General features: G+C 66.6%; 99 protein-coding genes and 2 pseudogenes (2 of these 101 cut by a window edge). 43 read left to right on the top strand and 58 right to left on the bottom strand.

All coding sequences use genetic code 11. The features are described from left to right. The 3 genes from RTK35_RS12370 to RTK35_RS12380 all read right to left on the bottom strand — a co-directional run. Positions 1-731, bottom strand: partial view of a TatD family hydrolase gene (locus tag RTK35_RS12370; RefSeq protein WP_316908130.1) — the 5' portion only. Its footprint begins 58 nt before the window's first position; 731 of the gene's 789 nt are visible here — the first part of the coding sequence; its start codon is at positions 729-731; its stop codon lies off the left edge, out of view. Positions 732-813: 82 nt separating this feature from the next. Continuing rightward, positions 814-2,397 (bottom strand): peptide chain release factor 3, encoded by a 1,584-nt coding sequence (locus RTK35_RS12375; RefSeq protein WP_074971655.1) that lies wholly within the window; start codon positions 2,395-2,397, stop codon positions 814-816. 105 nt (positions 2,398-2,502) lie between these two features. Further along, a complete protein-coding gene (locus RTK35_RS12380) occupies positions 2,503-3,777 on the bottom strand; it encodes a cation:proton antiporter (protein ID WP_172432758.1) in 1,275 nt (424 codons plus the stop codon). 435 nt (positions 3,778-4,212) lie between these two features. Here RTK35_RS12380 and RTK35_RS12385 point away from each other — a divergent pair, with 435 nt between their 5' ends. From RTK35_RS12385 to RTK35_RS12425, 9 genes are all read left to right on the top strand, one after another. Further along, positions 4,213-5,376: a type III PLP-dependent enzyme gene (locus RTK35_RS12385; protein ID WP_069559804.1), complete on the top strand. Its 1,164-nt coding sequence runs from the start codon at positions 4,213-4,215 to the stop codon at positions 5,374-5,376. 161 nt (positions 5,377-5,537) lie between these two features. After that, on the top strand, positions 5,538-7,799 hold the full coding sequence (locus tag RTK35_RS12390) for a TonB-dependent siderophore receptor (protein ID WP_316908131.1): 2,262 nt from the start codon (positions 5,538-5,540) through the stop codon (positions 7,797-7,799). Between the two features lie 128 nt (positions 7,800-7,927). After that, a complete protein-coding gene (locus tag RTK35_RS12395; protein ID WP_316908132.1) occupies positions 7,928-8,608 on the top strand; it encodes a Fe2+-dependent dioxygenase in 681 nt (226 codons plus the stop codon). 17 nt (positions 8,609-8,625) lie between these two features. After that, positions 8,626-9,732 (top strand): alpha-hydroxy acid oxidase, encoded by a 1,107-nt coding sequence (locus RTK35_RS12400; protein ID WP_316908133.1) that lies wholly within the window; start codon positions 8,626-8,628, stop codon positions 9,730-9,732. Positions 9,733-9,961: 229 nt separating this feature from the next. After that, positions 9,962-12,169: a TonB-dependent siderophore receptor gene (locus RTK35_RS12405; RefSeq protein ID WP_316908134.1), complete on the top strand. Its 2,208-nt coding sequence runs from the start codon at positions 9,962-9,964 to the stop codon at positions 12,167-12,169. Between the two features lie 182 nt (positions 12,170-12,351). Then, positions 12,352-14,916 (top strand): sulfite reductase flavoprotein subunit alpha, encoded by a 2,565-nt coding sequence (locus tag RTK35_RS12410; protein WP_316908135.1) that lies wholly within the window; start codon positions 12,352-12,354, stop codon positions 14,914-14,916. A gap of 133 nt (positions 14,917-15,049) precedes the next feature. Further along, positions 15,050-15,796, top strand: a complete 747-nt coding sequence (locus tag RTK35_RS12415; RefSeq protein ID WP_044406919.1) for a 5-oxoprolinase subunit PxpA — start codon at positions 15,050-15,052, stop codon at positions 15,794-15,796. Further along, on the top strand, positions 15,793-16,470 hold the full coding sequence (gene pxpB / locus RTK35_RS12420) for a 5-oxoprolinase subunit PxpB (protein WP_316908136.1): 678 nt from the start codon (positions 15,793-15,795) through the stop codon (positions 16,468-16,470). The genes RTK35_RS12415 and pxpB overlap by 4 nt, the downstream gene beginning before the upstream one ends. Next, a complete protein-coding gene (locus RTK35_RS12425; protein ID WP_316908137.1) occupies positions 16,467-17,396 on the top strand; it encodes a biotin-dependent carboxyltransferase family protein in 930 nt (309 codons plus the stop codon). The genes pxpB and RTK35_RS12425 overlap by 4 nt, the downstream gene beginning before the upstream one ends. 15 nt (positions 17,397-17,411) lie before the next feature. Here the strand turns inward: RTK35_RS12425 and RTK35_RS12430 are convergent, their stop codons facing one another. The 3 genes from RTK35_RS12430 to RTK35_RS12440 form a co-directional block, all read right to left on the bottom strand. Next, complete coding sequence (locus tag RTK35_RS12430) at positions 17,412-18,383, bottom strand: IS110 family transposase (protein ID WP_316908138.1); 972 nt, start codon at positions 18,381-18,383, stop codon at positions 17,412-17,414. A 297-nt stretch (positions 18,384-18,680) separates the two neighbouring features. Further along, on the bottom strand, positions 18,681-19,397 hold the full coding sequence (locus tag RTK35_RS12435) for an SDR family oxidoreductase (RefSeq protein ID WP_316908139.1): 717 nt from the start codon (positions 19,395-19,397) through the stop codon (positions 18,681-18,683). Between the two features lie 4 nt (positions 19,398-19,401). Next, positions 19,402-19,887, bottom strand: coding sequence for a DUF2165 family protein (locus tag RTK35_RS12440; RefSeq protein WP_316908140.1), 486 nt, complete (start codon positions 19,885-19,887; stop codon positions 19,402-19,404). 343 nt (positions 19,888-20,230) lie between these two features. Here RTK35_RS12440 and RTK35_RS12445 point away from each other — a divergent pair. Continuing rightward, a pseudogene (locus RTK35_RS12445) lies at positions 20,231-21,065 on the top strand (IS5 family transposase). Here RTK35_RS12445 and RTK35_RS12450 read toward each other — a convergent pair. The 9 genes and pseudogenes from RTK35_RS12450 to RTK35_RS12490 form a co-directional block, all read right to left on the bottom strand. Beyond that, positions 21,048-21,622: pseudogene (locus tag RTK35_RS12450) on the bottom strand (transposase); the annotation flags it as partial. The pseudogenes RTK35_RS12445 and RTK35_RS12450 overlap by 18 nt on opposite strands. Before the next feature lie 49 nt (positions 21,623-21,671). After that, on the bottom strand, positions 21,672-21,860 hold the full coding sequence (locus RTK35_RS12455; protein WP_316908141.1) for a hypothetical protein: 189 nt from the start codon (positions 21,858-21,860) through the stop codon (positions 21,672-21,674). A 38-nt stretch (positions 21,861-21,898) separates the two neighbouring features. After that, positions 21,899-23,314, bottom strand: a complete 1,416-nt coding sequence (locus tag RTK35_RS12460; protein ID WP_316908142.1) for a hypothetical protein — start codon at positions 23,312-23,314, stop codon at positions 21,899-21,901. 48 nt (positions 23,315-23,362) lie between these two features. Then, complete coding sequence (locus tag RTK35_RS12465) at positions 23,363-25,336, bottom strand: AAA family ATPase (protein ID WP_316908143.1); 1,974 nt, start codon at positions 25,334-25,336, stop codon at positions 23,363-23,365. 1 nt (position 25,337) lies between these two features. After that, positions 25,338-25,865: an ABC-three component system middle component 4 gene (locus RTK35_RS12470; protein ID WP_316908144.1), complete on the bottom strand. Its 528-nt coding sequence runs from the start codon at positions 25,863-25,865 to the stop codon at positions 25,338-25,340. Then, the gene (locus RTK35_RS12475) at positions 25,855-27,087 is read right to left on the bottom strand and encodes an ABC-three component system protein (protein ID WP_316908145.1); all 1,233 of its coding nucleotides are present in this window, start codon (positions 27,085-27,087) and stop codon (positions 25,855-25,857) included. Before RTK35_RS12475 ends, RTK35_RS12470 begins: the two co-directional genes overlap by 11 nt. 162 nt (positions 27,088-27,249) lie before the next feature. Beyond that, positions 27,250-28,659, bottom strand: coding sequence for a hypothetical protein (locus tag RTK35_RS12480; RefSeq protein ID WP_316908146.1), 1,410 nt, complete (start codon positions 28,657-28,659; stop codon positions 27,250-27,252). A gap of 534 nt (positions 28,660-29,193) precedes the next feature. After that, a complete protein-coding gene (locus RTK35_RS12485) occupies positions 29,194-29,625 on the bottom strand; it encodes a hypothetical protein (RefSeq protein ID WP_316908147.1) in 432 nt (143 codons plus the stop codon). Between the two features lie 307 nt (positions 29,626-29,932). Then, a protein-coding gene (locus tag RTK35_RS12490) for an IS5 family transposase (RefSeq protein WP_316908148.1) occupies positions 29,933-30,786 on the bottom strand; the annotation gives its coding sequence in 2 pieces (ribosomal slippage) (positions 29,933-30,444 and positions 30,444-30,786; 855 coding nt in all). 299 nt (positions 30,787-31,085) lie between these two features. Between RTK35_RS12490 and RTK35_RS12495 the strand changes: the two genes are divergently transcribed. From RTK35_RS12495 to RTK35_RS12530, 8 genes are all read left to right on the top strand, one after another. Further along, positions 31,086-33,095 carry a VIT domain-containing protein gene (locus RTK35_RS12495; RefSeq protein ID WP_316908149.1) on the top strand — a complete coding sequence of 670 codons (2,010 nt, stop codon included), beginning with the start codon at positions 31,086-31,088 and terminating at the stop codon, positions 33,093-33,095. Then, positions 33,092-34,423 carry an exosortase Q gene (xrtQ, locus tag RTK35_RS12500; protein WP_316908150.1) on the top strand — a complete coding sequence of 444 codons (1,332 nt, stop codon included), beginning with the start codon at positions 33,092-33,094 and terminating at the stop codon, positions 34,421-34,423. Before RTK35_RS12495 ends, xrtQ begins: the two co-directional genes overlap by 4 nt. Positions 34,424-34,512: 89 nt before the next feature. After that, positions 34,513-35,608 (top strand): peptide chain release factor 2 gene (prfB, locus tag RTK35_RS12505; protein ID WP_107330352.1). Its coding sequence is split into 2 segments (ribosomal slippage): positions 34,513-34,584 and positions 34,586-35,608, totalling 1,095 coding nucleotides; the frame shifts between segments, so codons are not numbered across the junction. A gap of 123 nt (positions 35,609-35,731) precedes the next feature. After that, entirely contained in the window at positions 35,732-37,237 is a 1,506-nt protein-coding gene (lysS, locus tag RTK35_RS12510) for a lysine--tRNA ligase (protein ID WP_107330353.1), read from the top strand. Positions 37,238-37,844: 607 nt separating this feature from the next. Further along, on the top strand, positions 37,845-38,780 hold the full coding sequence (locus RTK35_RS12515) for a rhodanese-related sulfurtransferase (protein ID WP_044413306.1): 936 nt from the start codon (positions 37,845-37,847) through the stop codon (positions 38,778-38,780). A 19-nt stretch (positions 38,781-38,799) separates the two neighbouring features. Then, positions 38,800-39,438, top strand: coding sequence for a DsbA family protein (locus RTK35_RS12520; protein ID WP_142011480.1), 639 nt, complete (start codon positions 38,800-38,802; stop codon positions 39,436-39,438). Continuing rightward, a complete protein-coding gene (locus RTK35_RS12525; protein WP_172432891.1) occupies positions 39,431-41,209 on the top strand; it encodes an ABC transporter ATP-binding protein in 1,779 nt (592 codons plus the stop codon). Before RTK35_RS12520 ends, RTK35_RS12525 begins: the two co-directional genes overlap by 8 nt. Before the next feature lie 447 nt (positions 41,210-41,656). Continuing rightward, on the top strand, positions 41,657-43,066 hold the full coding sequence (locus RTK35_RS12530) for an amino acid permease (protein ID WP_316908151.1): 1,410 nt from the start codon (positions 41,657-41,659) through the stop codon (positions 43,064-43,066). 39 nt (positions 43,067-43,105) lie between these two features. On the opposite strand, the gene RTK35_RS12535 is transcribed toward RTK35_RS12530, so the two are convergent. Together RTK35_RS12535 and RTK35_RS12540 are read right to left on the bottom strand one after the other, a co-directional pair. Next, the gene (locus RTK35_RS12535) at positions 43,106-43,786 is read right to left on the bottom strand and encodes an NUDIX hydrolase (protein WP_069563427.1); all 681 of its coding nucleotides are present in this window, start codon (positions 43,784-43,786) and stop codon (positions 43,106-43,108) included. Then, positions 43,783-44,352: an adenylyltransferase/cytidyltransferase family protein gene (locus RTK35_RS12540; protein WP_316908255.1), complete on the bottom strand. Its 570-nt coding sequence runs from the start codon at positions 44,350-44,352 to the stop codon at positions 43,783-43,785. The genes RTK35_RS12535 and RTK35_RS12540 overlap by 4 nt, the downstream gene beginning before the upstream one ends. Positions 44,353-44,433: 81 nt before the next feature. Between RTK35_RS12540 and RTK35_RS12545 the strand changes: the two genes are divergently transcribed. Genes RTK35_RS12545 through nadE form a run of 3 tightly spaced genes read left to right on the top strand, consistent with a single transcriptional unit; the run spans position 44,434 to position 47,166 of the window. Continuing rightward, on the top strand, positions 44,434-45,123 hold the full coding sequence (locus RTK35_RS12545; RefSeq protein ID WP_410478653.1) for a nicotinamidase: 690 nt from the start codon (positions 44,434-44,436) through the stop codon (positions 45,121-45,123). 2 nt (positions 45,124-45,125) lie between these two features. Then, on the top strand, positions 45,126-46,328 hold the full coding sequence (gene pncB / locus RTK35_RS12550; protein ID WP_074969206.1) for a nicotinate phosphoribosyltransferase: 1,203 nt from the start codon (positions 45,126-45,128) through the stop codon (positions 46,326-46,328). Positions 46,329-46,338: 10 nt separating this feature from the next. Continuing rightward, positions 46,339-47,166 (top strand): ammonia-dependent NAD(+) synthetase, encoded by an 828-nt coding sequence (gene nadE, locus RTK35_RS12555; RefSeq protein WP_074969208.1) that lies wholly within the window; start codon positions 46,339-46,341, stop codon positions 47,164-47,166. Positions 47,167-47,230: 64 nt separating this feature from the next. Here nadE and RTK35_RS12560 read toward each other — a convergent pair whose 3' ends face one another. The 5 genes from RTK35_RS12560 to dcd form a co-directional block, all read right to left on the bottom strand. Next, positions 47,231-47,455 carry a hypothetical protein gene (locus tag RTK35_RS12560; protein WP_142011487.1) on the bottom strand — a complete coding sequence of 75 codons (225 nt, stop codon included), beginning with the start codon at positions 47,453-47,455 and terminating at the stop codon, positions 47,231-47,233. Continuing rightward, positions 47,452-48,003 (bottom strand): hypothetical protein, encoded by a 552-nt coding sequence (locus RTK35_RS12565; protein ID WP_052807666.1) that lies wholly within the window; start codon positions 48,001-48,003, stop codon positions 47,452-47,454. Before RTK35_RS12565 ends, RTK35_RS12560 begins: the two co-directional genes overlap by 4 nt. A gap of 25 nt (positions 48,004-48,028) precedes the next feature. After that, entirely contained in the window at positions 48,029-48,754 is a 726-nt protein-coding gene (locus RTK35_RS12570) for a response regulator transcription factor (protein WP_142011491.1), read from the bottom strand. A 66-nt stretch (positions 48,755-48,820) separates the two neighbouring features. Next, entirely contained in the window at positions 48,821-51,532 is a 2,712-nt protein-coding gene (locus RTK35_RS12575) for an ATP-binding protein (RefSeq protein ID WP_316908154.1), read from the bottom strand. A 102-nt stretch (positions 51,533-51,634) separates the two neighbouring features. Next, a complete protein-coding gene (dcd, locus tag RTK35_RS12580; protein ID WP_044413278.1) occupies positions 51,635-52,201 on the bottom strand; it encodes a dCTP deaminase in 567 nt (188 codons plus the stop codon). Between the two features lie 173 nt (positions 52,202-52,374). Here dcd and RTK35_RS12585 point away from each other — a divergent pair, with 173 nt between their 5' ends. Together RTK35_RS12585 and RTK35_RS12590 are read left to right on the top strand one after the other, a co-directional pair. Beyond that, the gene (locus tag RTK35_RS12585; RefSeq protein WP_316908155.1) at positions 52,375-53,124 is read left to right on the top strand and encodes a hypothetical protein; all 750 of its coding nucleotides are present in this window, start codon (positions 52,375-52,377) and stop codon (positions 53,122-53,124) included. Positions 53,125-53,207: 83 nt separating this feature from the next. Continuing rightward, positions 53,208-53,702 carry a rod shape-determining protein gene (locus tag RTK35_RS12590; RefSeq protein ID WP_316908156.1) on the top strand — a complete coding sequence of 165 codons (495 nt, stop codon included), beginning with the start codon at positions 53,208-53,210 and terminating at the stop codon, positions 53,700-53,702. Between the two features lie 4 nt (positions 53,703-53,706). On the opposite strand, the gene apbC is transcribed toward RTK35_RS12590, so the two are convergent. Next, complete coding sequence (apbC, locus tag RTK35_RS12595) at positions 53,707-54,801, bottom strand: iron-sulfur cluster carrier protein ApbC (RefSeq protein WP_316908157.1); 1,095 nt, start codon at positions 54,799-54,801, stop codon at positions 53,707-53,709. A 146-nt stretch (positions 54,802-54,947) separates the two neighbouring features. Here apbC and metG point away from each other — a divergent pair, with 146 nt between their 5' ends. The 9 genes from metG to RTK35_RS12640 all read left to right on the top strand — a co-directional run bounded on the left by metG (position 54,948) and on the right by RTK35_RS12640 (position 63,048). Beyond that, complete coding sequence (metG, locus tag RTK35_RS12600) at positions 54,948-56,990, top strand: methionine--tRNA ligase (RefSeq protein ID WP_142011499.1); 2,043 nt, start codon at positions 54,948-54,950, stop codon at positions 56,988-56,990. 90 nt (positions 56,991-57,080) lie between these two features. Next, entirely contained in the window at positions 57,081-57,881 is an 801-nt protein-coding gene (locus RTK35_RS12605) for a DUF4349 domain-containing protein (RefSeq protein ID WP_410478668.1), read from the top strand. A 102-nt stretch (positions 57,882-57,983) separates the two neighbouring features. Then, on the top strand, positions 57,984-58,535 hold the full coding sequence (locus tag RTK35_RS12610; protein ID WP_107329834.1) for an Rnf-Nqr domain containing protein: 552 nt from the start codon (positions 57,984-57,986) through the stop codon (positions 58,533-58,535). After that, positions 58,532-59,914 (top strand): electron transport complex subunit RsxB, encoded by a 1,383-nt coding sequence (gene rsxB / locus RTK35_RS12615; protein WP_316908159.1) that lies wholly within the window; start codon positions 58,532-58,534, stop codon positions 59,912-59,914. The genes RTK35_RS12610 and rsxB overlap by 4 nt, the downstream gene beginning before the upstream one ends. Before the next feature lie 7 nt (positions 59,915-59,921). Further along, positions 59,922-60,926 (top strand): RnfABCDGE type electron transport complex subunit D, encoded by a 1,005-nt coding sequence (locus tag RTK35_RS12620; RefSeq protein WP_316908160.1) that lies wholly within the window; start codon positions 59,922-59,924, stop codon positions 60,924-60,926. Beyond that, positions 60,923-61,525, top strand: a complete 603-nt coding sequence (locus RTK35_RS12625; protein WP_107329837.1) for an RnfABCDGE type electron transport complex subunit G — start codon at positions 60,923-60,925, stop codon at positions 61,523-61,525. The genes RTK35_RS12620 and RTK35_RS12625 overlap by 4 nt, the downstream gene beginning before the upstream one ends. Then, entirely contained in the window at positions 61,522-62,073 is a 552-nt protein-coding gene (locus tag RTK35_RS12630; RefSeq protein ID WP_316908161.1) for an Rnf-Nqr domain containing protein, read from the top strand. Before RTK35_RS12625 ends, RTK35_RS12630 begins: the two co-directional genes overlap by 4 nt. Positions 62,074-62,121: 48 nt before the next feature. Further along, the gene (gene nth / locus RTK35_RS12635; protein WP_044413251.1) at positions 62,122-62,760 is read left to right on the top strand and encodes an endonuclease III; all 639 of its coding nucleotides are present in this window, start codon (positions 62,122-62,124) and stop codon (positions 62,758-62,760) included. 108 nt (positions 62,761-62,868) lie between these two features. After that, positions 62,869-63,048: a PA3496 family putative envelope integrity protein gene (locus RTK35_RS12640; RefSeq protein ID WP_044413248.1), complete on the top strand. Its 180-nt coding sequence runs from the start codon at positions 62,869-62,871 to the stop codon at positions 63,046-63,048. A 286-nt stretch (positions 63,049-63,334) separates the two neighbouring features. Here the strand turns inward: RTK35_RS12640 and RTK35_RS12645 are convergent, their stop codons facing one another. The 5 genes from RTK35_RS12645 to RTK35_RS12665 all read right to left on the bottom strand — a co-directional run bounded on the left by RTK35_RS12645 (position 63,335) and on the right by RTK35_RS12665 (position 68,343). Then, positions 63,335-63,544 carry a cold-shock protein gene (locus tag RTK35_RS12645; protein WP_044413245.1) on the bottom strand — a complete coding sequence of 70 codons (210 nt, stop codon included), beginning with the start codon at positions 63,542-63,544 and terminating at the stop codon, positions 63,335-63,337. A gap of 317 nt (positions 63,545-63,861) precedes the next feature. Continuing rightward, a complete protein-coding gene (locus tag RTK35_RS12650; protein ID WP_107329839.1) occupies positions 63,862-64,845 on the bottom strand; it encodes a DUF4340 domain-containing protein in 984 nt (327 codons plus the stop codon). Positions 64,846-64,854: 9 nt separating this feature from the next. Continuing rightward, entirely contained in the window at positions 64,855-66,687 is a 1,833-nt protein-coding gene (locus RTK35_RS12655; protein ID WP_044413240.1) for a GldG family protein, read from the bottom strand. Position 66,688: 1 nt separating this feature from the next. Continuing rightward, a complete protein-coding gene (locus RTK35_RS12660; protein ID WP_044413238.1) occupies positions 66,689-67,423 on the bottom strand; it encodes an ABC transporter permease subunit in 735 nt (244 codons plus the stop codon). After that, the gene (locus tag RTK35_RS12665) at positions 67,420-68,343 is read right to left on the bottom strand and encodes an ABC transporter ATP-binding protein (protein ID WP_074969236.1); all 924 of its coding nucleotides are present in this window, start codon (positions 68,341-68,343) and stop codon (positions 67,420-67,422) included. Before RTK35_RS12665 ends, RTK35_RS12660 begins: the two co-directional genes overlap by 4 nt. A 239-nt stretch (positions 68,344-68,582) precedes the next feature. Between RTK35_RS12665 and plsB the strand changes: the two genes are divergently transcribed. The 4 genes from plsB to RTK35_RS12685 all read left to right on the top strand — a co-directional run bounded on the left by plsB (position 68,583) and on the right by RTK35_RS12685 (position 73,386). Continuing rightward, complete coding sequence (plsB, locus tag RTK35_RS12670) at positions 68,583-71,087, top strand: glycerol-3-phosphate 1-O-acyltransferase PlsB (protein ID WP_316908162.1); 2,505 nt, start codon at positions 68,583-68,585, stop codon at positions 71,085-71,087. A gap of 161 nt (positions 71,088-71,248) precedes the next feature. Continuing rightward, the gene (locus tag RTK35_RS12675; protein ID WP_316908163.1) at positions 71,249-72,205 is read left to right on the top strand and encodes a hypothetical protein; all 957 of its coding nucleotides are present in this window, start codon (positions 71,249-71,251) and stop codon (positions 72,203-72,205) included. A 71-nt stretch (positions 72,206-72,276) separates the two neighbouring features. After that, the gene (locus RTK35_RS12680; RefSeq protein ID WP_044413229.1) at positions 72,277-72,678 is read left to right on the top strand and encodes a YbaY family lipoprotein; all 402 of its coding nucleotides are present in this window, start codon (positions 72,277-72,279) and stop codon (positions 72,676-72,678) included. Positions 72,679-72,708: 30 nt separating this feature from the next. Next, the gene (locus tag RTK35_RS12685; RefSeq protein ID WP_044413226.1) at positions 72,709-73,386 is read left to right on the top strand and encodes a DUF4197 domain-containing protein; all 678 of its coding nucleotides are present in this window, start codon (positions 72,709-72,711) and stop codon (positions 73,384-73,386) included. Between the two features lie 46 nt (positions 73,387-73,432). Here RTK35_RS12685 and gloA read toward each other — a convergent pair whose 3' ends face one another. The 3 genes from gloA to RTK35_RS12700 form a co-directional block, all read right to left on the bottom strand. Continuing rightward, on the bottom strand, positions 73,433-73,825 hold the full coding sequence (gene gloA / locus RTK35_RS12690) for a lactoylglutathione lyase (RefSeq protein ID WP_044413224.1): 393 nt from the start codon (positions 73,823-73,825) through the stop codon (positions 73,433-73,435). A gap of 92 nt (positions 73,826-73,917) precedes the next feature. Beyond that, positions 73,918-75,135: an argininosuccinate synthase gene (locus RTK35_RS12695; RefSeq protein ID WP_316908164.1), complete on the bottom strand. Its 1,218-nt coding sequence runs from the start codon at positions 75,133-75,135 to the stop codon at positions 73,918-73,920. Between the two features lie 118 nt (positions 75,136-75,253). Beyond that, positions 75,254-76,255 carry a flagellar protein MotY gene (locus RTK35_RS12700; protein WP_410478654.1) on the bottom strand — a complete coding sequence of 334 codons (1,002 nt, stop codon included), beginning with the start codon at positions 76,253-76,255 and terminating at the stop codon, positions 75,254-75,256. Positions 76,256-76,416: 161 nt separating this feature from the next. Here RTK35_RS12700 and pyrC point away from each other — a divergent pair, with 161 nt between their 5' ends. Together pyrC and rnt are read left to right on the top strand one after the other, a co-directional pair. Next, positions 76,417-77,463, top strand: coding sequence for a dihydroorotase (gene pyrC / locus RTK35_RS12705; protein WP_044413214.1), 1,047 nt, complete (start codon positions 76,417-76,419; stop codon positions 77,461-77,463). Continuing rightward, on the top strand, positions 77,460-78,128 hold the full coding sequence (gene rnt, locus RTK35_RS12710) for a ribonuclease T (protein WP_069561313.1): 669 nt from the start codon (positions 77,460-77,462) through the stop codon (positions 78,126-78,128). The genes pyrC and rnt overlap by 4 nt, the downstream gene beginning before the upstream one ends. A gap of 96 nt (positions 78,129-78,224) precedes the next feature. Here rnt and RTK35_RS12715 read toward each other — a convergent pair whose 3' ends face one another. The 3 genes from RTK35_RS12715 to RTK35_RS12725 all read right to left on the bottom strand — a co-directional run bounded on the left by RTK35_RS12715 (position 78,225) and on the right by RTK35_RS12725 (position 82,976). After that, a complete protein-coding gene (locus tag RTK35_RS12715; RefSeq protein ID WP_316908165.1) occupies positions 78,225-78,716 on the bottom strand; it encodes an STY0301 family protein in 492 nt (163 codons plus the stop codon). 78 nt (positions 78,717-78,794) lie between these two features. After that, positions 78,795-81,866, bottom strand: a complete 3,072-nt coding sequence (locus RTK35_RS12720; protein ID WP_316908166.1) for an efflux RND transporter permease subunit — start codon at positions 81,864-81,866, stop codon at positions 78,795-78,797. A 6-nt stretch (positions 81,867-81,872) separates the two neighbouring features. Beyond that, entirely contained in the window at positions 81,873-82,976 is a 1,104-nt protein-coding gene (locus RTK35_RS12725) for an efflux RND transporter periplasmic adaptor subunit (RefSeq protein WP_142011546.1), read from the bottom strand. 95 nt (positions 82,977-83,071) lie between these two features. Here RTK35_RS12725 and RTK35_RS12730 point away from each other — a divergent pair, with 95 nt between their 5' ends. After that, on the top strand, positions 83,072-83,713 hold the full coding sequence (locus RTK35_RS12730; protein WP_160481728.1) for a TetR/AcrR family transcriptional regulator: 642 nt from the start codon (positions 83,072-83,074) through the stop codon (positions 83,711-83,713). A 16-nt stretch (positions 83,714-83,729) separates the two neighbouring features. Here the strand turns inward: RTK35_RS12730 and RTK35_RS12735 are convergent, their stop codons facing one another. From RTK35_RS12735 to ppc, 9 genes are all read right to left on the bottom strand, one after another. Next, positions 83,730-85,004: a cytochrome P450 gene (locus RTK35_RS12735; RefSeq protein ID WP_172432872.1), complete on the bottom strand. Its 1,275-nt coding sequence runs from the start codon at positions 85,002-85,004 to the stop codon at positions 83,730-83,732. 13 nt (positions 85,005-85,017) lie between these two features. Beyond that, entirely contained in the window at positions 85,018-85,800 is a 783-nt protein-coding gene (locus RTK35_RS12740) for a class I SAM-dependent methyltransferase (protein ID WP_316908167.1), read from the bottom strand. A 55-nt stretch (positions 85,801-85,855) separates the two neighbouring features. Then, the gene (locus tag RTK35_RS12745; protein WP_316908168.1) at positions 85,856-86,554 is read right to left on the bottom strand and encodes an extensin family protein; all 699 of its coding nucleotides are present in this window, start codon (positions 86,552-86,554) and stop codon (positions 85,856-85,858) included. Further along, positions 86,551-87,381, bottom strand: a complete 831-nt coding sequence (locus RTK35_RS12750) for an isocitrate lyase/phosphoenolpyruvate mutase family protein (RefSeq protein WP_316908169.1) — start codon at positions 87,379-87,381, stop codon at positions 86,551-86,553. The genes RTK35_RS12745 and RTK35_RS12750 overlap by 4 nt, the downstream gene beginning before the upstream one ends. Positions 87,382-87,459: 78 nt before the next feature. Then, positions 87,460-88,320 carry a DUF72 domain-containing protein gene (locus RTK35_RS12755; RefSeq protein ID WP_142011556.1) on the bottom strand — a complete coding sequence of 287 codons (861 nt, stop codon included), beginning with the start codon at positions 88,318-88,320 and terminating at the stop codon, positions 87,460-87,462. Further along, positions 88,320-88,667, bottom strand: coding sequence for a hypothetical protein (locus tag RTK35_RS12760; RefSeq protein ID WP_142011558.1), 348 nt, complete (start codon positions 88,665-88,667; stop codon positions 88,320-88,322). Before RTK35_RS12760 ends, RTK35_RS12755 begins: the two co-directional genes overlap by 1 nt. 130 nt (positions 88,668-88,797) lie before the next feature. Continuing rightward, entirely contained in the window at positions 88,798-89,478 is a 681-nt protein-coding gene (tsaB, locus tag RTK35_RS12765) for a tRNA (adenosine(37)-N6)-threonylcarbamoyltransferase complex dimerization subunit type 1 TsaB (RefSeq protein WP_044413175.1), read from the bottom strand. Positions 89,479-89,565: 87 nt separating this feature from the next. Then, on the bottom strand, positions 89,566-90,213 hold the full coding sequence (gene adk / locus RTK35_RS12770; RefSeq protein ID WP_107330362.1) for an adenylate kinase: 648 nt from the start codon (positions 90,211-90,213) through the stop codon (positions 89,566-89,568). 157 nt (positions 90,214-90,370) lie between these two features. Then, complete coding sequence (gene ppc, locus RTK35_RS12775; RefSeq protein WP_316908170.1) at positions 90,371-93,010, bottom strand: phosphoenolpyruvate carboxylase; 2,640 nt, start codon at positions 93,008-93,010, stop codon at positions 90,371-90,373. Positions 93,011-93,302: 292 nt separating this feature from the next. Between ppc and RTK35_RS12780 the strand changes: the two genes are divergently transcribed. Both RTK35_RS12780 and RTK35_RS12785 read left to right on the top strand, forming a co-directional pair. Continuing rightward, entirely contained in the window at positions 93,303-93,713 is a 411-nt protein-coding gene (locus RTK35_RS12780) for a DUF4398 domain-containing protein (RefSeq protein ID WP_410478656.1), read from the top strand. 35 nt (positions 93,714-93,748) lie between these two features. Continuing rightward, entirely contained in the window at positions 93,749-94,525 is a 777-nt protein-coding gene (locus RTK35_RS12785; RefSeq protein WP_074974158.1) for an OmpA family protein, read from the top strand. Between the two features lie 61 nt (positions 94,526-94,586). Here the strand turns inward: RTK35_RS12785 and cadR are convergent, their stop codons facing one another. Together cadR and RTK35_RS12795 are read right to left on the bottom strand one after the other, a co-directional pair. Next, positions 94,587-95,054, bottom strand: coding sequence for a Cd(II)/Pb(II)-responsive transcriptional regulator (cadR, locus tag RTK35_RS12790; protein ID WP_044413161.1), 468 nt, complete (start codon positions 95,052-95,054; stop codon positions 94,587-94,589). 56 nt (positions 95,055-95,110) lie between these two features. After that, positions 95,111-95,257 (bottom strand): hypothetical protein, encoded by a 147-nt coding sequence (locus RTK35_RS12795; protein ID WP_232060805.1) that lies wholly within the window; start codon positions 95,255-95,257, stop codon positions 95,111-95,113. 24 nt (positions 95,258-95,281) lie between these two features. On the opposite strand from RTK35_RS12795, the gene RTK35_RS12800 reads away from it, so the two are divergent. Next, a complete protein-coding gene (locus tag RTK35_RS12800; RefSeq protein ID WP_316908172.1) occupies positions 95,282-97,405 on the top strand; it encodes a heavy metal translocating P-type ATPase in 2,124 nt (707 codons plus the stop codon). Positions 97,406-97,582: 177 nt separating this feature from the next. On the opposite strand, the gene RTK35_RS12805 is transcribed toward RTK35_RS12800, so the two are convergent. From RTK35_RS12805 to RTK35_RS12855, 11 genes are all read right to left on the bottom strand, one after another. After that, entirely contained in the window at positions 97,583-98,083 is a 501-nt protein-coding gene (locus tag RTK35_RS12805; RefSeq protein WP_410478658.1) for an O-acetyl-ADP-ribose deacetylase, read from the bottom strand. An 8-nt stretch (positions 98,084-98,091) separates the two neighbouring features. Continuing rightward, entirely contained in the window at positions 98,092-98,415 is a 324-nt protein-coding gene (locus tag RTK35_RS12810; RefSeq protein WP_044413157.1) for a hypothetical protein, read from the bottom strand. Next, positions 98,412-99,293, bottom strand: coding sequence for an alpha/beta hydrolase (locus RTK35_RS12815; RefSeq protein WP_316908173.1), 882 nt, complete (start codon positions 99,291-99,293; stop codon positions 98,412-98,414). Before RTK35_RS12815 ends, RTK35_RS12810 begins: the two co-directional genes overlap by 4 nt. Further along, positions 99,290-100,036: a TIGR00266 family protein gene (locus RTK35_RS12820; RefSeq protein WP_236212341.1), complete on the bottom strand. Its 747-nt coding sequence runs from the start codon at positions 100,034-100,036 to the stop codon at positions 99,290-99,292. Before RTK35_RS12820 ends, RTK35_RS12815 begins: the two co-directional genes overlap by 4 nt. Before the next feature lie 87 nt (positions 100,037-100,123). Beyond that, a complete protein-coding gene (locus tag RTK35_RS12825; RefSeq protein WP_044413148.1) occupies positions 100,124-101,413 on the bottom strand; it encodes a flavohemoglobin expression-modulating QEGLA motif protein in 1,290 nt (429 codons plus the stop codon). A gap of 2 nt (positions 101,414-101,415) precedes the next feature. After that, positions 101,416-101,970: a hypothetical protein gene (locus RTK35_RS12830; RefSeq protein ID WP_316908174.1), complete on the bottom strand. Its 555-nt coding sequence runs from the start codon at positions 101,968-101,970 to the stop codon at positions 101,416-101,418. Between the two features lie 67 nt (positions 101,971-102,037). Further along, on the bottom strand, positions 102,038-102,751 hold the full coding sequence (locus RTK35_RS12835; protein WP_208274901.1) for a TetR/AcrR family transcriptional regulator: 714 nt from the start codon (positions 102,749-102,751) through the stop codon (positions 102,038-102,040). A gap of 701 nt (positions 102,752-103,452) precedes the next feature. Next, positions 103,453-104,115 carry a ligase-associated DNA damage response endonuclease PdeM gene (gene pdeM / locus RTK35_RS12840; RefSeq protein ID WP_316908175.1) on the bottom strand — a complete coding sequence of 221 codons (663 nt, stop codon included), beginning with the start codon at positions 104,113-104,115 and terminating at the stop codon, positions 103,453-103,455. Beyond that, positions 104,112-106,583: a ligase-associated DNA damage response DEXH box helicase gene (locus RTK35_RS12845; RefSeq protein ID WP_316908176.1), complete on the bottom strand. Its 2,472-nt coding sequence runs from the start codon at positions 106,581-106,583 to the stop codon at positions 104,112-104,114. Before RTK35_RS12845 ends, pdeM begins: the two co-directional genes overlap by 4 nt. Beyond that, the gene (locus RTK35_RS12850) at positions 106,580-108,244 is read right to left on the bottom strand and encodes an ATP-dependent DNA ligase (protein ID WP_316908177.1); all 1,665 of its coding nucleotides are present in this window, start codon (positions 108,242-108,244) and stop codon (positions 106,580-106,582) included. Before RTK35_RS12850 ends, RTK35_RS12845 begins: the two co-directional genes overlap by 4 nt. Further along, positions 108,241-109,269, bottom strand: coding sequence for a ligase-associated DNA damage response exonuclease (locus RTK35_RS12855; RefSeq protein WP_316908178.1), 1,029 nt, complete (start codon positions 109,267-109,269; stop codon positions 108,241-108,243). Before RTK35_RS12855 ends, RTK35_RS12850 begins: the two co-directional genes overlap by 4 nt. Before the next feature lie 175 nt (positions 109,270-109,444). On the opposite strand from RTK35_RS12855, the gene RTK35_RS12860 reads away from it, so the two are divergent. Next, positions 109,445-110,602, top strand: coding sequence for a sterol desaturase family protein (locus tag RTK35_RS12860; protein WP_044413317.1), 1,158 nt, complete (start codon positions 109,445-109,447; stop codon positions 110,600-110,602). Positions 110,603-110,872: 270 nt separating this feature from the next. On the opposite strand, the gene RTK35_RS12865 is transcribed toward RTK35_RS12860, so the two are convergent. Both RTK35_RS12865 and RTK35_RS12870 read right to left on the bottom strand, forming a co-directional pair. Then, positions 110,873-113,413: a penicillin acylase family protein gene (locus RTK35_RS12865; RefSeq protein WP_373323435.1), complete on the bottom strand. Its 2,541-nt coding sequence runs from the start codon at positions 113,411-113,413 to the stop codon at positions 110,873-110,875. Positions 113,414-113,569: 156 nt separating this feature from the next. Continuing rightward, positions 113,570-113,988: the 3' portion of a glutathione binding-like protein gene (locus tag RTK35_RS12870; RefSeq protein WP_044413323.1), read on the bottom strand. Its footprint extends 235 nt past the window's final position; 419 of the gene's 654 nt are visible here — the last part of the coding sequence; the start codon falls outside the window, past its right edge; its stop codon occupies positions 113,570-113,572.

Genomic DNA, 113,988 nt, shown 5'->3' on the forward strand with positions numbered 1-113,988 from the left:
GCCAGGGCATCCGGCGTCAGCCCCACCAGTTCGGCGAGGTTGGCGCAGATCGCCGGCAGGTATTCCGGGCTGTTGCGCTGGTGTGGATGCATGGCGGGCGCCATGTCCGGCGCATCGGTCTCCAGCACGATGGCGTCCAGGGGCAGGCGCGGCACCACCTTGCGCAGGCGGTTGGCCTGGGGCCAGGTGGGGGCGCCGCCCAAGCCCAGGCGGAAGCCCAGCTTCAGGTACTCGCGGGCCTCCTCGTAGCTGCCGGCGAAGGCATGGACGATGCCGCCCCGGGCAGGGCGGATGCGCTGGAGGGTGGCGATCACCGCCGCGTGACTGCGACGCACGTGCAGCAGGGCCGGCAGGTGCAGGTCGACGGCCAGCGCCAGTTGTGCCTCGAACAGCGCCTGCTGGGCGTCGCGGTCGAGTTCGGGGAGGAAGTAGTCGAGGCCGATCTCGCCCACCGCACACAGCTTCGGGTGGCCGGCCAGGGCCTCCAGGCGCTGGCGTAGGGCTGCCAGGTGCTCGGGGCGGTGGTCGGCGAGGTAGATGGGGTGCAGGCCGAAGGCGGCATACAGGTCCGGTTCGGTCTCGGCCAGGTGCCAGATGCGCGCCCAATTGGCCTCGAACACCCCCATCAGCACCTGGCGCTCCACGCCCAGTGCACGGGCGCGCTGCAGCACGGCCGAGCGGTCGGCATCGAATTCGGGGAAGTCCAGGTGGGTGTGTGTGTCGATCAGCATGGTGGTCGGCTGCCTGGGGGCTGGCTGTCAGCCTAGCCCAGAGGCGCCGCCAGCGGGCGGCGCCTCCGTGCCGAGGGGCGAATCAGTGGTGCTCGCGGGTGGCGCGGAATTTCACGTCCGGCCAGCGCTCTTCCATCAGGCTGAGGTTCACGCGGGTCGGGGCCAGGTAGGTGAGGTGGCCACCGCCGTCCACGGCGAGGTTCTCGAAGGCCTTGTCCTGGAACTCCTTGAGCTTCTTCTCGTCCTTGCACTCGATCCAGCGTGCGGACCAGACGTTGATCGCCTCGTAGGCGCACTCGACCTTGTATTCCTCCTTCAGGCGGCTGGCGACCACGTCGAACTGCAGCACGCCCACGGCACCGAGGATGATGTCGTTGTTGCGCTCGGGGAAGAACACCTGGGTGGCGCCTTCCTCGGCCAGTTCCTGCAGGCCCTGCCGCAACTGCTTGGACTTCAGCGGGTCCTTCAGGCGCACGCGGCGGAACAGTTCCGGGGCGAAGTGCGGGATGCCGGTGAAGCCCAGGGCCTCGCCTTCGGTGAAGGTGTCGCCGATCTGGATGGTGCCGTGGTTGTGCAGGCCGATGATGTCGCCGGCGAAGGCCTCTTCCAGCTGCTCGCGCTCGCTGGAGAAGAAGGTCAGCGCATCGGCGATCTTCACGTCCTTGCCCAGACGCACGTGGCGCATCTTCATGCCCTTCTCGTACTTGCCCGAGCAGATGCGCATGAAGGCGATGCGGTCGCGGTGTTTCGGGTCCATGTTCGCCTGGATCTTGAACACGAAGCCGGAGAACTTCTCCTCGGTGGGCGCCACGGTGCGCTCGTGGGTGCCACGCTCAAGAGGCTGCGGCGCCCAGTCGACGATGCAGTCGAGCACCTGGTCGACACCGAAGTTGCCCAGCGCGGTGCCGAAGAACACCGGGGTCATCTCGCCCTTGAGGAAGGCGTCCTTCTCGAAGACGTGGCAGGCGCCCTGCACCAGCTCCAGCTCTTCGAGGAAGTTGTCGTAGAGATCACCCAGGTGCGCGCGGGCCTCGTCGGAGTCCAGCTTCTCGATGACCTTGGTCTCGATGCGCTCATGACCGTGGCCCGGCACGTAGACGATGATCTTGTCCTCGGCCAGGTGGTACACGCCCTTGAAGTCCTTGTAGCAGCCGATCGGCCAGGTGATGGGCGCGGCCTTGATCTTCAGCACCGCCTCGATCTCGTCGAGCAGTTCGATGGGGTCGCGGATGTCGCGGTCCAGCTTGTTGATGAAGCTGACGATGGGCGTGTCGCGCAGGCGGCAGACTTCCATCAGCGCAATGGTGCGCGGCTCGACGCCCTTGCCGCCGTCGAGGACCATCAGCGCCGAGTCCACCGCGGTCAGGGTGCGGTAGGTGTCTTCGGAGAAGTCTTCGTGGCCGGGGGTGTCGAGCAGGTTGATCATGTGCTCGCGGTAGGGGAACTGCATCACCGAGGTGGTGATGGAGATGCCGCGCTGCTTCTCCATCTCCATCCAGTCGGAGGTGGCGTGACGGTCGGACTTTCGCGACTTCACGGTGCCGGCGACGGCAATCGCCTTGCCCATCAGCAGCAGCTTCTCGGTGATGGTGGTCTTACCGGCGTCCGGGTGGGAAATGATGGCGAAGGTGCGGCGTTTGGCGACTTCGGCGGCCTGGATGGTCATGGGTGCTTGCCTGGCTGGAAACGAGGGCGGGCAGGGAGCCCGGAAAAGCGCGGGATTATAGCGGATCGCCGGCTTCAGTAGAGGCCGGCGATCCGGTGTGCAGGGCTAGTGTTCGCCTTGCTCGCCGCGCGGCGCCTGGCCGGGGTAGATCCAGCGCACCAGCGAGCCGATCGACAGGCCCTGCACCAGGATCGACACCAGCACCACGATGTAGGTCAGGGTCAGCAGCAGGTCGCGCTCCTCGCCTGGCGGCAGCGACAGCGCCAGGGCCACCGACACACCGCCGCGCAGGCCGCACCAGGTGAGGATGCGGATCGCGCCACGGGGCACCTGGCGACGGCCTAGGGCCTTCTGCCGCAGCAGGACGATGGCCGGTGCCAGGGTCAGCAGGCGCGACAGCTGCACCGATGCCCCCAGGGCCATGGCCGCCGCCACGTGCAGCCAGCTCAGCGGCAGCAACAGCAGCTCCAGGCCGATCAGCGCGAACAGCAGGGCGTTGAGGATCTCGTCGATCAGCTCCCAGAACTTGTCCAGGTAGCGGCGGGTCTCGTCCGACATGGCCAGGGTGCGGCCGTGGTTGCCGATGATCAGGCCCGCCACCACCATCGCCAGCGGCGCCGACACGTGCAGGTGGTTGGCCAGCGCCGCGCCACCGATCACCAGCGCCAGGGTCAGCATCACCTCCACCTGGTACTGGTCGATGCTGCGCATCATCAGGAACACCCCGTAGCCCAGGGCCGCGCCGAACAGCACGCCGCCCACCGCCTCGTGCAGGAACATCCCGGCCACGCCGGCCACCGTGGGCGCCTCGCCCAGGTTCAGCACGCTCAGCAGGATGGCGAACACCACCACCGCCGTGCCGTCGTTGAACAGCGACTCGCCGACGATGGTGGTCGCCAGCGGCTTCGGCGCCCCGGCGGACTTGAGGATGCCCAGCACCGCGATGGGGTCGGTGGGGGAGATCAGCGCACCGAACAGCAGGCAATAGATGAAGTCCACCTGCCAGCCGAACAGCCCGAAGCTGTAGTACGCCAGCAGCGCCACCGCGAGGGTGGACACCAGCACACCGGCGGTGGCCAGCAGGCCGATGGGCCACTTGTAGCTGTGCAGGTCGCGCAGGTCCACGTGCAGCGCACCGGCGAACAGCAGCGCGGGGAGGAACCAGGTCATCAGCACCGAGGAGAAGTCGATGCGCCGCAGCAGCTCGCGGGACTCCTCGTGGAGGATCGGGTAGCCCAGCTCGGACAGGCCGATGGCGATGGCCGAGAACAGCAGCGCCGTGGCCATGATGCCGATGGTCGGCGGCAGCCGGGTGAAGCGGTAGTTGAGGTAGGTGATGAAGGTGGTGAAGACGATGAAGCTGGCGGCGAGATCGAGCATGCGACTCCTTCGTGTGGGCCTGTCCATGGGGGAAGTCGGGAAGGATACGGAACGCGTTCCGCCAGGCCAACGCAAAATCCGTGAAGGGGCTCAAGAACGCGGTTTTGTGCAGCATTCCGGACGCTTCGTTGAGGATAAAAAACAATCAACCACGCAAGCGACAATCGGATGCGAAACGGCGGCATTTTCTGGTTGCCATGTAGGACATGCAGTCCTAAAGTGCGCGCCCGAACGTCCATGCTGGAAACGATCCATCCGGCTCAAGTACTGACGACGAGAGGTTACCGGCGCCCTTGCCCGGTACCGGTGATGCTCGGCGACATGCCTTGGGAAGTAGGCGAACCAAAGTGGGGAAACTGTCAGGCGTTCGCGGTTTCGTATGTCACGAAACCACTCCACCTTTTCAGAACCGTTCAGCCATTTGGAGTCCCTAGCATGTCGATCAAGGTCGAAGACTATTTCGCACCCGCCACTTTCCAGCGCATGAAGGCCTTTGCCGATCAGCACGAGACCCCCTTCGTGGTGATCGACAAGCAGACCATCGCCGACTCCTACGACCAGCTGGTCAGCTGCTTCCCCTTCGCCAAGATCTACTACGCGGTGAAGGCCAACCCGGCCACCGAGATCACCGAGCTGCTGCGCGAGAAGGGCTCCAACTTCGACATCGCCTCCATCTATGAGCTGGACAAGGTGATGAAGACCGGCGTCGGCCCGGAGCGTATCAGCTACGGCAACACCATCAAGAAAGCACGCGACATCCGCTACTTCTACGAGAAGGGCGTGCGCCTGTTCGCCACCGACTCCGAGGCCGACCTGCGCAACATCGCCAAGGCCGCCCCCGGCGCCAAGGTCTACGTGCGCATCCTCACCGAGGGCTCCACCTCCGCCGACTGGCCGCTGTCGCGCAAGTTCGGCTGCAACCCGGACATGGCGCTGGACCTGCTGATCCTCGCCAAGCAACTGGGCCTGGACCCCTACGGCGTGTCCTTCCACGTCGGCAGCCAGCAGCGCGACATCGACGTCTGGGACGCCGCCATCGCCAAGGTCAAGGTGATCTTCGAGCGCCTGAAGGAAGAGGACGGCATCACCCTGAAGATGATCAACATGGGCGGCGGCTTCCCGGCCAACTACATCCAGCGCACCAACAGCCTGGAGACCTACGCCGAGGAGATCACCCGCTTCCTCAAGGAAGACTTCGGTGACGAACTGCCGGAGATCATCCTTGAGCCGGGCCGCTCCCTGATCGCCAACGCCGGCATCCTCGTCAGCGAAGTGGTACTGGTGGCGCGCAAGTCCCGCACCGCCGTCGAGCGCTGGGTCTACACCGACGTGGGCAAGTTCTCCGGCCTGATCGAAACCATGGACGAATCCATCAAGTTCCCCATCTGGACCGAGAAGAAAGGCGAAATGGAAGAAGTGGTCATCGCCGGCCCCACCTGCGACAGCGCCGACATCATGTACGAGAACTACAAGTACGGCCTGCCGCTGAACCTGGCCAGCGGTGACCGCCTCTACTGGCTCTCCACCGGTGCCTACACCACCAGCTACAGCGCGGTGGAATTCAACGGCTTCCCGCCGCTGAAGTCCTACTACCTGTAAGGGCTTCACCCCGGCAAAGCCCGCCTTCACGGCGGGCTTTGTCGTTTTCGTGTAGGTGGAATCCGTTTGCCGCAAGGGCATTTCCCAAGCGTGCTTTTGCGGATGTTCATGAGAATCCTTATCAAATAGGTTGCCTCCCCTCACCACCGGGAGGACCTTCCATGAAACGCCTTGCCCTGCGCCCGCAACCGGGCCCACGCACCCTGCTCGCCGTCGGCATCGGCCTGGCCGCCGGCCCCCTCGTCGCCGCCGAGCCACCGCGCAGCAATGCCGGCCTGGAACTGGAGACACTGCACGTCGAAGAGCGGCGCAGCGACGGCTACCGCACCGAGCGCTCCGCCTCGGCGAAGAACGCCGTGCCCCTGCTCGACACCCCCCAGACCATCACCGTGGTGCCCGCCGAAGTGATGCGCGACCAGCAGGCTCTGAGCCTGCGCGAGGTGCTCTCCAACGTCTCCGGCATCACCTTCAACGCCGGGGAGGGCGGTGGCGGCTCGGGGGACAACCTCAACATCCGTGGCTTCTCCGCCAGCACCAACCTGCAGATCGACGGCCTGCGCGACAGCGCCCAGAACAATCGCACCGACACCTTCAACATCGAGCAGGTGGAGGTCATCAAGGGCCCCAACTCGGTGTTCGGCGGCGCCGGCACCACCGGCGGCAGCGTCAACCAGATCAGCAAGCAGCCGGGCTTCGAAGCCTTCAGCCGGCTCGGCCTGGGCCTGGGCAGCGACCACTACCGGCGCCTTACCCTGGACACCAACCAGCCCCTGCAGGAGCTGGGCAGCGGCAGTGCCTTCCGCCTCAACCTCATGGCCCACGACGACGAGATCCCCGGCCGCAAGCGCCTGGAACGCGAGCGCTGGGGCATCGCCCCCTCGCTGCTGCTGGGCCTGGGCGAGGACACCAGCCTGACGCTGAGCTACTTCCACCAGCGCGACGACAACGACCCGGACTACGGGGTCCCGGCCTTCGACGGCAAACGCGTGGCCGGGGTCAAGCGCAACGCCTACTTCGGCTGGCGCAACCTCGACCGCGAGCGCATCGACAGCGACGCCTTCACCGTGCGCCTGGAGCACCGCTTCAATGACCAGCTGAGCCTGCAGAACCTCACCCGCTACAGCGAGGTGGAGCGCGACACGGTGATCTCCGCCGCCCACATCAACCTCGACCGCCGCCGCGGTAGTGGTGCGCCGGGCCCCGTCCTCGCCCCCGGCCAGTACCTGCCCGCCGGCCCCCAGGCCTACGGCCGCGACGTCACCAGCCGCATGTGGATCAACCAGACCAACGTCACCGCCGAGTTCGACACCCTCGGCATCGGCCACACCCTGGTGACCGGCGCGGAGTTCTCCCGCGAGACCTACCACCGCACCACCTATGACTACGGCCTGAAGTTCCCCGACGAGGGTTACCCCCTGGCCGATCCGCCCGGCTACTGGAGCGGGCCGGCCCAGCGAAGCAACTCCGGCTACCTCGCCACCCGCCTGTACGACCGCGCCCTGTACGCCTTCGACACCCTGGCCCTGAACCCGCAGTGGGACCTCAACCTCGGCCTGCGCTACGACTGGCTCGACGGCGACGCTGACGACTACAAGCTCACCAAAGGCAACTGGGTGGCCACCGACAACCGCTCCAGCGACGAGCACCTCAGCGGCCGTGCCGGGCTGGTCTACAAACCGGTGGAGAACGGGCGCTTCTACCTGGCCTACGGCACCTCCTTCAACCCCAGTGCGGAGAACATCGCCACTAATGGTGCCGGCCTCAGCGCCGCCACCGAGAAGCTCGACCCGGAGAAGAACCGCACCTGGGAACTGGGCACCAAGTGGGAGCTGCTGGAACGGCGCCTGCAGCTGGACGCCGCGCTGTTCCGCGTCGAGAAGCTCAACGCCCGCACCCAGCTCACCGACGGCACCACCATCCTCGCCGGCAACCAACGTGTGCAGGGGCTGGAGCTGGGGCTGACCGGCGAACTCAACGAGCGCTGGAAGGTGTTCAGCACCTTCACCTTCATGGACAGCGAGACCCTCAAGGCCGTCAACGAGCGCGTCGGCGTTTCGGCCAAGGGTCAGGCCCTGGCCAACACCCCGCCGCAGTCGTTCAACCTCTGGTCCACCTACGACTTCGACGGTGGCTGGCGCGTCGGCTACGGTGCGCGCTACGTCAGCCAGCGCAACCTCACCGCCAGCGACGACGGCGTCAAGCTCGCTGCCTACTGGGTCCACAGCGCCATGCTCGGCTACCGGGTCAGCGACTCCTTCGACCTGCAGCTGAACCTGGACAACCTGTTCGACCGCCAGTACGTCGAGCGCGTCCGCACCCAGCTCGGCACCCAGCAGGGCACAGGCAGCACCGGCGCCCGCTCCTCCGCCATCGAGTACGGCGACGCCCGCGCCGCCACCCTCAACGCCACCCTGTCGTTCTGACGGCCCCGCCGCGCCTGCGGGCGCGGCGCTTTGTCCCGGTTCCTTGGCTGCCGGCAGGCGAGTAAGATGAGCGCCTCATTTGCGAACGCTTATCAGCAGCCTTTGTTCGGCCCGGGAGGGTAGCCCGCGTGATGTTCCATATCCCCGACGTCCTCACCGCCGACGAAGTGCGCCAGTGCCGCGAAGCCCTGGAGCGCGCCGCCTGGGTGGACGGACGCAGCACCGCCGGGCACATGGCCGTGCGCAGCAAGGACAACCAGCAACTGGCCCCGGACGACCCCCTGGCGCAGCAGATCGGCGACTTCATCGTCGACCGCCTCGGCAGCCACCCGCAGTTCATCGCCGCCGCCCTGCCGCTCAAGGTGCTGCCGCCACGCTTCAACCGCTACAGCGGCGGCGGCACCTACGGCAACCACATCGACAACGCCATCTTCAGCGTCCCCGGCACCCACCACCGGGTGCGCAGCGACCTGTCCGCCACCCTGTTCTTCTGTGACCCGGACGACTACGAAGGCGGCGAACTGGTGGTGGAAGACACCTACGGCAGCCACCGGGTCAAGCTGCCCGCCGGCCACCTGGTGCTCTACCCCGGCAGCAGCCTGCACCGCGTCGAACCGGTCACCCGTGGCGCGCGGTTGGCCGCCTTCTTCTGGATCCAGAGCCTGGTGCGCGAGGACAACCAGCGCGCCATGCTGCTGGAGCTGGACAGTGCCATCCAGCAGCTCGGCCAGAGCGTGCCCGAGCACCCTGCGCTGGTGCAGCTCTCCGGCGTCTACCACAACCTGTTGCGGCACTGGTCGACCACCTGAGACCCGAGGAACGCCCCATGAGCCTGCCGCCGTTGCCGCGGATTCCCGCCGAGATCGCCGCCGTCGGCGACTACGAGGCCTTCGCCCGTGAACGCATGAGCCCCGCCGCCTGGGCCTACCTCAGCGGCGGCGCGGCGGACGAGCAGACCCTGGCCGACAACCTCGCCGCGTTCCGCCGCGTGCGCCTGCTCAACCGCGTGCTGGAAGACCTGGGCAGCGGCGACACCCGCGTGCAGCTCGGCGACCTGACGCTGGACTACCCCATCCTGCTGGCCCCGGTGGCCTTCCAGCGCCTGGCCCACCCGGACGGCGAACTGGCCAGCGCCCTCGGCGCCTCGGCCATGGGCGCCGCCCTGGTGGTCAGCACCCAGGCCAGCGTCAGCCTCGAAGCCATCGCCCAGGCCGCCCAGGCGCCCCTCTGGTTCCAGCTCTACATCCAGGCGGACCGCGACTTCACCCGCGAGCTGGTGCGGCGCGCCGAAGCCGCCGGCTACCGCGGCCTGATGGTCACCGTGGACGCCCCGGTGAACGGCCTGCGCAACCGCGAGCAGCGTGCCGGCTTCCAACTGCCCGAGGGCATCGAGGCGGTGAACCTGCGGGGCATGCGCACACTGCCCCCCAGCGTGGCCCAACCCGGCGCCAGCCCGCTGTTCGGCAGCACCCTGCTGCAGCACGCGCCCACCTGGCGCGACCTGGAATGGCTGCAATCCCTGACGCACCTGCCGGTGTGGGTGAAAGGCGTGATGAACCCCCTCGACGCCGTGCGCGCGGTGGAGCAGGGCGTGGCCGGCATCGTCGTGTCCAACCATGGCGGACGCACCCTCGACGGCCTGCCGGCGACGCTGGACGTGCTGCCAGCCATCGCCGAGGCCGTGGGCGGGCGCGTGCCCCTGATCCTCGACGGCGGTGTGCGGCGCGGCAGCGACGTGTTCAAGGCCCTGGCCCTGGGCGCCCGCGCGGTCATGGTGGGGCGGCCCTACGTCCAGGCCCTGGCCACGGCCGGTGCTTCCGGCGTCGCCCACGTGCTGCACCTGCTGCGCACCGAGCTGGAGGTGACCATGGCGCTCACCGGCTGCACCCACCTGGCCGCCATCGACCCTTCGCGGCTCTGGCCAAACCCCTGACATTCGTACGGCACCGTTGCCCTTTCATGGCTGGACGCCCCAGGCGGATCGGCGTGGAACGCGCACGTTCGATTCTTCTTGTGCCGGTTTTGGCAATGTTCGAAGCTTGATTCTCTTTGTAGGGTTTTTCCGAGTTTTGTAAAGATTGTGTAAAGATGAGTGGGTAAATATTTACTGATAAACATTCGCAAATAGAATCGCGCCCCATCTTCACTGGGGAGTGATTCTTATGAGCAACAAGAACGGCCTGCCGCAACGCGCACTGCTGGCTTCCGCCATCGGCCTGGTTTCCGCCTCGGCCAGCGGCCTCGCCCTGGCGGCGGACTCGAACAAACTCGAACTCGGCACCGTCAACGTCGACGGCAAGGCCGAGAAGACCTACAAGGTCACCGAGTCGGCCTCCGCCAAGTACACCGCACCGCTGCTGGACACCCCGCAGACCGTTACCGTCGTCCCCAAGGAGATCATCCAGGAGCAGCAGGCCCTGAGCCTGCGCCAGGTGCTCTCCAACGTTTCCGGCATCACCTTCAACGCCGGCGAGGGCGGTGGCGGCTCCGGTGACAGCATCAACATCCGTGGCTTCTCCGCCAACAGCAACATCCAGATCGACGGCCTGCGCGACAGCGCCCAGACCAGCCGCACCGACACCTTCAACATCGAGCAGGTCGAGGTCATCAAGGGCCCGAACTCGGTGTTCGGCGGCGCCGGCACCACCGGCGGCAGCATCAACCTCATCAGCAAGCAGCCCATGGGCCGCGCCTTCACCCGCATCGGCGCGGGCCTGGGTACCGACAACTACCACCGCCTGACCCTGGACACCAACCAGCCGCTGGAAGAGCTCGGCACCGACAGCGCCTTCCGCCTGAACCTGATGGCCCATGAGAACGACGTCCCCGGCCGCGACCAGATCGACCGCGAGCGCTGGGGTGTCGCCCCGTCCCTGCGCCTGGGCTTCAGCGACGCCACCCGCCTGACCCTCAGCGCCTTCCACCAGACCGACGACAACCTGCCCGACTACGGCGTACCGGCCCTGGACGGCAAGAAGCTGGCCGGCGTCGACCGCAACGACTACTTCGGCTGGAAGAACCTGGACAAGGAAGAAATCGAGCAGAACGCGTTCACCGCCAACCTCGAACACGACTTCAACGAAAACCTGCGCCTGCAGAACCTGACCCGCTACAGCCGCGTGGACCGCGACACCGTGGTGTCCGCCTCCCACGTCAACCTGACCGGCGTACCCGCCGGCAACTACAAGCCCGCCGGCCCGCAGGCCTACGGCCGTGATGCCACCACCGAGCTGTGGATCAACCAGACCAACCTGCGCATCAGTGCCGATACCGCCGGCCTGCACCACGAGATCGTCACCGGCGCGGAAATCTCCCGCGAGGAGTACGCACTCAAGACCTACAACCACGGCCTGGGCACCGCTGCTGCTCCGTATCCGAACACCGGCTTCGGCGTTTCCAACCCGCCCGGCTACTGGAGCGGTCCGGTCGCCAAGGCCACCACCGGCTACACCGAGAACACGCTGGACAACAAGGCGGTGTACGTCTTCGACACCATCGCCCTGAACGAGCAGTGGGACCTGAACATGGGCCTGCGCTACGACTGGTTCGACGGCAAGAGCAAGACCTTCTCCGGCACCAAGGCGCAGACCGGCAGCTTCTCCTCCAACGACAAGAAGCTCAGCAGCCGCGCCGGCCTGGTCTACAAACCGGTGGAGAACGGCCGCTTCTACGTGGCCTGGGGCAACTCCTTCAACCCGAGTGCCGAGAGCATCGCCTCCAGCGGTGGCGGCCTGAGCGCCCTGACCGAGAACCTGGACCCGGAGAAGAACGAGACCTGGGAGCTGGGCACCAAGTGGGAACTGCTGGCCGGCCGCCTCGAACTGGACGGCGCGCTGTTCCGCGTCGACAAGACCAACGCCCGCGAAACCATGGCCGACGGCTCCACCCAACTGGCCGGCAAGCAGCGCGTGCAGGGTGTCGAACTGGGCGTGACCGGCCACATCAGCGAGCGCTGGGACGTCTTCGCCAACTACACCTTCCTCGACAGCGAGACGCTCAAGGCCGCCGACACCGCCGCCGGCATCGCCCGTGAAGGCCAGGCGCTGGGCAACACCCCGCCGCGTTCGCTGAACCTGTGGACCACCTACGAGCTGCCCGCCGGCTGGACCCTGGGCTACGGCGCCCGCTACGTCAGCGAGCGCAACGTCAGCTCCAGCACCACCGCCAAGCTGGACGCCTACTGGGTGCACAACGCCATGCTCGGCTACAAGGTCAACGAGAACCTCGACCTGCAGCTGAACGTCAACAACCTGTTCGACAAGGACTACGTGGAGCGCGTGCGCCAGCAGAACGGCACCAACGCCCGCTCGTCCGCCATCGAATACGGTGACGCCCGCTCGGCGATCCTCTCCGCCACCTACTCGTTCTGATGGGGGTTGGTCGTGAGCCGCGTCCTAGAGCGGCTCGCGGCCTGGCTGTAAATAAAAGGTAAAACTTCGGAATCGCGATCTAATGCATCAGGTTCTCAAATAGAATCGCCGCGTTCCGGCATGGTTGCCGTTCCGATCCAGCGATACGGCGGGCCGCCCGGCCCGCTCCCGAGGACTGACACGTGTTCAAGAAGATCCTGTTCCAGCTGCACTGGCTGCTCGGCATCAGTGCGGGCCTGGTGCTGTCCCTCATGGGCGTCACCGGCGCGGCCTACAGCTTCCAGGAGGAGATCCTCGAGCTGTTCAACCGCGACACCCTCCAGGTGGAGGTGCGCGAGGGCGGCGTGTTGCCCCCCGCCGAGCTGGTCAGCCGCATCGAAGCCGCCGCGGGCAAGACGGTCGCCGGCCTCTGGGTGCGCACCGAAGGCGGCGAAGCCGCACGGGTCTTCTTCACCCCGCCACCGGGCGAACGCCGTGGGCCCATGCGCTGGTTCGACCCCTACACCGGTGAACTGCTGGGCGAACCTTCCGGCGAGGCCTTCTTCGGCCTGATGCTGCAACTGCACCGCTTCCTCGCCATGGGCGAGACCGGCAACCAGATCACCGCCGCCAGCACCCTGGCCCTCATCTTCTTCTGCCTCTCCGGCCTCTACCTGCGCTGGCCGCGCCAGGCCGCGAGCTGGCGCGCCTGGCTGACCCTGGACTGGTCGCGCAAGGGCCGCAGCTTCAACTGGGACCTGCACGCCGTGGCCGGCACCTGGTGCCTGCTGCTGTACCTCCTGGCCGCGCTGACCGGCCTGTTCTGGTCCTACGAGTGGTACCGCGAAGGCCTCAACCGCCTGCTGGCCGACGCCCCCGCTGGGCAGCAGGGCAAGCCGGGCGAGCGCCGGGGCGAAGGCCGTGGCCGTCCCGGCGGCATGCAGGCCCCCGCCGGCCCGCCGCTGGTGGTGGACTACGACGCCGTATGGGCGAGCATCCGCGACGCCGCCGGCCCGGAGCTGAGCGCCTACAACCTGCGCCTGCCCCCGGTGGGCGGCCAGCCGGCCACCGTCTTCTTCCTGCTCAAGGACGCCGCCCACCCGCGCGCCCTCAACCAGATCACCCTCGACCCGGCCACCGGCGCCATCAGCCGGGTGGAGCGCTACACCGAGAAGAGCTTCAAGGCCCAGTTGCTCACCAGCGTCTATGCCCTGCACGTGGGCGAGTACTTCGGCCTGCCGGGGCGCATCCTGATGATGCTGGCGAGCCTGGCCATGCCCCTGTTCTTCATCACCGGCTGGCTGCTCTACCTCGACCGCCGCCGCAAGAAGCGCGCGGTACGGGCCGCCCGTGGCGACCTGGGCGGGCAGGGCGGGGCCGACGCCTGGCTGGTGGGGTTCGCCAGCCAGAGCGGCTTCGCCGAACAACTGGCCTGGCAGACCGCTGGCCAACTTCAGGCCGCCGGCGTGCCGGTGCGCGTGCAGTCCCTGGGCGAGCTGGATGCCGGACAACTGGCCCAGGCCCGCAACGCCCTGTTCGTGGTCAGCACCTTCGGTGACGGCGAGGCCCCCGACAGCGCCCGTGGCTTCGAGCGCCGTGTGCTCGGCCAGGCTTCGGCCCTGGGCGAGCTGCGCTACGCCGTGCTGGCCCTGGGGGATCGTCAGTATCAGCACTTCTGCGGCTTCGCCCACCGCCTGCAGGACTGGCTCGCCAACCAGGGCGCGCTGACCCTGTTCGACACCGTCGAGGTGGACAACGGCGACGGCCAGGCCATCCAGGCCTGGCAGCGGCACCTGGCGACGCTCTCCGGCAGTGACGTGGTGCCCACCTGGGAAGAGGCGCCCTTCGAGACCTGGACCCTGAGCGCCCGCGAGCACCTCAATCCCGGCAGCCAGGGCGCCTCCACCTGGCGACTGAGCCTGAGCGCCCCGGCAGGGGCTGCGGCCCAGTGGGAGGCGGGCGACCTGGTGGACATCCTGCCCTGCCAGGGCGAACCGGTGGTGGCCGCCTGGCTGGCGCGCCACGGCCTGGACGGCGAAGCGGCGGTGCAGCTCGACGGCCGCACCCTGCCGCTGCGCCAGGCGCTGGAAGGGCGCGTGCTGCCGGACAGCTTCGAGCACTTGGTAGGGCTGCACGCCCAGGCCCTGGTGGATGCCCTGGTTCCGCTCGCCCAGCGCCAGTACTCCATCGCCTCGTTGCCGGCCAACGGCACCCTGGAGCTGATCGTGCGCCAGGAAAGCCGCGCCGACGGCGCCCTCGGCATCGCCTCCGGCTGGCTCACCCACTACCTGCCGGTGGGCGCCCGGGTACCGCTGCGCCTGCGCCGCAACGCCCGCTTCCACCTGGCCGAAGCCGACACGCCGGCCATATTCATCGGCAACGGCACCGGCCTGGCCGGCCTGCGCAGCCTGCTGCAGGCCTCCATCCGCGCGGGCCGTCGCCGTAACTGGCTGCTGTTCGGCGAGCGCAACCAGGCCCACGACTTCTACTGCCGCGAAGAGATCGAAGGCTGGCTTGCGCGGGGCGAACTGGAGCGCCTGGACCTGGCCTTCTCCCGTGACCAGGCGCAGAAGGTCTACGTGCAGGACTGCCTGCGCGAGGCCGCCGACGAGGTGCGCGCCTGGGTCGAAGCGGGTGCCGTGTTCTACATCTGCGGCAGCCTGGAGGGCATGGCCGGCGGCGTGGATGCCGTGCTGCGCGAGGTCCTCGGCGACGAGGGCCTGGAGCGCCTGGCCAGCGAAGGGCGCTACCGCCGCGACGTGTACTGATCGCCAGGCCGGTTCCGCTGCCCGTACCTGGGCAGCGGAACCCCGGACTGACGTCCGGGCCACGGCGCTCCGCTGTGGATAACTGCACAAACGCCACCTCGCGTGGGGCGCACTCTGTCGCCATAATCACGCGATGAAAAATCGAATCCTGCTGAACTGCGACATGGGCGAAAGCTTCGGCGCCTGGACCCTGGGCGACGACGAACACGCCATGCCCCTGGTGGACCAGGCCAACCTGGCCTGCGGTTTCCACGCCTCCGACCCTCTCACCATGCTCAACACCGTCGAACTGGCGGTGGACCATGGCGTCACCATCGGCGCCCACCCGGCCTACCCGGACCTGGTGGGCTTCGGCCGGCGGCGCATGGAGCTGTCCCCCGAGGAGGTGCGCGCCGTGGTGCTGTACCAGATCGGCGCGCTGGACGCCTTCTGCCGCGCCGCCGGCACCCAGGTCGCCTACGTCAAGCCCCACGGTGCCCTGTACAACGACCTGGTGCGCAACGACGCCCTGCTCGAAGCGGTGCTCGACGCCTGCGCCAGCTACCGCAAGGGCCTGCCGCTGATGGTGCTGGCCCTGGCCGACAACCGCCGCGAGCTGCAACTGGCCGATGCCGCCGACGTGCCGCTGATGTTCGAAGCCTTCGCCGACCGCGCCTACCTCTCCGACGGCCAGCTCGCCCCCCGGCGCCTGCCCGACGCGGTGCACCGCGACCCCGAGCAGATCATCGACCAGGCGGTGGCCATCGCCCGGGGCGAGTCCTTCCCCGACATCGACGGCAAGCCGCTGCAACTGGTGGCCGACAGCCTCTGCGTACACGGCGACAACCCCGAATCCCTGGCGGTGCTGCGGCGCCTGCGAGCCCACCTGGACGCCTCATGATCCGCCTTGAGCCGGTCGGCGCCGAAGCCGTGCTGCTGGTGCTGGCCGACACCCCGGACGACCACCTGCCGCTGCGCATCGCCCGGCTTGCCGAGGCCATACGCCAGCGGCTCGGCCCGCAGCTCCGCGAGCTGGTGCCGGGCTGGACCACCCTGCTGCTGCACTACGACCTGCTGCTGACCGACCCCGCCCGGCTGGCCGACGACCTGGCGCCGTTGCTGGAGCAGTGGCAGTCGGCCCCGTCGCCTGACGAGCAGGGGCGTTTGCACCGTCTGCCGATCTGGTACGGCGGCGAGGACCTGGGCGCGGTGGCGGAGGCCTGTGGGCTGCGCCCCGGCCAGGTGATCGACCTGCACTGCGCGGTGGAATACCGCGTCGGCGCCATCGGGTTCGCCCCCGGCTTTGCCTACCTGGGCGGACTCGACGCCCGGCTCGCCCTGCCGCGCCGGGCCACCCCACGCACCCAGGTTCCTGCCGGCAGCCTGGCCATCGCCGAACGGCAGACGGCCATTTATCCACAGGCCTCCCCGGGCGGCTGGCACCTGTTGGGCCTGTGCCCGCAGCGCCTGTTCGACCCCGTCCAGGCGCCGCCTTGCCCGCTGGCGCTGGGGGATCGGGTGCGCTTCGAGCCCATCGACGAGGCCACCTACCGCCGCGAGTGCGTGGCGCCATGAGCGGCCTGCGCGTCATCAAGGCCGGGCCGCTGAGCCTGCTGCAGGACGGCGGCCGGCACGGCTGGCAGCACCTGGGCGTGTCCCCCTCGGGCCCCATGGACCGCCACGCTGCGGCCTGGGCCAACCGCCTGCTGGAGAACGCCCCGACGGCGCCGCTGCTGGAGATCGCCCTGGGCGGCGTCGAGCTGGAAAGCCTCGGCGACACCTGGCTGGCCCTCTGCGGGGCGGAGCTGCCCATCCAGCTGGACGGTGTGGTGCGGCCGAACTGGTCGCGCTTCCGCATGCGCGCCGGGCAGCGCCTCCGGCTCGGCTTCGCCCGCAGCGGCCAGCGCGCCTACCTGGCCATTGCCGGTGGCTTTGGCGTCGAGCCGGTGCTGGGCAGCGTCGCCTGCCAGGCCCGCGAAGGCCTGGGCGGGCTGGACGGCCGCGGCGCGCGCCTGGCCGACGGCGACCTGTTGCCGGGCGGGGGCGGGCAGTTCGCCCGTGGCGCCAGCGTCCCCTGGCCCTGGCAGCCGGACTACCGCGCCGAACGCCCGTTGCGGGTGATGCTGGGCGGTGACGCCGCGCTGTTCGCGCCCTCCGACGTGCAGGCCTTCTTCGCCCAGCCCTGGCAGCTCAGCCCGCAATCCGACCGCATGGGTGCCCGCCTCAAGGGCGAGCCGCTGAGCCCGCCCAAGCGCCAGTGGTCCCTCGGCGTGGTGCGCGGCACCGTGCAGGTGCCGCCCGACGGGCAACCGATCATCCTCCAGGCCGACCACCAGACCATGGGCGGCTACCCCATCCTCGGCTGGCTCCACCCCCGCGACTGCGACCGCCTGGCCCAATGCAGCGCCCACCAGGCGCTGCGCTTCGAGCCTGTGGATATCCCCACCGCCCAGGCCGACCTGCGCCAGTTCCGCCGCTTCTTCGAACCCGCAAAACAGTAGATACCGTCTTGATTGCTAGTGAGCAAGGGCTAGTTTTGCGTCAAACGGCTGGCCCGATTTCAGGACGCCATAGGCGATGTTCAGCAGCTTGCGCATGGCGGCGCAGACGATCTGCTTGCCGGTCTTGCCCCGCTCTCTTAGCCGTTCGCCCATGGCTCTGATCGCTTCGTTGTAGGTCAGGGCGCTGATCGCGGGCATGTACAGGCCGGCCCTCAGGCGCGATGAGCCCATCTTGGAGATGCGTGTCTGCCCCCGGTAGCTCCCGGACTCCTGCAGCCGTGGGTTGAGCCCGGCAAAGGCGGTGATGGCGCGGCTGTTGGCAAAGCGCAGCGGGTCGCCCAGCTCCGCCAGGAGCAGGGCGGCGGTCTTGTCGGCGACTCCGTCGATGCTGGTCAGCAGGTCGCGCTTGCCTCGCAGGTCCGGGTCGTTGTCGATGTGGTCGTCGATGGCCTTGAGGGTTTCTTCGATCTCCTGGCCGACATGTTCCAGAACCGACTGGATCGAGGCCTGCACGCTGGCATCGGCCACTTCCAGACGGTTGCGCTCCATCTGTTCGATTTCGCGAAGATCCCCCAGGCGCCGTACCAGGGCCTTCAGGCGCTTTACGGCACGGGGCTCGGGTTGCCAGGGGCGCAGCTCGTCCTGGTGGCGCTCGCCGTATTCGGCGATCAGCTTGGCGTCGACCTTGTCGGTCTTCACCCGCTGCAGCTGGCTGCGGGCGTAGTGGGCGATCTGCGCCGGGTTGAGGACACAGACCCGATAGCCTTGCTCCAGCAGCCATTCGGCCAGGGCTTCATGGTGGATGCCGGTGGCCTCCATCACGACCCAGGCTCCGGGTTCGCTGTGCTTGTTCAGCCAGTCGCGCAAGACGGCGAAGCCCGCTTTGTCGTTGGCCAGCTTGGCCTTGGTGCGGTACTTGCCGTTGGGCTGCAGGGTGGCGAGGTCAAAGGTGTGTTTGGCGATGTCGATGCCGATGACGCTGGGCATGGATTCTCCTCTCGATCCGTTCAGACGCGATCATCACTGCACCCGGCCCAACCTTGTGAATGCGAGCTCGAGGCTCTGGATACCGTTCGGGCTGTTCGAGTGAGTGTGGAGGGGCGGAGCACTATCTACGGTGCAGGCTCGCGGCCTAAGGGTGGGCACGGCTTCCTATCCCTCCCCCGATGATCAGTCGGGGACTATGCCCCTGGGGAGGGGCAGTAGTCGAGATACAAGGGTGGGCTTCAGCCCACCGGCAGCCATCCAACATCCGCCCGTGCCCCTCCAGCACCAGTACTCAGCTCAAAAACGTCCGTCCTCGATTGCCGGCAAGATCAGTTCCCGCACGAAGGAAGCCGCTGACAGCCGCAGCAGCGCGTTGACCATGGTGACCACATCGTGCACAGGCACTAGTTGCCCCTCCCCTCGCGCGGCCGCCTCTTCCATTGGCACAGCCATTGGGTCGTCAGTATTCAGGTAACCCAACTGCAGCACCGTCACCGCCAGCCGCTGGTCGCGAAAGCCCTCGCGCAACGCATCGGCCATCCCGTTCAACGCGAACTTGGAGGCACCGAACGCTACCTCGGGCCGCCCGCTGCGGTGCAGGGCGGAGGTGGAGCCGGTGAGGATCAGCTGTGGCCTGGCAGAGCCGAGCAACCTTGGCACCAGGCGCTTGAGCAACAACAGCGTGGCGGTGATGTTCACTTCCACCAACCTGGCGAGCGTCTCATCGCTATCGTTCAGGAAGTCGTAACCCTCGCTGAAGGCCTGCGGCTCCCAGATGCCGACGTTGCAGATGAGCACATCGAGCTCCGCCGGTGCCTGGGCCTCGATATGCGCCACGGCTACCTTCGGCTCGGCCAGGTCGGCCTCGATCCACTGGATGTCGACGCCTGCGGCGACCGCCAGCCGATCCGGCCGACTGCGCGATACGCCCACGATCCGGTCCCCCGGCCTGCCCAGCCCCTCCACCAACGCACGACCCAGGCCCCTGCTAGCGCCTATCACCATCATCTTCATAAGGTCAGCTCCAGCGCAGATTGAGCACGAGGAAGTTCAGCAATACCCAGATCACCAGCATCAGGTGCGTCAATTGCAGGCCCTCCTGGCGTATCCAGTAGGCGAACCAGAGCCCGCCCAGCAGCATGGCGAAGAGCGACGCCAAGGCCATGCTCAGCGCCAGGTTCAACCAGGGTCGAGCGGCCTCCAAGCCACCGCCGAGCAATAGGAGATAGCACCCCAACCACACGGCGAGAACAGCTACCAGTTGCAGCACCACGATCACCGCCAGCGCCAGACGATGCAGAGTCGGCGAAACCAGTGCCCGGCTGAGCAAGGGGATGTCGACCACGGGCGGCTGGCGCAAGGGCGCCATCGACAGCGTCGCCCCCACCGCCCCCACCGAACTGGCGAAACCGTGCAGATTGTTGATCAGGGCAATGCTCAACCACAGCGCAAACCCAAGGAAGCACGTGGTTTGGAAGATCATCAATGAAGTCTGGGTGTCCATTCCGGGTCCTTGTTGGTTGCAAAAGACGCTTGCCGCGCCCTGGGTGGCGGGCAAGAACGGGCAGGACGATAAAACCTCAAGCTAAGTTGAGGTCAATAGCAGGCAAGCAGGGAAAGTAGACCCGCCGGAGGTCCGACGAGCTATACGGCACATGGGGTGGGCTTCAGCCCACCAGCAGCCATCAAACAGCCGCCTATGCTCCTCAAGCACAAGCACCCAGCTCAAAGCACCCCAGGTTGCCAACAGGGCCCGTTCCCACACGAAGGACACCGCCGACAGCCCTAGGTTCTGTACGAAAAGTCGGTGCAGGTAGAATCGCCACCATGATTGGCTGGAGGCTCACATGGCAAGGCGCTACGAACTCCCAGATGCGGGCTGGGAGTTGATCAAGGATCTGGTTGCCCCGGAACAGAAGATGGGCCGACGGTGCTCAACGGCATCTTTTGGATCCTTTGCTCCGGAGCCGCCTGGCGTGATCTGCCGGAACGTTTCGGCCCGTGGTCGACGGTTTATCAACGGTTCCGTGACTGGCGAGACGACGGCACGTTTAACCGAGTACTTGAGCGATTGCACATCCAGTTGAATCAGGAAGGCCTGATCGACCTGGATACGTGGATGATTGACTCCACAGCGGTGCGTGCAACCCGAGCCTCTTCTGGCGCCGGGAAAAAGGGGGGCCAGAAGAACCGGTAGATCATGCATTGGGACGTAGCCGAGGCGGCCTAACCACCAAGATTCACCTGATCTGCGATGCCAACGGGATACCTCTCCGATTCATGCTGTCACCCGGGCAGGCCAGCGACATTGGCCATGCTCAGCCACTCTTAGATCAGGTACGTATCCCCGGAAAGTCGGGACGACCTCGTAAGCGCTGCCGTTGGTTACTGGCAGACAAAGGTTACGATGCCGAGCATCTGCGCCAGTACTGCGACCGCTACCGCATGCAGCCGGTGATTCCGCAGCGCGCCATGAAGCGCAAACCCAAGCCAGGACTACCCCGACTGTTTGATCGTCCGAAATACCGGCAGCGGAATATCATTGAGCGGATGTTTGGCTGGCTAAAAGAGAACCGGAGAATTAGCACCCGTTACGACAAGCTCGCCAGAAGTTTTGCCGCAATGGTCACGCTGGCTTGCACGCTGCGATGCCTGCGGCAGTACTTTTCGTACAGAACCTAGCTCACGCATCAACCGGCGCACCCGAAAGCGGCCAATGCTTACGCCATCCTCACGCAACATACCCAGAATGCTGCGGCTGCCAGCCGAACCTCGACTCTGGTTGAACAGCTGATTGACCTGACTGCGCAGGGCAGCCCAGCGTGCATCAACACGGCAGCGGCGTAGACGATGGGCGTAGTAGCAAGACCGCACCACGTCGAAGGCTGAACAGACCACTTCCACCGACTCCCGCTCACTCAACTGGTCTATCAGCGCGTACGATTGAACTCGTCCGACATCAAGAGAGCGGTAGCCTTTTTTAGGATCGCTTTCTCCCGCTCCAGTCGGTCGATCCTGGCTTCCAGCTCCTGGATTTTCTGCTGTTCGGGAGTCAATGCCTTACTCTTCGGTGTAACGCCCTGGCGCTCCTCTTGGAGCTGTTTTACCCAGCGACGAAGCGCCGATTAAACCAGCCCCAGCGAGCGAGCTGCTTCGATATGGCTGTAGCCCTGATCGAGCACCAGACCAGCGGCCTCTCGTTTGAATTCGGGCGTAAAGGAACGACGTTGCTTGGTCATCAGACACCTCTCTATGGCGAGCATTCTCGCCCTAAATGGGTGTCCGGGATCAGTAGACCACTACAAGAATTTCAATAATTTCGCGAAGGGTGTATCCATATTCCAGAAGAAGCGACTGAAGCTTTTCTTCGAATTCAAGCTCACGTTGGATATCGCTGCTCTTCTTTAGTGCATCTAGTTGCGCTAGCTGCTCCGCGATCTGCGCTTCGAGTGCCTTGTACAATGCAATTTTGGACAATTATATATCTCCTAGCTTCTTTACTCTGACTGCGCTAGTTAATACGCTGCAAGAATCCGAGTATAAGCGGTCTCACGGCCAAGATTTTGCAGATGTTGGTCCTGGCTACCGATAATTGCCGTTAACGCAGCATGTGTAACCTGGTTCGCCGTTCGAGGCAAGAAAAGGTTGGCCAGCTCCTTAAACCTTGGCGCACAATTTCTTAATGCAAGCCGGGCCTGAAATTGACGGTCAGTCAGCAACTTCACAAACTCTTTGAATTCCTCTTCGCCAAATCGTGAAATCATAGACTGGTAGTGGGGGACGGCCATTTCGGAAACACCATATCCATTTCCGATCCTTGCCATAACTAATGTTTTAACATAAGGGACCCTTACGCTCTCCGGAATCTGCCCGTTAGCTGGAATATAAGCCAAAAGATTTCGAGCGTGAGCAGGTTCGCTATGGAAATTGTTATAGCCATTATGCGCGTCGAACAACGCATTCGTGCACGCCGACATTTCGACTGTGAGAGCATCGGGAGTCAGGTAACCTAGTCCGCCGACAGCGTTCAAGAACTCATGAGCGAGCCCTCGGCGCACATTTTCGCCATTGGCAGCAAAGGTGGTATAGCGAAAGCCACATTCGTATCTTGTCTCATCTGGTGACAAGAGCCAACATTTAGGGGCTATCAATCTAATGTTGGTTTTTACTTGGATAGATGTATTATCAGCAGTATACATCCCAAATATGGCTCTTAAGAGCGACTTTATAATATCTGCCGGCAAGCGCTCCATACCCGCACGAATGTGTTGAGCGTCCTGCTCAGTGAGTACTTGATTGCGAATACTATGTAACACCCGCTTTGCTTCAATCGCAGCGGGCTCGGGATCTTTAGCAATAACCTCCCTTAAACAAGTCTCTAGCCATGAAATGAGTTGCAAGCCGCTAAGCTCATTCTGGTTAGGATGGGCCGCGCTTGCCCAGTTTCGCATATCTCTTATGTAGTCGAGGTGGCGATATCCAATATCAGAGAGTATCCCCGTTACATGGCATCCGCGAACGAGTTCCCACTCTTCAATCTTAACTAAATCTTCTTCACCACGCAGTTTACTTCTACGCGCAGCATCAGTGATTACACTGTCATAGAAATATTCTAGATCGAAACGAGCAACTTTTTTCCGCAGGTTGACTACAGTTTCATCCCAAATGAAGTTTAAGGCCGCGTCAAAAAGACCGGCACCACAAGCTGCGATAAATTTGGATATGTAAAGTGACTCAACGCGCTTGGCCGGATCAATTCCACTCACAACTTCAGGAAGGTTGTTTATTACCCGCTGCCGCTCGACCACTGGAACCAACACGTTATTCGCAGGGAGCCCTAAATGATTAAGGTAGCCACTTAGAGCGTTTGTAAATTGATCTACACCTGAGGAAACTTCGCCCTGAGCAACAAGAATGGGGGGTAGTGACATTTTCTGCTCCGATTTAGGATGGCGCACTATTCTTTTAAACGTTCACTCTCACGAGTAATAGTCGTCAATCAATCCCTTGGGAAGTCCGTTTTCGCCTGTCGAGCTATAATGAGCAACAATATATGGTTTAAATTCTTCTACAAAGGAATCGGGGACATCATTGTCCACCAGTATGATCTGGCATTGGACTCCCTTTTCCTCAGCCCTGCCGGCCAGCTGGAACATATACTCATACATGTTCTTGTATTTTTCAGGGTCGGAAAGTCCTTCGTCGGCATCTGCGGCAGCATCAGTTTCTTCTTGATGCTTAGCTTTCGATGTCTTTCCTAGATACTTTCCAACCGTATCGATAAGAAGAATGGCAGGGTGATTAATCTCATTATCAATCGCGTATTCAAATATTGAAAGTAGGAGCCCAATGGATGAGATCGTCCTCAGCCCGCCAGAAGTAATAGTCATGTACTCCCGATCGCGGATCACAGGCAAAAAATTCCTGGGACTTACAGATATTCCCCGCCTGTTCTTAATGTTAACTTTCTTGAGAAATCTATTCAGATTGTCTGATAGTTCAGAAAGAACAGAATCTAAGCTCGGAGCCGACTTTCTAAGCTCTGCAAGGCGCTCTTCAAGCTGCGCGACAATCGTAGTGCAGTGCTCGTACTGATCGTAGATATTTTTTTGCGAGTTCCTTATTTTTAAATTTACAACCAGCTGACTCCTGAATTGCCGTTTAGCCGATAGCTCTTTAACTAGAGCGTCCCTTTGAGTTAGGTAGGGAGTGATCATGCTTTCGCTTTCGGTATCCAGAAGCTCTCTTGCCTTTAGAAGGTCTTCATGCACCGAGAAGTACATAGAGTTCCGCTCTCGTTGCTTCTCGGAGAGTTCTGAGATAAGCGATTGGATGCTCTTTCTTTTCCTTTTTAGCGAGTCTAGTTCATTCGAAAGAGACGTGGCTCCACTGGATATAAAAGGCTCCGATTCAGCGGAATCTTCAAGAGGCGAATCACAAATTGGGCAGGGCTGCGGGGCGGATTTAATCTCACCTATTTTTTTATGTGTTGATAAGGTCGCCTCAACTTTATCAATGTCATTGTCGTAGTCGTTCTTTAATCTGGCATATCGATCTAGTTGCTCTCTCAGGTTAGATAATTCCTGCGCCAGCCCTTTCTCGTTAAGAGAAAGCATGTTAAAAGCGGCTTTATAGGATTCGTACTGAGTGGAGTTCGAGATCATTTTGGAGTTCGTAAGTTGCAACTCCTTTTCTAATTCATTGATGGTCTCATCGAGAGCCTCCAACGAGTCATCAATTGATGATTGGCTCTCGTAGTCAGTTTCACGTAGAAACTCAGAAACAGACTCATATTTACTTTTGTATTGCCGAGCGGCTTTGGACTGCTCAGAAATCTCCTGCTCTAGCTCGGAAATGCTGGTATCTAAGACGTTAAAGATATATTTGAAGACTTCTTTGTTGCTCGCAAATAGAGACCAGTTAGCGGAGTCCAGTAGGTTCTTGCTACCAACTTCGTCTTGGTCCAAGTACGAGAACTTATAGAGATCGCGAAAGCTAAGGCGCTTCAGGTTTGAATCAGCTTTGGTGGGAGAGACCTTGATGTTGATTTTTGGAAGGCCGAGTTCTCCCATGAGAAAATCGGAAAGGTATCCGTCCGGCCCTTCGGGAGCACCAAATTTATGGGCATATTTTTTCGGATAGTTATTTGCACACTCCGAAAAGATGCAGGGGTATACTTCAACAAACTCTGCGGGCTTGAAAACGTCTCGCTTAATGGTGTATTCGACACCGTTCAATCGAATCTCTAATGCTGCGTATGTAATGGACGAAGATATTTCATCCGCCATCACAACGGATGATGCGCCGAGAAGGTAGTTAATAAATTCGAGAATGCTCGACTTACCTGTATCGGAGTCGCCATATATAATATTGACACCTGGGTAAAATGGAATGGTGTAATTCTTGCGATGCCCGACTAAGTGTAAAAAATCAATGTTGAGGTAAGGATGCATATCAATTCCCTTTGAGTAGCGTATTCATCCAAGCATTTAGCTTAGTCGTTGGCTGAGATTGCAGTGGCGTTAATTTGGATATGATCTCCTCCAGCGAGGAAAAGTGATTCTTCTCTGATGCCTCATGAATAAGTGAAGCAGCAAATTGCTCGCCAGCGTCAGATAGTGCATATCTAATTTTGTTTTCCTTCACCGCCCCTTCACATTTCAACAAGCCAAGCGCAGCCACTCGTTTAATCAGGACTTTTACTTTATGACGATTGAAAAGTATATCTACGTTGCTGGACAGGCTTTCAATTGTGTGTGTTAGCCTCTTCTCTAGCGGCTTCCCTGGTTTATCGGCTAGCCTTAAAATCTTACTGATCTTTGATGGGTTTTTAATTAGGTAAAGGAATACCTGTATTTTCTCGAAATCTAAGACTAAGTTGTCGCGATTGTTCTTAGCCATTTTTGATAATAGCAAAATTAATATGGCTGTATTTAGATCAAGCTCTTCGTCAATCGGTAGATAAGGGAGACTACTTATCATGGTCGGCCCCTTTATCACCCGCCTTCATATGCAACGCTTTTAATGCTTCCACCGTAGTGGCTTCGGACCACACTACTCGCGTATCAGGTTTGTTCGCTAGTTGATGGATCATTCCCATCTTGTGGCTATCGCGAAGTTGCGAGAGAGTGGTTTTTAGATAACCTTCCTGTGCATCAAAGATTTTTTTATGCACAGTTTGCACTAGTTGAGTGGTCGTAGTGTTATTTGCTACGTGATACTCGTACTCTAGCCTGTATAAAATTCTAATATCCTCATACAATTTCTGGAGTAGCTCGCGGTCATGGTCGCTAGAGAAAATCTTTCGCGCCTCCTCGGCGTTAAAGAAATATTCTTTTGCACTACCAGTTAAAACCTCTCCAACTTCTGCGAGAATTAGTTTCAGTACGAAGAACTGGTCATCGTACTGTTGGTTGTCAATGAACTCTTTTATTTCCAGCTGTCCAGCTGATTTTACGGCTAGATCTTCAATGAAATTCACTACAGCGACATATATTGTCTGTTCGCAATCCTTTGGCTTACATATTCCAATATGGTCCTCATTTACAGCCACTGCGTCTGCTTTAGGGGTGTCAGTAGGGATTGCACTGTTTTTTTCGACAATTATGTCATGCGCACCATAGATGTATTTTACTTCTGGCTTTATCGTGGACTGGCTCCATGAGCGATTTAACTTATCAATCGCCTCGCTCAATACCTGCAAGTCTCCAACATGCGCATTTTTTGAAATTAAACTGGCAATACTCGCAGCCTTAGCTCCTTGATGGGGAACTGCCAAAGAAATGAAGCCGGTAACAGGGGTTCGACCTTCATTCTCAATCTGCTGCAAAATGCAATATTTAGATATAAGCCCGCCCATGCTGTGAGCGATAATAATTATCTTTTTGTATTTGGAGAAGTTTACGGAAAATTCCGTTTTTAGGAGTTCTCCAATCTCGTCAATTGGAAGATTCTTTCTAAAGGATTTCAGCGAACCAAACATCCGGCCAATGAACGACTTCGAGATGCCATAGATGTTTGTAAACGTCGTGAAGTAATTGAAGCAAGCTATATCGAAGCCATCAATACGAGGGTCCTCCATCAGAAGAGAGGGAAATGACACATGCTCGTCATACGCCCACGTACCCATGCCGCCTGTCAGTCCATGGACAAAAACGACGAGATTCTGACTTTTCTCGCGGCGGACCCACTCTACCATGCTCATCTGCGGTCGTTCCCTGTACTCAAGCTGATATATCCAAATGCTATCATGGTCATGCCTCTGGCTGAAAGCCGCTATCCGAAGCTGACCTATTGCTAGAGCGGTAGTCTTAAGACCTGAAGGCTAAAAATTTTAGAGGCCATAATGCAGCACCGATGCGAAATATCAAACGTACTGTTCGTCGTAGTCGCCAAACTTGAGATTTCGCAATGATTTTACTCCATTCACATACCAACAAACGTCGCCAGTTTGAATTCCAAGATCATGCATCCATGGTGCTTCAGAGCATAGATTCTGATTCTCTCGTTTATCTTTAAGAGGGCAAGCGTCAAGGTACGGGCAAGCTAGTTTATTAGGGCTTTCCTGCAAGCGTACAGTGTTATTAAAGCTACCGTTAGGCGCAATGTGTAGGGTAGAAAACTGTAATGCACATTGAAGCGTCGAAATGGCTCCGACTCGTGTGTCCGAATAGTCGGATACACCTTGGCCTATAAAATAAAGCTCTGCTGTTTCGTCGTGTTTATATTGAAGTATGCACCTAGGGGGAAGCTCTTCCGTACGTAGGATGTGTGTGAATACTTCCGGGGTCATCGTTTCCCTAAGGAATAGCAACTCATAGAATGGATCTTTCTCTCTTTTATTCATAGCGCTCATAACGATCTCATCTAATAATATGAGTCCGTCCTTCAAGGTTGTTCCCGCTAAGGCTTTTTCGTGTAGCTCAGCTATCGTGGCCTTATATCCGGCTAAAACTATGTTGTGCTCATTTATTGTATTGGATATGAACTCGGAATAGACACTTCCTCCCTCCCTAAGTGCTGACGCAGCTGCAAATAGCCCCAGTGAAGGAATTTTATTTTGAAGGGCTAAGATACCGACCTTTACTAACTCAGGTACTGAGCACTCTCGGCCTACAAAGTGCTCCACAATTGGCCGATAGAATCTGTAGGGAAGCGGTGGAGTCGCAAGCTCTAGCTCAATGCCTGATTTCCCAGTTATGCTGTTGCGTACCTGTCTTTCGATTTCATACGCAATACCTTCCGTTATTATGTTATATCCAATATTTTGGATTTTTGCTTCTCGCTCAACTCCGTTTAGTTTGAACTTTGCATCCACTCCAATAATGGTGCAGGGATCAGAAGAGTCATCGGTCTCCTCCTGATAACATGTGGTCTCGAAAGAAAATTCGGATAGGTTGCCCCACTTATCAATTTTGTCGGTATTTCCAAGTATCCTGGAATAATCTTTCTCAAAGTTTTCGAGTATATTTTTGTTTAGGTGCTTATAGATCTTTCCCTGGCGAATGTAGTGGCCATTATCATCCGTTCCAGTTGCAAAGATCTGTAAGGCCGCAAGTCGATTTTTTAGCAGTTGAAGCCCTGAGGTGGTTGAAAAATTGTGTAGTTGATGGATGTACTCATGTATATTTAATCCAATGTTTTTTTCACAGGCTTCTGTATCCAGGGGACTGTCTGTCTCTAGAGTTCTGATATCTGCCTCAGGCGGCAGTGTAGTGAATAGCGAGTTGTTTCTGTAACTACCTAGTAGGCTAAATTGAATCCCAGTTTCTTTCATTGCTATCCCTGTTCTTTTCGTTAGTCTGAGTGCGAAATTTAATGGGCTCAGAGATCTACTATTACATATCTCTGGCCCGCCTTCATGTTAGTTGTCTCTCGTCGTAATCATCTTCGCTATCTCGGAGCGCTCTACCAATAAAGTAGAAATTATGCTCCTTGCAGACCCTCTCAAGTTTTCCACTGTCGGTCGACATGGCTACGCTAAAGCCTTGGTGTGATCTCAATTGATTTCTTTTTCCCACATATCGAATTCGCGGGTTAATAGTTTCTAGCTTGAACCAAAACGAGCCGTAATTTTTGGTTTTGACCACGTAGAGATTTGAGCTTAGATTGCTATCATTAACCCTTATTAGCATTAATGATATTTTCTTCCCGTTATCCATTGCATCGAACGAGTAATTATAATAGTGCTCACCTCTATTCTGTGGTTCTACTAAGAAAAGTCCGGGAGAATAGTAGTTTCTCGGGAGTTCATCTGGAAAAACCACTCCTCGTTGTTCGTCGAAATAGCAGAGGTAATAGACGACATTGTTCATATTTTCCTCCGCATTACTTGATCGCTATTTAGGAAGTCTTCTCCCTCTTTAGACTCCCACTTGTGTTGGTCCGAATAGACTTTAGGACCTCCGACGATGGGCGCCCATACAACGTCCTTGAGAAATAAATAGGATCTAGTTAAACCTCTAGATCTAATGGTGTGACGCTTCTCAAGTGCTTCAATGTCGGTAAGTGCCTCAATGTCAAACTTCCAAAACTCTTTATCAGAAAACTGAAACTCTACGACAGTTTCGCAGCCATGCATTTGCGCTGCCCAAGCTTTAGCTACGTGTAAAGCAGTGCCAAGATAGAAGCCCATTCCAAGTTCGCCCCCACCAAGAGTGGCATCAATATTTCCTTCTACTATATCGTTGGCATGTAAGTCATTTGTCCCATGATAGGTCGATACTTGATCGGGGTTATCCATAATTTAACTCGGGTCTAGTTCCATTAAACATCTAGCTTATGATGAGACGGCGATGCGCGTGATGCCACTGCCTCTTAGCGGTGGACGAGCCCTTGCCCATGGCGATCCATAACCGCTGTCAGCCAAACCTAAAAGCAAAATTTTTCGATGTTTGCCTGATTTTGAGGTCGACGCAGCTGCATCTGCTAGCTTTATGCCATTAACGCGCGCAAGAGTCATCATCATGCCCATCGAACCTGATCGTCTTTACTTCGAGATCGGCTATCTCCTAAACGAGATGCCGGACATGTAAACCACTGCTTGGCAGCTAGGTTCTGTACGAAAAGTACTGCCGCAGGCATCGCAGCGTGCAAGCCAGCGTGACCATTGCGGCAAAACTTCTGGCGAGCTTGTCGTAACGGGTGCCAATTCTCCGGTTCTCTTTTAGCCAGCCAAACATCCGCTCGATGATGTTCCGCTGCCGGTATTTCGGACGATCAAACAGTCGGGGTAGTCCTGGCTTGGGTTTGCGCTTCATGGCGCGCTGCGGAATCACCGGCTGCATGCGGTAGCGGTCGCAGTACTGGCGCAGATGCTCGGCATCGTAACCTTTGTCTGCCAGTAACCAACGGCAGCGCTTACGAGGTCGTCCCGACTTTCCGGGGATACGTACCTGATCTAAGAGTGGCTGAGCATGGCCAATGTCGCTGGCCTGCCCGGGTGACAGCATGAATCGGAGAGGTATCCCGTTGGCATCGCAGATCAGGTGAATCTTGGTGGTTAGGCCGCCTCGGCTACGTCCCAATGCATGATCTACCGGTTCTTCTGGCCCCCCTTTTTCCCGGCGCCAGAAGAGGCTCGAGTTGCACGCACCGCGGTGGAGTCGATCATCCACGTATCCAGGTCGATCAGGCCTTCCTGATTCAACTGGACGTGCAATCGCTCAAGTACTCGGTTAAACGTGCCGTCGTCTCGCCAGTCACGGAACCGTTGATAAACCGTCGACCACGGGCCGAAACGTTCCGGAATATCACGCCAGGCGACTCCGGAGCAGAGGATCCAAAAGATGCCGTTGAGCACCAGCCGATCATCACTTCGAGGTCGGCCCATCTTCTGTTCCGGGGCAACCAGATCCTTGATCAACTCCCAGCCCGCATCTGGGAGTTCGTAGCGCCTTGCCATGTGGGCCTCCAGCCAATCATGGTGGCGATTCTACCTGTACCGACTTTTCGTACAGAACCTAATAACCTTCTCGTCGCCACTTGCGGTGTAACTGACGCAGCCTCGATTTTTGGACAGTTGTCCATAAAGGAATTCATGTAAAATTCTTAGAATTCAAAGGAATAGCTATTTTGACGATCTGAATCTGGCAGCAAAACGAATCGGCCGCATAAAACCACAGAAACACCACACACCCTGCACGAAGCCTCCACGGGCGCGGGCGAGGCTGGGCTTCCGATACACGCAAGGAGCCACGTCCCATGTCCCGCCCTGTCCCCCTCCCGCGCCGCCGCTGGTGGAGCCTGTTGTTGTTGCTGGTGCCGATGACCGTCCTGGCCGACGCGCCGCAGCCCGCCCCGGAAGGGCCCTATTTCGTGGTGGAGAACGCCGAGCCCGGTGTCGACAGCCTGCCCCTCAAGACCACCGAGGTGAAGGCGCGGGTGCTGGGGGTGATCGCCGACGTCAGCGTCACCCAGCACTACCGCAACGAAGGCAGCCGGGCGCTGGAGGCGCGCTACGTGTTCCCCGGCTCGACCCGGGCGGCGGTGCACGGCATGACCGTGCGCATCGGCCAGCGGGTGATCGAGGCGCGCATCGAGGAGAAGGGCAAGGCCCGCGAGGACTACGAGGCAGCCAAGGTGGCCGGGCAGACCGCGGCTCTGCTGGAGCAGCAGCGCAGCAACGTGTTCGAGATGAATGTCGCCAACATCCTCCCCGGTGATGTGGTGGACGTGGAGCTGCGCTACACCGAGCTGCTGGTCCCCCGCGATGGGCTCTATTCCTTCGTTTTCCCCACCGTGTTCGGCCCGCGCTACACCGGCCGGCCGGGGGGCGCCGTCGAACCCTGGACGGCCACCGCGCACCTGCCGGAAGGCGAGCCGGGAACCGCCGGGTTCAGCCTGGACGTGGACCTGCAGGCCCCGGCGGACATTGCCGAGCTGGCCTCGCCCAGCCACCGCATCCTGCGCCAGGGGCAGGATGCCCGGCATGTGCGGGTGAGCCTGGACCCGGCCGGCGGCGCGGCGGCCAACCGCGACTTCGTGCTGGACTACCGCCTGGGTGGCGAGGGCTTCCAGAGCGGGGTGCTGCTCAGCGAGGGGGCCGAGGAGAACTTCTTCCTGGCCATGGTGGCGCCGCCCCGGCGCGTGCCCAGCGAGGCGGTGGTGCCCCGTGAATACGTGTTCGTGGTGGACATCTCCGGCTCCATGCACGGCTTCCCCCTGGACACCGCCAAGCACCTGCTGCGCCGGCTGATCGGTGGCCTGCGCCCGCAGGACCGCTTCAACGTGCTGCTGTTCTCCGGCAGTGCCAGGCTGCTGGCGCCGCAGTCCATCCCCGCCGATGCCGAGCACATCCAGCAGGCCCTGGGGCTGCTGGACACCGAGATGGGCAGTGGCGGCACCGAGCTGCTGCCGGCTCTGCGTCAGGCCCTGGCGATGCCGGCGGAGGCGGGGCGCTCGCGCTCCTTCATCGTGGTCACCGACGGTTTCGTGGACGTGGAAAGCGAGGCCTACACGCTGGTGCGCGGCAACCTGGGCAAGGCCAACCTGTTCGCCTTCGGCATCGGCAGCTCGGTGAACCGCGAGCTGATCGAGGGCCTGGCCCGCGCCGGCCAGGGCGAGCCCTTCGTGGTGCTGGACGCCGCGCAGGCCGATGCCCAGGCCGAGCGCCTGCAGCGGATGATCGAGTCGCCGGTGCTGGTGCGCCCGAAACTGACCTTCGACGGGCTGGACACCTATGACGTGGAGCCCCTGGAGCTACCGGACCTGTTCGCCGAACGGCCGCTGGTGGTGTTCGGCAAGTGGCGCGGCGAGCGCCGGGGCTTCCTCCGCGCCCAGGGCCTGACCAACCGGGGCACCTGGCATGCCGAGGCGCCGCTGCTGGCCGGGCAGGCCGTGGAGGGCAGCGCCCTGGCGCACCTCTGGGCCCGCCAGCGCATCGCCTCGCTGATGGACCAGGAGGCCATCGAAGGTGGCTACGCCTACAACTACAGCCAGCAGATCCTCGACCTCGGCCTCAAGTACAGCCTGCTGACGCCCTACACCTCCTTTGTCGCGGTGGATGAGCAGGTGCGCAACCCGGCGCCGCAGGACGCGGCGGAAGTCGACCAGCCGCTGCCCCTGCCCCAGGGCGTCAGCGCCCAGGCCGTGGGCGGCAGCGTCAGCGGGCCGATGGTGCCGGGCACGCCGGAGCCGGCGACCTGGGCGCTGCTGCTGGTGGGCCTGCTGGGCCTGGGATGGGCATTGCGCCGTCAGCGGGGCCAGGCGTGACCCGCGCGCTGCCCGCCTGGGCCTGGCTGGCGCTGCCGGCCCTGGCGCTGTGGCCGGTGTGGCGCTGGGCCGTTGCCCGCATGGGCGATGGCTCGGACGACCCCTGGGGCGCGGTGGCGCTGGTGGTGCTGTTGGCCTGCCTGTGGCGTGACCGTCACGCGCTGCTGGCGGCGCCGCGCCTGCCCGGGCTGCTCGCCTCCCTGGGGCTGACGGCAGCCGCGCTGCTGGTGCCGGGCGTGCCGGCCCTGGGGCGCGGGTTGCTGGCAGTGCTGGCAGTGCTGGTGATGGCCTTCGCCCTGCGTCGGCCCGGCCAGCCGCTGCTGGCCTGGCTGGGGCTGGGGGTGCTGGCGCTGCCGATCCTGGCGTCGCTGCAGTTCTTCATCGGCTACCCGCTGCGGGTGATCACCGCCGAGGCCAGCCTCTGGGCCTTGCGCGGACTGGGCTTCGCCGTCACGCGCCAGGGCAGTGCGCTGGAGGTGGGCGGTCAGCTGGTGATGGTCGACGCGCCCTGTTCCGGCGTGCAGATGGCCTGGGCCGCCTACTTCGTGGCCTTCACCGCCGCCGCCTGGCTGCGGGTGGCGGATGCCCGGCTGCTGCGCCGGCTGCCCTGGCTCAGCCTGCTGATCCTCGGGGCCAATGCGCTGCGCAATACGCTGCTGGTGCTGCAGGAAGCCGGGCATTGGCAGGGGCCGGCCTGGCTCCACGAGGGCATCGGGCTGGCGGTGTTCGCTGCGCTCTGCGGGCTGGTGCTGCGCCTGGTGGTGGGGTTGTCGGCCCAGCCGGCGAACCGGGCGGATGGCCTGCCCGGCGCGGTGCGCCCGTGGCCCTGGGGCGCGCTCTTCGTCGGCCTGGCGGCGTACAGCCTGGTGCCGGGTGCGGGCGGGGAGGGCGCGCGCCCGGCCGGTTTCGTCGAGTGGCCGAGCACCTTCGAGGGGCAGGCCTTGCGCCCGTTGGCGCTGACGGCGGTGGAGCGGCGCTTCGCCGAGGACTTCCCCGGTCGCCTGGCGCGCTTCGCCGCCGGCCCGCGCACCCTGGTGCTGCGCCAGGTGCAGGTGCCGACCCGCAAGCTGCACCCGGCGGCGGACTGCTACCGCGCCCTGGGCTTTCGCATCAGCGCCATCGCCTTGCACCGCCGGGCCAGCGGCGAGGGCCTGCAGCGCTGCTTCCTGGCCAGCGCCGCCTCCGGCCGGCTGCGGGTGTGCGAATACATCGAGGACGCGGCCGGACGGAGCTTCAGCGACACCTCCGCCTGGTACTGGTCGGCCCTGGCCGGCACCTCCCCGGGGCCCTGGCGGGCGGTCACCGTGGCCGAGGCGGCTGGCCTGTAAACGGTCATCGGCGCAGGCTGCCCGAGGCGAATCGACTCGGGTATACTCGCCGGCTTTTCCGAAAGTTTTGCCAGTGAGAGCTTCCCGCCATGGAAATCAACCCGATCCTGAACAGCATCAAGGACCTCTCCGAACGTACCCAGGCCATTCGGGGGTATCTTTGACTACGATCAGAAGCATGATCGTCTCGTCGAAGTAAACCGCGAACTCGAAGACCCCAACGTCTGGAACAACCCCGAATACGCCCAGAACCTGGGCCGCGAACGTTCCATGCTGGCGCAGGTGGTCGAGACCCTCGACGAACTCACCAGCGGCCTGGCCGACTCCAGCGATCTGCTGGACATGGCGGTCGAGGAGAACGACGAAGGCGCCGTGAATGACGTCGCCACCGAAGTCGAGCGCCTGCGCGAGATCCTCGAGAAGCTGGAGTTCCGCCGCATGTTCAGCGGCGAGATGGACCCCAACAACGCCTACCTGGACATCCAGGCCGGTTCCGGCGGCACCGAGGCCCAGGACTGGGCCAACATGCTGCTGCGCATGTACCTGCGCTGGGCCGACAAGAACGGCTTCGCCGCCGAGATCGTCGAACTGTCCGAAGGCGAAGTCGCCGGCATCAAGGGCGCCACCGTGCACATCAAGGGCGAATACGCCTTCGGTTGGCTGCGCACCGAGATCGGCGTGCACCGCCTGGTGCGCAAGAGCCCGTTCGACTCCGGCAACCGTCGTCACACCTCGTTCACCGCGGTGTTCGTCTCCCCGGAGATCGACGACAACATCGAGATCGAGATCAACCCGTCCGACCTGCGCATCGACACCTACCGCTCCTCCGGTGCCGGTGGCCAGCACGTGAACACCACCGACTCCGCGGTGCGGATCACCCACGTGCCCACCAACACCGTGGTGGCGTGCCAGAACGAACGCTCCCAGCACGCCAACAAGGACACCGCCATGAAGATGCTGCGGGCCAAGTTGTACGAGCTGGAGATGCAGAAGCGCAACGCCGCCTCCCAGGCCCTGGAGGACACCAAGTCCGACATCGGCTGGGGGCACCAGATCCGCTCCTACGTCCTCGACCAGTCGCGGATCAAGGACCTGCGCACCGGCGTCGAGCGCAGCGACTGCGACAAGGTGCTGGATGGGGATCTGAACGAGTACCTCGAGGCCAGTCTCAAGCAAGGGCTGTAACGCCGCCGCGCTCGGCCAGCCCGCCTCAAGCAGCGGCTGGCCTGCGTCCGCCAGGCTTTACAGCCGCTGTTATGCAATCCGTTTCCACAGGCAAGAGCGCCTAATCAGGAACCACCGAAGACCATGAGCGACCAACAACCCGACCAGCACGAACTGCAACAGGAAGAGAACAAGCTGATCGCCCAGCGCAAGGAAAAGCTTGCTGCCGTGCGCGAGGCCAAGGCCATCGCCTTCCCGAACGACTTCCGCCGCGACGCCTACTTCGCGGACCTGCAGAAACAGTACGCGGACAAGACCAAGGAAGAGCTGGAAGCTGCAGCCATCCCGGTCAAGGTCGCCGGTCGCATCATGCTCAACCGCGGCTCCTTCATCGTCCTGCAGGACAGCAGCGCTCGCCTGCAGGTCTACGTGAACCGCAAGACCCTGCCGGAAGAGACCCTGGCCGAGATCAAGACCTGGGACCTGGGCGACATCATCGGCGCCGAAGGCACCCTGGCCCGTTCCGGCAAGGGCGACCTGTACGTCGACATGACCAGCGTGCGCCTGCTGACCAAGTCCCTGCGCCCGCTGCCGGACAAGCACCACGGCCTGACCGACACCGAGCAGCGCTACCGCCAGCGCTACGTCGACCTGATCGTCAACGAGGAAACCCGCCACACCTTCCGCGTGCGCTCCCAGGTCATCGCCCACATCCGCCGCTTCCTGTCCGAGCGCGGTTTCCTCGAAGTGGAAACCCCGATGCTGCAGACCATCCCCGGCGGCGCGGCGGCCAAGCCCTTCGCGACCCACCACAACGCCCTGGACATGCCGATGTTCCTGCGCATCGCCCCGGAGCTGTACCTCAAGCGCCTGGTGGTCGGTGGCTTCGAGAAGGTCTTCGAGATCAACCGCAACTTCCGTAACGAAGGCGTCTCGACCCGGCACAACCCCGAGTTCACCATGCTCGAGTTCTACCAGGCCTACGCCGACTACGAAGACAACATGGACCTGACCGAGGAGCTGTTCCGCGAGCTGGCCCAGGCCGTGCTCGGCAGCACCGACGTGCCCTACGGCGACAAGGTCTTCCACTTCGGCGAGCCCTTCGCCCGCCTGTCGGTGTTCGACGCCATCCTCAAGTACAACCCGGACATCACCGCCGCCGACCTCAACGACGTCGAGAAGGCCCGCGCCATCGCCAAGAAGGCCGGCGCCAAGGTCCTCGGCCACGAAGGCCTGGGCAAGCTGCAGGTGATGATTTTCGAGGAGCTGGTGGAGAGCAAGCTGGAACAGCCGCACTTCATCACCCAGTACCCCTTCGAGGTCTCCCCGCTGGCCCGCCGCAACGACCAGGACCCGAGCGTCACCGACCGCTTCGAGCTGTTCATCGGTGGCCGCGAGATCGCCAACGCCTACTCCGAGCTGAACGACGCCGAAGACCAGGCCGAGCGCTTCATGCTGCAGGTGAAGGAGAAGGACGCCGGTGACGACGAGGCGATGCACTACGACGCCGACTTCGTCAATGCGCTGGAATACGGCATGCCGCCCACCGCCGGCGAAGGCATCGGCATCGACCGCCTGGTGATGCTGCTGACCAACTCCCCGTCGATCCGCGACGTGATCCTGTTCCCCCACATGCGGCCCCAGGCCTGAGTGGGATGAGAAGCCGCCTTCGGGCGGCTTTTTTGTGGCTGTTGCCTGCCTTCTGCCACGATTCTCCAGGGTTTTTCAATCACTCCTTCCGGGCTCCACGTCCCTGGGGAGAAAGGCGTGAATCCGAAGCGCACTATGAACTCGCACGTGGCTCAGAGCGTGGGGCAGGGAACCTGCCCCTTCAGGAGGCCGAGCGCAGTCGTTGCGCAGGGGGACGAGCGGCATGGATGCCGCGAGAGGCGCGCCAGGCCATGGATGGCCCATCGCGCCGGCCCCCGAAGCAACGATGGAGCGAGGGGAGTCCCGCGAAGCGGGATCCGGATGCAGGGGCGAGCCTTTTTGGTTTCTTTTTTGTGGGCGGCATTCCGACGACTGAAAAAAGAAACTCGCCTGGGAAGGCGAAACAAAGAACATCCGTAGAACTCGATATACAGCCAGACCTCGAGCAACCCACCGCTCATGACCTCCCCACCCGACGACTGAGACATTCCCCCACATCCGTGACCCAGCGGTTTTTGATAGACTCCGCCCCCAGCGCCGGCCCAGCCGGCGCTGTCGTTTCTGTCACCCGGTCCGCCCTTTGCGTGGGCGACCACTGGAGGTTTTCATGTCCCGCATCGTTGTCGCGGCGCTCTACAAGTTCGTATCCCTGAAAGACTACGTCGCCCTGCGCGAGCCCCTGCTCAAGACCATGACCGAGCACGGCATCAAGGGCACCCTGCTGCTCGCCGAGGAAGGCATCAACGGCACCGTGTCCGGCACCCGCGAGGGCATCGACGCCCTGCTGGCCTGGCTCAAGGTCGACCCGCGCTTCGTCGACCTGGACCACAAGGAGTCCTACTGCGACGAGCAGCCCTTCTACCGCACCAAGGTCAAGCTGAAGAAAGAGATCGTCACCCTCGGCGTGCCGGGCGTGGACCCGAACCAGCAGGTGGGCACCTACGTCGAGCCGCAGGACTGGAACGCCCTGATCAGCGACCCCGAGGTGCTGCTGATCGACACCCGCAACGACTACGAAGTGGCCATCGGCACCTTCGAAGGCGCGGTGGACCCTAAGACCAAGTCCTTCCGCGAGTTCCCCGAGTACATCAAGGCCCACTACGACCCGGCGGTGCACAAGAAGGTGGCGATGTTCTGCACCGGCGGCATCCGTTGCGAGAAGGCCTCCAGCTACATGCTCAACCAGGGCTTCGAAGAGGTCTTCCACCTCAAGGGCGGCATCCTCAAGTACCTGGAGGACGTGCCCCAGGAGCAGAGCCTGTGGCGCGGCGACTGCTTCGTCTTCGACAACCGCGTGACCGTGCGCCACGACCTCAGCGAAGGCGACTATGACCAGTGCCACGCCTGCCGCAACCCGATCTCCGTGGAAGACCGCCAGTCCCCGCACTACGCCCCCGGCATCAGCTGCCCCCACTGCTGGGACAGCCTCTCGGAGAAGACCCGCGCCAGCGCCCGCGAACGGCAGAAGCAGATCGAGCTGGCCAAGCAGCGCAACCAGCCCCACCCCATCGGCCGCGACCCGCGGCAGAATCCGGAACACTGACCGACGACGAGGGATCGCCATGGCCAACGCACGCCTGCTCTACGTGATGGACCCCATGTGCTCCTGGTGCTGGGGGTTCGCCCCGGTGGCCGGAGCGCTGATCGAGCAGGCGCGTGACGCCGGCGTGCCGCTGCGCCTGGTGGTCGGTGGCCTGCGCACCGGCCAGGGCGCGGCGCTGGAGCCGACCACGCGGCGCTATATCCTCGAACACTGGCACGCCGTCGAGCAGGCCACCGGCCAGCCGTTCCGCTTCGACGGCGCGCTGCCCGACGGCTTCGTCTACGACACCGAACCGGCGTGCCGGGCCCTGGTGGCCGCGCGCGGACTCGACGAGGACGCCACCTGGGCGCTGGCCCGCAGCATCCAGCACGCCTTCTATGCACAAGGCCAGGACGTGACCCAGGCCCAGCAACTGGTGGCCCTGGCCGAAACCGCCGGCATCCCGCGCATCGAGTTCGCCGAGGCCTTCGATGACCCGGCCACCCGCCAGGCCACCGCCGAGGACTTCACCTGGGTGCAGGACCTGGGCATCGCCGGCTTCCCCACCCTGCTGGCCGAGCGCGATGGCCAGCTGGCCCTGCTGACCAACGGCTACCAGCCGCTGAGTGACCTGCAACCGCTGCTGGGCCGCTGGCTGGAGCGCATCGCCCATGGTTGACCAGCTGAGCTGGGCGGAGATCCGCCGCCTCGCCCTGCGCCACCGCAAGGCCCTCTGGCTGGCCAACGGCGTGGCCATCCTCGCCGCGCTCTGCGCCGTGCCGATCCCGCTGCTGCTGCCGCTGCTGGTGGACGAAGTGCTGCTGGGCAAGGGCGACGCCGCCCTGCGCTTCATGGACGGCTTCCTGCCCGATGCCTGGCAGGGGCCGGTGGGCTACATCGGCCTGATGCTGGCCGTCACCCTGGTGCTGCGCAGCTGCGCCCTGGTGTTCAACGTGCTGCAGGCGCGCCTGTTCGCCCGCCTCTCCAAGGACGTGGTGTACCGCCTGCGGGTGCGCCTGATCGAACGCCTCAAGCGCATCTCCCTCGGCGAGTACGAAAGCCTCGGCGGCGGCACCGTCTCGGCCCACCTGGTGACCGACCTGGACACCCTGGACAAGTTCATCGGCGAGACCCTCAGCCGCTTCCTGGTGGCCATGCTCAGCCTGGTGGGCACCGCCGGCATCCTGATGTGGATGCACTGGAAGCTGGCGCTGCTGATCCTGCTGTTCAACCCGCTGGTGATCTACGCCACGGTGCAGCTGGGCAAGCGCGTGAAGCACCTGAAGAAGCTGGAGAACGACAGCACCGCCCGCTTCACCCAGGCCCTGACCGAGACCCTGGAGGCCATCCAGGAGATCCGCGCCGGCAACCGCCAGGGCTTCTTCCTCGGCCGCCTCGGCGAACGGGCGCGGGAAGTGCGCGACTACGCGGTGGCCTCGCAATGGAAGAGCGACGCCGCCGGGCGCACCAGCGGCCTGCTGTTCCAGTTCGGCATCGACGTGTTCCGTGGCGCGGCGATGCTCACCGTGCTGTTTTCCGACCTGTCCATCGGCCAGATGCTGGCGGTGTTCAGCTACCTCTGGTTCATGATCGGCCCGGTGGAGCAGTTGCTCGGCCTGCAGTACGCCTTCTACGCCGCCGGCGGCGCACTGAGCCGCCTCAACGAGCTGCTGGCACGGGCCGACGAGCCGCAGTACCCGCCGCGCATCGACCCCTTCGCCGACCACCGCACCGTGGGCGTCGAGGTGCGCGGCCTGCGCTTCGCCTACGGCGAGGAGCCGGTGCTGGACGGCCTCGACCTGACCATCGCCCCTGGCGAGAAGGTCGCCATCGTCGGCGCCAGCGGCGGTGGCAAGAGCACCCTGGTGCAGCTGTTGCTGGGCCTCTACACGCCCCAGGCCGGCAGCATCCGCTTCGGCGGCGCCAGCCTGGAGGAGATCGGCCTGGAGCGGGTGCGCGAACACGTCGCGGTGGTGCTGCAGCACCCGGCGCTGTTCAACGACAGCGTGCGCGCCAACCTGACCATGGGCCGCGAGCGCAGCGACGAGGCCTGCTGGCAGGCCCTGGAGATCGCCCAGCTGGCCGAGACCATCCGCGCCCTGCCCAAGGGCCTGGACAGCATCGTCGGGCGCTCCGGCGTGCGCCTGTCCGGCGGCCAGCGCCAGCGCCTGGCCATCGCCCGGATGGTGCTGGCCGAGCCAAAGGTGGTGATCCTCGACGAGGCCACCTCGGCCCTGGACGCGGCCACCGAGTACGCCCTGCACCAGGCCCTGGCGCGCTTCCTCGCCGGCCGTACCACCCTGGTCATCGCCCATCGCCTGTCGGCGGTGAAGCAGGCCGACCGGGTACTGGTGTTCGACGGCGGGCGCATCGCCGAGGACGGCGACCACCAGCGCCTGATCGACCACGGCGGCCTCTACGCCCGTCTCTACGGCCACCTGCAGCACTGAGCCGCCCCCTGCGTCACGTTGGCGCACCAGCCTGTCAAGCAAACGTTACGCCCGCACCCGGCATTGCCGGGGCGCGGGGCGGTGCTGTCAGGAAAAGCTGCCGCGCCCAGCGCCGGCCAGCACAGTTCCGGTGCGCGACTGTGCCTTGTTTCGCTCCGGTGCGGCGGGGTCAGATGGCCGCGCTCGACCGACAAGAACAACAACCGGAGGTCACCGTGACCCCAGCCTTGCTGCCCGGCGCCCGCGTGCGCCTCCCCGCCCTCGCCCTGCCCGCCTGTGGCCCGGTGGTGCCGGCGCGCATCCTCCCACCTGCGCCTGTACAATCGCGGCCCCCACTCGGGGACGTGCCCATGCACGGCCACTAAAGGTCAACCGCCTTGCCCACGCCGCCGCGCCACAAGCGCAGCGGGTTCGATTTCCGTCACGACAACAAGAAAAGGTGACGCCATGCACGACGCGCAACACACCGGTTCGCTCAAGCGCGGCCTGAAGAACCGCCACATCCAGCTCATCGCCCTCGGTGGCGCCATCGGCACCGGCCTGTTCCTCGGCTCCGCCGGGGTGCTCAAGTCCGCCGGGCCGTCGATGATCCTCGGCTACGCCATCTGCGGTTTCATCGCCTTCCTGATCATGCGCCAGCTCGGCGAGATGATCGTCGACGAGCCGGTCGCCGGCTCCTTCAGCCACTTCGCGCACAAGTACTGGGGCGGCTTCGCCGGCTTCCTCTCGGGCTGGAACTGCTGGGTGCTGTACATCCTGGTGGGCATGTCCGAACTCACGGCGGTGGGCAAGTACATCCACTTCTGGTGGCCCGACGTGCCCACCTGGGCCACGGCCGCAGCCTTCTTCGTGCTGGTCAACGCCATCAACCTGGCCAACGTGAAGCTGTTCGGCGAGGCCGAGTTCTGGTTCGCCATGATCAAGGTGGTGGCCATCGTCGGCATGATCGTCCTCGGCTGCTGGCTGCTGTTCAGCGGCAACGGCGGCGAGCAGGCCAGCGTCACCAACCTCTGGACCCACGGCGGCTTCTTCCCCAACGGCATCAGCGGGCTGGTGATGGCCATGGCCTTCATCATGTTCTCGTTCGGCGGGCTGGAGATGCTCGGCTTCACCGCCGCCGAGGCGGAGAAACCCGGCCAGGTGATCCCCAAGGCGATCAACCAGGTGATCTGGCGCATCCTGATCTTCTACGTCGGCGCCCTGGTGGTGCTGCTCGCCCTCAGCCCCTGGGATGCCCTGCTGGCCAGCATCAGCAGCGCCGGCGACCCGTACAGCGGCAGCCCCTTCGTGAAGATCTTCGCGCTGATCGGCAGCGACACCGCCGCCCACCTGCTGAACTTCGTGGTGCTGACCGCCGCGCTGTCGGTCTACAACAGCGGCACCTACTGCAACGGTCGCATGCTGGTGGGCCTGGCCGAACAGGGCGACGCCCCCCGCGCCCTGGCCCGTGTGGACAAGCGCGGCGTGCCGGTGCCGGCACTGGTGGTGTCGGCCCTGGTGACCGGGCTGGCGGTGCTGGTGAACTACGTGCTGCCGCACAACGCCCTGGAACTGCTGATGTCCCTGGTGGTGGCCACCCTGGTGATCAACTGGGCGATGATCAGCTACGCCCACCTCAAGTTCCGCCAGCACAAGGACCGCGAGGGCGTGCGCACCGCCTTCCGCGCCTTCTGGTCGCCCTTCGGCAACTGGCTGTGCCTGGCCTTCGTGGCGTTCATCCTCGGGGTGATGCTGCTGACCCCCGGCATCAACGTCTCGGTCTATGCCATCCCCGTGTGGCTGCTGGTGATGGGCGGCTGCTACCGCCTCAAGCTCAGCCGCGCTGCCCAGGCCCGCAACGCGCTGGCCGCCGGCTGACGCCACGCCCCCTGCCCGGCCGGGCAGGGGGCACCTTCCTCAGGACAGGACGCTGCGGTCGAAGGTGAACAGCCCACCCGCGCCGGGTCGGTGCTCCAGCACCTTCTGCGGGCGGCCCATCTTCGGGTGATTCTGCTCGCCGGTGTCGACGATCCAGCCCTGCCCCTTCATCTTCTCCAGCCGCCCGCGCAGGGTGGTGTGCTGCACCGGCTGGCCGAGGCAGGCCTGGAAGGCGCCGAGGGCTTCGGTGACGGTGAAGCGCGGCGCCAGCAGGTGCAGCGGCAGCGAGGTGTAGACCGACTTGCTCGACAACCGCTCGCGGGCCTGGGCCACCAGCTGGTCGTGGTCGAAGGGCAGGCCCGCCAGCCCCTCCAGGGGGGCGAAGCGCAGGTCGTCGGCGGTCACTTCGGTGTCCGGCGCCAGGAGCGCCAGGTAGAAGGTGGACAGCGACCAGCCCCGGGGGTCGCGCCGGGCATTGCCCACCGTGGCCACCTGTTCCAGGTGCTGCGGCTCGACCCGCGCCTTGCCGCCCAGGGCACGCTTGGCGGCGGCGTCGAGGTCGTCGTCGGCGCAACGGCCGTTGACCAGCACACCGGGCAGCGCCCATTCCCCTTCGAAGGGCCCCTGGGCCCGGCGGATCAGCAGCACGTCAAGGCCTTGGGCCGGATCGAGGCGCAGTGCGACGATGTCGACGCTGGCCAGTACCTGTGCGGAACTCATTGCATCTCCCTATAGACAGCTAGATCACCGGCCACTTCCGGCAGGCACCAGGCGGCCGGCAGTGGTCGTCCTTCCCGCAGGTGCAGGCGAATGGCGGAACTGTGCAGCACCCGCGTCTCCTTCGCCACCAACAGGCCGAAATCCCGGCGCAACTCGGCGCCCCGGTGGAAGCCCGGCAGGTGTTCGAGGTTGTCCTCGCCGATCACCAGCGCCATGGCCTCCGAGGCCACGCCATGGGCCTCGGCCAGGGCGTACATGAGGTCGTAGCTGTACACCGCCCCCTGCCCCGGCGACAGGCGCGCCTCGATGGGCTCGCACAGCACCCGCTGCGGGTCGATGCGCTGGGCCAGGCGCTCCAGCCAGGCGCAGCGCAGGGCGAAGTCCACCATGCGCTTGCCGTGGGCGTGGCGGTGGCTGGGCACCAGCAGCACCCGGTCGGCCACCGCCAAGGCACGGCGGACCACCGTCTCGTGCCCCGGGTGCGGCGGGTCGAAGGCGCCGCCGTAGACCGCCAGGCGAAAACGCAGGGTGCCGGCCCGTTGGCTGCCGGCGGCGTAGGCGGCCAGGCTTGCCGAGGGATTCGAAGGCGGATGGCTGCTCACTTTTCCACTCCTTCCTGAAAAACGCTTGACGACATATTACACCAGATGGAATATGTAGCCAGCCGCCACCGAGAAAGGAACGCAGCCATGAAGATCGCCAGCTTCGACGTCGACGCCCAGAAGGGCTTCACCCCGCTCTGCCCGGACGAACTGCCGGTGCCCGGCGGCGACGAGATCGCGGCGCACCTGAACCTGCTGGCCCGCCGCGCCACCCTGCGCATCGGCAGCAAGGACGCCCACAGCCCCAGCGCCCCCTGGGTGGTGGGCAGCCACGCGGAGATGCTCGCACCGCTGCCCCTGGCCGATGCCGACCTCACCTGGGTCAGCCACTGCGTGCCCGGCACCGCCGGCTTCGAGCTGCTGGACGAACTGCCCCGCCCGCTGGACTACGACTACTTCGTGTGGAAGGGCGTGGAGCCCGACCTGCACCCCTACGGCGCCTGCTACCACGACCTGGCGGAACGCCGCAGCACCGGGGTGATCGAATTCCTCCGGCAGAACGCGGTCAGCCATGTGCTGGTCGGCGGCCTGGCGCTGGACTACTGCGTGAAAACCACGGCCCTGCAACTGCGCCGCGCCGGCTTTGAGGTTATCGTCTACCTCCCCGCCTGCCGTGCCATTGCCGAGGCCACCGCCGACACCGCTCGGCTCGAGATGAATGCAGCGGGCGTCGTCCTGTGCGCCGGCGAAGCCGAGCTGGACGCCCTGCTCAACCGCACCACCTGGGAGTGCTGAAGATGGCCGAGAGCGTGTTTTCCGACCGCATCGTGCAGAACCTGCTGGACACCGATTTCTACAAGCTGACGATGATGCAGGCGGTCCTGCACAACTACCCCAACGCCGAGGTGGAATGGGAGTTCCGCTGCCGCAATGCCGAGGACCTGACGCCCTACCTGGCGGAGATCCGCTACCAGATCGAGCGCCTGGCCGAGATCAGCGTCACCGCCGACCAACTGGCCTTCCTCGAGCGCATCCCCTTCATCAAGCCGGACTTCATCCGCTTCCTCAGCCTGTTCCGCTTCAACATGCGCTACGTCCAGGCCGGGGTCGAAGACGGCCAGTTGTGCATCCGCCTGCGCGGCCCCTGGCTGCACGTGATCCTCTTCGAGATCCCGCTGCTGGCCATCGTCAGCGAGGTGCGCAACCGCTACCGCTACCGCGAGGTGGTGATCGAGCAGGCCAGCGAGCGCCTCTACGAGAAGCTCGACTGGCTCAAGCGCGAAGCCAGCCCGAGCGAGCTGGAGGGCTTCCAGGTGGCCGACTTCGGCACCCGCCGGCGCTTCTCCTACCGGGTGCAGGAGGAGATGGTGCACATCCTCAAGCGCGACTTCCCCGGGCGCTTCGTCGGCACCAGCAACGTGCACCTGGCCCGCGAGTTCGGCATCAAGCCGATCGGCACCATGGCCCACGAATGGCTGATGGCCCACCAGCAGCTCGGCCCGCGCCTGATCGACAGCCAGATCGCCGCGCTGGACTGCTGGGTCCGCGAGTACCGGGGCCTGCTCGGCATCGCGCTGACCGACTGCATCACCACCGATGCCTTCCTGCGCGATTTCGACCTGTACTTCGCCAAGCTCTTCGACGGCCTGCGGCACGACTCCGGGGACCCGCTGGAGTGGGCCGAAAAATGCATTCGCCACTACGAGAAGCTCGGTATAGACCCGCTCTCCAAGACCCTCGTATTCTCCGACGGTCTCGACCTGCCCAAGGCGCTGGAGCTGTACCGCGCCCTGCATGAGCGCATCCATGTCAGCTTCGGCATCGGCACGCGGCTGACCTGCGACATCCCCGGGGTCGAACCGATGAACATCGTCATCAAGATGACCGCCTGCAACGGCCAGCCGGTGGCGAAGCTCTCCGACACGCCGGGCAAGACCCAGTGCCGCGACGAGAACTTCGTGACCTACCTGAAACATGTATTCCGCGTGGACGCACGCTGAGGAGACCCCCATGAGCAACCGTCAGCAAGAAATCGCCCAAGCCCTCGCCGTGGTCCCGCCCTTCGCCGACCAGGCCGCCCTGGTGGCGGAAGTCGAGCGGCGCAAGGCCTTCATCAAGGACTGCCTGCGCACCTCCGGCCTCAAGGTGCTGGTGCTGGGCATCAGCGGCGGCGTCGACTCCACCACCGCCGGCCGCCTGGCCCAGCTCTCGGTGGAAGAGCTGCGCGCCGAGACCGGCGATGACGGCTACCGCTTCATCGCGGTGCGCCTGCCCTACAACGTGCAGCACGACGAGGCCGACGCCCAGGTGGCGATGAACTTCATCCGCGCCGATGAGGAAGAGACGGTCAACATCGCCGACAGCGTGGTCGGCCTGGCCGAGCAGGTCACCCACCTCAACCACCTGACCGACGCCCGCCGCGACTTCGTCACCGGCAACATCAAGGCGCGCATCCGCATGGTGGCGCAGTTCGCCATCGCCAACGCCAACAACGGCCTGGTGATCGGCACCGACCACGCCGCCGAAGCGGTGATGGGCTTCTTCACCAAGTTCGGCGACGGCGCCTGCGACCTGGCCCCGCTCTCCGGCCTGGTGAAAGGCCAGGTGCGTGCCATCGCCGCCTACCTGGGGGCGCCGAACAGCGCCGTGAACAAGGTGCCGACCGCCGACCTGGAAGAGCTGCGCCCCGGCAAGCCGGACGAGGAGGCCCACGGCGTGAGCTACACCGAGATCGACGCCTTCCTGCACGGCCAGCCGGTCAGCCAGGCGGCCTATGACGCCATCGTCCGCACCTACGACAACACCCGTCACAAGCGCGAGCTGCCGCTGGCGCCCTGAAGCCCTGAAGCCCCAGCGCTTGATGCAAAACGCCCGGCAATGCCGGGCGCTCTGCTGTCTGGGTTCAGGCGACTGGGTCGGGCGGGGGTTCGTCCGGCAGGGTCGGCTCGCCCGGCTCGCGGGACGGGGTGGGTTCACCCGGCTCGCCGGGGTCGCCAGGCACGTGCTGGGCGAAGAAGGGCCAGGGCCGGGTGGCCGGGAGTTCGTGTACGGCGATGGGCATGGCGAGGTTCTCCACGGAGGGGCTGTCCTTGTGGGACGCCACGCAGCCCGTGGGATTCCGGGTCATTCGTCGCCGGGGGCGTCGTAGGTCACGGTGAGGGACGTGACCACCTGGCGATCCGGCCCTTCCAGGCCGTAGTTCCCGGACTGCCCGTAGCCCAGCCAGAGGGTGCTGCTGCCACGCTGGCGCACGTCCGAATACTCGTCGCCATCGCCTTCCAGCCCCTGCATCAGGGTGAGGGCCCGCTCCCGGTCCATGCCGAGGGCCAGTTGCTTGTCCACCACGAAGTCCCAGGTCGCCGCGCCGGGCGCCACCCGCTGCAGCCAGCCCAGGCCGAGCTCGTCGGTGAAGCGGTCGAGGCGCCAGCAGCGCACCTCGGCCAGGCGCCCGTCCTGGAACACCAGCAGCAGGCTGTTGCCGTAGAGCAGGCCCTGGCTGTTGCCGCTCATGGGCAGCCGGACAGTGGGCTCGCCCAGGGCCTGGACGAAGCGCTCCGGCGAGGCATCCGCGGGCAGGCCGAACACCTCGCGGTCACCGATTACCGAGAGGGTACGGGCGTGGGCCAGGGGCAGGGACAGGCACAGGGCGAGGCCAAGGGCGAAGAGGCGTTTCATCGGTGAAGCTCCCGGGTCCGTGGGTTCAGGGGGTGGCCAGGCTGGCCTCGTCCTCGGCGGCCAGGCGGTAGCCCTTGCCGTAGACGGTCTGGATCAGTTGCGGGCGGTTGGCGTTGACCTCCAGCTTGCGGCGCAGGCGCACGATCAGGGCGTCCACGGTACGGGCGTCGACTTCCTCGTCGTCGTCCTGGCCCCGGCGCAGGCACTGCATGAGGTCGTGGCGGTTGACCGCGCTGCCCCGGCGCTCGATGAGGCCGATCAGCAGGGCGAACTCGCCAGGGGTGAGCACCACGTCCTGGCCGGCGGCGTCGCTGATGCGGCGGCGCAGCAGGTCGACGCGGAAGCGCCCGAGGCGCACGGAGAAGTCGGCCTCGCGCTCACCCTGGCCACAGCGGCGCAGCAGGCTGCGCACCTGGGCGAGGAGAATGCGCAGGTTCAGCGGCTTGGTCAGGTAGCCGTCGGCACCGGCCTCCAGGCCCACCACGCGGTCGTAGTCCTCGTCCCGCACGGTGACCAGGATGATGCCGAGCTGCGGCTGGCTGCGGCGCAGCTGGGCGGTGATGGTCAGGCCGTCCAGGTCGGGCAGGCCGATGTCCAGCAGCACCAGGGCCGGGCGCAGTTGCTGGACCAGCTCCAGGCAGGCCCGCCCGGAGTCGGTGGCGTGCACCTCGAACCCGGCTTCGCGCAGGTACAGCACCAGCATCTCGCGGATTTCCGGCGCGTCTTCGACCACCAGCAGCTTGTCGACCATCCACAGCCCCTCTTCGTCAGGCGGCGGATTCTGGCGCAAACCGCAGGCGCGTTGCCACCACCTGGATCAAGGGATTGCGCGACCCGCTTCACGCTGCAGGCGTTCCCTGAGCAGCAGCAGGTGGCGCTCCAGGATCGCCAGCAGCTCGGGCACCTGGTCCGGCCGTTCGGTGCGCTCGGCGGCCTGGGCCAGGCTGTCCAGCCCGAAGTTCAGGGTGCTGCCGCGCAGGCGGTGGCACAGGGCGCTCAGTTCCAGGCGGGCTGCCTCGGGGGCCTCGGGCAGGTGCGCCAGGGCGTCGCGCACCTCCTCCAGGGAGGCCACCAGGGTGGGCAGCAGGCGGTCGAACAGGGCGTGACCGAGCCAACCGCGCAGTGCCTCCAGGCGCGCCTCGGAGAACTCCTCGGCCTGGGTGGTCGGGGCTTCGCCGGGGATGTCCCAGTCCTCCAGCACGGCCAGCAGGGCCTCGCGCCGCAGGGGCTTGCCGAGCACCGCGCGCAAGCCGGCCTCGCGCCACTGGCGCGGGTCCAGGTCCCGCGCGTTGGCGGTCAGGGCCACCAGCAGGGGCGGTGTCGAGCGGGCCTGCTGGAGGATCAGCCGGCTGGCGGTGAGGCCGTCGATGTCCGGCAGGCGCAGGTCCATCAGCACCAGGTCGAAGGTGCCCGTGGCGCAGGCCTCGACGCCTTCGCGGCCATCCCGGGCGGTGCTCACCTGGCAGCCCCAGCGCTCCAGCAGTTCGGCGGTCACCAGGCGGTTCACCTCCACGTCTTCCACCAGCAGCACCCGCAGGCCCTGCAACAGTGCGGCGGCTTCGTCTTCCTCCTCCGCTGCCGGGGCTTCGGCCGGCTGCCAGGGCAGCCAGAGGTCGATGCGCGTGCCCTGGCCGGGGGCGCTGTCCAGCGCCAGGCGGGCCCCCATCAGCGCGGCCAGGCGGGCGCTGATGTAGAGCCCCAGGCCGATGCCGGGCTGGCCTGCTTCGGGGTCGCGGACGAAGGCCTCGAACAGGGTCGGCTGCAGTTCGTGGCGGATGCCGGGGCCGGTGTCGGCCACCCGCAGGGCCAGGCCCTGGCTGCTGCGTTCGAGGATCACCAGCACCTGGCCCTGGTCGGTGAACTTGAGGGCGTTGCCCAGCAGGTTGTAGAGCACCTGGCGCAACGGCTGGGGGTGCCCCAGCACGTAGGCGGGCAGGTCGTCGGCACAGCGGGTGAGCAGGCGCAGGCCACGAGCCTCGGCCTGGGGCCGGAAGATGGCGGCGCACTCCTCCACCAGGCGCTCCGGGGAGAACACCTGGGCCGGCGGCAGCTCGAGCTTCTCGGCGCGGGACAGCAGCATCAGCCCGTCGAGCACGTCGGTGAGGCTCTGGGCGGCGACGCGCACGGTGTCCAGGCGATGGCGCTGCTGCTCGTCCAGGCCGTCGCCCTGCAGCAGGTGCAGGTGCCCCTGGATGGCCACCAGCGGGGTACGCAGCTCGTGGCTGAGCATGGCCTGGCGCTCCAGGGACTGCTGGGCCTCGTGCAGGGCCTGGTCGCGGGCCACCGCCAGGGCCTGGGTGCGTTCCTCCACGCGGGCTTCCAGGGAGGCGTTGAGGCGCTGCAGGTCCCGGCTCAGCTGCTTGCTGCGCTGCAGGGCGTCGATCACCCGGCTGCCCACCACCACGCCGTGGGAGAGCATGAAGAAGAGGATGCCCAGCGGGATCAGGTTCAGGGTCGGCACGCTGAGGGAGTAGAGCAGCAGGTCGTTGACGATGGTGACGTCCATCACCAGCATCCCGCCCAGCGCCACCAGGGCCCCGGGGCGCCGACGCCGCACGGCCAGCACCAGGGCGCCGAGGAAGTACAGCTCGCAGAGCAGCAGCCAGATGGCGCAGGGGTCCCGCGTCAGGGTGAAGAAGGCCGGCGGTGTCCCCAGGGTGACCAGCGCACCCAGCACGCCCACCGCGACCAGCACGCGCTGCACCCGCCGCGATAGTTCGTCGGGGAACAGGCGCAGCAGCAACACGCCGTAGACCGGGGAGAACAGGTGCCCGGAGAGGTATTCGATGCGGTAGATCCACACCGACGGCCATTGCAGGTAGTGGTCCAGCAGTTCGCCGCTGGACGCCGCGCGCAACCCGGCCAGCACCAGCAGCACGGCGAACGGCAGGCCACCGAGCGCCCGCGCCGCGCTGCGGTCCATCAGGGCCATGAACAGCGCCATCATCAGCGCACCGCCCAGGGTCAGCAGGTACAGGGCGCGCTGGCGGCTGGCGTCCAGCGTCAGGCCGGCCAGGGTGCCGGCACGCACCTCCATGTCGATGCCGCCTTCGTGGTGGAAGTGGTTGGACAGCTCGATCCGCACCGTCACCCGCGTGGCATCGTCAGGCAGCGGCACGATGGCCGACTGCAGGCGCTGCACCTCGTGCTCCGCATCCCCCGGCTGGCCGCGCTCGAAGGCCAGCTCGCCGTTGATCCAGACCCGCGCTGCGGACTTGAAGTCGTCGAAGTACAGCGCCAGGGGTTCCGGGTAATCGGGCAGCAGCAGCTCGCTGGTCAGCTCGATGCGACCGAAGCCCACCTCGCCCCAGGGCTTGCGGGTGCCGTCCTTCCAGGTGAAGGGCAGCGGCACCTCCTGCTCCGCCCGTGCCGGCTCCAGCCAGGTCAGCCGCCAGGTGCCGTCGAGCACGTGCAGGGCGCCCCGTGCCGGGTCCCAGGCCCGCAGGTCGTTCAGCGGTTCGGCCTGGGCGGCCCAGGCCGGCAGCCACAGCGACAGGCAGAGGAACAGGTACAGGCGCAATCGGGACACGGGAAACCCTCGGCGGGCGGCTGGCTTCAAGGAAAGGCGCTGGCGGGGCGCCACTCACGAAAAAGCCGGGCAATGCCCGGCTTTTCCGACAGAAGGTGTGAGTCAGGCTTTCGGCAATGTCACGCCGACCTGGCCCTGGTACTTGCCGCCCCGGTCCTTGTAGGACACCTCGCAGGCCTCGTCCGATTGCAGGAAGAGCATCTGCGCCACGCCTTCGTTGGCGTAGATCTTCGCCGGCAGGTTGGTGGTGTTGGAGAACTCCAGGGTCACGTGGCCTTCCCACTCCGGCTCAAGCGGGGTGACGTTGACGATGATGCCGCAGCGGGCATAGGTGCTCTTGCCCAGGCAGATGGTCAGCACGTCGCGGGGGATGCGGAAGTATTCGACGGTACGGGCCAGGGCGAAGGAGTTCGGCGGGATGATGCAGACGTCGCTGTTGATGTCGACGAAGCTCTTCTCGTCGAAGTTCTTCGGGTCCACCACGGCCGAGTGGATGTTGGTGAAGACCTTGAACTCGGCAGCGCAACGCACGTCGTAGCCGTAGCTGGACACCCCGTAGGAGATCACCCGGCTGTCGTCCGCGCCGCGCACCTGGCGCTCGACGAAGGGCTCGATCATGCCGTGTTCCAGTGCCATGCGGCGAATCCACTTGTCCGATTTGATGCTCATGGCGGGTGTTCCTGTGAGGCGAAATTTGACCGCGAATCTTACCGGTCGCGCACGTTCCGGGCAAAGGGCAGCGCCGGGTTCCGTGGCCTGCCGCCCAGCGGCAGCGCGAGGGGCTTGAAGCGTCCGGGCCGCCTGGGACACTGTGGGCCGCCCTCGTGGAGAAAGGACCCACCATGACCATCTGGATCGTCATCCCCGGCCTGTGCGCGGCCGCCTTCGGCTTCACCCTGTGGAAGCGTCGCCGTATCGCCGCCCGGGAACGCCTGATCCGAGCGTTCCGCCCGCCGCCGCGCCTGCTCGACGAGCTGCGCAAACGCCACCCGCAGCTGAGCCTGGAGGATTGCATGCTGGTCTGCGCCGGGCTGCGGCAGTTCTTCCTCTGCTACCTGAAGAGCGGCTTCGGCTATGTGTCCATGCCCTCCCAGGTGGTGGACGACCTGTGGCATGCGCTGATCCTCGACACCCGCGAATACCGGCGCTTCTGCCAGCGCGCCTTCGGCCGCTTCCTCCACCACCGCCCGGCCTGGGCGCTGTCCGGCAAGGCCCGGCAGGCCGACGCCGGCCTGCGGCGCTGCTGGTGGTACGCCTGCGAGCAGGAGCGCATCGACCCGCACACGCCAGGCCGCGTGCCGCTGCTATTCGACCTGGACCGGCGCCTGGGCATCGCCGGCGGCTTCCTCTATGTGGCTGATTGCCGGGGTGTGCGCCGTGACGACCGGGGCGACTCGGGCAGCACCGTCATCTACTGCGGTGGCGACTTCGTCGGCAGCGACAGCAGCTATGACTCCAGCGACTTCGGCGATGGCAGCGGCACGGGCGGCAGCCATCACAGCGGCGACTCATCGAGCGATGGTGGCTCGGACGGTGGCGGGGACAGCGGAGGGGGTTGCGGCGGAGGCTGTGGCGGCGGAGGTGGCGACTGAGCCGCCAATTTGCGTGACGGTCGGTCGACGACAAAGCGCACCATCGCTAGGCTAGGCGCCCTTTTCACTCGGACGGAACCGGAATGATCGACTCGTTTTCACCCCTGCTCTACCTCAGGCTCACCTCCGGATACCTGCGCGGCCTGGACGTGAAGTCCGGAAAGGTGCTCGAGGAACCAACGGTCCTCGCCGTTCGGGCTCAAGCTGGCAAGCGCATACCGGTCGCTATGGGGCAGGCGGCGAAACAGCTTGAAGGCCAGCCCGGAATAGAGCTGCTCAACGGCCTCGACCATCCCCGCACCCTGTTGGCCAACTTCTCCGTAGCCGAGCAAACCCTGAAGCTATTCGTGCGCCAGCTGGCCCCCAAAACCTTCTACAGCGCAGCGCCCGTGCTGGTCATGCACCCGCAGGAGCGCCTGGAAGGCGGGCTGACGCAGCTCGAGACACGCGGGCTGTACGAGCTGAGTCGCTGCGCCGGTGCCCGCAAGGTGCACCTGTGGGTCGGCCGCGAACTGACCCGCGAGGAACTGCGTGCGAAGCAGTTCCCGGCGGAAGGCGGCTCGCTGCTGACGCCCTGAGGTATCAGTCGTCGCTGATGGTGATGCTCGGCATCGCCGTGGCACCCAGGCCGGCCTGGGCGATGCGCGCGCCGACGGTGCGGGCCATCTGCTGGTAGATCATGGCGATCTGGCTTTCGGGGTCGGCCACGGTGGTGGGCTTGCCACCGTCGGACTGCATGCGGATGGCCATGGACAGCGGCAGCGAGGCCAGCAGGTCGACGCCGTACTGGGCCGCCAGCTTCTCGCCACCGCCTTCGCCGAACAGGTGCTCGGCATGGCCGCAGTTGGAGCAGATGTGCACGGCCATGTTCTCCACCACGCCCAGCACCGGGATGTTGACCTTGCGGAACATCTCCACACCCTTCTTGGCGTCCAGCAGGGCCAGGTCCTGCGGGGTGGTGACGATCACGCTGCCGGCCACCGGCACCTTCTGCGCCAGGGTCAGCTGGATGTCGCCGGTGCCCGGGGGCATGTCCACCACCAGGTAGTCGAGGTCGTCCCAGGCGGTCTGGGTGATCAGCTGGATCAGCGCGCCGGAGACCATCGGCCCGCGCCACACCACCGGGGTGTTGTCGTCGGTGAGGAAGGCCATGGACATGACCTGCACGCCATGGGCTGCCAGCGGCACGAAGAACTTCTGGTCGCGCACCTGCGGGCGGGTGCCCTCGGGGATGCCGAACATGATGCCCTGGCTGGGGCCGTAGATGTCCGCATCGAGGATGCCGACGCGGGCGCCTTCGCGGGCCAGGGCCAGGGCCAGGTTGGCGGCGGTGGTGGACTTGCCGACGCCGCCCTTGCCGGAGGCGACGGCGATGATGTTCTTCACGTTGGCCAGGGCCGGCACCTGCTCCTGGGCCTTGTGCGGCTGGATCACGCAGTCCACGCGGACCTCGGCGCGGTCGACGCCGTCGAGGTTCTCCAGGGCCATCTGCAGGGTCTGCGCCCAGCCACTCCTGAACAGCCCGGCCGCGTAGCCCAGCTCCAGGCGCACGCTGACCTTGCCGCCCTGGATGTCGACATCACGCAGGCAACCCGCGCTGACCGGGTCCTGGTTGAGGTGGGGATCGGTGAACTGGCGCAGGGTCGCTTCGACCTGGGCGCGGGAAACGGTGCTCATGGCGGGACTCCAGATAAAGACCGAGCAAAACTGGCGGGTATCCTACCCGAGCCCTCCCGCCACCGGGCCCTCCGGGCGTGAAAAAAAGCCGGCGACTCTTTATAGTTGCCGACTTCCCTTCGTTCCGTATCCGGTAGCCCAGCACCATGACCGAGCCCCGCAAGATCCTTGTGACAAGCGCCCTCCCCTATGCCAACGGTTCCATCCACCTGGGGCATATGGTCGAGTACATCCAGACCGACATCTGGGTGCGCTTCCAGAAGATGCGCGGCAACCAGGCCATCTACGTCTGCGCCGACGACGCTCACGGTTCGGCCATCATGCTGCGCGCCGAGAAGGAGGGCATCACCTCCGAGCAGCTGATCGACAACGTGCGCGCCGAGCACACCACCGACTTCGCCGACTTCCTGGTGGACTTCGACAACTACCACTCCACCCACTCGCCGGAGAACCAGGCGCTGTCGAGCCTGATCTACACCCGCCTGCGCGACGCCGGCCACATCGCCACCCGCCCGGTGACCCAGTACTTCGACCCGGACAAGCAGATGTTCCTGGCCGACCGCTTCATCAAGGGCACCTGCCCGAAATGCGCGGCCGAGGACCAGTACGGCGACAACTGCGAAGTGTGCGGCGCCACCTACGCCCCCACCGAGCTGAAGAACCCCAAGTCGGCCATCTCCGGCGCCACCCCGGTGCTCAAGGAGTCGCTGCACTACTTCTTCAAGCTGCCGGACTTCGACGCCATGCTGAAGCAGTGGACCCGCAGCGGCGCCCTGCAGGAGTCGGTGGCCAACAAGATCGCCGAATGGCTGGACGCCGGCCTGCAGCAGTGGGACATCAGCCGTGATGCGCCCTACTTCGGCTTCGAGATCCCCGACGCGCCGGGCAAGTACTTCTACGTCTGGCTGGATGCCCCCATCGGCTACATGGCCAGCTTCCAGAACCTCTGCGCGCGCCGCCCGGAGCTGGACTTCGACGCCTACTGGGCCAAGGACTCCAGCGCCGAGCTGTACCACTTCATCGGCAAGGACATCGTCAACTTCCACGCTCTGTTCTGGCCCGCCATGCTCGAAGGCGCCGGCTTCCGCAAGCCCACCGCGCTGAACGTGCACGGCTACCTGACCGTCAACGGCCAGAAGATGTCCAAGTCCCGCGGCACCTTCATCAAGGCCCGCACCTACCTGGACCACCTGGACCCGGAATACCTGCGCTACTACTACGCCTCCAAGCTCAGCCGCAGCGTCGACGACCTCGACCTGAACCTGGAGGATTTCGTGCAGAAGGTGAACTCCGACCTGGTGGGCAAGGTGGTCAACATCGCCAGCCGCTGCGCCGGTTTCATCCACAAGGGCAACGGCGGCCGCCTGGTGGCCGAGAATGCCGCGCCGGAGCTGTTCGCCGAGTTCGCCAGCGCCGCACCGAGCATCGCCGAGGCCTATGAGAACCGCGACTTCGCCCGGGCCATGCGCGAGATCATGGCGCTGGCCGACCGCGCCAACGCCTGGATCGCCGACAAGGCGCCCTGGGCCCTGAACAAGCAGGACGGCAAGCAGGCCGAGGTGCAGGCCATCTGCGCCGCCGGCGTGAACCTGTTCCGCCAGCTGGTGATCTTCCTCAAGCCGGTGCTGCCGAACCTGGCCGCCGCCGCCGAGCAGTTCCTCAACGTCGCCCCGCTGAGCTGGAACGACCACCAGGTGCTGCTGGCCGACCACGACCTGAACCCCTTCAACCCGCTGATGACCCGGATCGACCCCGTGAAGATCGACGCCATGATCGCTGCCTCCAAGGAAGACCTCGCCGCCCAGAACGCCGCCCCGGCCCCCGCCGGCAACGGCGAGCTGACCAAGGAGCCGCTGGCTCCGGAAATCGCCTTCGACGCCTTCGCTGCCGTGGACCTGCGCATCGCCCTGATCGAGAAGGCCGAGTTCGTCGAGGGTGCCGACAAGCTGCTGCGCCTGACCCTGGACATCGGTGACGCCAAGCGCAACGTGTTCTCCGGCATCAAGAGCGCCTACCCGGACCCGAGCAAGCTGGAAGGCCGCCTGACCCTGTACGTGGCCAACCTGGCCGCGCGCAAGATGAAGTTCGGCGTCTCCGAAGGCATGGTCCTGGCGGCCGGCCCCGGCGGCGAGGAGATCTACCTGCTCAGCCCCGACAGCGGCGCCAAGCCGGGCCAGCGCGTCAAGTAAGCCGCGCCGCCCTCGCGAAGCGCCTGCCCGGTCACCGGCCAGGCGCTTCGTCGTTTCAGCCCCACGAACACCCTGCAAGGAACGCCCATGATCAAGCACTGGACCCTCCCCTTCCTGCTGGCCCTCACCGCCCTGGCCGGCTGCTCCCCGTCGGACCGCGAGGCGAGCGGCGGTGCCGCCCTCCAGGGCGAAGCCTCCAAGCCCGGCGCCTTCCTCGCCTACGAGCACCAGGTCTCCATCCACCTCGCCGCCGAGGCCGTTGCCCCGCGCCTGGCCGCCACCCGCGAAGCCTGCAACGACGGCCGCTTCGGCACCTGCGAGCTGCTGGCCATCGAGCAGAACCAGGGCGGCTACCGCGCCGGCCAACTGGTGCTGCGTATCGTGCCCGAAGGCGTGGAGAGGATCGTGGCCCTGGCCGCCGAGGGTGGCGAGCTGCAAAGCCGCACCACCCGCGCCGAAGACCTGGCCCAGGCGGTGGGCGACAACGCCCGCACCCGCGAGCGCCTGGAGCGCCAGTACAAGACCCTGCAAGCCTTCCAGGAGCGCAAGGACCTGGCCGTCGCCGACCTGCTGGCCCTGGCCCGGGAGATGGCCGAGCTGGAGGTGCAACTGGCCGCCAATGCCCAGGAGTCCGCCCAGCAGCAACGGCGCATCGCCACCAACCTGCTGACCCTGGACTTCACCACCGACCAACAGCGCCCGAGCCGCCTGTCGCGCATCGGCGAGGCTGCCGCCGGCCTGCTGGACAACGCCACCGAAGGCACCGCCCAGGCCCTGGAGATGCTCGGCTACGGCATTCCCTTCGTGGTCATCCTCTTCCCCCTGGCGCTGCTGGTGCGCGGGCTGTGGCGCCGCGCCACGGGCCGCAACAAGACCGCTGCCCAAGGCTGAACAGGCTGGGACCAGGGTCGCCCCGGGGCGGCCCTGTACCCGCCCGGCGCCATCCCGGATAATACGCGGCCCTTTGTGAACGATCCGGCCCGTCCCGAATCCATGACCGATCTCCTCATCGCGCTGTTGGGCGCCGCCCTGGTCAACAACCTGCTGCTGGCACAGGCAGCGGGTGGCGACGCCCAGCCCCGTCTGCAGGCTCTGGCCCGTGCCGGCGGCCTGATGCTGGCCCTGGGACTGCCCCTGGCCTGGCTGCTCGACCGCCTTCTGCTGGCGCCCCTGGCCCTCGACCACCTGCGCCCGCTGGTGCTGCTGCCCCTGCTGGCGCCCCTGGCCTGGGCCGCGCTGGCGCTGCTCAAGCACCTGCCCGGCACCGCCGACGTACCGAACGGCCTGTTCCCGCTGCTGCTGGGCAATGGTGCGGTACTCGGTGGCCTGTACCTGGCCGCCAGCAGTGGATTCGTCCACGCGCTGGGCCTCGGCCTGGCAGGTGGCATCGGCTTCTGGCTGGCACTGGGGCTGTTCGCCGACCTGATGCAACGGGTCGACGCCGCCGATGTACCCGCGCCCCTGCGCGGTACGCCGATCACCCTGCTCTGCGCCGGCCTCATGGGCGTCGCGCTGATGGGCTTCAACGGCCTGGTGGCGCCATGAGCCAGGCCCTTGTCCAGCGCATCGACGCCCTGCTGCCGCAGACCCAGTGCGGCAAGTGCGGCCACCCCGGCTGCCGCCCCTACGCCGAAGGCATCGCCCAGGGCGAAGCCATCAACAAGTGCCCGCCCGGCGGCCAGGTGACCATTATCGCCCTGGCCGACCTGCTGCTGGTGCCGGTCCTGCCGCTGGACGCGCCCAATGGCCCGGTCCCGCCGCAGGTCGCCTTCATCCGCGAGGCCGAGTGCATCGGCTGCACCAAGTGCATCCAGGCTTGCCCGACCGACGCCATCGTCGGGGCCGCGCGGCAGATGCACACGGTCATCCGCGACGAGTGCACCGGCTGCGAACTCTGCGTCGCGCCCTGCCCGGTGGACTGCATCGACATCCTGCCCCTGGCCGAGCCGGACGCCAGCGCCCAGCGCGAGCGGGCCGACCAGTTCCGCCAGCGCTTCGAGCAGCGCAACGCCCGCCTGGCCCGTGACGAAGCCCGCCGCCAGGCCGAGCGCGAAGCTCGCGCACAGCGCCAGGCCCACGCCCAGGAAAAGGCCCGCAACGAAGCCGCCGCCAGCATCGACCCGGTGCAGGCCGCCATCGAACGGGTCAAGGCCCAGAAGGCCGCCGCCGGCACCCTCAGCGACGAACAGAAGCGCCTCAAGGTTGAGGCGGCCATGGCCCGGGTGGCGCTGTCCCGCGCGGAGAAGCAGTACGCCACCTACGGCACCTCCGACCTCGCCGCCCAGGTGGCCGAGCTCAAGGCCGCCAGCGAGCGGGCGGAAGCCGCCCTGGCCCAAGCCAGCGCCGCCCCCGCGCCGGTCACGGACGAAGCGGCGCTGAAGAAGGCCAAGATCGAAGCCGCCATGAGCCGCGCCCAGTTGGCCAAGGCGCAGAAGGCCTATGGCGCCGAACCGGATGCCGGGCAGCAGGCCCAGCTGGCCGCCCTGCAACAGGCGGTGGATGCCGCCGAGGCCACCCTGGCGCGCCTGCAGGCAGCGCAGCCGGCCACGCCGCCCAGCCCGGGCGAGGCCGCGCTCAAGCAGGCCAAGGTCGCCCTGGTGACCCGTCGGGGCGCGTTGCGCAGCGCCGAGGCCCGTGGCGCGGACGAAGCCGAGCTGGCGCCGCTGCGCCAGGCCCTGGCCGACGCCGAGGCCGCCCAGCATGCCGCCGAGGATGCCTGCGGCAAGGCGCCGCCCGAACTGCAGCGCATCGACAAGCGCCCGGTGGATCAGGCCCTGCGCGCGCTGAAGACCGAGCTGGCCATGGCCCGTGCCGAGGTCAGCCGCCTGGAGCGCCGCCAACCCCGCGACGAGGCTGCCATCGGCCGCGCCCAGGCCCGCCTGGCCGAAGCCGAACGCCGCCTCGGCGAACACCCCGAGGCCTGAGCCCGCCATGGCCAGCGCTCCCGGTTTCGACCCGCGCCCGGCCATGAGCCTGGTGCTGCTGGCGTGCCTGCCGGGCCTGCTGGTCCAGCTCTGGCACTACGGGTTCGGCACCTTGCTGCAACTGGCCCTGGCGATCCCCTGCGCCCTGGCCTGCGAGGCGCTGGTGCGGCGCCTGCGCGGGCAGCACGTCGCCCCGGACGAGGCCCTGTTCGGCCGCCCCTGGCTGGCCGAGGGCAGCGCCCTGGTGACGGCCACCCTGCTGGCCCTGGCCCTGCCGCCCTATAGCCCCGCCTGGCTGACCCTGCTGGCCTGTGCGGCGGCCATCCTGCTGGGCAAGTCGGTCTTCGGCGGTTTCGGCCGCAACCCCTTCAACCCCGCCATGCTCGGCTTCGCCCTGGCCCTGCTGGCCTTCCCGGCGCAGATGGCCCAATGGCCCGTTGCCGGCCAACCCCACGGCCTGCTGGCCGCGCTGCAGCAGGTGCTGGGCCTGGGCAGCGGCCTGGTGGACGGCTGGAGCCAGGCCACGGTGCTGGACAGCCTGCGCCACAACGACCGTCTGACCATCGACGAACTGTTCGCCCGCAACGCCGCCTTCGGCCACCTCGGCGGGCGCGGTGCGGAATGGGTCAACCTGGCCTTCCTCGCCGGCGGCCTGTGGCTGCTGCAGCGTCGGGTGATCCGCTGGCACGCCCCGGTGGGGCTGATCGCCGGGCTGTTCGTCGCCAGCCTGCTGGGCTGGAACGGCAGCGGCTCGGACTCCAACGGCTCGCCGCTGCTGCACCTGCTCTCCGGCGCCACCATGCTCGGCGCCTTCTTCATCGTCACCGAGCCGGTCTCCGGCCCCAGTGCCGACCGGGCGCGGCTGGCATTCGGCCTGGGCGTTGGCGTGCTGGTCTACGTGATCCGCACCTGGGGCGGCTATGCCGACGGCATGGCCTTCGCCGTGCTGCTGATGAACCTGGCGGTGCCGGCGCTGGAGCACTGGGCCCAGCGCGCGAGGCCCTCTCCGTGAACGGGCGCAGCCTCGCGTGCCTGCTGGTGGCCGCCGCCCTGGCGGTGGGCCTGCTCACGGCGCTGCACGGCGTGCTCGCCCCTCGCCAGCAGGCGGCCGCCGAGGCCTCCGCCGAGCGTGCCCTGCTCGACCTGCTGCCCGCCGGCAGCTATGACAACCACCCCCTGCAGGACGCCGTGCCCCTGACCGGGGCTGACGACCTGGGCAGCCCCTCACCGGCCACCGCCTGGCGCGCGCGCCAGGGCGAGCGCCTGGTGGCCGTGCTGCTGCCGGTACGGGCGCGGGGCTATGAAGGGCCCATCGACCTGTTGCTGGCCATCGCGCCGGATGGCCGGCTGCTGCACAGCAAGGTCCTGGCGCACCGGGAAACACCGGGAATCGGCGATCGCATCGAGGCCTCCCGCAGCCCCTGGCTGGGCAGCCTGGCAGGCCGGAACCTGGCGGAGCAGCCGGGGGAATGGCGGGTCCGCGCGGATGGTGGCGATGTCGACCAGATCGCCGGCGCCACCATCACCTCGCGCGCCGTAGTGGCGGGCGTCCAGGCGGGCCTGCGCTACTTCGACGCCCACCGCGACGCCTTGCTGGGGGCCACGCCATGAGCACGCCTGCACGCACCGCTGCATTGCTCGGCCTGGCACCGCTGCTGGGGGCCAGCGACCTGCTGGTGAAAGCCCTGGGCCTGGCCCTGGTTGCCCTGCCCTTGCTGGCCGGAGTCGGGGCCCTGCTGCCTTGGCTGCATCGCCACCTGGCGGGCCGGGCCTTCTGGCTCGGGACGCTGATGCTGGCTGGCTGCGGCGTGGCGCTGGCCGACCAGCTCCTGCGGGCCTTCGCCTACGACCTGCACCAGGCCCTGGGCCCCTGGCTGTGGCTGCTGGCCCTGCCGTGCCTGCACCTGGCGCTGGAGGCACCGGGCCGGGCCAGCGATGGCGTCAGGGCAGGCCTGGCGTTCAGCCTGCTGGCCCTGCTGCTCGGCGCGCTGCGCGAGGGCATCGGCCATGCCAGCCTGCTGGCCCACGGCGACTGGCTGGGCCTGGGGACGCTGGGCCTCACGTTCGCCGCCCATGGCGTCCCGCTCTTCGCCTCGGCGCCGGGAGGGCTTATCCTGCTCGCCCTGCTGTGGGTGCCGCTGCGTCGCGCCTTGCCCTGAGCGCGGTTCGCGCCCCCCCCCCGAATCCACCGTGAAAAGCCGAATGCCATGAACGCTGCCAAACGCCTGGAAATCTTCCGTCGCCTGCACGAAGACAACCCCGATCCCAAGACCGAGCTGGCCTACACCACGCCCTTCGAACTGCTGATCGCGGTGATCCTCTCCGCCCAGGCCACCGACGTCAGCGTCAACAAGGCCACCGCCCGGCTGTACCCGGTGGCCAATACCCCCGAAGCCATCCACGCGCTGGGGGTGGAGGGCCTGTCGGAGTACATCAAGACCATCGGCCTGTACAACAGCAAGGCGAAGAACGTCATCGAGACCTGCCGCATCCTCATGGAGAAGCACGGCAGCCAGGTGCCGGACAACCGCGAGGACCTGGAGGCCCTGCCCGGCGTGGGCCGCAAGACGGCGAACGTGGTGCTCAACACTGCCTTCCGCCAGCCGGTGATGGCGGTGGACACCCACATCTTCCGCGTCAGCAACCGCACCGGCATCGCCCCGGGCAAGACCGTGCTGGAGGTGGAGAAGAAGCTGGTGAAGTTCGTGCCGAAGGACTACCTGCTGGACGCCCACCATTGGCTGATCCTCCATGGGCGCTATGTGTGCGTCGCCCGGAAGCCGCGCTGCGGAGCCTGCCGGATCGAGGACTTGTGCGAGTACAAGGCGAAGACTTCGGACGATTGAGCGGACCCTGCAAAGTCCTGGTTTTCAATTGAAAAAATCTTTTTTACCGGCCGATTCTTTGTCGCTATAAGGTGCGCCATCACCGCCCCGCATCGTGGAGTGACCTGAATGAGCACTGTCAAAGAAGAGATCGAGATCGAGGAAGACTTCATCGCCGAGGAAGCGGAAGAAGCCGAGGCGCCTGCCGAAGTGGCCAAGACCAACCTGACCAAGCGGCGCATCATCGACAACTACCTCGAAGAGCGTCGCCTGCAGAAGCAGCTGAACGACTACGACTTCGACCTGTGATCGACAGCGCCTGAAAGAGCCCCGCACCTGCGGGGCTTTTTGTTGGCCGTGCACAACCAGCCGCGCGTTGCAGAGCAGGACGGCTGCAAGGCGCTGAGCGTTGCAGAAAGGTGCGCAGAGCATTCATGCCGTGCAGTCGGGCGCTGGAGCGGCAGCCCGAAAAACGCATTCGCCAGCAGTCAGCGAGCGGGCGAGAACGGCAGGTCACGAAGGGGCGCCGCAGGACAGCGGCAAGAAGGGGACAAACAAAAGGCCCGTCGCTTGGACGGGCCTTTCGCTTGGAGACTCAGACGCGGGCGACGTCTTCCGCCTGCAGGCCTTTCTGGCCCTGGATCACCGAGAACTCGACCTTCTGGCCTTCGACCAGGGAACGGTGACCTTCGCCGCGGATAGCGCGGTAGTGAACGAATACATCCGGACCGCTTTCACGCTGGATGAATCCATAGCCTTTAGCGTCATTGAACCACTTGACGGTTCCGACCTCACGATCAGCCATTACTACTCTCTCCAAACTCGCAATTTTGTTGTTGGCCCCAATCCTGGGACTTAGACGGGTTGGTAAAGACGTATTTTTCTCGATATCCGACCGCGGTCTGACGAGGCGTGGGCGGGTACTCCGAAAGGCGTTCTTTTAACCACCGCGCCCGGAGTATACGACAGGAAATGCTACAGAAAAGCACTTTTTTCCGGCATGCGGAAAACGCCGTGAGACTAGGTGTTCACGCCCTTTTCCGGGGCTTTCGCGTCACAAAATGGGGCATTTCGGCGAAGGCGCTCCGGGCCCCTGGGCAGGGCCCGGAAACGCCCTGAGGCTCACTTCGCCGAGAGCAGGTCCTCCAGCTTTCTGGCCAGTGCCTGGTACTGGAAGGGCTCGATCAGGTAGGCCCAATCGGTACGCCCCGGTACCTGGTCGTCGAGCTTCTCCTGGCCGGTCAGGCGCAACCAGTACTGCTCACCCTGCCCCAGCAGTTCGCCGGTGAGGCGGCCGCCGGCGAAGGTCTGCAGTTCGAAGCTGAGCAGCGGCTTGTCCTTGAACTGGACCTGGTCCAGCGGCGCGGCGTCGGCGAACTGCAGGCCGGCGAACACCGCCGCCATGCCGTTGGCCGCTGCCTCGTAGGCCAGCTTGCGACCGGCCGGCAGCTGGCGGACCTTCATGTTCGGCTCATTCTCGGCGTCGCGGTACACCGTCAGTTCCTTGCCCTGGGGGTAGCGGACTTCGACCTGGCGCACGCTGGAGAAGGGAATGGCGGCGATGCGCCGGTCGAGCCAGGCCAGCTCGGTCTCGGGCAGCTCGATGCGCCGGTCGATCAGCCAGCTCTGGTTGTCGCCGGGCAGGCGCACCAGTTGCCCCTTGCCCTGCTGGCCGGGCTTGCCGATCAGCAGGTCCTGCTGCGGCAGGCCGTTCTGCCCGCGCACCACCAGACGCAGGGCCTGGCCTTCTCCGGGTTTCTCGGCCAGGCCCAGCTGGGCGTGCAGCTCAGGCTTGGCGGTACGCGCCTCGACCCGGCGCGCCTCGCCCAGGGCCCGCAGCAGGTCGGCCACGGCGCGGGCATCGGCCGGGTAGCCGGCCTTGTCCGCCACCACCCAGGTGGAGTCGCGACGCGCCAGGTGCACCGGCGGCTGACCGGGCCGCTGCACCTCGATGGCATCGATGTCGGCCAGCCGGCCCTGCAGGGCCGGCAGCCAGGCCTGGGCCTCCGCCCCCGGCGTCGGCCCCGCCTGGCGCTGCAGCGCCAGGTAGGTGCCACCCAGTGCGGCGGCCAAGATGAACAGGAAGATGAAAGCCTTGCGTCCCATGTCCTCTCCTCAGGCGCGGCGACGGCGCCAGGCCCACAGCAGCAGCACGCCCAGGGTCAGCACCAGCGGCACCAGGGCGATGTTGATGAACTTGAGCGTGCGGCCGAGCTTCTCGATGTCGGCGTTGAGCTGGTAGTTGACCTCGCGCAGCTCCTTGCGGATGCGCAGCTTCTCCTGCATGAACTGCTGCAGGGTGGCCTGCTGCTCGGGGGTCAGTTCCAGGGCCTTGGCCGGGTCCTGGTTCTGCAGGCTGGCCAGCTTCTCCTCGGTCTCGGACAGGCGCTGCTTGAGGGCCTGCTCCTGCTCGCGGAAACGCGCTTCGGCCTGGCGCTGGAGGTCTTCCACCACGGTGAAGGGGCGGGTGAAGCGACCGCGGGAGCGCACGCTGATCAGTGCCTCGGAGCCGGAGAGGTTGTCCAGGGCGTTGATGGCGAAGGCGGAGTTGTCCGCCCAGGGCTGCGGCACGCGCTGGCCGAAGAAGTCCTGCACCTGCACCCACATGCGGTCGCTGAGCATGTCGGTGTCGGCGACCACGATGACGTTGATGTTGTCGGCCGACTTCAGCCCGTCCTTGCGCCCTTCGATGCCGTCGGGGAAGGCGCTCTGCGCCGGCCCGCTGATACGGGCCGCGACGGTGTAGCGGTCACCGCTGGGGTTCAGCTCGCCCATCAGCTCCTGCGGGTTACGCAGCATGGCGAAGCGCTGGGCGTCGAACGGCATGGCGTACTCGGAGCTGTGGATCAGCGGCACGAAGTGGGTCTTGGCGCCCTCCAGCGGGCGCAGGATGCCGGCGGTGGCGACCGTCAGGGTCTCCAGGTTGGCGGTGGCCACGTCGCTCGGGTCCAGCGCCTGGCGCGGCAGGGTCAGCCAGGCCGGATGACGGGCCGGGCGCTCGCCCTGGCCCATGCTCACCGACATGGCGTAGGCACCGTCGCCCAGTACCTTGCCGGGCAGCATCTCGAAGCCCCAGGCCTTGAACAGCGCCGGCAGGTCGGAGCTCTTGCCCTCGCCGCCCATCTCGCCGGGCATCGGCATGGCGTGGTCGGCTTCGCTCCAGGGGTCGACGAAGGCCAGCAGCTTGCCGCCCCGCAGGACGAACTGGTCGATGGCGTACTGGGTCTGCTCGGACAGGTTCTTCGGGTGCACCAGCAGCAGCACCGAGACCTTGTCGGGGATCTGGTCGACGTCGGGCTTGAGGCTCTCGATCTGGAACAGCTGGCGGATTTCCTCCATCACCATCCACGGCGAGCTGGGCTGCTGGGTCTGCATGTCGAAGCCGCCGTTGAGCGGCAGCCCGGAGAGCACGCCGACCACCGGGCGCTGGGGATGCGCCAGGCTCTGCACCAGGCGGCTGACCTCGTATTCGAGGAACTCTTCCTGGTCCAGCGGGAAGAACGGGATCACCTGGTGGTCGTCGACGCTGTTGGTGCCGGCCAGGCCGAAGTAGATGGCGTCGCCCCCCTGCTGGGCGGGCACCGCCTGGAGGCCGAACTCAGCGGCCTTGTCCTCGTCCTCGGAGAAGGGCTCGGGGTCGACGATGTGCAGCTTGATCTTGCCGTCCGCCGCCTGGGCGTAGGCCTTGAGCATCTCCTCCACGCGGCGGGCGTAGTTGCGCAGTACCACCAGGTCCTTGGCGGACTTGTCGGAGTAGAAGAAGTACAGGTTGATGGGCTCGTCCAGCTCCCCGAGGATCTGCCGGGTGCCGTCGGAGATGGTGTAGAGCTTCTGCTCGGTGAGGTCGAGGCGGGCATTGGTCAGCGCCAGGCCCGAGACCATGTTGAACGCCAGGAAGGCCAGGGCGATGAGCAGCAGGCCGGCGCTGGAATACATCAGTTTTTTCATGTCAGTCGGCCTTCTTCAGATCGACCACCACGGCGGTGGCGGCCAGCCACGCGGCGATCAGGGAGAGGAAGTAGAGCAGGTCGCGGAGGTCGATCACGCCCTTGCTGATGGCATCGAAGCGGGTCAGGAAGCTCAGCGAGGCGACGGCGTCCAGCAGCCATTGCGGGGCCCAGGCGCTGAAGGCGTCGAGCACCAGCGGGAAGCCGCTGACGATGAACAGGAAGCACACCACCACGGCGAGGATGAAGGCGATCACCTGGTTCTTGGCCAGCGCCGACATGCACGAGCCCACCGCCAGGTAGGAGCCGGCCAGCAGCCAGCTGCCGATGTAGCCGGTGACGATGGCGCCGTTGTCCGGCTCGCCCAGGTAGTTGACGGTGATGACCATGGGGAAGGTCAGCAGCAGCGCCAGGCCGGCGAAGGCCCAGGCGGCGAGGAACTTGCCGGTGACCGCCTCGAAGCGGGTGACCGGAAGGGTCATCAGCAGTTCGATGGAGCCGGACTTGCGCTCCTCCGCCCACAGGCGCATGGCGATGGCCGGCACCAGGAACAGGTAGAGCCAGGGGTGGAAGTTGAAGAAGGGTGCCAGGCTGGCCTGGCCGCTTTCGAAGAAACCGCCCAGGTAGAAGGTGAAGACCCCGGACAGCACCAGGAAGATCACGATGAACACATAGGCCAGCGGGGTGGCGAAATAGCTCGCCAGCTCGCGCTTGAAGATGACCGGCAACTGCTTCATGCCGCTTCCCCCCGGGTCAGGCTGCGGAAGACTTCGTCGAGGCGGCCGCGCTCCACATCCAGCTCCTTGACCCGCCAGCCGCGCTGGTGGATGAGCTGGTTGACCTGCGGGAAGATCACCTCACCCGGCTTGGCCAGCACCGTCAGGCCACCGCCAGCGGCGTTTTCCTCGACACCGGCAACGCCCGGCAGCACGGCCAGCGCCAGCGGATCGAGGGGCTCGTCGGCCACCAGGGTCACCGCCTGGTGGTAGCGGGAGCGGCGCTCCAGCTCGTAGGGGGTGTCGTCGGCCACCAGCTTGCCGGCGGCGATCACCACCGCGCGGGTGCACACCGCCGTCACCTCTTCGAGGATGTGGGTGGAGATGATCACGATCTTGTCCCGGGCCAGGCTCTGGATGAGCTGGCGTACCTGGTGCTTCTGGTTCGGGTCGAGGCCGTCGGTGGGCTCGTCGAGGATCAGCACGCGAGGGTCATGGAGGATGGCCTGGGCCAGCCCGACGCGGCGCTTGAAGCCCTTGGACAGGGTCTCGATGCTCTGCCCGAGCACCTTGTCCAGCTCCACCTGGCCGGCGGCCTGGGCGACGCGGGCCTTCTTCTCGGCGCCACGGAAGCCACGGATCTCGGCGATGAATTCGAGGAAGCCGCGCACCGTCATGTCGCCGTAGCAGGGCGCGCCCTCGGGCAGGTAGCCGAGGCTGCGCTGGGCCTGCAGGGTCTGGGTCTGGATGTCGTGGCCGAAGATGCTGGCGGTGCCGGAGGTGGGCGCCAGGAAGCCGGTGAGCATCTTCATGGTGGTGGACTTGCCGGCGCCATTCGGGCCGAGGAAGCCGAGCACTTCCCCCGGCTCGACCGCGAAGGACAGGTCGTCCACGGCGGTGTGCTGCGCGAATCGTCTGGTCAGTTTTCTTATGTCGATCATGGCCTCTACCCCAACGGGAAAAGCCCCCGGCCATGCTGGCCTCAGGGGCCCTGCAAAACGCCGGCGGACTATAAGGAGTCCCCCGGCGGCATAGCAAGACAGCGAAGCGTGCCGAAAGTTTCCTGCTGTAACGTGGGATTCAGCCCTGCAAAAGCGGGATTCGGCTTTTTGCGGCGGGTCAGCGAATACGGCACACTAGCCGCCCCGAGCACACGCTCGTTCCACACCACGACGCCCGTATGACCCGTTCCCCGTTCCGCCGCCTGGCCTTCGGCACCCTGCGCCGCCTCCTCTACCTGTGGGTGCGCTCGGAAACCATCAACCAGTCCGCCTTCACCCTCAAGCTCGACCGCAGCAAGCCCGTGCTCTACGTGCTGCAGCAACCCTCGGCCAGCGACCTGGCGGTGGTGGACCGGGAATGCACCAAGGCCGGCCTGCCCCGCCCGGTGCTGCCGGTGGCAGTGGGCGACAGCCTGGAGCCGGCCGCCTTCTTCTACCTGACCCCGGAGCCGGGCTGGTTCGGCGGGCAGGACAAGCGCGGCACCTCGCCGACCCTGGTGCGGGTGCTGGACGCCATCCAGCAGCACGCGGTGGATGACGCGCAGATCATTCCGGTGACGGTGTTCTGGGGCCAGTCCCCGGACCGCGAGACCAGCCCCTGGAAGCTGCTGTTCGCCGACAGCTGGGCCGTGACCGGGCGCCTGCGCAAGCTGGTCAGCATCCTCATCCTCGGGCGCAAGACTCGGGTGCAGTTCTCCGCCCCCATCCACCTGCGCGAGCTGATCGCCCAGGGCAAGGGCCCGGAGCGCACCCAGCGCATGGTGCAGCGCATCCTGCGGGTGCACTTCCGCAACCAGAAGACCGCCGTGATCGGCCCCGACCTCTCCCACCGCCGCAACCTGGTGAAAGGGCTGGTGCATGCACCGCTGGTGCGCCAGGCCATCGCCGAGGAAGCCGAGCGCGAGAAGATCAGCCCGGCCAAGGCCGAGGCCCAGGCACTGAAGTACGGCAACGAGATCGCCTCCGACTTCGCCTACACGGCGATCCGCTTCCTCGAAGTGGTGCTGAGCTGGTTCTGGAACAAGCTCTACGAGGGCATCAAGGTCAACCACATCGAGGGCGTGCAGGACATCGCCCAGGGTCACGAGGTGATCTACGTGCCCTGCCACCGCAGCCACATCGACTACCTGCTGCTGTCCTACCTGCTGTTCCGCAACGGCCTGACGCCGCCGCACATCGCCGCCGGCATCAACCTCAACATGCCGGTGATCGGCGGCCTGCTGCGCCGTGGCGGCGCCTTCTTCATGCGCCGTACCTTCAAGGGCAACCCGCTCTACACCTCGGTGTTCAACGAGTACCTGCACACCCTGTTCAGCCGTGGCTTCCCGGTGGAGTACTTCGTCGAGGGCGGGCGCTCGCGCACCGGGCGCATGCTGCACCCGAAGACCGGCATGCTCGCTATCACCCTGCGCAGCTTCCTGCGTTCCTCGCGCCTGCCCATCGTCTTCGTCCCGGTGTACATCGGCTACGAGCGCGTGCTGGAAGGCCGCACCTACCTGGGCGAGCTGCGCGGCGCGAGCAAGAAGAAGGAGTCGATCTTCGACATCTTCAAGGTCATCGGCGCCCTGAAGCTGCGTTTCGGCAGCGTCGCGGTGAACTTCGGCGAGCCGATCAAGCTGGCGGAGTTCCTCGACCAGCAGCAACCGGACTGGCGCGCCCAGGAGCTGGGACCGCAGTTCCGCCCGGCCTGGCTCAACGACACCACCAACCGCCTGGCCGTGCGCATCGCCCGCCACCTCAACGACGCGGCGGCGATCAACCCGGTCAACCTGGTGGCCCTGGCGCTGCTCTCCACCAGCCGCCTGGCCCTGGACGAACGTGCGCTGACCCGCGTCCTGGACCTGTACCTGGCCCTGCTGCGCGCGGTGCCCTACTCGCCCCACGCCACCCTGCCGGAAGGCAACGGCCAGGCGCTGATCCAGTACGTGCAGAGCATGGACCTGCTGGCCGAGCAGAAGGACGCCCTGGGCAAGATCCTCTACCTGGACGAGCAGAACGCCGTCCTGATGACCTACTACCGCAACAACGTGCTGCATATCTTCGCCCTGCCGGGGCTGCTGGCCAGCTTCTTCCAGAGCAGCGGACGCAGCAGCCGCGAGCAGATCCTGCGCTACACCCGCGCCCTGTACCCGTACCTGCAAGCCGAGCTGTTCATCCGCTGGAACCTGGACGAGCTGGACGCGGTGGTGGACCAGTGGCTGGCCGCCTTCGTCGAGCAGGGGCTGCTGAAGGTGGAGAACGACGTGTACGTGCGCCCGGCGCCCAGCTCGCGGCAGTTCGTGCTGTTGACGCTGATGTCCCGCGCCATCGCCCAGACGCTGCAGCGCTTCTACATGGCCATCGCCCTGCTGCTCAACGCCGGGCAGAACCAGCTCACCGCCGAGGAGCTGGAGAACCTGTGCACCGTCATGGCCCAGCGCCTGTCGATCCTCCATGGCCTCAACGCCCCGGAGTTCTTCGACAAGACGCTGTTCCGCCACTTCATCCAGACCCTGCTGGACCAGCGCGTGCTGCGCCAGGACGAAGCCGGCAAGCTCAGCTACCACCCCGAACTGGGCGACCTGGCCGAGGGCGCGGCCAAGCGCGTGCTCACCGCCGAGATCCGTCTCTCCATCCGCCAGGTGGCACTGGAGCGCCAGACGGACGAAGCCCCCCAGGACGAGCCGCAGGCCGAAGCCTCCTGATCCAGGCGGGCGGCTTCGGCCGCCCGCTTTCTGCTTCGCCCACTAGAAGAAATGCCCTACAAGCCGGACAGAATCCCCCGAGGGGCTGCCCGTCCGGCCCTCAGTACCATGGCGGCTGCGTATTCGCGCGTCCTTCTGCCCTCTTCACCCAGGGAACCCCCATGCTGCTGAGAACCATCACCGTCGAGAACGGCCAGCGGGAGGCGTTCAACGCCGCCGTGCTGTGCAGCCTCGCCATCCCCGAGATCGAAGCCAACGTCCTCGTCTACACCCTCAATGAAGCCGGGCCCCAGGGCACGTCCTGGGTCTACCTCGCCGCCCTGGCGCCCCTGGCCGAGGGGGGATACCAGTTGAGCAGCCTGGACGAGCGCGCCTGCCAGGTCGCCCGCCGGGCGTTGCGCCAGATCATCGAGGGCGCACGCGGGAATCGCGATGCGGCCACCGCCTTCCACTTCATCCGCATCGAACGCCTGGGCCCGCCCCTCACCCCGCACCCCACCTGCATGGAACAGCACCACCCGCTGACCCTCGGCCCCGGCGCCATCCAGACACTGCTGGCCTGCCGCAGCAGCGACAACATCGGCGCGCCCTTCTACTCGGCCCATCCGCTGCCCTACCAGCCCTACGAATCCCCCCTGCACGACTCGCCAGTGGCGACGGTGGAGCCCCGGCAGGCAGCAGACGCGCCCGAGCACCCAGCCCCGGTGCCCCACAACGCCAGCCGCAGCGAACAGATGCTCAGGGAGGTGCAGGCCACCCTCAACACCCTGGTGGAGATGGCCGGCGTGTTCACCCGCCGCCAGCCGGACAGCAGCCCCCTTCAGCCAGACCCGGGACTGGCCGAGCGCGAGCGCGAGCTGCAGGCACAGGAAGCCCGTCTGCAGGCACTGGAGGCCCAGCTCCAGGCGCGCCAGGACGAACAGGAGCAGCGCCGCACGCGTCTGGCCGAGCACGAAGCCGCCCTCGATCGTCGCGCTGCGGAGCTGGATGTGCAGATCGAGAAGCTGGTGGCTGCCAAGGAGCGCCTCCGCCGGCTGATGCGCACCGTCAACGAGAACGTCCACGTGAACAACACACTGGGCGCCATCGGCAAGGCCCTGCCGGTGGTCGATGACTGAACCGGCGATGCCGCCAGCCCGGTCTGCCCCGACGCTCTATAGTGTGTGGGGTCCAATCACGGAATGTACTCATGAAAAGAACCCTGCCCCTGCTCTTCGCCAGCCTGCTGCTCGGCGCCTGCACCACCCCGCAAACGGCCTCGATGGCCCAGCTCGAAGGCGAGGTGTACTACCTGCAGCGCATGGCCCTGCCGCCGGATGCAACCCTGCGGGTCACCCTGGTGGACGTCTCGCTGGCGGATGCCCCCGCCCGCGAACTGGCTCACCAGCAGGGCCGCATCGAGGGCCAGGTGCCCCTGGCCTTCCAGCTCAGCTACGACCCGGCCAATCTGCAGAGCGGCCACCAGTACGCCGTGGCGGCGCGCATCGAGCTCGACGGCAAGCTGATGTTCATCAGCAGCGAACGCCACTCGGTTAAACTCGACGGCACCGACCCGCAGCCCCTGCGCATCCGGGTCGACCCGGTTCGCTGATCCGAACTCCACCAGCCCAAGGAAGCCCTCATGTTCCGACTCACTGCCCTGGTCGCCGGCCTGGCCCTCTCCGTCAACGCCTTCGCCCTCTCCCTCAGCGACCTCAGCCAGCAAGACGCCGCCGGCGGCCTGAAGGATGCCCTCACTCAAGGCGCCAAGGTCGCCGTGCAGCAGCTCGGCAAGCCGGGCGGCTTCAGCAACAACCCCGAGGTGCGCATCGAGCTGCCCGGCAAGCTGGGCAAGGCCGCCAAGACCATGAAGATGATGGGCATGGGCGACCAGGTGGAGCAGTTGGAAACCAGCATGAACAAGGCCGCCGAGGCCGCGGTGCCGCAGGCCCAGGCCCTGCTGGTGGACGCGGTGAAGAAGATGACCGTGCAGGACGCCAAGGGCATCCTCACCGGCCCGCAGGACTCCGCCACCCAGTACCTGAACAAGACCAGCCGCGAGCAGCTGCGTGCCAAGTTCCTGCCCATCGTGAAGAAGGCCACCGACCAGGTCGGCCTGGCGCAGCAGTACAACAGCTTCGCCGGCCAGGCCGCGAGCTTCGGGGTGGTGGACGCCAAGAGCGCCAACATCGAGAGCTACGTGACCGAAGAGGCGCTGGATGGCCTGTTCAAGATGATCGCCGAGCAGGAAGCGAGCATCCGCCAGAACCCGGCCGGTGCCGCCACCAGCCTGGCGAAGAAGGTGTTCGGCGTGCTCTGAGCCCGCCCGCGCCAAGAAAAAGCCCGGCATCTGCCGGGCTTTTTTGTCAGTCGTTGCGCGAAGGCGACAGCAACTCGATCTTGTAGCCGTCCGGGTCCTCGACGAAGGCCAGGATGCTGGTGCCGTGCTTCATCGGCCCCGGCTCGCGGGTGACCTTGCCGCCACGGGCGCGGATGTCCTCGCAGGCCTTGTAGACGTCCGCCACTTCCAGTGCGATGTGGCCGTAGCCGGTGCCCAGCTCGTACTTGTCCACGCCCCAGTTGTGGGTCAGCTCGATCACGCTGTTGTGGGCCTCGTCGCCGTAGCCGACGAACGCCAGGGTGAACTGGCCGTCCGGGTAGTCCTTGCGACGCAGCAGGGTCATGCCCAGGACTTCGGTGTAGAAGGCGATGGATTTGTCCAGATCGCCGACGCGCAGCATGGTATGCAGCAGTCTCATCAGGGATTCCTCTTGGTTGCCCGATCAGGGCTCATAAAAGCAGAACCCCGGCTCGTGGCCGGGGTTCCTTTTGGCACGGGACGCTGAGCTTATCAGAACAGCTTGCGGCCCTTGCCGGCGGCGATGCGCATGCGCAGGGCGTTGAGCTTGATGAAGCCCGCCGCGTCCGCCTGGTTGTACGCGCCGCCATCTTCTTCGAAGGTGGCGATGTTGGCGTCGAACAGCGAGTCGTCGGACTTGCGGCCCACGACGATGACGTTGCCCTTGTACAGCTTCAGGCGTACCACGCCATTCACGTTGGCCTGGGAGGCGTCGATCATCTGCTGCAGCATCAGGCGCTCGGGGCTCCACCAGTAGCCGGTGTAGATGAGGCTGGCGTACTTGGGCATCAGCTCGTCTTTCAGGTGGGCCACTTCGCGGTCCAGGGTGATGGACTCGATGGCGCGGTGGGCCTTGAGCATGATGGTGCCGCCGGGGGTCTCGTAGCAGCCGCGGGACTTCATGCCGACGTAGCGGTTCTCGACGATGTCGAGGCGGCCGATGCCGTTCTCGCCACCGATGCGGTTCAGCTCGGTCAGCACCTGGGCCGGGGTCATGTCCTTGCCGTCGATGGCGACGATGTCACCGGCGCGGTAGGTCAGCTCGATGTAGGTCGGGGTGTTCGGTGCGGCTTCCGGGGACTGGGTCCAGCGCCACATGTCCTCTTCGTGCTCGGTCCAGGTGTCTTCCAGCACGCCGCCCTCATAGGAGATGTGCAGCAGGTTGGCGTCCATGGAGTACGGGGACTTCTTCTTGCCGTGGCGCTCGATCGGGATGCCGTGCTTCTCGGCGTAATCCATCAGCTTCTCGCGGGACAGCAGGTCCCACTCACGCCAGGGGGCGATGACCTTGACGCCCGGCTTCAGCGCGTAGGCGCCCAGCTCGAAGCGGACCTGGTCGTTGCCCTTGCCGGTGGCACCGTGGGAGATGGCGTCGGCGCCGGTCTCGTTGGCGATCTCGATCAGGCGCTTGGCGATCAGCGGACGGGCGATGGACGTGCCCAGCAGGTACTCGCCTTCGTAGATGGTGTTGGCACGGAACATCGGGAACACGAAGTCGCGGACGAACTCTTCGCGCAGGTCATCGATGTAGATTTCCTTGACGCCCATGGCCTGGGCCTTGGCACGGGCCGGCTCGACCTCCTCGCCCTGGCCGAGGTCGGCGGTGAAGGTCACCACTTCGCAGTTATAGGTATCTTGCAGCCACTTCAGGATCACCGAGGTGTCCAGGCCACCGGAATAAGCCAGGACAACCTTCTTCACGTCCGCCATGCCATCAACTCCACGGGGTTGTACGAAAACCGGGGATTCTACTGACCCTGGCGGCCAAATTACAGTGGCGCGACAGGCAATGACGACCAGGCGACAGATTCTTTCGATCCGGCGCCGCTCAGGAGGCGGACGCCGGCTTGGCAGGCGCTGGGCTGGCGGTCGGGGGCACGGCAGGCGCCATGGCGGGTGCGGCAGGGGCCGTCGCCGGTGCCGGCTCGGTGGCCGGCTCGGTGGCCGGTGCGGCGGCTGGGGTTTCCGCCGGGGGTGCCTCCGGCTCCTTGGACAGGGCCACGGCGACCCGGCGGTTCTTCGCCCGGTTGGCCTCGTTGGTGTTGGGCACCAGCGGGTAGCGCTCGCCGTGGAAGCGCATCACCATCTGCGACTCCGGCACGCCATTGGCCTTGAAGTAGTCGAACACCGCCAGCGCCCGGCGCCGCGACAGGTCACGGTTGGTCAGGCGGTTGCCGGCGTTGTCGGAGTGGCCGTCGATCTCGATGTGGTTCACCGCCGGGTCGGCCTTCATGTAGTCGAGGACGATCTCCAGCTTGGCGCGGGCCATCGGGTCCAGCGCCACGCCGCCGCCGGGAAAGCCCAGCTCCAACTTCTTCACCTGATCGAAATTCACCGGCAGCAGCTTGGCGGTGCAGGCCAGGTAGTCGTTGTAGGCCTTATTGAAATGCACCGGCAGCAAGCGCACCTCCAGGGCGTCCCCGCCCTGCTGGGTGCGGTGGCGCACCAGCGGGCTGCGCCCCTCCAGCAGACCGGTGAGCAGGCGCCCGCCCTGCAGCTGGTTGCTGTTGAACGGTACTTCGCCGTTGCCTACCGCCACGGCGCCGAGGTTGATGTCGCCGCGCCCGGGCTGCCAGGGCGCTGCCGCCGCCAGCAGGGTCGCCTGGCCGCCGCCCATCCAGCGCTCGTTGGGTTTGAGGCGGAAGGTGACCTGCTCGCCGGCACGGCGGACGAACTCGCCGCTGCCGAAGTCGGTGATCGGCTGCGACAGGCGGCACTCGAACTTGTCCCCTTCCACCTTCCACTCCACCTTCTCCAGGCGGGTCTGGAAGGTGATGGCCATGGCCGGCAGGGCAATGAGGCTGAGCAGGGCGATGGGAAAAGCGCGCACGGCTGGCTCCGGGGAAAGACGTCAGGTTCACAAGGGCTATCGGTGCGAAGGCGGAAAACTTAAGCGCCGTTCGGCGCCCTCGGGCCTGAAGCGCCGCCCGTGCCCCGGCCGGGCTTTTCCGGTAGCATGCACGCCGAGTTTCACCCGCCTGGAATCCCCCCATGTCCGACCGCCTGACCCTGCTGCGTCCCGACGACTGGCACATCCACCTGCGTGATGGCGCCGTGCTGGCCCACACCGTGGCCGATGCCGCGCGCACCTTCGGCCGCGCCATCATCATGCCCAACCTGGTGCCCCCGGTGCGCAACGCCGAGGAAGCCGACGCCTACCGCCAGCGCATCCTCGCCGCCCGTCCGGCCGGCAGCGGGTTCGAACCGCTGATGGTGCTGTACCTCACCGACCGCACCCGCCCCGAGGACATCCGCGCCGCCAAGGCCAGCGGTTTCGTCCACGCCGCCAAGCTCTACCCGGCAGGCGCCACCACCAACTCCGATTCCGGGGTGACGCGCATCGACGCCATCTTCCCGGTGCTGGAAGCCATGGCCGAAGTCGGCATGCTGCTGCTGGTGCACGGCGAAGTGACCCGCAGCGAGATCGACGTGTTCGACCGCGAGAAGGCCTTCATCGACGAGCACCTGGTGCGCGTTGTCGAGCGCTTCCCCACCCTGAAGGTGGTGTTCGAGCACATCACCACCGGTGACGCCGTGCAGTTCGTGCGCTCGGCCTCCAGCAACGTGGGCGCCACCATCACCGCCCACCACCTGCTGTACAACCGCAACCACATGCTGGTGGGCGGCATCCGCCCGCACTTCTATTGCCTGCCGATCCTCAAGCGCAACGTCCACCAGGAAGCCCTGCTGGACGCCGCCACCAGCGGCAGCCCGCAATTCTTCCTCGGCACCGACTCCGCGCCCCACGCCCAGCACGCCAAGGAAGCCGCCTGCGGCTGCGCCGGCTGCTACACCGCGTATGCGGCCATCGAGCTGTACGCCGAGGCCTTCGAGCAGCGCAACGCCCTGGACAAGCTGGAAGCCTTCGCCAGCCACCACGGCCCCGATTTCTACGGCCTGCCGCGCAACACCGACACCATCACCCTGGTACGCGAGGACTGGACCGCTCCGGCCACCCTGCCCCTGGGCGAGAACAGCGTGGTGCCCCTGCGCGCGGGCGAAACCCTGCGTTGGCGACTGCTGGAGGGCCAGGCGTGAGCGAGGAATTCTTCGACGACGAACTCGACGGCAGCCTGCCGTCCGGCCCGCGCCACCCGATGGCGGCACGCTTCCGTGGCTACCTGCCGGTGGTGGTGGACGTGGAGACCGGTGGTTTCAACTGCGCCACCGACGCCCTGCTGGAGATCGCCGCCACCACCATCTCGATGGATGAAGGCGGCTTCCTCTACCCGGACCACACGCACTTCTTCCGGGTCGAGCCCTTCGAGGGCGCCAACATCGAACAGGCTGCCCTGGAGTTCACCGGGATCAAGCTGGACCACCCGCTGCGCATGGCCGTGACCGAGGAACATGCCCTGGGCGAGATATTCCGGGGCCTGCGCAAGTCCATCAAGGCACATGGCTGCAAGCGCGCCATCCTCGTGGGGCACAACAGCAGCTTCGACCTGGGCTTCCTGAATGCCGCCGTGAACCGCACCGGCATCAAGCGCAACCCCTTCCACCCCTTCTCCAGCTTCGACACCGCCACCCTGGCGGGCCTGGCCTACGGCCAGACGGTGCTGGCCAAGGCCTGCCAGGCCGCCGGCATCGAATTCGATGGCCGCGAGGCACACTCGGCACGCTACGACACCGAGAAGACGGCCGAGCTGTTCTGCGGCATCGTCAACCGCTGGAAGGAAATGGGCGGCTGGATCGACGACTGATCCCACCGCCACGAAAAAGGCCGCCCGTACCTGGTACGCGCGGCCTTTTTCATGACGTTTCGACAACCAGGCGGGCGCCTGACTGACCTGCTCAGGCTATTGCCCCGTGCCGGTATCACCAGGTGATTCGGCAGGCTTGCAATACAGGGTGTAGGGGCGGGGTCCAGTACGGACGTCTTCCTCCATCCAGCACCCCTGAACAGGGCGGTCGAGTTTCTTCGTCAGGACAATGTATTGCGTCGCATAACTGCAGAAGAACCATAGCCCCCGCTTTTGATCGATCGGATTATCAAGCTCATTCCAGCCATCTCGCTCCTTGCCATTCAGCATGAATGGCTCAGGCTTCAGAACACCCATTTCTTCCGGCGGCCCGGAAATGAGCCCCATCCCATCCACCCAGAGCTTCCTGTCTCTCACGTTCGCCCCCCACCCTTCCGGAGCTGATACGGCGCCTGGCGATGTTGCATTTACAAAAGAGGGGCATTGCAGTTCATATGCAGCGGCCCCCTGACTCCAGAATACGGCGGACAGCAGGCCTATCCAGAGAAAACATCCCTTGTTCAAATCGAAAACCTCCTTCGACAGCAAGTGGAAAATCCACCCCGTCACTCGCAGCATTCAGCGGTTTGCAAAACGGGGGCCAAAGCCCCCGTTCACGTTTCCTGATCAGACCCGCTCGGCCGGCTTGACCCTGAACCAGGCCGCGTAGAGCGCCGGCAGGAACAGCAAGGTCAGCGCGGTGGCGACGATCAGGCCGCCCATGATGGCCACCGCCATGGGGCCGAAGAACACGCTGCGCGACAGCGGGATCATTGCCAGCACCGCTGCCAGGGCGGTGAGCACGATGGGCCGGAAGCGCCGCACCGTGGCCTCGATGATGGCGTGCCACTTGTCCAGGCCGGCGGCGATGTCCTGCTCGATCTGGTCCACGAGGATCACCGAGTTGCGCATGATCATCCCCGACAGGGCGATGGTGCCGAGCATCGCCACGAAGCCGAACGGCTGGCGGAACACCAGGAGGAACAGGGTCACGCCGATCAGCCCCAGGGGCGCGGTGAGGAACACCATGGCCGAGCGCGAGAAGCTCTTGAGCTGCAGCATCAGCAGCGTCAGCACCACCACGATGAACAGCGGCACACCGGCGTTGACCGACTTCTGCCCACGCGCGGAGTCCTCCACCGTGCCGCCCACCTCCAGCAGGTAGCCGCTGGGCAGCTCGGCGCGGATCGGGTCGAGGGTCGGCTGGATCTGCGTCACCAGGCTGGCCGGCAGCGACTTGTCGTAGATGTCGGCGCGCACGGTGACCGTCGGCAGGCGGTTGCGATGCCAGATGATGCCTTCCTCGAAGCCGTACTCCAGGGTCGCCACCTGGGACAGCGGCACGCTGCGGCCGCTGTCGGTGGGCACTGCCAGGCTCGGCAGCAGGGCCAGTTCCTCGCGCTCGCGCGGGGTGCCGCGCAGGAGGATGTCGATCAGCTCGTTGTCCTCGCGGTACTGGCTGACGGTGCTGCCGCTGAGGGAACTCTGCAGGAAGCGCGACAGGTCGGCGGTGCTCACGCCCAGGGCGCGGGCGCGGTCCTGGTCGATGTTCAGCCGCACCACCTTGCTCGGCTCCTCCCAGTCCAGGTGCACGTTCACCACGTGGGGGTTCTCGCGCACCTTGTCGGCCACCTTGCGGGCCAGGGCGCGGACTTCGTCGATGTGCTCGCCGGACACGCGGAACTGCACCGGGTAACCCACCGGCGGGCCGTTCTCCAGGCGGGACACGCGGGTGCGCACCGCCGGGAACTCGTCGTTGAGCACCTGGATCAGCCAGCTGCGCACCGCCTCGCGGTCCTCGATGGTCTTGGCCAGCACCACGAACTGGGCAAAGCTCGCCGCCGGCAACTGCTGGTCGAGGGGCAGGTAGAAGCGCGGCGACCCGGTGCCGACGTAGGCCACGTAGTTGTCGATGCCGGGGTGGTCCTTGAGCAGCGCCTCCAGGCGCGCGGCCTCGGCTTCGGTGTTGAGCAGGGAGGCGCCCTCACCCAGCTTTAGGTCCACCATCAGCTCCAGGCGCCCGGAGGCGGGGAAGAACTGCTGGGGCACGAAACGGAACAAGGCGATGGAGGCGACGAACGCCACCAGGGTCAGCACGATGACCGTCTTGCGCCGGCGTACGCACCACTCCACCACCCGCCGCACGCGCTGGTAGAAGGGCGTGGCGTAGGGGTCGTGGGCGCCGTCGCCGCCGTGCTTCTCGGCGTGGCGCTTGGCCAGGTCGGGCAGCAGCCGGTCACCGAGGTAGGGCACGAACATCACGGCGGCGATCCAGGACACCAGCAGGGCGATGGTCACCACCTGGAAGATCGAGCGGGTGTACTCGCCGGTGCCGGACTGGGCGGTGGCGATGGGCAGGAAGCCGGCGGCGGTGATCAGGGTGCCGGTGAGCATAGGGAAGGCGGTGCTGGTCCAGGCGAAGCTGGCCGCCTTGAGGCGGTCGTAGCCCTGCTCCATCTTGATGGCCATCATCTCCACCGCGATGATCGCGTCGTCCACCAGCAGGCCCAGGGCCAGCACCAGCGCGCCGAGGGAAATCTTGTGCAGGCCGATGCCGAAGTAGTGCATCGCGGCGAAGGTCATCGCCAGCACCAGGGGGATGGACAGCGCCACCACCAGGCCGGTGCGCAGGCCGAGGGAGAAGAAGCTCACCAGCAGCACGATGATCAGCGCCTCGGTGAGCACCCGGACGAACTCGCCCACGCCGGTCTTCACCGCAGCCGGCTGGTCGGACACCTTGCGCAGCTGCATGCCGGCCGGGAGGGTTTCCTGCAGGCGGGCGAACTCGCCCTCCAGCGCCTGGCCGAGGACCAGGATGTCGCCCCCGGCTTTCATCGAGACCGCGAGGCCGATGGCGTTCTCGCCCATGAAGCGCATGCGCGGCGCCGGCGGGTCGTTGAAGCCCCGGCGCACTTCGGCCACATCACCAATGCGGAAGGTGCGATCCCCCACGCGGATGGGGAAGTCGCGGATCTCCTTCACCGAATCGAAGCGTCCGCTCACCCGCAGTTGCACGCGGTCGGTGGGCGTCTCGAAGAAGCCGGCGGCCGCCACGGCGTTCTGCTCTTCCAGCGCCTGCTGCACGGCCGCCAGCGGCAGGCCGAGGGTCGCGGCCTTGGTGTTGGAGAGTTCGATCCAGATCTTCTCGTCCTGCAGGCCGATCAGTTCGACCTTGCCCACGTCCTTCACCCGCTGCAGTTGCAGCTGGATGCGGTCGGCGTAGTCCTTGAGCACGGCGTAGTCGAAACCCTCGCCAGTGAGGGCGTAGATGTTGCCGAAGGTGGTGCCGAACTCGTCGTTGAAGAACGGCCCCTGGATGCCCTGGGGCAGGGTGTAGCGGATGTCGTTGATCTTCTTGCGAACCTGGTACCAGAGCTCAGGAATCTCGTTGGAGTGCATCGAGTCCCGCGCCAGGAAGGTGACCTGGGATTCACCCGGCCGGGAGAACGACACGATGCGGTCGTACTCGCCGGTTTCCATCAGCTTCTTCTCGATGCGCTCGGTGACCTGGCGGGAGACCTCTTCGGCGCTGGCGCCGGGCCAATTGGTGCGGATCACCATGGCCTTGAAGGTGAAGGGCGGGTCTTCGCTCTGCCCCAGCTTGGAGTACGACAGGGCACCGACGATACCCAGGAGCAACATGACGTAGAGGACGATTTGGCGGTTCTTCAGCGCCCAGGCGGAAAGGTTGAAGTTCACCGTGCCTTACTCCTTGGCCACCAGCTTCACCGCGCGGTTGGCGCGGTCCACGGGGCGGACTTCCTGCCCCTCGCGCAGCACCTGGACGCCGGCTGCAACGACCCAGTCCTGTGCCTTCAGCCCGTCCAGCACCGGTACCCGGTCCTCACCATAGGGACCGACCTGAACGGCGCGCCGCACCAGGGTGGAGGTGGCAGGGTCGACCACCCAGACGAACGGGGTGCCGGCCTCGGCCGTCAGCGCCGACAGGGGTACCGAGAGGGTCTCCGCTCCCACGCCCTTCACGTAGACGCGTGCGCTCTGGCCCAGCTCCGCCGGCACCTGGCCAGCGGTGAAGGCGACCCGCGCGGCGAAGGTCCGCGACTGCTGGTCCGCCGCCGGCGCCAGTTCACGGATGCGCGCCGGCAGCTGCCGGCCCGGCTGGGACCACAGCTCCACGGCCACCGGCTGGTCCACCTTGAAGCGGTCGATGGCGTGCTCGGGCAGGCTGATCAGCACTTCGCGCTCGCCGTCGGCGGCCAGGCTGAAGACCGTCTGCCCGGCGGCCACCACCTGGCCCACCTCGGCACGACGGGAGGCGATCACGCCATCCTGGGAGGCGCGCAGCACGGCGTAGTCCGCCTGGTTGCTGGCGACGTTGTACTCGGCCTTGATCTGTTTGAGGCGCGCCTCGCCGGCGCGGTACTGGTTCTCGACGTTGTCGAACTGCGACTGGCTGATGAGCTTGCGCTCCAGCAGCGTGCGGTAGCGGTCACGCTCGGCACGCACCAGTTGCAGGTTGGCTTCGGCGGCCGCGACCTGGGCACGGGTCGCCTCCAGTTGCAGGCGTACGTCCTGCGGGTCCAGTTCGGCCAGGGGCTGGTCCTTCTTCACCCGGTCCCCCACTTCCACCAGGCGGCGGGTGATCTTGCCGCCGATGCGGAAGGCCAGGTCCGGCTCGTAGCGGGCGCGCACCTCGCCGGCGTAGGTGTCCACGGCGTCCGCCGCGGGTTGAGGTTGCACCACCATGGCCGGGCGGATGGTAGGCTGCGCGCTTTCACCATTGCCACAGGCACCAAGGAGAAGGGACAGCGACACGGGCAGAGCGAGGGACAGAGCATGGCGGTGCATGGTGAATGACCTTTCGCGACGTACGGTTTTTTGAATATTTATACTGCCCGGTATAGTAAAAATAGCGAACTCACCAGTCCAGTATTAACGAGAAAATGTCAGACAATTCTTTGCAGAGCAGCGGCCCGGGGCGCCCGAAGGATCCGGCGAAACGCGCAGCGATCCTTGAGGCGGCGAAATCGCTGTTCCTCAGCAAGGGCTACGACGGCAGCAGTATGGACGCTATCGCCGCGGAAGCCGGGGTCTCCAAGCTCACGGTCTACAGCCACTTCACCGACAAGGAGACGCTGTTCTCCGCCGCCGTGAAGGCCAAGTGCGAGGAGCAATTGCCGGAGCTGCTGTTCCAGCTGCCCCACGACGGCACCATCGAGAGCGTGCTGCTGAACATCGGCCGGGGCTTCCATGCGCTGATCAACAGCCGCGAATCCATCGAGCTGCACCGCCTGATGGTGGCGCTGGGCGCGCAGGACCCGAAGCTCTCGCGGCTGTTCTTCGACGCCGGCCCACAGCGCATCCTCAACGAGATGGAGCGCCTGCTGGCCCGCGCCAACGACGCCGGCAAGCTGCGCATCGACAAGCCGTTGAACGCCGCCGAGCACTTCTTCTGCCTGATCAAGGGCGGGCACAACTTCCGCTTGCTGATCGGGTGCTGCACCGCACTGGAAGGGCCAGGCGCCGAACAGCACGTGCAGGAAGTGGTGGAGCTGTTCCTCAAGGCCTACCGGGCCGAAGACTGAGAAGCGCGCCCGGCGCTCAGCGCCGGTGCAGGCGCACCCGTGCGCGGCGGGGCCTCAGGGAGAACCAGCCCTGGGGCTCGATCGCCCCGAGCGGCTCCACGTCCCAGTGGGTGACCCACCAGGCCAGGGACACCGCCACATCGAGCATCGCCATGGCCGTACCGGGGCAGGCCCGGTCGCCCAGGCCGAAGGGGAAGTACGCGCCTTTCGGCCAGGTGGCCGGTTCCAGGAAACGTTGCGGCCGGAAGGCCAGCGGCTCGTCGAACCAGCGCGGATCGCGGTGGGTGATCCAGCTGGACAGCATGAGGATGTCGCCCTTCTGCAGCGCCTGCCCGAACACCTCGGTGTCGGCCGTCAATTGCCGCGGCACCAGGCCGTAAGCCGGCGGGTACAGGCGCAGGCTTTCCTGGATCACCGCCCGCAGCAGCGGGCAACCCCGCAGGTCCGCCACGCCCTCGATGCGTGACCAATCGACGCCGGCCAGCTCCTGCCGCAATGCCGCCAGCACCTCGGGGTGCCGGGCCAGCATCAGCAGCGTCCAGGTCAGGGTCACCCCGGTGGACTGGTGACCGGCCATGAGCAGGGTCGCCAGTTCGTCGCGCTGTGCCGCCAGCGGGCGCGGCGACTGCTCGGCGATACCGGCGACCACCGCCTGCAGCCGCCCCAGGGCCCAGCGCTTGCGCGGGCAGAGCTTGCTGGGGAACCAGTGCCCGAGGGGAATGCCCGTACTGGTCTCCAGCAACGCCACCCGCGAGAGCAGGCGCACGGCCCGGGCGATGTCGAAGGCCTGGTCGCGCAGGTCCATGCCGAACAGCGCGTGGCCGGTAAGCGTGGCGCTGTAGGCCGCCATCTGCAGGTCGAGATCGACTTCGCCACCGTCTTCCAGCCCCTGCCCCCAGCGCTCGGCCAATTGCAGGATCTCCAGCGGCTGCGGCGCGGCGATGTGCGGGCGGACAGCCTTGCGCTGGGCCTGGGCGGGTGGCCCCTCGCGCATCATGAAACTGCGCCCGTTCCACTGGCGCATCATGCACAGGCTCGGCTCCCAGCGCCGCAATAGGGCACGGTGCTCCACCAGTGCCTGGTGCACGGCCTCGGGGTGGAACAGGCACCACACCCGGTTCAGGCCCATGCGCGAGACGGCCATGTCGGGCTGCTCGGCGTGCACCTGCGCCAGCCAGGCCAGCGGATCGCGCTGCAACGCCAGCCAGTGCCGCGCACCGGCACGCTGGTCATCGACCCAAGGCAGGCGCGCCAGGGTGCGGCGGATGGGGCAACGCAGCGTGTCGTCCATGAGCACCTCGCACTCAGCCCTTGGCGAGGGCTTTCTTCGGGTAGATGTCGTAGCGACTGGACTTGCCTTCCAGGGCGTAGCTCGGCTTCGGTCCCTCGATGATCGGCGCCTTGCGGGGGCGCTTCACCACCACCCGGTGGGTGGCCAGTTCCAGGGCGGCAGCCAGCAGGGCCGGGGCGTCCAGGTCATCCCCCACCAGGGGGCGGAACAGGCGCATCTCCTTCTTCACCAGGGCGCTCTTGTCCCGGTGCGGGAACATCGGGTCGAGGTAGATCACCTGGGGCGGCTCGTCCGTCCACTCGGCCATGTGGGTGATCGCATTGCCGGTCAGCAGGTGCAGGCGGGCGGCGATGGGGGCCACGTCAAGATCGCGCGCAGCGCGGGCCAGGCCATCTTCCAGCAGGGCCGCCACCAGCGGCTGGCGCTCGATCAGGTGCACTTCGCAGCCCAGGCTGGCGAGCACGAAGCCATCGCGCCCGAGCCCCGCCGTGGCGTCCAGTACCCGAGGCCGAATACCGGGCTGGATGCCCACCGCCTTGGCGATCATCTGCCCTGCCCCGCCGCCGAACTGGCGCCGATGCGCCGCAGCCCCTTCGACGAAATCCACCCGTACCGGGCCGGGCGCGCCCGGCCCCAGCTCCACCAGTTGCAGGCCGTCGTCGCCCAGCTGCAGGGCAAAGCCCGCTTCGCCGTCCAGGGGCAGGCCCAGGCGCTCGGCCCAGGCCCGAGCCTCGGCCTCCAGGTGAGGCACCAGGGCCTCGACCCTTACCCGGGCCGTTTGCTGCTCGTCGTTCATCAGGGGTTCCACCGAATCGAATGGGCGGCATTTTGCCAGAGCCGGCTGCCCGGGGTCAGCGGCACTGGCGGAACAGCCCCATGTCGAGGTGGAAGTGATCGCGGTGGGCCGCGTTGTAGTCCGGCCCCAGGGTGACGTGGAAAGTGTCGCAGGCGGCCTGGTGCGCCCGGTGCAGGAAGCGTGCGGCATCGCCCTGGCCGCTCCAGTCGCGGGCCACGCTGATGCGCCGACCATCGGCCAGCTGGAAGCCGGCGATGTCCAGGGCATTGGCGTAGGCGTGCTGGCTGCGGCGCTGGCTGGTGCCGATGTTGCGGCAGGCGAAGCTGCCCAGGTGCTCCACCCGCGCCACCGGCTGGCCGAACACCTCGCGGGCGGCCGGCTGCAGGCCATGCCGCTCGAACAGCGCCCAGCCCACCGCCACTTCGCAGGTGGCCAGGAAGCTGCTGCTGAAGCGCACGCCGGATGCGCTCACACGCACCGCGTTGTCCACCGGGCAGCCCGGCGCCGGCACGCTGTCGGGCACCGCCTGGTAGCGCATCCCCGCGCTGTCCAGGGCCTGCTTGCAGAGCTGGGGGTCGGCCTGCAGGCGCATCAGCTTGAAGGAGGTCAGCAGGTTCGGTGGCTCACGCACGTCCAGCGGGGCCCAGGGGTTCCAGCGCGGGGGCACCTCGATCCAGCCCTGCCTCACCGCCAGCGGCAGCAGCACCAGCGCCAGGACGAGACCCCCGCCCAGCACCCGCCCGCGTCGACTCATCGGGAAGGAAACAGCGCGTTGATCCGGTCGAACGGCATCGCCTGCTGGGCCGCGGACAGGTCATGCCCATGGAGCTGGCGCGCCGCCTCGAAGAACGCGCCGTAGGCCACCCGCGCCAGGTTGGATCCCAGGCTGACCCGACGCACGCCCAGTGCGGCCAATTCGTCGAGGGTCAACGCCAGCGCCGGCGAGCCCACCAGGATATTGACCGGCTTGGGGGCGACGGCGGCCACCACCTCGGCGATCTGCTCGCGGGTGGTCAGGCCGGGGGCGTAGAGCACATCGGCGCCGGCCTCGGCATAGGCCACCAGGCGGCGCAGGGTGTCGTCCAGGTCCGGCCGGCCATGCAGGAAGTTCTCCGCCCGTGCCGCGAGGGTGAAGGGGAACGGCAGCGTCCGCGCGGCCTCGACGGCCGCCTGGATGCGCTCCAGGGCCAGTCCGGCATCGTAGATGGGCGCGTCCGGCCGGCCGCTGGCGTCTTCGATGGAGCCACCGACCAGGCCGGCTTCCGCCGCCAGCCGCAGGGTCTCGGCGCAGGCTTCGGGGCTGTCGCCGTAGCCGTTCTCCAGGTCGGCCGCCACCGGCAACGGCGTGGCCTCGACGATGGCGCGGGCATTGGCCAGCGCCTCTTCGCGGCTCACCGCCCCTTCCGCATCCCGCCGCCCAAGGGAAAACGCCAGGCCGGCGCTGGTGGTGGCCAGGGCCCTGAAGCCCAGGTGCGCCAGCATGCGGGCGGAACCGGCATCCCAAGGGTTGGGCAGGACCAGCAGGTCCGGTCCCTGGTGCAGGGCGGCGAAGTCTCGGGCGCGTTGGCTCTGGTCAGTCATGAGGGTCGCTCCATCGAAGGCGGGGAGGCCCGACCTTACCCCAGGGGAACGGGAGCGGACAGATACAATGCCCGGGGATCAGAGCAGCTCGAACTGTTCCGCTGCCGGGGCCACCTCGGGCTCGACCAGGGCGGGCAGGCCCGGCAGGCGTCCCATCAGGCCGTCGTGGAAGCGCCTGGCCTGGGCGGCGGCCAGGTGGTTGTCGGGGGTGTGCAGGAACACGTAGGGCGTGAAGCCCTCCTCGATCCAGCCGGCCACCTTGTCCAGCCAGGGCTCCAGCCACACCTGGTTGGCGTCGAGGTCAGGGCCGCCGATGAAGCGCACCTGCGGGGCGCGGCTGAACGCCGCCGGGCGCACCGGTACACGTGGCTTCTTCGATTGCGCGTGGCGAACGGCCGGGTCGTCGGACTCACAGGCGAACAAGGCCCGGGAATCCAGGCAGATGCGCTCCACACCACGCTCATGGAGCAGGCGGTTCAGGGCCTTCTCCTCCTCGCCCCGGGCGAAGAAAGCGTTGTTGCGCACCTCCACCGCCACGGCGCGGTGGGAGAAGGTATCGAGCCAGTCCGCCAGCTCGCCGAGTCGCTGTGGCCCGAAGCTGGCCGGCAGTTGCAGCCAGAGCGGCGCGACCCGCCCACCGAGCGGTTCGAGCAGGTGCAGGAAGGCCTGGGTGGCCTCGACCTTGTCCCGCAGGTCGCCTTCGTGGCTGATGTCCCGGGGCAGCTTGGCGCAGAAGCGGAAGCCCTCCGGCATCCGCTCGGCCCATTGCTGCAGGGTGGCGGGCGCGGGACGGGCATAGAAGGTGGTGTTGCCCTCGACGGCGTTGAACACCCGGGCGTAGTGCTCCAGGGTTTCCGCCGGGCGGACGTCGTCAGGGTAGAGGGAACCGCGCCAGGCTGGCTCGTTCCAGGACGGGCAGCCGAGGAAGTACGGCAGCATCAGGCGTAGAGGTCGAGTCCGAGGACTTCCGGCGCGTCGGCTTCGGAGGCGAAGCTGGCCGTGGAGCTGTAGCTGGCGATGGCCTGGTAGGCCCGGTTGCTGAGGTTGCGCGCGGCGGGTTGCTGCAGATCCTGGGGACGGGCCGGCAGGGAATTGCTGCTGGCATTGCCCGCCTCCACCTTGCGGGGCTGGGCGACCTGTTCGAAACCCTGGGTATTGCCGGGGCTGGACGGCGTATCACGGCGCGCTTCGACCTCGCGCTGCACCTCGCGGAAAGCATTGGTCGCGCTGCCCTGGCGAGGGCTGCGGTCCAGCGAGATGGAGGAGGTGAAACCGTCGATGCGCATTGCGAGCTTCTGCTGTCCCTAAAGGCGGGCGTGAACGGAGTGGAATCTAGCCGGGCGCCGGGTGATTTTCAATCGGCACGGACGTCCGGCCATACCGGCCGTCGCCTATGGCGACCGCCGATGTTTCCCCTCAGACCGGCGCCTTGGGGGTGGCCACGTTGTCACGCAGGTACACCGGCTGCGCCGCGTCGGCCGCGACGGCCTCGCCACGGGCCCAGGCAAAGCCGGCCAGGGCGAGCAGGTCCTGGGCGTGGGGCAGCAGAGCGGCGTCTCGCCCCTGGGTCGGCACCGCCAGGCGCTCGCCGTAGGTGCCCCAGCCGGTGCCGGCACCGAACCAGTCGCCCGCTGCATCGCGGGGCAGCGCCACCTGCTCCGGCGGCAGGACCGCCTCGACACCGGCCAGGCGCATCTCGCCGGCTTCCAGGCGGTAGCAGCCCCAGTAGACCTCGTCCATGCGCGCGTCGATGGCGGCGGCCACCTGGGTCACGCCCTGCTCCCGGTGGGCACGCTGGGCCAGCACCGCGAGGTTGGAAACCGGCAGTACCGGGCGCTCGAGGGCGAATGCCAGCCCCTGGACCACGCCGATGGCGATGCGCACCCCGGTGAAGGCACCCGGGCCACGGCCGAAGGCGATGGCGTCCACGGCGGACAGGGCGACCCCGGCCTCGCCCAGCAAGTCCTGGATCATGGGCAGCAGGCGCTGGGCGTGCTGCCGGGGAATCACCTCGTAATGGCTGAGCACGCGCCCTTCATGCAGGAGGGCGACGGAACAGGCTTCGGTGGCGGTATCCAGGGCCAGCAGGGTGGTCATCGGGGCATCCAGGTGAGCGAAAAAAGGCGCGCATTATAAACGCCAACGGCCCGCAAGCGGGCCGTTGGTCGGGATGATCGCGAGGGATCAGGACAGGGCGGCGAACACCTTGGCGGTGATCTCGTCGACGCTGCCCACGCCGGCGACGGCGCTGTACTTCGGCGTGCCTTCGGCGGCCGACAGCTTCTGGTAGAAGTCCACCAGCGGCTTGGTCTGGGAGTGGTACACGGAGAGGCGATGACGCACGGTCTCCTCGGTGTCGTCCTTGCGCTGCACCAGCTCTTCACCGGTGACGTCGTCCTTGCCCGCGACCTTAGGCGGGTTGTAGACGACGTGGTAGACGCGGCCACTGGCCTCGTGCACACGGCGACCGGCGATGCGCTGGACGATCTCCTCGTCATCGACGGCGATCTCGACCACGTGGTCGATGCTCACGCCTGCCTCCTTCATGGCCTCGGCCTGGGGAATGGTGCGCGGGAAGCCATCGAACAGGAAGCCGTTGGCGCAATCGGGCTGGGCAATGCGTTCCTTGACCAGATTGATGATCAGGTCGTCGGAGACCAGGCCACCTGCATCCATCACGCTCTTGGCCTTCAGGCCCAGCTCGGTACCGGCCTTCACGGCGGCACGCAGCATGTCGCCGGTGGAGATTTGCGGGATGGAGAATTTCTTGGTGATGAAACCAGCCTGGGTACCTTTGCCGGCACCGGGCGCCCCCAGCAGAATCACGCGCATCGATGTGCTCCTCAAGAATTGTTTTGAAGTCTTCGGATTCGCCTCGTGGGGCCAATCTCAGTATCGGTTTCGGCGTCTTCGAGCGGCCAAAAGGTTGCTCAAGATACACAGCACCCCTATAGCGCACAAGCCGTCGAAAGTCGGAGCAAAAGGCCCTCTAGCCGGTGTTCCGCAGGCCCGCCGCGATGCCCGCCACGCTCACCAGCAAGGCCAGCTGCAGGGGGTCTTCCACGCGGTTTCCGGCCGCTCTGGAACGGGCCAGGAGCTCGGTCTGCAGCAGGTGAAGCGGGTCCAGGTATATATTCCGCACGCCGATGGCCTCGCGGGTCTCCGGACTGAGGGCGAGCAGCTCGGAATGGCCGGTCACGCGCAGTACCGACGTACAGGCCTGCGACAATAGGTCGCGTAAATGCGCACCCAGCGGACGCAGGCCATTTTCCACCAGACGTTCGTCGTAGAGCGCCGCGATCGGCGCGTCGGCCTTGGCCAGGACCATCTCCAGCATGTCGATGCGGGTGGCGAAGAACGGCCAGCTCTCGCGCATGCGCTGCAGCAACGGCCCCTCGCCCCGCGCCTCGGCGCCCTGCAATGCGCGCTCCCAGCCCAGCCAGGCCGGCAGCATCAGCCGCGTCTGGGTCCAGGCGAAGATCCAGGGGATCGCCCGCAGGCTCTCGATGCCGCCGGCCCGGCGCTTGGCCGGCCGACTGCCCAGGGGCAGCCGGCCCAGCTCCTGCTCGGGCGTGGCCTGGCGGAAGTACTCGACGAACAGCGGGTGCCCGCGCACCACGTCGCGGTAGCCGGCCAGGCCATCAGCGGCCAGCCGGTCCATAGCCTCGCGCCAGGCCGGCTCGGGCTCCGGCGGCGGCAGCAGGGTCGCCTCCAGCACTGCGGCCAGGTAGAGGTTGAGGTTCTGCTCGGCGATGTCGGGCAGGCCGAACTTGAAGCGGATCATCTCGCCCTGCTCGGTGGTGCGGAAACGCCCCGCCACCGAACCCGGCGGCTGCGACAGGATGGCCGCGTGGGCCGGGCCACCACCGCGCCCCACCGTGCCGCCCCGGCCATGGAACAGCAGCAGTTCGACGCCATGCCGGGCGCACACCTGCACCAGTGCTTCCTGGGCACGGTACTGGGCCCAGGCGGCGGCGGTGGTGCCGGCGTCCTTGGCCGAGTCGGAGTAGCCGATCATGACTTCCTGCGGGCCGCACAGGCGCGCGCGGTAGTCCGCCAGGCCCAGCAACCGGTCGATGGTCGGCGCGGCGTTGTCCAGGTCTGCCAGGGTCTCGAACAGCGGGACTACACGGATCGGCCGTTGCAGCCCGGCCTCCTTCAGCAGCAGTTGCACGGCGAGCACGTCCGAGGCCGCCCCCGCCATGGAGATCACGTAGGAGCCGAGTGATGCCGCCGGCGCCTGGGCCACCACGCGGCAGGTGGCGAGCACCTCGGCGGTGTCCTCGCCGGGCTGGTGATGAGGCGGCAGCAGCGGGCGCGGGTTGGCCAGCTCACGCAGGAGGAAGGCCAGGCGCGTGTCCTCGTCCCACTGGCTGTAGTCGCCCAGCCCGAGGTAGTCGGTGATCTCCGCCAGGGCGGCGCGGTGGCGGGCCGAGTCCTGGCGCACGTCCAGGCGCACCAGGAACAGGCCGAAGGTGGCCGCGCGGCGCAGGCAATCCAGCAGCGCGCCGTCGGCGATCACACCCATGCCGCAGGCATGCAGCGAGCGGTGGCAGAGCTCCAGCGGTTGCAGCAGGTCTTCGTTGTCCTGCAGCACGTCGGTGCCGGGCAGCCGCTCGCCGTCCAGCGCGGCCTGGGCCCAGGCACGGGTGGCGCGCAGGCGCTCGCGCAGTTGCTTGAGCAAGGCGCGGTAGGGTTCGGCCTGTTCGCCGCCGATGCATGCCAGCAACTCATCGCTGGCGCGTTGCATGGACAGCTCGGCGGCCAGGTGATCGACGTCGCGCAGGTACAGGTCAGCCGCCATCCAGCGGGCCAGCAGCAGCACCTGGCGGGTCACCGCTGCGGTGACGTTGGGGTTGCCGTCGCGGTCGCCGCCCATCCACGAGGCGAAGCGCACGGGCGCGGCGCGCAGGGGCAGGTGCTCGCCGGTGGCGGCGAACAGCGCCTGGTCGGCCTTGCGCAGCACGTTGGGCAGCGCTTGCCAGAGGGAATGCTCGATCACCGCGAAGCCCCACTTGGCCTCGTCCACGGGGGTCGGCCGCTGGCGGCGGATCTCGTCGGTGTGCCAGGCCTCGGCGATCAGCCGGCGCAACGCCAGGTGCACGGACTCGCGCTCCGCGTCGGTGAGGTCGTCATGGTCCAGGCGGGCCAGTTGCGCCGCCATGGCGTCGTACTTCTGGATCAGCGTCCGCCGGGCCACCTCGGTGGGGTGGGCGGTGAGCACCAGTTCGATGTCCAGCGTCGCCACCTGGCGGGCCAGCGCATCGGGGGCGTGGCCGGCCTGACGCAGGCGCTGCAGCAGTTCCGGCAGCACGCGCTGCTCGAACGCCAGCGGCTCACCCGGCGCCTGGCGGCGTACCCGGTGGTACTGCTCGGCGATGTTGGCCAGGTTGAGGAACTGGTTGAAGGCACGGGCTACCGGCAGCAGCTCGTCGGTGGTGAGGTCGGCGAAGGACGCCTCCAGCCGCTGCCGCCCTTCTGCCACACCCTGGCGCGCGGCCTTGGCGCCCTTGCGGATGCGCTCGATCTTCTCCAGGAAGGCATCGCCCCACTGGTCACGGATGGTGTCACCCAGCAGTTCGCCGAGCAGGTGGACGTCTTCACGCAGGCGCGGGTCGATCTCCGCCATGGCAGGCCTCTCCGGTAATGGGCAAGGGAGTTCCAGAGTGCCCATGGCAGGCATCACTGGCAAGACCGCCGCTCTACCCCGCGGCACCTGCGCTCCGGCTCGCTGCGGTCAAGGGCTGTGACCCTGCCTCGTAAATTTTCTTGAACATTTTCGACAGGCGGCCGGTCACACCCCATAAGCCAGGTCATTCGGCAAACGCCGCCTAAAAGCGGCTATCCGGCGCCAATAGGTATTCATTGGCGCGCATCTGGCAGGAAAGTAGCCATGAGGCCCCACCGGGCCGAGGTCACCAATGGAGCTGAACATGATGAAAAAGCGCGCTGCTGTAGCGAATCCGAGAACAGTGATGGCCGTGCTGGCCCTGGGCGCTACCGCCCTGCTCGCCGGCTGCGCCGGCAACCCGCCGACCGAACAGTTCGCCGTCACCAACACCGTGGTCAAGAGCGCAGTCGATGCCGGCGCTCCGCAGTACGCCCCGGTTGAAATGAAGACCGCCCAGGACAAGCTCGACCAGGCCGAGCGCCTGATGCGCAACGAGCGCTACGACGAGGCCCGCCGCGTTGCCGAGCAGGCCGAGTGGGACGCCCGCGTGGCCGAGCGCAAAGCGCTGGCGGTGAAGGCCGAGAAGGTGCTGGACGATGCCCACCAGGGTGTCCAGCAGATCCGTGAAGAGGGCTCGCGCACCCCGATCCTGGTGCAGTGAACCCCGGCCTCCGAACCCAGTTAAGGATGATCCCCATGAACAAGCTGATCAGCGTTTCCGCCCTTTCCGTGCTGAGCCTGGCCCTGGTGGCCTGCGCCTCCAAGCCGAACCCGAACCTGGACCAGGCCCGCAGCAACTATTCCCAGCTGCAGGCCGAGCCCCAGGCCAACAGCCTGGCCGCCCTCGAGACCAAGGAAGCCGGCGACATGCTCAGCCGTGCCGAGCAGGCCTACGCCGACAAGCAGGAGCCGGTGCAGGTGGACCACCTGGCGTATCTGACCAACCAGCGCGTCGAACTGGCCCGCCAGACCATCAAGCAGAAGGCCGCCGAAGAGGCCCTGGCCAAGGCGCCGGCCCAGCGTACCCAGGCCCAGCTGGACGCCCGCAACCAGCAGGTGGACGTGCTGCTCAACCAGCTCAAGGCCAAGCAGACCGACCGTGGCCAGGTGGTGACCCTGGGTGACGTGCTCTTCGAGGTGGACCGCGCCGAGCTGACCCCCAACGGCATGCAGAGCGTGCACCAGCTGGGCACCTACCTGACCCAGAACCCGGACCGCCAGGTGATGATCGAAGGCTTCACCGACAACACCGGCACCGTCGACCACAACCTGCGCCTGTCCCAGGCCCGCGCCGACTCCGTGCGCCGTGCCCTGGTGGCCATGGGCGTGAACCCGAGCCGCGTCACCACCCACGGCTTCGGCAAGGACTACCCGGTGGCCAGCAATGACTCGCCCTCCTCCCGCGCGCTGAACCGCCGGGTCGAGGTGACCATCGCCAACGGCCCCGGCCCGGTCGCACCCCGCGCCCTCTGAGGCCGTCGCGTCCATGAAGAAGCCCGCCTGATGGCGGGCTTTTTCATGCAGCGATCTTCACTCAGTGCCGCCCGTGCACACCCGGCACATGCAGGTGCCCCGCCTCGGCGCAGGCTTCGGACACCACGCTGGGCGGTGCCGGCTGCTCCAGCTCCCGCAGGATACCGCACGACTCGCTGCTGCCGGCGCCCTGGCACTGGGCGCGCAGGTCCCGCAGCTGGCCCTGCAGCGCACGCAGCTCGGCGATGCGCACCTCGACGTGGTGGATGTGCTCGTCGATCAGCCGGTTCGCCGCTGCGCAATCGGCCTCGGGGTTGTCCCGCAGGCGCAGCAGCTCGCGGATCTCCTGCTGGGTCATGTCCAGCGAGCGGCAATGGCGGATGAACGCCAGGCGCTCCACGTGGGCCTGGGTGTAGAGGCGGTAGTTGCCCTCGCTGCGCGCGGGCTCGGGCAGCAGCCCCTCGCGCTCGTAGTAGCGAATGGTTTCCACCGGGCATTCGGTCAGCCGGGCCAGTTCACCGATCTTCATGAGCAGCACTCCTTGACTCTGTAGTTGCTACAGGGTGTGCAATGACGCCCGTACCGTCAATGGAGTCCGCCATGAGCCAGGACAATTGCTGCAACCACAACCACGGACGTGCGGCCACAGCCAAGCCGAAGGCAGCCCACGGCCATCACGATCACGATCACGATCACGATCACGATCACGATCACGATCACGATCACGATCATCAGCCTGCGGGCCCCGCGCCGGAGTTGCACGCCCCGGACGCCACCCTCGGCGAGGCGCGCTGGAGCAGCCTGCGCATCGAGGCGATGGACTGCCCCACCGAGGAGCGCCTGCTGCGTGACGCCCTGGGCAAGGTCCCGGCCATCGAGGCCCTGGAATTCAACCTGATGCAGCGGGTGCTCAAGGTCCGCCACCGCTTCGTCGACCTGGCGCCGCTGCAGCAACTGGTGGCCCAGCTGGGCATGCAGGCCGAGCCCCTGGAAGCCGGCGCGCCGGCACCGGCCGAGCGCCGCAAGCCCTGGTGGCCGCTGGCCCTGGCTGGCGTCGCCGCCCTGGCGGCCGAAGCCTGCGAGTGGTTCTCCATAGGCCCGGGCTGGCTGGAAGCCGGGCTGGCAGTGCTGGCCATCCTCACCGCCGGCCTGCCCACCTACCGCAAGGGCTGGATCGCGCTGAAGAACCTCAACCTCAACATCAACGCGCTGATGAGCATCGCCGTCACCGGCGCCATGCTGATCGGCCAGTGGCCGGAAGCGGCCATGGTCAGCGTGCTCTTCGCCATCGCCGAGCTGATCGAGGCGCGCTCCCTGGAACGGGCGCGCAACGCCATCCGCGGCCTGCTGGACCTGGCGCCCGAGCAGGCCACGGTGTGGCAGGACGGCAGCTGGCAGGCGCTGTCTTCGCGCGAGGTGCAGGTCGGCGCACGGGTGCGGGTACGCCCCGGTGAACGCATCGCCCTGGACGGCGAAGTGCTGCGCGGCCGCTCCAGCGTCAACCAGGCACCCATCACCGGCGAGAGCCTGCCGGTGGAGAAGGAGCCGGGCGAAACCCTGTTCGCCGGCAGCATCAACGGCGAGGGCGAGCTGGAATACAGCGTCACCCGCGCGGCGGACGACAGCACCCTGGCGCGCATCATCCACGCCGTGGAGGAAGCCCAGGGCGCGCGGGCGCCGACCCAACGCTTCGTCGACGCCTTCTCCCGCGTCTACACCCCGGTGGTGTTCCTCATCGCCGTGGCCACTGCCGTGGTGCCGCCGCTGCTGCTGGGCGGGCTGTGGCTGGACTGGATCTACCGCGCGCTGGTGCTGCTGGTGATCGCCTGCCCCTGCGCCCTGGTGATCTCCACGCCGGTCACCCTGGTCAGCGGGCTCGCCGCAGCCGCGCGCAGCGGCGTGCTGGTCAAGGGGGGCGTGTTCCTGGAGATGGGCCGCCAGCTCGCCTGGGTCGCCCTGGACAAGACCGGCACCCTGACCCACGGCCAACCGACCCAGACCGACCACGTACGCCTGCGCGACCTGCCGGGCCTCGACCCACGCCAGCTGGCCGCCAGCCTGGCCGCCCGTTCGGACCACCCGGTGTCCCAGGCCATCGCCCGGGCGGCCGAGGCCGACGGCGTCGCCCTGCTGGAGGTGGACGAGCAAGCCGCCCTGCCCGGCCGTGGCGTACGGGGCACGGTAGCCGGGCGTGCCTGCCACCTGGGCAACCACCGCCTGGTGGAAGAGCTGGGGTTGTGCTCGCCCGAACTGGAGGCCCGCCTGGACGTGCTGGAGCGCCAGGGCAAGACGGTGATCGTGCTACTCGACGAACAGGGCCCGCTGGCGCTCTTCGCCGTGGCCGACAGCGTCCGCGAGACCAGCCGTGAAGCAGTGGCCGAGCTGCACCAGCTGGGGGTGCGCACCCTGATGCTGACCGGCGACAACCCGCACACCGCTGCGGCCATCGCCGCCCAGGTGGGCATCGACGAAGCACGCGGCAACCTGCTGCCGGAAGACAAGCTGGCCGCGATCCGCGAATGCCAGGCCGGCGGCAAGCGGGTCGGCATGGTCGGCGACGGCATCAACGACGCACCGGCCCTGGCCCGCGCCGACATCGGCTTCGCCATGGGCGCGGCGGGCACCGACACCGCCATCGAGACCGCCGGCGTGGCGCTGATGGACGACGACCTGCGCAAGCTGCCGCAGTTCATCCGCCTGTCGCGCCGGACCTGGTCGGTGCTGGTGCAGAACATCGCCCTCGCCCTGGGCATCAAGGCGGTGTTCCTGGTGCTCACGCTGATGGGCGAAGGCACCCTGTGGATGGCGGTGTTCGCCGACATGGGCGCGAGCCTGCTGGTGGTGTTCAACGGCCTGCGGCTGTTGCGCGGTGTGAAGTAGAGGAGCGGCATCGCCCGGCTACGGAACAACCCACGTAGCCCGGGCTTCAGCCCGGGGCGGTTCCCCCCAAGGAAGCAGCGGGCCCGGAATGTCGCCGGGTCATTCTGGTGCTTCAAGCCACTGAAAAGCGGTGGGCTGAAGCGGAACGCCGCCCGACCCACCCTAGGTGGAGAGGGATCAGGCGAGGGCGTTGCGGTAGACGCGGGCCATGTCGTCGGCGAAGGCCACCAGCAGCACCTCTTCCAGGCTGCTGCCGGCGGAGCGCGCTTGGCGCAGTTCGTGGACGGCCACGGCGGCAGCGGCCTCCAGCGGGTAACCGTAGATGCCGCAACTGATGGCCGGGAAGGCGATGCGCGCCAGCCCTTGCGCCTCGGCCAACGCCAGGCTGTTGCGGTAGCAGCGGGCGAGCAGCTCGGGCTCGCCCTGGTCACCGCCGCGCCAGACCGGCCCGACGGTGTGGATCACGAAGCGCGCCGGCAGGCGGTCGCCCGGGGTGATGCGCGCCTCGCCCGTGGGGCAGCCGCCGATGATCCGGCAGCGGGCCACCAGCTCCGGCCCCGCCGCGCGGTGGATCGCGCCATCGACGCCACCCCCGCCCAGCAGGGAGGAATTGGCGGCGTTGACGATGGCGTCCACATCGAGGGTGGTGATATCGCCCTGCCAGACGGTGATCTTCATCAGCGGTCTCAGCGGACTTCCTGCGGGGTTTCCTGGCCCATGCAGCGCACGGCCTGCTTCTTGTTGTCCACCAGCACGCCGGTCAGGCCCTTCTGCTGGGTGTCGAACAGCACCAGCACGCCATCGATGCACTGCGCGACCTGGTTGGCCGGCTGCAGCGAGACCTTGTAGTCCTCGCCAGGAATGGTCTTGAGCATGGTGAAGTCGGACAGCAGCAACGCGTCCTCGGGTTTGGCGAAGTGCAGGTAGCCGTAGTACCAGAGGACCATCACGGTGCCGATGATGGTGCCGACGCCGGTGAGGATCAGCGGAATGGGGTTGCGTTCGCTCATTGGGGACTCTCTGTATTCGGGACTTCAGCCAGCCGTCGCAACCCGACGAACCCCTTGGGGTCGTCGAGGTAACGCAGCATCACTTCGCGCCAGGTGGGGTCGGCAAAGGTCTGCACGTGCCCGCCCCGGGTCGGCTGGAACACCCGTGGCGGGGGCGCAGCTTGATACAAGCGCACGCCATTGGAAAGGGGCACCACCGGATCGTCGATGCTCTGGTAGATCAGCATCGGCAGCCCCTGCAGGCGGCCGATGGCGCCGATTGCACTGTCGCCATCCGGCACCAGCCAGGACAGCGGCACTTGCAGCGGCCAGGTTAACCAGGCGTTGCCGAGGGTGAATTGAGCCACGTCACGGTAGCTGGCCGGCACGCCGTCCAGCACCAGCGCCCGGACGCCGGCCCGGCGCTCGGGGTGCTCGGCCAGGTAGCGCACCGCCAGGGCGCCGCCCAGGCTCTGCCCGAGGATGATGCGCGGCTGGCCCTGGGCCTCGGGCGCACGGTCGAGCCAGTCGAAGGCGGCGTCCAAGTCGAGGAACACATCCGGCAGGGCCGGCCGGCCTTCGGAGTAGCCGTAGCCGCGATAGTCCAGCATCAGCACCTGGTAGCCCTGCTCGGGCAGCCACCAGCTGCCGCCGAGGTGGCTGGCGAGGTTGCCGCCGTTGCCGTGCAGGTGCAGCACGGTGCCCTTGACCGCCTTGCCCGGCGCCACCGGCAGCCACCAGCCGTGCAGGCGCAGGCCGTCGCGGGTCACCAGCTGCACATCGCGGTAGGCCAGCCCGGCCCGCTCGGGGGTGAAGGGCAGCTCGCGCTCGGGGTAGAACAGCAGGCCGCTGCAGCCGCTCAGCAGCGCCGCCAGCAGCAGCGGGACGAGGCGCCTCACTGGCCGCCGGCGCGGGTTTCCTCGCGCGCCTTGTAGGTGGCTTCGTAGATGCGCTCGGCCAGGCGCGAGAAGGGTAGGCTCTGGACCCACACCGTCCCGGTGCCGCGCAGGGTGGCCAGGAGGATGCCCTCGCCGCCGAAGAGCATGCTCTTCAGCCCGCCGGCCAGGCCGATGTCGTAGTCGATGCCCTGGGTGAAGGCCACCAGGCAGCCGGTGTCCAGGCGCAGGGTCTCGTTGTTCAGCTCCTTGCGGATCACCGTGCCGCCGGCATGCACGAAGGCCAGGCCATCGCCCTCCAGCTTCTGCAGGATGAAGCCTTCGCCGCCGAAGAATCCGGCGCCCAGGCGCTTGTTGAAGGCAATGCCGATGCGCGTGCCGTGGGCCGCGCAGAGGAAGGCGTCCTTCTGGCAGACCAGTTGCCCGCCGACCTGGGCCAGGTCCACCGGCACCACGGTGCCCGGGTAGGGCGCGGCGAAACCGACGCGCTGCTTGCCCTGCCCTTCGTTGGTGAAGTGGGTCATGAACAGCGACTCGCCGGTGAGCATGCGCTTGCCGGCGCCCCACAGCTTGCCGAGCAGGCCATTGCTGCTGCCGTCGCCCATGCGGGCTTCGAAGCGGATGCCTTCGGTCATGTAGTTCATGGCGCCGGCCTCGGCGATCACCGTTTCACCGGGGTCGAGGATGATCTCCACGGTCTGCGCCGAGGCGCCGAGGATGTCGTATTCGAGCTGGTGGCTGGCCATGCAGGGCTCCCTTGGAAGTGACTGGGGGATCAATCGCGAGCGCCGGCCAGGCCGCGGTTCGGCACCCCGGGGCCGAGCGCCGCAGCGTCAGAGGATGTTGGCGTAGTCCGCCTCGATGCGGTCCAGGCTCAGGTGGTTGAGGAAGTTGGAGAAGCACATCCACGCGGACAGCGCATTGAGGTCGCGGAACTGCGGCGGCAGGTACTTCGGCGGCACCACCAGGCCCTCGTCCACCAGCTGGCGCAGGGTGCGCATGTCTTCCAGGGTGGTCTTGCCGCAGAACAGCAGCGGGATCTGCTCCAGCTTGCCCTTGCGCACGGCGAGCTGGATGTAGTTGTAGATCATGATGAAACCCTTCAGGTAGGACAGGTCCTTGGTGAAGGGCAGCCCGTCCGGCGACGAGCCCCGGAACACGCGGCTGGCGCTGCCGTAGCTCTCGCCCATGCCGTAGCCCTGCTCGCGGTAGAACTGGTAGACCTCGAGGAAGTCCGCGCCCTCCTCCGCCATGTGGATGGCACGGGTGCGGTTGGTGAGCTTGCGCAGGCGCGAGGGGTAGGAGGCGAAGGCGATCACTTCCATGAGGATCGCCAGGCCTTCCTGGGTCACGGTGGACGACGGCGGGCCCTTGGCGAGGAAGGTGCACACCGGCTGGTTCTGGCCATTGAGGGTGGTGCCGACGTGCACCAGCCCTTCGTGGACTTCCAGCGCGCGCACGTCACGTTCGTTGAACAGCGCGTCGCTGCGGATCTTGATGTAGTCGGCGCCGGCCGCCGCGTCGGCAACGATGCCGTCGGACTCCAGCACGCGGATGGTCTCGTCGCCGAACACCGCCGAGAGACGGCTCTGCAGCAGGCCGACGGCGTCCTTGGCGGTGAGGGTCTTGGGCTCGTCCTTCAGGTCGCCGCGGTCGTCGATCTTGTTCAGGTAGTCCGAGAGCATCAGCCCCAGGTCGGACAGGGTCGGGTCACCGGCATGGAAGGCGTCGGAGGCCGCGCCGTAAAGCTCCTGGGAGATCAGGCCGAAATCAGGCGTACCGCGTGCTTCGAGCATGCGGATGACCATCCGGTACTCCTTGCACATGCGCCGCATGATCTGCCCCACCGGGTTGAATTGGCCGAGCTGGCGGGTGATGTCGCGTTCGATGTTCTGGAATTCGAGTTTCTTGGCCACCGGGTCGAAGGCCAGCGGCCGGCTCTCGTAATAGGCGCGGTCCACCTCGGGCATGGCCTTGCCCTTGTGCTTGAGGAAGCCCTGGCGAACGCTGTCGTCCCACTTGATGGCGTCCAGCACGCGGATCGGCGTCTGCGCCAGGACGATGCGGTCGGACAGGCTGCGGACGGTGTTCTGGTAGTCGTCAGGGACCTTGCGCCGGCTCATGGTCATTCCGCCCCGGCCCGCTGGTAGCGCGCCGCCTCGATGAACACGTCGGAGTTGGCCGGGTCGTCCAGCCAGGCCTGCAGGGTGCTCCAGGGCACGTCCAGCACCACGCCGTCGCCATCGGGCATCTCCACCGCCTCGCCCTTGAAGGTGCCGCGCTCCACTTCCTGGCGCAGGCGCTCCACGTCGAGGTTGTAGACCACCAGCTCGTTGTCGGCGGTCAGCTCGAAGCCGGCGATGGCGAAGTTAGCGCCCCACTGCTTCGGCAGCCCGGCGGAGAGGTACCAGCGGCGGCCATGGTGGGCGACGGTGAAGCCGTACTCGCGCAGGCTCTCGAGGTTGTCCTTGCCGCCCTCGAAGGTGCGGGCACGGTAGAGGTTGGAGCCGGAGCGGCTGATCTCCAGGTAGGCGCGCTCGCCCCACTCGTCCTTGCGCGACCAGTCCCCCAGCAGCGGCATGGGCGCCGGCTCGTTGGCGGGGATCGGCTCCCGCAGGGTGACCAGGCAGCCGCCCAGCAGCAGGAAGGACAGGGCAAGCAGCACGCGCCAGGGGTTCATCGTGTTCTCCTTGTTCATTAAAAACCCCGCGAGGCGGATGCCTGGAGCGGGGTTCGGCGCCACTGCGCTAGAGGTCCATCACCAGATGGAAGTAACGCCTCAGCACGGCTCGCATTTCGTTGATGTCGAGGTTATCCACACCGCCGACAAGGCCCTGATATTCCATCTGCAGAATGATGGCCGTCAACACCTTGGCGTCCTCGGCGGGCTCCTCGGTGCCCAGGACCTGGAAAAAGTGCTCCGCCCCCTGGGAGAGGATGCCCCGGTGGGCCTCGGCGAGCCCCCGCAACCCCTCGTTGATCAGCGCCTCCTGGCGGAACGCCTGTTCGGCGAGCAGCTGGGTGCGGTTCTCCAGCACCTGGCGGCGCACGTACTCGATGGCCAGTTCGACGATGCGGTCGGTCATCTCCCGGCGGGGCTCGCCGCCCTGCTCCATGGCCGCGGCCATGTCCTGCAGGTCTCCTTCGACGCTGCTCCAGAACGCGGCCATGGCCTCGGCACTGCGCTCGACGAACTGGGCGAAGGTGTCGGTGATGAGGTCGGTGATGTCCTTGAAGTAATAGGTGGTGGCCGACAGCGGCACATCCGCCTCGGCGGCCACGGCCCGGTGGCGCACGGCCCGCACGCCATCGCGGACGATGATGCGCATGGCGGCATCGAGGATGGCCTGGCGGCGCTGCTCGCTGCCGTGGCGGCTGGCCTTGCGGCCCTGGTACTGGACACTTTCGGCGAGGGCGCTGGCCGCCTGGGCGGCACTGTCACGACGGGACGGCTGGGGCAAGATGCGGGAACCTTCGGCTACGGGACGTGGATGTCAGACAGTTTCGACCAATCAGCGGTCGATTCAACTGCCACAAGGTAAGAACTTGCGTACTCGACGTGATGAGACCCGGCCGGGGCACACCGCCCGTCGTGCCGTGTGGACGACTTCCCGCTCTGACGCCTTTCGGCGCGAGAAACCGACCTGGACTTCGATCGGGCGGCACCCGGAATGCGGCGTTCAGGAGCAACCCCACCGCTCAAAGAAAGCCAAGCCTCGGCAAGGTATCAGGCTGTTTATCGAGTTCTGTGGTTGTTTTCTGTTTCGCCTTCCCAGGCGAGTTTCTTTTTTCAGTCGTCGGAATGCCGCCCACAAAAAAGAAACCAAAAAGGCTCGCCCCTGCATCCGGATCCCGCTTCGCGGGACTCCCCTCGCTCCATCGTTGCTTCGGGGGCCGGCGCGATGGGCCATCCATGGCCTGGCGCGCCTCTCGCGGCATCCATGCCGCTCGTCCCCCTGCGCAACGACTGCGCTCGGCCTCCTGAAGGGGCAGGTTCCCTGCCTCAACTTCTCAGCCACATGCAATTTCGGAGTGCGCTTCAGATGGACTGCTCCCCAAAAAAAGCAGGCGCCACGAGGGCGCCACAGGGAGCAATGAACAATGCCCTTGTTCTGACCCCCTCGGGGCCGACACGTTCAGTCGTTGGCCCGGATCGGTGGTTTCAGGCTGCCGGCACGGGCCAGACGCCGCCGTCGCCGCAGAGGTAGAGGCGGGTGCCCGGGATGGCCGGTTGTTCCAGCCCGCCGGTGAATTCGCCGAAGGCCGGTAGCAGGCTGACGCTGCGGCCGAGGGCGAAGCAGGGCAGGCGCAGGCTCTGCCGGCCGGGGCCGCGCAGGCGGTGGCAGGGGTGCAGGTGGCCGGCCAGGACGTGGCGCTCGGGGTGGGGTTCGGGCTCGTGGCGCAGGGCGAAGGGGCCGAGCAGCAGTTCGGCCTCGTGCAGGTCGAAGCCGAGGCTGGCGGGCGGGTCGCCGGCGTGGCGGTCGTGGTTGCCGCGCACCAGGTCGATGTGCAGCGCGGGATGCCGTTCGCGCCAGTCGGCCAGGGCCTGCCAGAGACCGTCGTGGCGACCGTGGCGGGCGTGCAGGAAATCGCCGAGGAAGACCAGGCGCCCGGTGTCGTGGCTGTGCAGCAGGCGGTCCAGCCGCGCCAGGTTGGCGGCGGTGGTGCCGGCGGGGACCGGTTGGCCGAGGCGGCGGAAGCTGGCGGCCTTGCCGAAGTGGATGTCGGCGATCAGCAGGCAGTGCTGTTCCGGCCAGTAGAGGGCGCGGTCCCCCAGCAGGCGCAGGCGGGTGCCGGCCAGGTCCACGTCGAGGTGGGTGTTCACGGGCGGCGCCTCCGTCTGGGCGGGGCGTCGGCGGCTTTTTCCAGTTGCGCCACCATGCGGGCGATGCGGTCGGCGAGCTTCTCGGTGCTCAGGCCCTCGCGCAGGCGCTCCACCAGCAGGGGGAAGGCCAGCGGGGTGGCGCGTTCGACGTCCTTCACCACCAGGCGCCGCTGGCGCAGGTGGGCGAGGGCGTCGGCCAGGCGTGGCAGGTCCAGCTCCTGGCGCAGGGCTTCGTCGCGGGCCTGGTGCAGCAGGCGGTTGTCCGGGTCGTACTGGCGGAACACGTCGAAGAACAGGCTGCTGGAGGCCTGCAGCTGGCGGGTGCTTTTGTGCGCCCCCGGCGGGCCGCTGTAGAGCAGGCCGGCGATCTGGGCGATCTCGCGGAAGCGGCGGCGGGTCAGCTCGCTGGCGTTGAGGCTGTCCAGCAGTTCGCTGAGCAGGTCGCCGTCCTCCAGCAGGGCGGGCAGGCGGGCGTCATCCCAGTCGGGTGCTTCGGCGGCCAGCAGCTCCAGGCCGTAGTCGTTGACGGCGATGGAGAAGGTGCCGGGGCGCTGGCGGGCCAGTCGCCAGGCCAGGAGGCTGGCGAGGCCCAGGTGCACGTGGCGGCCGGCGAAGGGGTAGAGGAACAGGTGCCAGCCCTCCCGCGAGTGCAGGCGCTCCACCAGCAGGTTGTCGTCCTCGGGCAGGGCGGACCAGGCGGCCTGCAGGCTCAGCAACGGGCGCACGAGCTGCAGTTCGGGGCTGTCGTAGCGGCCTTGGGCGGCCTCGCCGAGCTGGTGCACCAGGGCGGTGGCCAGTTCGCTGGAGAGCGGCATGCGCCCGCCGTTCCAGCGCGGGATGGCGGCCTTGCGGGCGCTGGAGCGGCGTACGTAGGCGGTCATGCCTTCCACCCGCACCAGTTCCAGGTGGCGGCCGGCGAAGAGGAACACCTCGCCGGGGCGCAGACGGGCGATGAAGCTCTCTTCGATGCTGCCGAGGTGGCCGGCGGCACCGCCCTTGCCCCAGAAGCGCACCTGCAGGCTGGCGTCGCCGACGATGGTGCCGACGCTCTGCCGGTGGCGCCGGGCCAGGGCGCGGTTGGGTACGCGCCAGAGGCCCTGCTCGTCGGGCTCCACCCGCTGGTAGTCGGGGTAGGCGCTGAGGGAGCTGCCGCCGTGGCGGACGAAGGCCAGGCACCAGGCCCAGTCGGCGGCGTCGAGGTGGCGGTAGGCCCAGGCGCCGCGTACTTCCGCCAGCAGTGCGTCGGGCTGGAAACCGCCCCCCAGGGCCATGCTGACCAGGTGCTGCACCAGGACGTCGAGGGGCTTTTCCGGGCTCTGCCGGGCTTCGATGCGGCGTTCGGCCACGGCCTGGCGGGCGGCGACGGCCTCCACCAGTTCCAGGCTGTGGGTGGGCACCAGGGTGACCCGCGAGGTGCGGCCGGGGGCGTGCCCGGAGCGGCCTGCGCGCTGCATGAGGCGGGCGATGCCCTTGGCGGTGCCGATCTGCAGGACCCGTTCGACGGGCAGGAAGTCCACCCCCAGGTCGAGGCTGGAAGTGCAGACCACGGCCTTGAGCCGGCCGTGCTTGAGGGCGTCCTCGACCCATTCGCGCACCTCGCGGGACAGCGAGGCGTGGTGCAGGGCGATCAGCCCGGCCCAGTCGGGCCGCGCCTCCAGCAGGGCCTGGTACCAGAGTTCGGCCTGGGAGCGGGTGTTGGTGAACACCAGGCTGCTGGGGCTGGCCTCCAGTTCGGCGACCACCTTGGGCAGCATGCGCAGGCCCATGTGGCCGGCCCAGGGGAAGCGTTCGACGCTGTCGGGGAGCAGGGTGTCTACAGCCAGGGCCTTGTCCTGGCGGCCTTCCAGCAGCAGGCCCTGGCCGTCGGGTACCAGCACCTCCAGGGCGTGGTCGAGGTTGCCGAGGGTGGCGGAGAGGCCCCAGGTCACCAGTTGCGGGTGCCAGCGGCGCAGGCGTGCGAGGGCCAACTGCAGTTGCACGCCGCGCTTGCTGCCGAGCAGTTCGTGCCATTCGTCCACCACCACCATCTGCAGGTGGGCGAAGGCCTCGGCGGCGTCGGCGCGGGTCAGCAGCAGGGTGAGGCTTTCCGGGGTGGTGACCAGGGCGCTGGGCAGGCGCCGGGCCTGGCGGGCGCGCTCGCTGCTGCCGGTGTCGCCGGTGCGCAGGCCGAGGCTCCAGGGCAGGCCGAGGGCGTCCAGGGGCGCCTGCAGGGCGCGGGCGGTGTCGGCGGCCAGGGCGCGCATGGGGGTGATCCACAGCACCGAGAGGGGCAGCGGCTTGGCGGGGCTGGCGGTGCCGGGGGCGATGGCGTCGAGGGCGGCGAACCAGGCGGCGTAGGTCTTGCCGGAGCCGGTGGTGGCGTGGAGCAGGCCGGAGCGGCGCTGGCGGGCGGCGTCCCAGAGCTGGCGCTGGAAGGGGAAGGGCGTCCAGCCCTGGGCGTCGAACCAGGCGTCGGAGGGGCGGCTCATGCATCGTCCTCTGCCGGGGCATCGCCCAGCAGGGCGTGCAGGCTGGCCAGGGTGTCGGCGTCCTCCACGGGTTTGTCGCGGCGCCAGCGCAGCATGCGCGGGAAGCGCACGGCGACGCCGCTCTTGTGCCGGCGCGAGCGGGCGATGCCTTCGAAGCCCAGTTCGAACACCAGGCTGGGGGTGACGCTGCGCACCGGGCCGAACTTCTCCACGGTGGTGCGGCGGATGATGGCGTCCACCTGGCGCATCTCCTCGTCGGTGAGCCCGGAGTAGGCCTTGGCGAAGGGCACCAGGCTGCGCGGGGCGTCGCCTTCGCCCTCGGCCCAGACGGCGAAGGTGAAGTCGGTGTAGAGGCTGGCACGGCGGCCGTGGCCGCGCTGGGCGTAGATGAGCACGGCGTCGACGCTGTAGGGGTCGAGCTTCCATTTCCACCAGGTGCCGTCCTCGCGGGTGCGGCCGACGCCGTAGCGGGCGTCGCGGGCCTTGAGCATCAGGCCTTCCACGCGCTGTTCGCGGGCGCGCTGGCGTTCGGCGGCCAGGGCCTCCCAGGTGGCGCCGGTGACTTCCGGGGACAGCCCCAGCAGCGGGGTGTCGAGCCCCGCCAGCAGCTGTTCGAGCTGGGCGCGGCGGGCCTGTTGCGGGCGGCTGCGCCAGTCTTCGCCCTGCCATTCCAGCAGGTCGTAGGCCAGCACCCGCACGGGGGCGTCTTCCAGCACCTGGCGGGTCAGGCGCTTGCGGCCGATGCGCTGTTGCAGCAGGGCGAAGGGCTGGGCGCGGCCGTCTTTCCAGATCAGCAGTTCGCCGTCGATCACGCAGCCGTCGGGCAACTGCCGGCAGAGGGCGTGCAGCTCGGGGAAGCGCTCGGTGACCAGCTCTTCGCCCCGGGACCAGATCCACAGCTGGCCGTCGCGGCGTACCAGTTGCGCGCGGATGCCGTCCCACTTCCATTCCGCCAGCCAGTCGCTGGGTGGACCGAGGCGCTCGTCGAAGGCTTCGGGCTCCAGCTGCAGCGGGTGTGCGAGGAAGAAGGGGTAGGGCTGGCCGCCGCGTTCGCGGTGCTCGTCGGGGCTTTCGGCGGCGATCAGCCGGCGGTAGCCGTCGGCGCTGGGGACGCGGCTGATGTCGGTGTAGCCGACCATGCGCTGGGCGATGCGCTTGGGGTCCAGGCCGCTGAGGCTGGCCAGGGCGCGGGTCACCAGCAGGCGCGAGACGCCGACGCGGAAGGCGCCGGTGATGAGTTTGTTGAACACCAGCAGGCCGTCGCGATCGAGCCGCGCCCAGAGCCGCGACAGGCGCTCGGTGAGTTCGGCCGGCGGCAGGCCGCGCAGGGGCAGCAGGTGCTCTTCCAGCCAGTGGGCGAGGCCCTCCTGGCTGTCGCTGGCGGCGGGGGGCAACAGCAGGGCGATGGTTTCGGCGAGGTCGCCGACGCTCTGGTAGCTCTCTTCGAAGAGCCATTCGGGCAGGCCGGTGACGGCCAGGGTGCTGGCCTTGAGCTGGCGCACCGGCACCAGTTGGCGCGGCTTGCCGCCGCTGAGGAAGTACACGGCCCAGGCGGCGTCTTCGGCGCTGGCCTGGCGGAAGTAGTCCTCCAGGGCGGCGAGCTTGGCATTGCTGGAGGTGCTGGCGTCGAGGCGCACGTAGAGGTCGGCGAAGGCCTTCATGCGGGGGCCTCCGGGGTGGCGTCGGCGCTGTCGGGGGGGTCGTCCTCGTCGCCGTATTCGGTGCTGAAGCCCTGGGCGTCGAGGCCCTGTTCGCGCAGGTAGCGCACCAGCACGGGGACCGAGCCGTGGGTGACGAAGACCCGCTCCGCGCCGCTCTGCTGCACGGCCCAGAGCAGGCCGGGCCAGTCGGCGTGGTCGGAGAGCACGAAGCCGCGGTCCACGCCCCGGCGGCGACGGGCGCCGCGCAGGAGCATCCAGCCGCTGGCGAAGGCGTCGCTGTAGTCGCCGAAGCGGCGCATCCAGGTGCTGCCGGCAGCGGAGGGCGGGGCGATGACCAGGGCTTCGCGCAGCAGCGGGTCGTTGCGCTTGAGTTCGCCGGCGTAGCGGGTGGCGGCCAGGCGCACGCCGGCTTCGCGGTAGACGCGGTTGAGGGGCTCCACTGCGCCGTGGACGAGGATCGGGCCGGGTTCGTCCGCCAGGCCGTGGAGCAGCCGCTGGGCCTTGCCGAAGGCGTAGCTGAACAGCACGCTGGCACGCCCGGCGGCACGGTTGGCCTGCCACCACTGGCGCACCTGGTCCATGACCTGGGCCTGGGGCTGCCAGCGGTAGATGGGCAGGCCGAAGGTGGATTCGGTGATGAAGCAGTGGCAGCGCACCGGCTCGAAGGGGGCGCAGGTGCCGTCGGCTTCGGTCTTGTAGTCACCGGAGGCGACCCAGACCTGGCCCTGGTGTTCCAGGCGCACCTGGGCGGAGCCGAGCACGTGGCCGGCGGGGTGCAGGCTGATGCGCACGCCGTTGTGCAGCAGGGCTTCGCCGTAGTCCAGGGTCTGCAGGGGCACGTCGCCGAGGCGGGCGCGCAACACGCCGGCACCGGGGGTGGCGGTGAGGTAGTGGCCGTTGCCGCTGCGGGCATGGTCGCCGTGGCCGTGGGTGATGACGGCGCGGGCGACGGGTTTCCAGGGATCGATGTAGAAATCGCCGGGCGGGCAGTAGAGGCCCTCCGGCCGGGCGACGACCAGGTCCATGGGATGCCTTGCTGTGGGTTCGTGTCTGCTGACCCTGCCGTGCGCCGGTTGGTTCGCCCTCAACGCGATGGATGTCGCAGTTGGACGCGGCATTCGTCGCCGGAGGTGGCCTGGAGCGCGGCAGGTGCGTCAAGATCGTGAACGGCCAGAAGGCCGGTTTCAAGGAGGATGTCCGATGGAGGCTCTCAAAGCCTATTTCCAGCGCCATGGCCACGCCCCGTTCCGGGTCGGGGAAGGGCGTATCAGTGGTTACCTGTCTGCGGCACTGGGCCTGTTGAGCCTCTGCGCGGTGCTGTGTTTCCTGTTTCCCGAGTGGCTGACCTTCGCGGAGTTCCGCAAGGTCTACAGCGAGCAGTTCGCCCGTACGGTGCTTCTGGTGGGCCTGGTGCTGTCGTTCAGCCTGGGCACGCTGAACATCCTGCTGAACCGGCGCAAGCGCCTGGGCTTCACCGGCATCGCGGCCTCGGGGCTGGCGGTGTTCCTGGGGGGGACCAACATCCAGTTCGAGACCATCGGCGAGACGCCCTATTCCCTGGGGCTGGACTGGTTCGTGCTGGCGCTGTTGGTGTCGGCCATCGTCTTCATCCCGCTGGAGAAGCTGTACGCGAAGGACCCGGAGCAGAACATCCTGCGGCCGCACTGGCGCACGGACCTGGCGTACTTCTTCGTCAGCCACATGCTGGTGCAGTTCATCCTGATCTTCGTCACTGCGTCCTCCACCCTGCTGGGGGGCTGGGCGGTCTCGGCGACCTTCCAGGCCGGCGTGCAGTCCATGCCGATCTGGCTGCAGTTCATCCTCGCGGTGCTGGTGGCGGACCTCGGCCAGTACTGGCTGCACCGCCTGTACCACGTGGTGCCCTGGCTGTGGCGCTTCCATGCGGTGCACCACTCCAGCACGTCGATGGACTGGCTGGCGGGCTCGCGCATCCACTTCGTGGAGATCCTGCTGACCCGTACCGGGGTGCTGGTGCCGCTGATGCTGATGGGCTTCTCGCCTCAGGCGATGAACGCCTACGTGATCCTGGTGGGCGTGCAGGCGGTGCTGGCCCACGCCAACGTGCGCATCGATGGCGGCTGGCTGAACTACCTGCTGGTGCTGCCGCGCTACCACCACTGGCACCACGCCCGGCATCCGGACTACATCTACAAGAACTATGCGATCCACCTGCCGATCGTCGACATGGTGTTCGGCACCTTCAAGCTACCGCCGAAGGAGTGGCCGACCCGCTACGGGGTGTTCGGCAAGCCGCTGCCGGACGGCATCCTGCGCCAGCACCTGTATCCCTTCCTGAAGCCGGAGCCCAAGGCGCCGGTGAAGCCCAAGGCGTCCTGAACCCGGACGGCCCCTGTGCAATGCAGGGGCCGCTTTCCCTGGCTTTTCCCTTCTTGCCGATTTCCCGGGCTGAAGCCCGGGCTACGTCCGTGCATTTTTCCGCAGGTTGGCGCCGAGCGCGCGATGCCCGGCGTTGGGCGTCTGGATCGGCCGTGAGGCTTTTCACAGGCAAAAGAAAGGGCGCCGGTGAGGGCGCCCTGAAGATGTGATCTATGGAGTAAGTCCGTTTACATAGACAGCCACCACGCGGGGAGTTCCGCGTGGTGGTGATCATTTTTGCGGGGTGAGCATCAGCCGCTTGGTGCCGTAGACGCCGTCGAGGTTCTGCGACTGGAACGGGAAGCTCAGGTAGCGGGCCTTGAGCCAGGCGTCGATGCCGTCGGCGTAGTGCGGGCTGGCGGGGTTGCCGGACTGGCCGGAGCTGTTGAGGCCGATCATGGGTTCCGGCTGGCCGAAGTCGACGATGATGCGCATGGCCGGGATCAGCCAGGTGTCGAAGTCGTTGCCCCAGTTGTAGCCGGAGACGTTGAGGGTGTTCATGTCGCCGCCGGCGGGGTAGGGGCCGCGGTCCAGGTAACCCTTGATGGCGTTGATGCTGGTGCGCTGGCTGGCGCTCATGTAGGGCGCGAGGCGGGTGGTGTCGGTGGCCCAGGTGTAGGTGTGCAGCTTGCCCCACTGCCAGCTGCGGCGGTCGGCGCCGAGCTTGCCTTCGGCGAAGCTGACGGCGGCGGCGAGGCTGCGGGCGAGGATGGCGGGCTTGTCTTCCTTCTGCGGGGTGCGCACGTCGTCCCAGAAGGGGCTGTCGGCGCGGCCCAGCAGGTGGTCGGCCTGGGCGGAGTAGGAGAGGTTGGCGGTCTCCACCAGGGCCTGCCAGGCGGGGCTGGTGTCCGGGCCCAGTTCGTCGAGGAAGATCTGCCGCGCACTCTCGTGGAGGAAGGCTTCGTAGTAGACGGCGTCGGCCGAGGTCGGGGCGAGGTTGCCGTCGAAGGCCAGCAGGCGGCTCAGGGCTTCGCGGGCACGGTCACGCTCGGCGCCGGGCAGGGCGTCGATGGCCTGCTTGAGCGGCTGGGCCATGGCCGGGTCTTCGAACATGGCCTTGAGCTTGGCGGCGAAGGGGGTGGTCTGGTCGTACTGCATGGCGATCATGCTGCGGGTGTCGTGCTTGCCGCTGCCGGCCAGCTGGGCGATGCGCTCGGCCCGCTCGGGGTAGAACCAGGAGTTGGACAGCTGCACGCCATAGCCGCCCTGGACGGTACGCTGGTTGGCGGTGCCGAGCCAGCCCTGGGGCGGGTCCTGGTCGTAGGGGTGGAGCATGGGGTCGGCGTAGCCGTCCCAGTCGTAGCGGCTGTCCCAGCCGGGAGAGGGCATCAGGCCCCGGCCTTCACGGCGGTTCGGGTAGCGACCGGTGACCTGCCAGGCGATGTGCTGGGCGTCGGCGGTGAGCAGGTTGAGGCCGATGGCGCGGATGGCGCGGGTGGCTTCGGCGGCCTGCTCCACGGACTGGGCGCGGGACAGGTCGAAGAAGGCGTCGAGGGTGGTGTCCTGCTCGAACTGGGCGGTCTTCAGGGCGATGCCCAGGCCGCTCTTCAGCTCCACCGGCTGCAGCGGGTGCTTGCGCTGGCCGAGCACGGAGTTGAGCAGCGGGCCGTGGCGGGTTTCGTAGATGGTCTCGCGGATCGGGCGCTCGCCCTTGATGAAGAAGGTCTCGTTGCGCTCGATGGCCGGCTGCCATTTGCCGTCGGCCAGGTAGTAGAGGCGGTTGCCTTCGCGCTTGACCTTCTCCAGGTAGAGGTCCTGGTTGTCGGCCATGACCATGGTCATGCCCCAGGCGAGCTTGCCGTTGAAGCCGGCGACGATGGCCGGGACACCCGCCACCGAGACGCCGGCGGCCTGGAATTTCGGTGAGCGGATCTGCACGAAGTTCCAGATGGAGGGCATGGACAGCGGCAGGTGGGTGTCGTTGGCGAGGATGCTCTTGCCATTGCGCGCGCGCTGCGGGGCGATGGCCCAGTTGTTGGAGGCGGCGACGCCGAGCATGCCGAGGCCGGCCACCTGGCCGGCGGCCTGGTCGATGCTGGCCAGGCCGGGGATCTGCCCGCCGAGGTTGAGGCCCTTGAGCTTTTCGGCTTCGTCGAAGGGCAGGTTCTCGTCGGGGTAGATCGGCAGCAGCCAGGCCACCTTGTCGGCGCCGACCTTCTGCGCCATGACCAGGGAGGCGATCTCTTCCTGCAGGTTCACCGCCAGGCCGAAGTTGAGCAGGGTGAAGACCAGCACCGAGTCCTCGGGCTTCCAGTAGGCGGGCCGGTAGCCGGATTCGGCCAGGTCCATCGGCAGCTTGTCGCGGTAGCGGTAGAGGTAGGCGTTGACGCCCCGGGCGTAGACCTCGAAGAAGGACTTCAGGCGCGGGGAGGCGTTCTTGTAGAGGAGGTCGGCGCTCTTGCGCAGGTTGGCCGCGCGCATGAAGCGGTCGATCTCCAGTACGCCCGGGCCAGCCATCTCTGCCAGGCGGCCTTCGGCCATGAGGCGCAGGCCGACCATCTGGCTGAGGCGGTCGGAGGCGTGCACGTAGCCCATGGCGAAGAGGGCGTCGTGGAAGGTGGTGGTTTCGATCAGCGGCATGCCCAGCGGGTTGCGGCGGATCGAGACGCTCTGCGCCAGGCCCTTGACCGGCTGGAAGCCGGAGGTGGGCGGCAGGCTGTCGGCGTAGCGGCTGTCCAGCCAGGACTGGCAGCCGGTGAGGCCGACCATGGCGCTGAGGGCGGCGCCCAGGCAGAAGGTGGAGATGAGGCGCTTGGGCGCAGGCGAAGCCATGGGGCGGTGTCTCCCGGGGAAGGCGGCGGTTCGAAACGCGCTACGTTAGAGAGCGTCTTCGGACTGCGCAAGGGCCGGATGACCGGCCTTCCGACGGGGGCGCCCGGGCAGTGCCCGACGCCCGTTGCATCACGGGTGCCGGGCGCTGTGCAGGGGTTACTTCCGGACGGCTGCGGCGGGGTTGATGCGTTCCACCAGGTCGTAGGCGCGGACGGTGGCCGGGCGGGCCTGGATGGCCTGGAACCAGCGCTTGACGTGGGGGAAGTCGTCCAGGTCCTGCTCCTGGTAGGCGTGGGGCACGATCCAGGGGTAGATGGCCATGTCGGCGATGCTGTAGTCGTCGCCGGCGACGAAGGCGCGGTCGGCCAGGCGGCGGTCGAGCACGCCGTAGAGGCGGGCGGTTTCCTTGACGTAGCGCTGGATGGCGTAGGGCACCTTCTCCGGGGCGAAGCGGTTGAAGTGGTGGTTCTGCCCGGCCATCGGGCCGAGGCCACCCATCTGCCAGAACAGCCACTGCAGGGCTTCCTGGCGGCCGCGCAGGTCCTGGGGAATGAAGCGCCCTGTCTTCTCGGCGA

Source organism: Pseudomonas sp. zfem003, assembly GCF_032621675.1.
Taxonomy (GTDB): domain Bacteria; phylum Pseudomonadota; class Gammaproteobacteria; order Pseudomonadales; family Pseudomonadaceae; genus Metapseudomonas; species Metapseudomonas otitidis.

Excerpts from the sequence above, each read along its gene's own strand:
- RTK35_RS12865 (WP_373323435.1), bottom strand. The coding sequence starts at position 113,413 with ATGGCTTCGCCTGCGCCCAAGCGCCTCATCTCCACCTTCTGCCTGGGC.
- nth (WP_044413251.1), top strand. The coding sequence starts at position 62,122 with ATGAACGCTGCCAAACGCCTGGAAATCTTCCGTCGCCTGCACGAAGAC.
- RTK35_RS12570 (WP_142011491.1), bottom strand. The coding sequence starts at position 48,754 with ATGGTCGACAAGCTGCTGGTGGTCGAAGACGCGCCGGAAATCCGCGAG.
- pyrC (WP_044413214.1), top strand. The coding sequence starts at position 76,417 with ATGTCCGACCGCCTGACCCTGCTGCGTCCCGACGACTGGCACATCCAC.
- RTK35_RS12760 (WP_142011558.1), bottom strand. The coding sequence starts at position 88,667 with ATGCGCATCGACGGTTTCACCTCCTCCATCTCGCTGGACCGCAGCCCT.
- RTK35_RS12660 (WP_044413238.1), bottom strand. The coding sequence starts at position 67,423 with ATGAAGCAGTTGCCGGTCATCTTCAAGCGCGAGCTGGCGAGCTATTTC.
- RTK35_RS12525 (WP_172432891.1), top strand. The coding sequence starts at position 39,431 with ATGGTTGACCAGCTGAGCTGGGCGGAGATCCGCCGCCTCGCCCTGCGC.
- apbC (WP_316908157.1), bottom strand. The coding sequence starts at position 54,801 with ATGAGCACCGTTTCCCGCGCCCAGGTCGAAGCGACCCTGCGCCAGTTC.
- RTK35_RS12515 (WP_044413306.1), top strand. The coding sequence starts at position 37,845 with ATGTCCCGCATCGTTGTCGCGGCGCTCTACAAGTTCGTATCCCTGAAA.
- pncB (WP_074969206.1), top strand. The coding sequence starts at position 45,126 with ATGGCCGAGAGCGTGTTTTCCGACCGCATCGTGCAGAACCTGCTGGAC.
- RTK35_RS12485 (WP_316908147.1), bottom strand. The coding sequence starts at position 29,625 with ATGGATAACCCCGATCAAGTATCGACCTATCATGGGACAAATGACTTA.
- RTK35_RS12405 (WP_316908134.1), top strand. The coding sequence starts at position 9,962 with ATGAGCAACAAGAACGGCCTGCCGCAACGCGCACTGCTGGCTTCCGCC.
- RTK35_RS12440 (WP_316908140.1), bottom strand. The coding sequence starts at position 19,887 with ATGGACACCCAGACTTCATTGATGATCTTCCAAACCACGTGCTTCCTT.
- RTK35_RS12630 (WP_316908161.1), top strand. The coding sequence starts at position 61,522 with ATGAGCACGCCTGCACGCACCGCTGCATTGCTCGGCCTGGCACCGCTG.
- RTK35_RS12560 (WP_142011487.1), bottom strand. The coding sequence starts at position 47,455 with ATGACCCGGAATCCCACGGGCTGCGTGGCGTCCCACAAGGACAGCCCC.
- RTK35_RS12400 (WP_316908133.1), top strand. The coding sequence starts at position 8,626 with ATGAGCCTGCCGCCGTTGCCGCGGATTCCCGCCGAGATCGCCGCCGTC.
- RTK35_RS12725 (WP_142011546.1), bottom strand. The coding sequence starts at position 82,976 with ATGCACCGCCATGCTCTGTCCCTCGCTCTGCCCGTGTCGCTGTCCCTT.
- RTK35_RS12845 (WP_316908176.1), bottom strand. The coding sequence starts at position 106,583 with ATGAGCCGCCCCTCCGACGCCTGGTTCGACGCCCAGGGCTGGACGCCC.
- RTK35_RS12545 (WP_410478653.1), top strand. The coding sequence starts at position 44,434 with ATGGAATATGTAGCCAGCCGCCACCGAGAAAGGAACGCAGCCATGAAG.
- RTK35_RS12805 (WP_410478658.1), bottom strand. The coding sequence starts at position 98,083 with ATGAAGATCACCGTCTGGCAGGGCGATATCACCACCCTCGATGTGGAC.
- RTK35_RS12495 (WP_316908149.1), top strand. The coding sequence starts at position 31,086 with ATGTCCCGCCCTGTCCCCCTCCCGCGCCGCCGCTGGTGGAGCCTGTTG.
- lysS (WP_107330353.1), top strand. The coding sequence starts at position 35,732 with ATGAGCGACCAACAACCCGACCAGCACGAACTGCAACAGGAAGAGAAC.
- RTK35_RS12480 (WP_316908146.1), bottom strand. The coding sequence starts at position 28,659 with ATGAAAGAAACTGGGATTCAATTTAGCCTACTAGGTAGTTACAGAAAC.
- RTK35_RS12390 (WP_316908131.1), top strand. The coding sequence starts at position 5,538 with ATGAAACGCCTTGCCCTGCGCCCGCAACCGGGCCCACGCACCCTGCTC.
- RTK35_RS12850 (WP_316908177.1), bottom strand. The coding sequence starts at position 108,244 with ATGAAGGCCTTCGCCGACCTCTACGTGCGCCTCGACGCCAGCACCTCC.
- RTK35_RS12610 (WP_107329834.1), top strand. The coding sequence starts at position 57,984 with ATGACCGATCTCCTCATCGCGCTGTTGGGCGCCGCCCTGGTCAACAAC.
- RTK35_RS12695 (WP_316908164.1), bottom strand. The coding sequence starts at position 75,135 with ATGGCGGACGTGAAGAAGGTTGTCCTGGCTTATTCCGGTGGCCTGGAC.
- RTK35_RS12750 (WP_316908169.1), bottom strand. The coding sequence starts at position 87,381 with ATGACTGACCAGAGCCAACGCGCCCGAGACTTCGCCGCCCTGCACCAG.
- RTK35_RS12530 (WP_316908151.1), top strand. The coding sequence starts at position 41,657 with ATGCACGACGCGCAACACACCGGTTCGCTCAAGCGCGGCCTGAAGAAC.
- RTK35_RS12740 (WP_316908167.1), bottom strand. The coding sequence starts at position 85,800 with ATGAACGACGAGCAGCAAACGGCCCGGGTAAGGGTCGAGGCCCTGGTG.
- cadR (WP_044413161.1), bottom strand. The coding sequence starts at position 95,054 with ATGAAGATCGGTGAACTGGCCCGGCTGACCGAATGCCCGGTGGAAACC.
- RTK35_RS12590 (WP_316908156.1), top strand. The coding sequence starts at position 53,208 with ATGATCGACTCGTTTTCACCCCTGCTCTACCTCAGGCTCACCTCCGGA.
- RTK35_RS12470 (WP_316908144.1), bottom strand. The coding sequence starts at position 25,865 with ATGATAAGTAGTCTCCCTTATCTACCGATTGACGAAGAGCTTGATCTA.
- RTK35_RS12755 (WP_142011556.1), bottom strand. The coding sequence starts at position 88,320 with ATGCTGCCGTACTTCCTCGGCTGCCCGTCCTGGAACGAGCCAGCCTGG.
- RTK35_RS12825 (WP_044413148.1), bottom strand. The coding sequence starts at position 101,413 with ATGAGCCGGCGCAAGGTCCCTGACGACTACCAGAACACCGTCCGCAGC.
- RTK35_RS12425 (WP_316908137.1), top strand. The coding sequence starts at position 16,467 with ATGAGCGGCCTGCGCGTCATCAAGGCCGGGCCGCTGAGCCTGCTGCAG.
- RTK35_RS12730 (WP_160481728.1), top strand. The coding sequence starts at position 83,072 with ATGTCAGACAATTCTTTGCAGAGCAGCGGCCCGGGGCGCCCGAAGGAT.
- RTK35_RS12375 (WP_074971655.1), bottom strand. The coding sequence starts at position 2,397 with ATGACCATCCAGGCCGCCGAAGTCGCCAAACGCCGCACCTTCGCCATC.
- RTK35_RS12685 (WP_044413226.1), top strand. The coding sequence starts at position 72,709 with ATGTTCCGACTCACTGCCCTGGTCGCCGGCCTGGCCCTCTCCGTCAAC.
- RTK35_RS12535 (WP_069563427.1), bottom strand. The coding sequence starts at position 43,786 with ATGAGTTCCGCACAGGTACTGGCCAGCGTCGACATCGTCGCACTGCGC.
- dcd (WP_044413278.1), bottom strand. The coding sequence starts at position 52,201 with ATGAGCATCAAATCGGACAAGTGGATTCGCCGCATGGCACTGGAACAC.
- ppc (WP_316908170.1), bottom strand. The coding sequence starts at position 93,010 with ATGGCGGAGATCGACCCGCGCCTGCGTGAAGACGTCCACCTGCTCGGC.
- tsaB (WP_044413175.1), bottom strand. The coding sequence starts at position 89,478 with ATGACCACCCTGCTGGCCCTGGATACCGCCACCGAAGCCTGTTCCGTC.
- gloA (WP_044413224.1), bottom strand. The coding sequence starts at position 73,825 with ATGAGACTGCTGCATACCATGCTGCGCGTCGGCGATCTGGACAAATCC.
- adk (WP_107330362.1), bottom strand. The coding sequence starts at position 90,213 with ATGCGCGTGATTCTGCTGGGGGCGCCCGGTGCCGGCAAAGGTACCCAG.
- RTK35_RS12645 (WP_044413245.1), bottom strand. The coding sequence starts at position 63,544 with ATGGCTGATCGTGAGGTCGGAACCGTCAAGTGGTTCAATGACGCTAAA.
- RTK35_RS12465 (WP_316908143.1), bottom strand. The coding sequence starts at position 25,336 with ATGCATCCTTACCTCAACATTGATTTTTTACACTTAGTCGGGCATCGC.
- RTK35_RS12810 (WP_044413157.1), bottom strand. The coding sequence starts at position 98,415 with ATGAGCGAACGCAACCCCATTCCGCTGATCCTCACCGGCGTCGGCACC.
- RTK35_RS12655 (WP_044413240.1), bottom strand. The coding sequence starts at position 66,687 with ATGAAAAAACTGATGTATTCCAGCGCCGGCCTGCTGCTCATCGCCCTG.
- RTK35_RS12780 (WP_410478656.1), top strand. The coding sequence starts at position 93,303 with ATGGAGCTGAACATGATGAAAAAGCGCGCTGCTGTAGCGAATCCGAGA.
- RTK35_RS12620 (WP_316908160.1), top strand. The coding sequence starts at position 59,922 with ATGGCCAGCGCTCCCGGTTTCGACCCGCGCCCGGCCATGAGCCTGGTG.
- RTK35_RS12435 (WP_316908139.1), bottom strand. The coding sequence starts at position 19,397 with ATGAAGATGATGGTGATAGGCGCTAGCAGGGGCCTGGGTCGTGCGTTG.
- RTK35_RS12650 (WP_107329839.1), bottom strand. The coding sequence starts at position 64,845 with ATGGGACGCAAGGCTTTCATCTTCCTGTTCATCTTGGCCGCCGCACTG.
- RTK35_RS12665 (WP_074969236.1), bottom strand. The coding sequence starts at position 68,343 with ATGATCGACATAAGAAAACTGACCAGACGATTCGCGCAGCACACCGCC.
- rsxB (WP_316908159.1), top strand. The coding sequence starts at position 58,532 with ATGAGCCAGGCCCTTGTCCAGCGCATCGACGCCCTGCTGCCGCAGACC.
- RTK35_RS12820 (WP_236212341.1), bottom strand. The coding sequence starts at position 100,036 with ATGGCCAGCCACCAGCTCGAATACGACATCCTCGGCGCCTCGGCGCAG.
- RTK35_RS12585 (WP_316908155.1), top strand. The coding sequence starts at position 52,375 with ATGACCATCTGGATCGTCATCCCCGGCCTGTGCGCGGCCGCCTTCGGC.
- RTK35_RS12380 (WP_172432758.1), bottom strand. The coding sequence starts at position 3,777 with ATGCTCGATCTCGCCGCCAGCTTCATCGTCTTCACCACCTTCATCACC.
- RTK35_RS12460 (WP_316908142.1), bottom strand. The coding sequence starts at position 23,314 with ATGTCACTACCCCCCATTCTTGTTGCTCAGGGCGAAGTTTCCTCAGGT.
- nadE (WP_074969208.1), top strand. The coding sequence starts at position 46,339 with ATGAGCAACCGTCAGCAAGAAATCGCCCAAGCCCTCGCCGTGGTCCCG.
- RTK35_RS12860 (WP_044413317.1), top strand. The coding sequence starts at position 109,445 with ATGGAGGCTCTCAAAGCCTATTTCCAGCGCCATGGCCACGCCCCGTTC.
- RTK35_RS12795 (WP_232060805.1), bottom strand. The coding sequence starts at position 95,257 with ATGATCGTGATCGTGATCGTGATCGTGATCGTGATCGTGATCGTGATC.
- RTK35_RS12415 (WP_044406919.1), top strand. The coding sequence starts at position 15,050 with ATGAAAAATCGAATCCTGCTGAACTGCGACATGGGCGAAAGCTTCGGC.
- RTK35_RS12520 (WP_142011480.1), top strand. The coding sequence starts at position 38,800 with ATGGCCAACGCACGCCTGCTCTACGTGATGGACCCCATGTGCTCCTGG.
- RTK35_RS12640 (WP_044413248.1), top strand. The coding sequence starts at position 62,869 with ATGAGCACTGTCAAAGAAGAGATCGAGATCGAGGAAGACTTCATCGCC.
- RTK35_RS12735 (WP_172432872.1), bottom strand. The coding sequence starts at position 85,004 with ATGGACGACACGCTGCGTTGCCCCATCCGCCGCACCCTGGCGCGCCTG.
- RTK35_RS12745 (WP_316908168.1), bottom strand. The coding sequence starts at position 86,554 with ATGAGTCGACGCGGGCGGGTGCTGGGCGGGGGTCTCGTCCTGGCGCTG.
- RTK35_RS12675 (WP_316908163.1), top strand. The coding sequence starts at position 71,249 with ATGCTGCTGAGAACCATCACCGTCGAGAACGGCCAGCGGGAGGCGTTC.
- metG (WP_142011499.1), top strand. The coding sequence starts at position 54,948 with ATGACCGAGCCCCGCAAGATCCTTGTGACAAGCGCCCTCCCCTATGCC.
- RTK35_RS12430 (WP_316908138.1), bottom strand. The coding sequence starts at position 18,383 with ATGCCCAGCGTCATCGGCATCGACATCGCCAAACACACCTTTGACCTC.
- RTK35_RS12855 (WP_316908178.1), bottom strand. The coding sequence starts at position 109,269 with ATGGACCTGGTCGTCGCCCGGCCGGAGGGCCTCTACTGCCCGCCCGGC.
- RTK35_RS12385 (WP_069559804.1), top strand. The coding sequence starts at position 4,213 with ATGTCGATCAAGGTCGAAGACTATTTCGCACCCGCCACTTTCCAGCGC.
- RTK35_RS12830 (WP_316908174.1), bottom strand. The coding sequence starts at position 101,970 with ATGAACCCCTGGCGCGTGCTGCTTGCCCTGTCCTTCCTGCTGCTGGGC.
- RTK35_RS12565 (WP_052807666.1), bottom strand. The coding sequence starts at position 48,003 with ATGAAACGCCTCTTCGCCCTTGGCCTCGCCCTGTGCCTGTCCCTGCCC.
- plsB (WP_316908162.1), top strand. The coding sequence starts at position 68,583 with ATGACCCGTTCCCCGTTCCGCCGCCTGGCCTTCGGCACCCTGCGCCGC.
- RTK35_RS12680 (WP_044413229.1), top strand. The coding sequence starts at position 72,277 with ATGAAAAGAACCCTGCCCCTGCTCTTCGCCAGCCTGCTGCTCGGCGCC.
- RTK35_RS12475 (WP_316908145.1), bottom strand. The coding sequence starts at position 27,087 with ATGAGCATGGTAGAGTGGGTCCGCCGCGAGAAAAGTCAGAATCTCGTC.
- RTK35_RS12785 (WP_074974158.1), top strand. The coding sequence starts at position 93,749 with ATGAACAAGCTGATCAGCGTTTCCGCCCTTTCCGTGCTGAGCCTGGCC.
- pxpB (WP_316908136.1), top strand. The coding sequence starts at position 15,793 with ATGATCCGCCTTGAGCCGGTCGGCGCCGAAGCCGTGCTGCTGGTGCTG.